Below are 111,964 nucleotides of genomic sequence, written 5' to 3' on the forward strand. Positions count from 1 at the left end.
GCCCACGACGCCGCTGCAAACAACAATAAAGCGGCGCCCATGGGGCTCGACTGCAACGTGCTGCCCATGTTGAGCATGGCGATGCCGATCATGCCCAGGATCACCCCGGCCCATTCCAGCCGGGTATTGCGCGCGCCCCAGAAATACCCACACAGCAAGGTGAACAACGGCACGGTCGCCACCGCCAGCGCCGCCACGCCGGACGACACCCCAGTGTGCTCGGCCACACTCACCGCGCCATTGCCGAAGGTCAGCAGCAAAATACCGATCTTGGCAGCGGCCTTCCACTGCTCCCAGGTCGGCGCCGGCGCCCCACGCCAACGCAAAAAGCCATACATCGCCGCACCCGCCAGCAAAAAGCGAATGCCGCCCAGCATCAGCGGTGGCCAGTATTCAACGCCGATGCGAATCACCAGGTAGGTGGAACCCCAAATCACATACAGTGCAAAAAAGGCGGCGATCAACGGTAAGGGAAAGCGACGTGTGCCAGGCATTGGGCGGCTCGAAGGCAGAGATAAGAGAGGCTTATTCTAAAAAGGCAGGTTGTTAAACATAAGTTACAAAACCTGTTTAAACCGCCCATACACTTTTCAAAACATGGTTATGATGGCTATAAACAATGCTTTCGAAAGCCACGCGCAACTGGAGCCTTCCGATGGACAAATACGACCGCATGCTCCTCAGCGCCCTGCTCGAAGACGGCCGCGCCTCCTACGCGCAACTGGCCCGCACGGTAAACCTCTCCGCCCCCGCCGTGGCCGAACGCGTGGCCAAGCTGGAAGCCAGCGGGGTGATCACCGGGTACCAGGCCAAGGTGGATTTTTCGAAAGTGGGCTTGCCGATTCAGTGCGTGATCGAACTTCGGCTGACCAACCACGGCAACCAGAAGGTCTATGACGCACTGGCCGAAATCCCGGAGTTGACCGAATGCCACCGGGTAACGGGCGATCCGTGCGTGATCATGCAAGCGGCGGTGGGCTCGATGCCGGAGTTGGAGAACTTGATCAATCGGCTGGCGAAATTCGGGTTCAGCAAGACCTCGATCATTTTGTCGAGCGCGATCGAGCGGCGGGTGCCGTTGGGGCAGTTGGAGGTCAATGGCAAAACGGTTGCCTGATCTACCGCCATCGGGGCATGGGTATCTACACAACCTTCCAGACCCTGACAAATCTCCCTGTGGCGAGCGGGCTTGTCCCGCGTTGGGCTGCGAAGCAGCCCCAAAACCAGCCTCTACAGAGTGTCTGATACACCGCGTTCTTCTCTACTGGGGCTGCTACGCAGCCCAACGCGGGACAAGCCCGCTCACCACAACAGCTCTATCTGCCGGGCGTTGAGCGTTGAGCCAAAGTTGTTTAGATACCTATGTCCATCGGGAGCAAGCCCCCTCCCACATTTTTTTGAACGGCGTTGTTCTATCAGAACCCGCGATGTTTCTTCAGATGCTCATTGATCTTCGCCGCCGGCACTTTCTGCAGGGTGCACAGCAGGTCGTGGGACAGTTCGCGCAAGCCATGGGTACGCCGCAGTTCCTGGGCCAGGTGCGCCGTGAGGTTGGCGGCCATTTCCGCATCCGCCAGCGCGCGGTGGGCCTGGCCGGTGTGGGGCAGTTTCGCGTAGGCGTTGAGGGTGCCGAGCTTGTGGTTGGGCGCAGCCGGCATCAGGCGGCGGGCCAGCAGCAGGGAGCAGGCGAATTTTTGCAGGCGGGTGCGGCGGATCAAGCCCAGTTCGAAATCCCAGAACTTCTGGTCGAACGCGGCGTTGTGCGCCATCAGCGGCGTGGTGCCGACGAATTCGTTGACTTCGTTCATCACCCGCTCGGCCGGCGGGGCGCTGCGCAGCATGGCGTTGCTGATGCCGGTGAGTTGCTCGATAAAACCGGGCACGCGCACACCGGCGTTCATCAGGCTCTGGTAGCGGTCCACGATCTGGCCGCGCTCGAGGATAACCACCGCGATTTCCGTGGCCCGGCAGTGGCTGCTCGGGGTGATGCCGGTGGTTTCAAAGTCGATGACCGCTATACGTTCCAAACCTGTTCCAACTCCGTCTAACCCTTTATTTATTAAGCCGCTGTGCTTATTTGAGCAGCAACGCGCCTTCGATCGGCACGTAGCGGCTGGCGGCACGTATCAATGAGTTGGCCGTCAGCCCCGGTACACCGTAGGCCACGGCTTCGACGCCGTGCTTGTGGATGATGCGGTCGAGCAGCATGTCGAAATCGCCGTCACCGGAGGCCAGCACAATTTCGTCGACGTGGTCGGCGGCGTCCATGATGTCGATGGTGATGCCCACGTCCCAGTCACCCTTGGCCGAACCGTCGCTGCGCTGGATATACGGCTTGAGCTTTACCGTGAACCCCAGGTTGCGCAGGATCTGCTGGAACTGCTGCTGCTTGCTGTCACCGCGGTCGATGGCATACGCATAGGCCTCGACGATTTGCCCACGCGAACTGATATCAGCCCACAGGGCGGCGTAGTTGAAATGGCAACCATAGGCCTGGCGGACGGTGTAGTAGAGGTTTTGTACATCGGCGAACACTGCAATTTTCTTCACCGCACTTCCCCATGACAGCCAGGCGCCAGGGCCCGGAAAGGGTGCCAGTATGCCAGCCGCGAGAAGGTTGCCGGGAAAAATCAGACCGGGGCGGCTCAGCGCCCCGGGCCGGAAGGGTCAGACAAAGGAATCGTCGTCGCCGAAGGAAGAGGAATCGTCGGAATAGTCGCTGTCGGCAAAGCTGTCCGAGGCATTGTCGCTGCCCCAGCTGTCATTGCCGGCGAACTTCTGGTCGTCGTTGCCCCAGTTGCCGTTGTCACTGGCGGGCGCCGGCTCTTCACGGATGATCTCTTCCACCACCTGCGGCTGTTGCGAGTTGTGGTTGAACAGGCTGCTGATGCCTTCGGCCAGCAACACACCACCGGCCACGCCCGCGGCGGTTTTCATCGCGCCACCGAGGAATCCGCTGCCAATGGGCGCGGCGGCAGGTTGCTGCGGCTGCTGATAGTTCTGTTGCGGCGCTGGCTGGCCAAAGGACGGCCGCGCCGGTTCACGCCAGCCGCCGCCGGAAGAGGCCGGAGCGGTCTGGGCCGGTTGCGGATCACGGGAACCGCCGCCAAAGATGCTCGACAGGAAACCACCGCCGCTCGCCGGGGCCGCTTGTGCGGACTTGGTCCGCTGCAACTCATCCTGCAATTGCTGGATCTGCTGCGCCTGTTGCTTGTTCTGCGCGTCGAGACTCTTGAGCGCGTGTTCCTGAACAAGGATCGACTGGGTCATGTAGTACCCGGCGGCCGGTTGGCGAGTCATATGCTCCTTGATCCGCGCTTCGGCCTGGGCGTCGCGGGGGGCTGAGTCCGTTTCGGCTTGCTGCAACCGTGAAAACAGTCCATCGATCAGGGTTTGCTCTTCGCTGTTCATGGCGACCTCGTTAGATTGCCGGTAGAAATCGTGGCCTTGCCTGTGATCAGGCCAGGTGCTTAACCGTTATGGGGGTGTTACGAGTTGTTTCAATGGTCTTTACTCAAGGTTTACATTTGCTTACCGCTGGCCATGATCGGTTAAAGTGTTGCCCTTGCTTTCAGGCCTGCGATGAACCCGATGAATCCGTTAGACGTATTGCGTGACTCCTTCCGTTTTACCCGAGGTAACCTGGGCGCAATCGTCCAACTGTGCCTGCCATTGGTGATCCTCGAAGCCCTGTTGCAACAGCTGCTCGACCACACGCTCGGCGCGGATGCGTTCCCCGGCTACAGCGTGGTGGTGGGTTTGCTGGTGTACCCGCTGTACACCGGTGCCTTGATCCTGTTTCTCGACGCGCGCACCCGTGGCGAGTCGCCGCGCACCAAGGACATCTGGGCCATGGCCCTGACCCTGTGGCCGCGCTTCGCCCTGCTGACCGCCATGAGTACCCTCCTGATTCTGCTAGGCCTGTCGCTGTATTTCCTGCCGGGCCTGTGGCTGATGGTGGTGTTGGCGTTCGCCGAGTACCTGCTGGTATTGCGCGGCATGCCGGCGCTGGAGGCGATGAAGGAAAGTTTGCGCCTGACCCGTGGGCATTTCTGGCGAATCCTGGTGTGCCTGCTGTGTGTCATGACGCCCCTGTGGCTGCTCAAGGGCGCCAGCGTCGCGGCCTATCCCAACCCCGCGCCGTTGCTGGGGCTGTTGATGGACAGCGCCCACAGCTTCCTGCAACTGTTCACCAGCGTGGTGCTGTTCCGTTTATTCATGCTGATCGGTGGCGATGCCGACGCGCGGTGATATGCTCCACGCCACTCCTGAAACGCCATAAGCCGAGCCGATGACCCGTTTATTGCGCATCACCCTGCTGGGCCTGCTGATCGTCGCAAGCCTGCTGACGGCCCTGATCTACAGCCTGACCTGGCGCCCCGCCGCCAAGGAGACCCTGCCCGTCAGCTGCGTCGCGCCCCGTGCGCCAACCCTGTTGCCCGGGCAGGCGCTCAAGGTCATGACCTGGAACGTGCAATACCTGGCCGGCAAGAACTACGTGTTCTGGTACGACACTGCCGACGGCAGCGGCCCGGACGACCGCCCCACCGTAGAGGACATGGCCGCCAGCCTCGACGAAGTGGCGCGGGTGGTTCGCGATGAACAACCCGACATCCTGCTGTTGCAGGAACTCGACGAAAACGCCAAGCCTTCCCACTATCAGGACCAACTGGCGCTTTTGCAGGAGCGCCTGGTCGACCTCTACCCGTGCAGTGCCCAGGCCTTCGACTGGAAAGCCGACTTCGTGCCCGACCGGCATATCTTCGGCAGCGTCGGCCGCAAGCTGGCCACCCTGAGCCGCTACCAGATCGAACACGCCGAACGCCTGCAATTGCCGGCGCCCGAGGCCAATATCATCAGCCGCCAGTTCCAACCCAAGCCGGCCTTGCTGCTGACCTACCTGCCGCTGAGCGATGGCGGCCAACTGGCGGTGCTCAACACCCGCCTGGATGGCGACGCGCCGGGGCGCAGTGCGGTGCAGGAACAGGTCATCAGCACGGTCAAGCTGTTGGATAAATTCGAAGGCCGTGGCACGCCCTGGCTGATCGGCGGCGATTTCAACCTGCTGCCCCTGGGGCAGTTCCTGCGTTTGGAGGCGGGTAAGCGCGGGCAGTATTCGCCGGACAGCGAGCTGCATTTACTGTGGGACAAGTACCCGATGATCCCGAGCAACAGCCAATCCAGTGGGATTGATCGTGAGAAATGGCTGACGTACTTTCCCAATGACCCGAGCATCGATGGCCCGGATCGCACCGTCGATTACCTGTTCTACAGCCCGCGGATCAAGCGGGTGGAGGCCAAGGTGCGGCAGGAGGATACGTTGCGTATTTCCAACCATCTGCCGGTGATTGCGCGGTTCCTGTTGCCCGCCGCGCAATAACCCACACAACAAGATTAATGTGGGAGGGCCGGTGCGACGATTCGACTTGCCCCCTCCCACATTTGAATCTCTGCCACGCTTACTTTCGGGGTTTGATCCGCGCGGTCGGCTCGGCTATCAGCGGATCATCCGGCCAGTAATGCTTGGGATACCTGCCCTTCAGATCCTTCTTCACTTCGGCGTAGGTACTGCGCCAGAAGTTCGCCAGATCCTGGGTCACCTGCACCGGCCGCCGCGCCGGGGACAGCAGGTGCAACTTCACCACTTGGCGCCCGCCGGCAATGCGCGGGGTGTCGGCCAGGCCGAACAGTTCCTGCAAGCGCACCGCCAGGATCGGCGGCTGTTCGCTGTAGTCCAACCGCACCGATGAACCCGATGGCACCTTCACATGCTGCGGTGCCAGTTCGTCCAGGCGCTGGGGCAGCGGCCAGGGCAGCAGGTTGTGCAGGTAGCTGGAGATATCCAGGTTGGCGAAGTGACTCAGGCGCGAGACTTTGCCCAGGTAGGGCATCAGCCAGTGCTCCAGGCCGGCGAGCAGGGCGCTGTCGCTGACGTCGGGCCATTCGCTGGTTTTGCCGGCGTCCAACTGGCGCAACAGCAGGACGCGGGATTGCCATTGGCGCAGTTCCGGGGTCCAGGGCAGCAGCTCCAGGCCTTTGCGCCGCACCAGGTTGACCAGCGCCTGGCTGCGCGCGGCTTCGTCGAGGCCGGTGAGCGGTTCGCGGCTGAGCACCAGTTCACCGACTTTGCGCTGGCGTTCGGCGCGCAGCACGCCTTCGCGCTCGTCCCAGTCCAGTTGATCGACGTTGCGCACTTGTTCCGCGAGCACCGTGTCGAACAGCGCCGGATCGAAGTCCGCCGCCAGATAAATACGCTCTTCACGCTGGCCCTGGCGGCTGCCGAGGTCGGCGATCACCAGCCAAGGTTGTTTCATCAGGCTGTCGGCCTCGGCGAATAATGCCGCGCGGCCATTGGCCAGGCGATATTCGGCACCGCCGGGGCGACGTTGCTGGGCGACACGGTCCGGGTAGGCCAGCGCCAGCAAGGCGCCGAGCCAGCGCGGGTGGTCGGGGTCGGCCACCGGCCGGGTCGCCTGGCCTCTCAAATGGCCACGGTATTGCCGCGCCAGTTGCTTGGCGCGTTGCACGCCGCCTTGAGTACCGCGCGCACGCTCTTCACCGGACATCAGCGCCAGGCGGCTGTGCAAATCCGCGCCGCCACCACGCAAAATATCGCGCTCGCCCAACAGTGCCGCGACATCACAGGCCGTGGCCGCCAGCCCCAGGTCCTGCCCGCGCAGCAACAAATGGGCGATGCGTGGATGGGCCGGCAGCTCGGCCATCTTCTGGCCATGTGCCGTGAGTTTTTCGTCATTCAAGGCCCCGAGGCGTACCAGCAAATCCTGGGCCTGGGCATAGGCGGCGGTGGGTGGCACATCGAGCCACACGAGCTGTGGGGGCGTGACGCCCCAGCGCGCCAGCTGCAAGGCCAGGCCAGCGAGGTCGGCGGCGAGGATTTCCGCACTGCCATACGCGGCCAGCCCTTCATGCTGGTCTTCGGACCACAACCGATAACACACCCCCGGCTCCAACCGCCCGGCCCGGCCCGCGCGCTGGGTGGCGCTGGCGCGGGAGATGCGCTGGGTGTCGAGGCGGGTCATGCCGCTGCCGGGGTCGAAACGCGGCACCCGCGTCAACCCGGCATCGATCACCACACGCACGCCGTTGATGGTCAGGCTGGTCTCGGCGATGTTGGTGGCGAGCACCACTTTGCGTTTACCGGCCGGTGCCGGATCGATGGCCGCGCGCTGGGCGTTGAGGTCCAGCTCGCCATGCAGCGGGCAAAGCAACACGTCAGGGCTATTCCCCAGGGCGTCGGCCAGTTGCTGGTTGACCCGGCGAATTTCCGCCTGACCCGGCAGGAACACCAGCACGCTGCCGGTTTCATCGTGCAGGGCTTCGAGGATGGTTTGCACCACGCGCGGCTCGATAAATTCACCGGCCTGGTACGGCCGCCCCCAACGCATCTGCACCGGGAACATGCGCCCCTCGCTGCGCAGGATCGGCGCATCGTCCAGCAGGCTGGCCAGGCGCTCGCCTTCAAGGGTGGCGGACATCAGCAGGATTTTCAGCGGTTGCTCGTCGCGAAACAGGTCGCGGCCGTTCAGGCTCAAGGCCAGTGCCAGGTCGGCGTCGAGGCTGCGCTCGTGGAATTCGTCGAAGATCAGCAGACCGACACCGTCCAGTGCCGGATCGTCCTGCAAACGACGGGTGAGGATGCCTTCGGTGACCACTTCGATGCGCGTGTTGGGCCCGACCTTGCTGTCGAGACGGATGCGATAGCCGACGGTTTCACCGACTTTCTCCCCCAGTTCGCTGGCCAGGCGTTCCGCGGCGGCACGGGCGGCCAGGCGTCGGGGTTCGAGCATCAGGATGGTCTGCCCCGCCAGCCAAGGCTCATTCAACAAGGCCAAGGGCACGCGGGTGGTTTTACCGGCGCCGGGCGGCGCTTCCAGCACGGCTTCATGGCGATTCGCCAAGGCGTCACGCAGGGCGGGTAAAACATCATCAATGGGCAACGAATTCATACTGGCTCCCGAATAGGTCGGGAATGATAACAATGCCCTTTCTAATGCACGACTCAAAACGGTCGCGCTTTCAGAACCTCCATTACACGCTGAGCCTGGAGCATCATGGATGCCGTATCAGAACAACGGAACTCGACCAGCTCACAAATTTTCTGTAAATCGCTGTGGAGATTGCGATTGAAAATAGGCTCGTGATGGGCAATTCGATTTCGCAGGTGGCGTATCGTCTCCAAGTCGCAAGCAATTCGCTGTCGATGGAGTTTCACTGATCCACTGGGATCAAGGTTGGGAAACAATTGGAAAAGATAGGGCTCCCATAGCCGCTGATCATTTCGCTTGGTGAATTGTTTTTCCCAAAATACATTTTTGAGCTCTGTAACAACGCCACCCGTTGTTCGGTGCTTTTCACGGGTTCGACCCAGGTCCATCTTCGCGTCGTATCTCGCCCCTGCGCCAGTAGGAAGGCTGCGCAACAGGCCAACACTCCACGGCCATTCAGACCCGTATCTAAGAATCAGCGCCTCGGAGACAGCATTTCGTACAACCACTTCGCAGATATGTAAGGGGATCAGAAAGACACCGGATACTTGCGCATTCCATGCATAAAGCTCTACTGCACGCTCTATTGGCAAACCCGCACCCACAGTGGCCGACTCATACGTCGCAATTCTTGCCTCTGAAAGAGACGCTCGCAAGGCTTGAAGGTGGCGCATCTCGGGTACAGCTCCCATAAAGAGAATAGGCTCCAAGCCCGCAATCTGCGCCGCCGCAGCCATCTCTGGCTGGACGGCGCACGTAGCTGTCGATGACAATGACATTGACGACATCCCAGTACTTCCCTATAGTCGACTCACTAGCCGAGGGACTTGTTGGCGAAAGCCTCCCCCCACGGACGTACGAAAGTGATTCAAAAAAAGGCCCACCCTTCGGTGGGCTTTTTTGTTTCTGATGATTTTCACCGATCCGTTAATGATCAGACATGACCGACCCACTCACGAAGCTGTGTCAACCTCGCCTCAAGTGTTTCAAGTTCTGTTTTGAGTTGAGCACGCTCCGCCCGCAAGATCGCTAAATCAATTTGCTCTTCATCCTCGGCTATCTCGACATAGCGGGCCACATTGAGGTTGTAATCATTCGCTTCAATTTCCGTGCGTGAAACCAGCGTTGCATAACGCTCTACACTTTGGCGGTTATCGTAAGTCTGCTCAATTCGATCCAGATCAGCATCGCGCAGCGAGTTCCAAATCTTTCCTGGCTGGAAATCACGACTGGCATCTATAAAGAGCACATCATCACCCGACTTGTTCTTACGCAGAATCAGAATTGCCAACGGGATTGATGTGTACGACAGCATTTTGGCCGGCAGACCAATCACTGCATCAACCAAATTCTCTTCGATAAATTGCTTTCTGATTTGCAGCTCTGCGGCGCCTCTGAAAAGCACCCCCAGAGGCACGAGCACAGCCATGCGCCCAACTTCAGATGCGAGCGTTTCAACCATGTGGCTTATGTACGCGTAGTCACCCGAAGTGCGCGGAGGAACACCTCGCCAAAAACGCCGATATCCATCTCTCTCAGCATCTTCATGGCCCCAGTCCCGAACGGAAAAGGGAGGATGAGAGACCACCACCTGAAACTTAATCAGATCGCCGTTCGCCTCCACCAACTTTGGATTGCGTAGCGTATCTCCCCACTCCAGCCGAAAATGGGTTTCACCGTGAAGGATCATACTCATCCGCGCCAACGATAAAGTACTGCCGTTAGCTTCTTGCCCATAGAGTGAACACCCCCACGTGCAAGGCGATTTCAGAGCATATTCGTTGCAGGCAATCAGTGTGGAAGCCACGCCACAAAACGGATCACTTATGCGTTCACCCCCTACGGGCCGCATCAAACGAGCCATCAACCTGGAAATCTGCGGCGTCGTGAAAAACTCACCACCTCGCTTACCACTGTTGCTTGAGGCATGCGTCAAAACCGCGTCACACGCCCAAGCTGCAGCCTCTTTCGCGCCATCTCGAACAGGGCGAAAATCCAGCGCGTCACAATTTAATGCGTGAAGCAGGCTACCCAGGGCACGGTCTTTTGGCGTCTCATTACCCAGTACGATGGAGTCGAAATCTATGCCCAGAAAGGCATCTTTCAATTCGTAATTAGCACTCTGCAATGCAGCAAGAGCCTGGTTCAGACGATTGCCATTTCCCGGCTCGCGAGCATTGCTCAGTAATCGATAGAAGTCCGCTTTCTCAGGCACAATAAAGCGCGCGTCCTCCATCGCTTTATGTTCTTTGCGAGGCTCGTCAAGAAGCACATCGGACAAGTACTTGAGCAAGAGCAGCGCCATGGTGAAGCTGACGCTTTCAATCGGATCACCGTACCCGCGAAAGACATCGGCACTTCGCAAAACAGCCTCGTCAATTTCACCTTTCCTGTCTTGATCAAGCATGGCGAACCCCCTCTCGCAAAATGAGGTTAGTGAGAAATGTCGTTTCCAATCGATCAAGCTCGCTCAAACGGTGCCTGATAGCGGCCATCTTTTCCGTGGTCTCGTCCATTTCAGCAATTTGCTTTTGCCTGTCCATCGCCGGAACTTCGATTTCCAAGGAAAGCAGGGCCGATTTGGTGAGTGCCTTAATGCCGGTACCCGTCAACATCACACTTATCTTTACCTGCGTTGCGGGCTGATTGAGATACCAGGCAAGGAAACGACCATTCAAGTTGGCTTCGGGGGTAATTACGTTCAACTGCCCCATTGGAAACACAGGCTCTTCAGCGCCCTCAAAAAACCAGGCTTTGTAATAGTCTCCGCGTGAGGGCAGGACAACGTCGCCTGGACGCAGGCAATGGGACAGATATTTTTCATCCAGCCACACGCGAGGGAGTTCATGCCAATGCAGTGGCTTGCTTGATACCAGGTCTCTGATCGCTACCGCACGCACATTGCCGTCTGGATTTTCCTGAGGTGGGTTGCTTCTAAAAACCACTGCCGTGCGAATTTTGGTAAGCTTCATAAGGTCAACGCTGTAGAGCTCTTCTGTAATGTTGCGGCAATATATGTCACGGCCTGCATAACAAGCAAGCAGTAGATTGCTACTGCATATAATTATTTGTGACGTTTCAGATTGTTTACGGCGTTCCAAGTATCAGATGTTGATGCCGACGGCATAAGTCCAAGAGCACCACGCACATTCAAGCCCAAGCGTTATTTTTAGCCTCTTTTGCGAGCAAGCTCGCTCTTACAGGAGATTTTCCATGCGTATCGCTTCCCGTGTCATCGGCGGTGTCCTCGCCGTCACCCTGCTGAGCCAACTCACCGCCTGCGGGTCGATTTTCTACCCCGACCGCCGTGGCCAGATCGATGGCAAGATCGACCCGACCATTGCCGTGCTCGATGCCGTGGGCCTGTTGTTCTACGTGATCCCTGGCCTGATCGCATTCGGCGTCGACTTCGCCACGGGCGCGATCTATTTCGAACCCGGCAAGACTGCCCAGGTTGACCCGGAAAAACTCCACGAAGCCATCGGCGCCGACGGCAAGGTCGACAACGCCAAGCTGCAAAGCATCATCCAGAAGGAAACCGGTCGCACCCTGCCGCTGGACGATCCACGCATGATCCAGTTCAAGGGCAGCGTGCAACAACTTGCGCTCCTGGGCCTGCAACCCGCCGCCTAAGGATCGTTTATGACCAGCAGTCCCGAACACGCCCGGCTATTACGCCTGGCCACCCGCGCCTCGGTGGGCGTGGCCTGTGCGTTGATCGTCACCAAGGCGATTGCCTGGTGGCTCAGCGGCTCGGTGAGCATGCTCGCCGGGTTGACCGACTCACTGCTCGATGGCGTGACCTCGCTGCTGAACCTGCTGGCCGTGCATTACGCCCTGCGCCCGGCCGATGACGATCACCGTTACGGCCATGGCAAGGCGGAGTCGCTGGCGGGCATGGCCCAGGCGTTGTTCATTGGTGGCAGTGCGGTGTTGATCGCCTTGCAGGCCTACGAGCGCCTGCAGCATCCGGAACCGGTTGGCGCGCCGTGGCTGAGCATTGGGGTGATCGTGTTTTCCCTGGTACTGACCGTGGCGCTGCTGATGCTGCAACACCGGGTTGTGCGCGAAACCGGCTCCAATGCCGTGCGAGCGGACTCGTTGCACTACCGCTCGGACCTGCTGCTCAACGGCAGCATCCTGGTGGCGCTGGTGCTGGCGGGCATAGGCTTTCATCAAGTCGACGCCTGGTTCGGCCTGGGCATCGCCGCCTACATTTTGTGGAGCGCAATCCAGATCGCCAGGGAAAGCTTTGCGGTGTTGATGGACGAGGAACTGCCGCCGGACGTCAGCCAGCACATGCTGGAACTGGCGCGAAGCGTACCGGGGGTGTTGGGTGCCCATGACCTGCGCACGCGCATCTCCGGCAACCACTGGTTCGTGCAGTTGCACCTGGAACTACCGGGGGAGCTGACGCTGTCAGTGGCCCACGGCATCAGCGACCAGGCCGCCGATGCCATTCACGCAGCCTACCCGCGCGCCGAAGTGCTGGTGCATGCGGATCCTGCGGATCAGGTACAAGCTGCAAGCTATAAGCCGCAAGCTTGAAGCTTGAAGCTTGCAGCTGTCCCTATTGCACCTGATACCCGCGACTGCTCAGGCAGTTGCCCTGGGCCTGGCGGTAGGTTTGCACCACCGCCGGGTCAGGCGCGTAGGTGACGGCCTGCGGGTCGAAGCCGCTTTGTTGCACTGCCCAGCGATAACAGTCGTAGCCGTCCTGCTGCACTTGCGCCGGTGACTGCCCGTTGGCGGGATAGGCCACCACATCATAACCATTGCCTTGGGGTGCTGGCTGCGGTGCCAGCACTTGCGTCGGCGGTTGTACCACTACGTATTGCTGGGTGCTTTGTTCGTAGGCGTAGTAGGCGCCGGCGGCCAGGAACAGCAGCGAACCACCCACCCACACTTCACGCGCGTAGTCGGGCAAGTAATGCACGCGGATGCCATACGGCGGCGCCACGACCACATAGCGCGGGCCTTGGGGGCGGTACCAGTAGCCGCCGGAGAAGAAGTAATCCTGGCCACGGTACGGCACGCGGTAATTGCGGTCGGGGAAGCGGTCGACGGTATAACCGGGACGATATTGCGGGCCAGGGCCCCAGCCGTTGCCATGGCCATCGGGGCGACCTGGCCAGCGGTTATCGTTGGGATGCCCGTTGTAGCCCGGCCGCGAACCTGGGCCGCCGGCCTCCCAATTGCGGTTGTCGTCGTTGCGTCGAGGAATGTCACGGTAGTAACCCTGACGCGGCTCCTGGGTCTGGCGCACGGTATCGGGGCGACTCTGGATCGGCAGGTTATTCGCAGGCTGCGGGGCTGGCCGAGGCTGTTCGGCACCTGGCGGGCGACCTTGCCACTGCCCGCCGTGGGGCGGTTGCTCGGCACGATCAAAATGCGGGTTCTGTGGACGGGGCTGATTGTTTTCCGGCCGGGGTTGATTGTTCTGTGGACGCGGCTGGTTATTCTGCGGGCGCGACTGTTCGTTACCCTCCGGCCCTCTTTCATGCTGGCCGCCCCCCTCAGGGCGCGGCTCGTCGGCCATCACTTGCGTGCCGACGGTGACTATCAGCAAACCTACACCTGCCATACGCCAGATGCGCTTCATGCTATTCCTCACTGCGGATAAGGGCCTGGAAGGTCCGGCCTCATAGATAAGACTGGAAAAGCCTCACCCGGTTCTGAGACAGGTTATCAGTCACAAGAACAATTTTCTTAAGGTAAAAGAAAAGGGGTGACCCGTCGGCCACCCCTTGAGAACTTCGTCCATGCTCAACGCTTTTGACGTTGGCTCACCTCACGCCGTCTTGTGGACAGTGTGCAGCCTGGAGGCCGGCTCGACCCTGCTGGGGTGGCGGCCGCAGCACGCCTGATTGGGCGAGCTGCTGTGGACTGTTGTCCAGGCGGTGATTCTGTTGATAAAGATACAGGCCAGCGCCGGACAGATGATTGCGAAGATTGCGTCAATAAACAGTGCTTGCGCAATTTTTAACCCTTCATGGATAATTCACCGCAATAGTTACGACAAAGGCCAACCCAATGAGCAAGCTTGACCGATACGACCTGAGTATTTTGGCGGAATTGCAGCGCGACGCGAGGATCTCCAACCAAGAGTTGGCCGAGCGTATCGGCCTGTCGCCTTCGCCCTGCTCGCGCCGGGTCAAGCAGTTGGAGGACGACGGCTACATCGCACGCCAGGTCGCCCTGCTCGACCGCAAGATGCTCGGCCTGAGCCTCACGGCCTATGTGCTGATCGGCATGGACCGCCACACCCCCGAGCGTTTCGAGAACTTCGAGGCGGCCATCCGCACCCTGCCCCAGGTGCTGGAATGCAGCCTGGTCACCGGGATGGATGCGGACTATCAGTTGAAAGTGGTGGTGCCGGACATGGACCATTATCAGAAACTGCTGCTGGGCCACCTCACCCGGATCGAAGGCGTGACCAGCGTGCGCTCGAGCTTTGTGCTGAACCAGGTGCTCAACAGCACCGAGCTGCCGCTGACCCACCTGCGCACCTGATCCCATGAACAATGAAGATCAAATGTGGGAGGGGGCTTGCCCCCGATGGAGTATCAGTCACCAGATACACAGCCTGACACACCGCTATCGGGGGCAAGCCCCCTCCCACATTTGGCCTGTGTTCCAACAGTGAAGTCTGCGTGCGACGCACCGACGCAGGTCAATGTTGCGCCTATGGCACTGCCGTATACTTGCCGCCTGCCCCGTTGGAAGAGCCCATGAACAACATCGACCCCGCCCTGTTCGAAGAATGGATGATGACCGGCCTGGTCACTATCCTGATCATTTTCATGGGCTTTATCGTCTGGGACCTGGCGAAGAAATCCAAGGCCGGGCGCTTTGGTTCGTTCATCCTGTTTTTCGTACTGGGCCTGGGCGTGGCCGCGTTCATCATCAAGAGCGTGGTGATCGGCCTGATCGAGTCCGGCGCTTTATAAACGCGCGGGTACTTCCTTCCATTGGCCTTGGTCCAGGCCGTCGATTGTCCAATCGCCGATACGCACCCGCACCAGGCGCAAGGTCGGCAGGCCCACGGCGGCGGTCATGCGCCGAACCTGGCGGTTACGCCCCTCTCGAATCACCAGTTCAAGCCAGTACGTCGGTAGGTTTTTGCGAAAGCGCACCGGCGGGTTGCGTGGCCATAACGCCGGCTCATCCAGACGCCGGGCCTCGGCGGGCAAGGTTTTGCCGTCGTTGAGTTCTACGCCGTCGCGCAGGCGTTGCAGCAATGCTTCGGTGGGTTCGCCCTCCACCTGCACCCAGTAGGTTTTCGCCAGCTTGTGCTTGGGGTCGGCAATACGCGCCTGCAACTGGCCGTCGTTGGTCAGCAACAACAGACCTTCGCTGTCACGGTCCAGGCGACCTGCCGGGTAGATGCCGGGGATGTCGATAAAGTCCTTGAGCGTCGCACGCCCGCCTTCGTCGCTGAACTGGGTCAGCACATCGAAGGGTTTATTGAACAGGATCAACTTCGGCTCGGCCGGCGGCGCCTTGGCAACACGGCGCGCGGCAGAATACGGAGGTTTCACGCCAGGGCGGCGCGAATCGGGACGGGGGGGACGGGACATGGCAAAGGAACATCTAACGGTCAGGACCGACAATGCTAGTGGCCTGACCGCTAAATGACCATCCCAACCGCTTAGCGGAACGGCGGCTCGTCGAAGCTGCGCAGTTTGCGCGAGTGCAACGAGTTGAGTTCGGTGCGCAACAGGTCCACCGCCTCGATGCCGATCTTCAAGTGCTGGCTGACCGCGCGTTCGTAGAACGCGTTGGCCGAGCCCGGCAGCTTGATCTCGCTGTGCAGCGGCTTGTCCGACACACACAACAACGTGCCGTACGGTACGCGCAAGCGGTAGCCCTGGGCAGCGATGGTGCCGCTTTCCATGTCCACCGCCACGGCGCGGGACAGGTTGATCAACGGCCGTTCCTGGGCCCAGCGCAGCTCCCAGTTGCGGTCGTCGTAGGTCAGCACGGTGCCGGTACGCAGGCGTTTTTTCAGCTCTTCGCCTTTCTCACCGGTGACATTCGCCGCCGCCTGCTGCAAGGCCATCTGCACTTCGGCCAGGGCCGGGATCGGGATGTTCGGCGGTACCACCCGGTCGAGAATCCCATCGCGGCGCATATAAGCGTGGGCCAGTACGTAGTCGCCGATGGTCTGGGATTGGCGCAGGCCGCCACAGTGGCCAATCATCAGCCAGCAATGCGGACGCAGCACCGCCAGGTGGTCGGTGATGTTCTTGGCGTTGGACGGGCCGACACCGATGTTCACCAGGGTCACGCCGTGGCCATCGCTGGCCTGCAGGTGATAGGCCGGCATCTGGTAGCGGTGCCACACTACGCCGGCGGCAATCGCCGAGGCTTCGCCGTGGTCCATGCTCTTGTCGATGATGACGTTGCCCGGCAGCACCATGCGGATAAAACGCGGGTCGCTGCGCAATTGTTCCAGGCCATGCAGGATGAACTGGTCGACATAGCGGTGGTAGTTGGTCAGCAGGATCCACGGCTGCACATGGCGCCAGTCGCTGCCGGTGTAATGCACCAGCCGACGCAGGGAAAAGTCCACGCGCGCCGCATCGAACAGCGCCAGGGGCAGCGGGTCGGTGTTTTCCCAGTCGTAGAGGCCATCGGCGATGCCATCGGTGGCGGCCGACAGGTCGGTGCTGGGGAACACGCGCGCCAAGGTCGCGGCGGTCACACCGGAGCCGGCCAGTTCGTCGCCCTGCTCCACCACGTACGGATAAGGAATGTTCTGCTGGCTGACGCCCACTTCCACGGTCACGGTGAAGTCGTGCATCAGCGGCACCAGTTGTTCCAGCAAATACTTACGGAACGCCGCCGGATGCGTGACGGTTACGCTGTAGGTCCCGGGTAACTGGACCTTGGCATACGCCCGGGTAGTCTGTGGGACTTCGCCGTGGCAGTGGTAAGTCAGGCGCAGTTCCGGGTAGCGAAACAGCGCGCGTTGTTCGGCGTCGGGTTCGACGCGGTCCTTGAGGTATTGCTTGAGGGCTTGATTGAGCGCGCCGGTAGCCCGCTCATGCAGGGCCGCCAGCCGATCCACGGCTTCTTCGGCGGTTTGAACGACAACAAAAGCTTCGGTCACGGTAAGCATCCTGTGTTCTGACTTGCAGGCCTTTATCTTGCCTGTATCCCTGTCAGACGCAAACCTTGAATTGGAGTGCCCTCTCAAGATGGCTGCAAGCCCCCTCCCACATGTGGACCGTGTTTATTCAGGTACATTGGGACTTGAGCGCGCGACGATGGCCCCGACATCGACGCCACGCGGCAAGGTGCCGTAGACGCGGCCAGACGACTGGCCCAAACGGCTGGCGATAAAACCATCGCTGACCGCCGCATGACCGGCCTCCAGCAGCAACTTGGCCTGTAGCGCCACGGCAATATCCTCGGTCAACTGCCGCGCGCGGTACTGGATGTCCTGGGTGTCCATGAACGCCGACTTCAGGTGTTCGATATGCCGTGCCAGCTGCTTATCTCCATGCCCGTCACCGAGTTCGACAAACAGCGCTTCCAGCACACCGGGCTCCTTGGAGAGTGCGCGCAGCACGTCCAGGCATTGCACATTGCCGGAACCTTCCCATGTCGAATTCACCGGTGCCTCACGGTACAAGCGCGGCAGGATGCTGTCCTCCACGTAGCCCGCGCCGCCCATGCATTCGGCGGCTTCGTTGATCATTGCCGGGGCGCGCTTGCAGATCCAATACTTGCCCACCGCCGTCACCAGCCGAGCGAACTTGGCTTCCCGCTCATCGCCCAGATTGTCCAGGGCGCAGCCCATGCGCATGCTCAAGGCGAGCGAGGCTTCGCTTTCCAGAGCGAGGTCGGCCAGCACGTTTTGCATCAGCGGTTGCTCGCTGAGCACACGGCCACCGACCCGGCGATGAGCACAGTGATGGCTGGCCTGGGTCAGCGCCTGGCGCATCAACGCACTGGAACCGACCATGCAATCGAAACGCGTCATGGCGACCATCTCGATGATGGTCGCCACGCCACGCCCCTCTTCACCGATCATCCAGGCCAGGGCCCCACGAAACTCCACTTCACTGGACGCATTGGAGCAGTTGCCCAATTTGTTTTTCAGGCGCTGGATATAGAACTCGTTGCGGGTGTCATCCGGGCGGTGCCGGGGCAGCAGGAAACAGGTCAGGCCTTTGTCGGTCTGGGCCAGGGTCAGGAAGGCATCGCACATCGGCGCGGAGCAGAACCACTTGTGACCGACCAGCTCATAGGCTTGCCCGGGCCCGCCGGCGCCCACCGGATAGGCGCGGGTGGTGTTGGCGCGCACGTCGGTGCCGCCCTGCTTCTCGGTCATCGCCATGCCGATGGTTGCACCGGCCTTGTGGGCAATGCCGACATTGCGCGGGTCATAGTGGGTGCTGAGGATTTTCGGCAGCCAGGTCTGCGCCAGGTCCGGTTGCAAGCGCAGGGCCGGGACGCAAGCGAAGGTCATGGTCTGCGGGCAGCCGGTGCCGGCCTCAGCCTGGCTGTGCAGGTAGGTCATGGCCGCACGCGCCACATGGGCACCGGACTGTGGATGGGCCCACGGCAACGACGGCAGGCCATGCTCGACCGCGGAGCGCATCAGCTCGTGGTAGGCCGGGTGAAACTCCACCAGGTCGATGCGATGCCCATACCGGTCATGGCTGCTGAACACCGGTTTGTTCTGGTTGGCCAGGAACCCGGCCGCCATCAGCGGCCCGCCGGCCAACGCCCCGTAGGCATCGATGCGCGCCTGCGCCCAGCCGGCGCCAAAGCGCCGCGACCAGTCTTGCAGGGGCACGTCGATGCGGTACAGGTTGGTGCCGTCCAGGGAGGGCGGCTGGTTGGTGACGTCGTGGGTTTCGGCGAACTGATGCAGGTTCATGACGGGCCTCCTGGAAAAAGGCCCTGTCGAATGCACACCTACCCAGAAAGAAAGGCGCAGATCGATTGAGGCCGGTTTTTTCAGTTAAGCACCGTCATCCGGGTTAAAAAAGTGGCATACCCGCCGAATGCCCGGCGCTTTCGCCCTCGAGCGCGCTCAACAAGTGGCGCTCCAGTACCGCCTGCAGCGCCTCGAAGCGCACCGGCTTGGCCAGGCGGTCGGTGATGCCGATGCCATGACCGCGCTCGCGCTCGGACGTATTCAGCGACGTACTCAAGGCGATCACGGGCAATTCACCGCAGCCCGGCAGTGCACGAATCTGACAACACAACGAGAAGCCGCCTTCGGGCACATCCAGCAAGACCGCGTCAAAGCTTTGCCCCTGCAAGGCCGCCAACGCCGCCGGGCCGCTGTCCACGGTTTTCACCCGGTAACCCAGCTTGAGCAACATGCCGCGCACCGCCAACTGGCCGACGCTGTTGTCATCCACCAGCAATACCGCGCAATCCTGGGGCGCGCGTTGCCGGCCGGGCACCGGTTTTGCCTCGATCGGCACCGGGCTGACGTTCACGTCCAGCTGGAAGCGGCTGCCCTTGTGCGGCTCGGAATGATGGGTAAGGCGCCCGCCCAACAGCTCGATCAATTGCCGGCAGATGGCCAGGCCGATGCCCAGGCCGCCGTATTCGCGGGTCATGGAGCCATCGAGTTGGAAAAAGCGCTGGTACAAGGTCGCCTCGTCAAGGAAGGCGAAGCCAATACCGGTGTCGGTCACAATGAAGCTCAGGCGCACATCGCCGTCACTGTGAGGCACACCCACCACCCGCAGGCGCACGGAACCTTCGCGGGTGAACTTGAACGCATTGTCCAACAGGCAATCCAGGCACTGGAGCAGTTTGTCGACGTCACCCACCACACGGTCCGGCAGCTCATCGGCCACATCGATGGAAAATGCCAGGCCTTTGCCTTGGGCGCTGGTGTTGAATTGCTGGCGCAAGGTGTCGAGCACGCCGCGCAGGCTGAACACCCGAGGCTGGGCACTCAGGCGCCCGGCCTGCAATTCGGTGAGGGTGAGGATGCCGTTCACCATGCGCATCATGTCCCGTGCCGAACCGGCGGCCGTTTGCTGGTACTGCGCCAGGTCGTCGTCCAGCGGCACCGTTTGCATCAGCTCAAGGGAGCCGATCACACCGTTCATGGGCGTGCGCAGTTCGTGGGTCAGCGTCGCGAGGAATTCATCCTTGAGACGGTTGCTGCGGGCCAGTTGCTGGTTGAGCACTTCGAGCTTCTGGCTGGCATCGAACAGGATCTGTGCCTGTTGTTCACGCATGGCATTGATGCGGTCGGCGAGGGCCAGGGATAGCAGCGCCACTTCAATCGCCGAGCCGATCTGGCTGGCGTACATGGTGAGGAACACATTGGGCAGGTAGCCCAGTACCATCAGCGTGTTCACCACCCCGCCCAGCAGGAACGCCGACCAGGCGATGATGAAATACCGCGCCACTCGCTGGCCGCAGTACCAGGCCTTGATGGCGGCGACGAAGATGGTCACGGTGAATACCAGCGCCAGGCCGGTCGCCAGGCGCAAGGCCAGGGCGTAGCTGGTCAGCAGCGCCAGCGCCATCACTGCGCCGCCGCACACCGCCAGTGCCAGCAAGAGCCGGTTGAGCCAGCGGCTGTGCTGCGCGGTATGCAGGAAGCTGCGGGCGAACAGGCTGCCGAACAGCGCCGCCGAACCGATCAGCAACGGCACCGCCGCATTCGCCCACCACGGGCTGTTCGGCCAGAAGTACTGCACCGCCACGCCATTGACCGACAGTTGGTACAGGCCAAACGAGGCGATATAGAGGATGTAATACAGGTAGCTGGTGTCGCGCACGCTGAGGTAGATGAACAGGTTGTAGACCAGCATCCCCAGCAGGACGCCATAAATCACCCCCAGCACAGACAGGCGCAGCGGTTGTTGCTCCAGGTAAGCGGTGCCGGCCCAGAGCGTCAACGGCGCCTGGATCGAGCCCTCGCTTTGCAGGCGCAGGTAGAGCGTTTGCTGCTGGTCGGGCACGAAATTGAGCTTGAACAGGTAGTTGCTCTGGCTGACTTCACGACTGGAAAAAGGCAGCGCACTGCCGGTACGGCTGGCCAGCCGATAGTTACCGGTGCCATCGTTCTGGTACAGGTCCAGATGATTCAGCGGCGGGTAAGCCAACTCCAGGAACCAGGTGCGGGGGGCACGGGGGTCCCTGGCCACGTAATGCAGGTCGACCTTGAGCCAGAACACCGAGCGCGAATAGCCGGCGTTGAGGGTGGCGTTGTCATGGTGCTTGAATTGAGCAGCGTAGGCGGGGGAGCTTACTTCGGCGATGGTGAGGGCATTGGTGGGGTCTTCGAGCACTTGCATGGCTCGGCCCAGCGGCAGGCTTCGGGTGTCCTGGTTGAACTCGATGGCGCTGGCGAGCATCGGCAGCCCGCACAACAATAAGATCAGCAAATAGCGCATAGAGCCCCAGCGTGGCCTGTCCGGTTATGTCAAAAGCCCCCATTCCTTTTGAGAAGACGTACACCGGCGGTACAGTTAAGTTGTTTGAATCCACTTTAGCATAGCCGCTAAAGGCCATTGGACACCATTGAAATAATTTTTTGAAAGGCTCTAGAACAAGGCTTTCAGCGCGTTTCATCGACGAGAAAACACCAAAAAAAGCGGCGTTTTCGCGACAACATTCAACCATCGCCCGAAGGCCCCGCCAAAAGCGTTTGGTGGTAAGCTCGCGCACCATGAATATCTACAGCTCTCGCCCCGTTGTCCTCTGTCTCTCCGGCCATGATCCCAGTGGTGGCGCCGGCTTGCAGGCAGATATCGAAGCCCTGCTCGCCCAAGGCTGCCATGCGGCCCCGGCCGTCACTGCCCTGACCGTGCAGAACACCGTCAATGTCAGCGATTTCCGCGTACTGGACCGTGAGTGGGTACTGGCCCAGGCCAATGCCGTACTCGGTGACTCCGACGTGGCGGCGGTCAAGCTGGGCATGCTCGGCTCCACCGCAATGGTCGACACCGTGGTCGAACTGCTGCAGGCGCACCCGCACCTGCCGGTCGTGTGCGACCCGGTGCTGCGCGCCGGCGGCGGCGGCAGCCTGGGCAAGGACGAAGTCGGCTATGCCATGCGCGAGCGGCTGCTGCCGCTGTCGCTGATCGCCACGCCGAACCTGCCTGAAGCCCGTATCCTCGCCGAACTGCCCGAGGGCACCGCCGACGAATGCGCCGAGAAGCTGTTGCCGTTCATCAAGCACCTGTTGATCACCGGCGGCCATGGCGATGAGCACGAAGTGCACAACCGCCTCTACAGCCGTGATGGCACGCGCCAGACCTTTACCTGCCAGCGCCTGCCCGGCAGCTATCACGGTTCGGGCTGCACCCTGGCCAGCGCCCTGGCCGGACGGATCGCCCAAGGCGAAGGGCTGGTGAGTGCGGTGCAGTCGGCACTTAACTACACTTGGCGCACCCTGCGTGACGCCGAACAACTCGGCCAGGGCCAGTTCGTACCGCGCCGGCTGCCGCTGGATTTCTGCTCGTAACTATCTGCTCTTAACAGCAAGAGGCCTGCCCGATGAAACTACGTGGCCTTTACGCCATTACCGACAGCCAACTGTTGGCCGGCAAGTTCCTCGCCTATGTCGAAGCGGCATTGGACGGTGGCGTGACCCTGCTGCAGTACCGCGACAAAAGCAGCGACGAAGCCCGGCGCCTGCGCGAAGCGGAAAAACTGCGGGAGCTGTGCTCGCGCTACAAGACCCAGCTTATTATCAATGATGACTTCGACCTGGCCGCGCGCCTGGGCGTCGGCGTGCACCTGGGCCAGACCGATGGCCCACTGACGCCGGCCCGTGCGTTGCTCGGTTCCAAGGCGATCATCGGCGCCACCTGCCACGGCCAGATCGAACTGGCCGAACAGGCGGCAAAAGAAGGCGCCAGCTATGTCGCCTTCGGCCGCTTCTTCAATTCCAACACCAAGCCGGGCGCTCCGGCCGCCACCGTTGAAATGCTCGCCGAGGCCCGCAAGCGCCTGCATGTGCCGATCTGCGTGATCGGCGGCATCACCCTGGAAAACGCCGGACCGCTGGTGGCCCATGGTGCCGACCTGCTGGCCGTGGTCCACGGCCTGTTCGGTGCCGACAGTACCCAGGAAGTCACGCGCCGCGCCCGCGCCTTCAACGACCTTCTTAAAATTTCAGTTTAGAGAGCCCGATCATGTCTCGTTCCGAAACCCTGTTTGCCGATGCCCAGAAACACATCCCCGGCGGTGTGAACTCCCCCGTGCGTGCGTTCAAAAGCGTGGGCGGCACGCCGTTGTTCTTCAAGCATGCCGAAGGCGCCTACGTCACCGACGAAGATGACAAGCGCTACGTGGATTACGTCGGCTCCTGGGGCCCGATGATCCTCGGCCACAGCCACCCCGACGTGCTGGACGCAGTGCGCAGGCAACTGGAACACGGCCTGTCCTACGGCGCACCGACCGCCATGGAAACCGAGATGGCCGATCTGGTCTGCAGCATCGTGCCGTCGATGGAGATGGTGCGCATGGTCAGCTCCGGCACCGAAGCCACCATGAGTGCGATTCGCCTGGCCCGTGGTTTCACCGGCCGCGACAGCATCATCAAGTTCGAAGGCTGCTACCACGGCCATTCCGATAGCCTGCTGGTCAAAGCCGGTTCCGGCGCGCTGACCCAAGGCGTACCCAGCTCGGCCGGCGTACCGGCAGCGTTCGCCAAACACACCCTGACCCTGCCGTTCAACGACATCGGCGCCGTCGAGCAGATGCTCAGCGAAGTCGGCCAGGACGTAGCGTGCATCATCGTCGAGCCAGTGGCCGGCAACATGAACTGCGTGCCGCCCGCCCCGGGCTTTCTGCAAGGCCTGCGCGAACAGTGCGACAAGCACGGCGTGGTGCTGATTTTCGACGAAGTGATGACCGGCTTCCGCGTTGCCCTCGGCGGTGCCCAGGCGCACTACGGCGTCACGCCGGACCTGAGCACGTTCGGCAAGATCATCGGTGGCGGCATGCCCGTGGGCTGCTTCGGCGGCAAGCGCGAGATCATGCAGCACATCGCGCCGCTGGGCCCCGTGTACCAGGCCGGCACACTCTCGGGTAACCCGCTGGCCATGGCGGCCGGCCTGACCACCCTGCGCCTGATCAGCCGCCCGGGCTTCCATGCCGAGCTGACCGACTACACCACCCGCCTGCTGGACGGCCTGCAACAGCACGCCGACGCCGCCGGTATCCCGTTCGTGACCACGCAAGCGGGCGGCATGTTTGGCCTGTACTTCAGTGGTGCCGATGACATCGTCACCTTTGATGATGTGATGGGCAGCGATGCCGACCTGTTCAAGCGCTTCTTCCACCTGATGCTGGAGGGCGGCGTGTACCTGGCACCGAGTGCCTTCGAAGCCGGCTTCACCTCGATCGCCCATGGCGATGCCGAGCTGAAACTGACACTGGATGCCGCCGAACGCGCCTTCGCCGCACTGAAATAAGCCGGAGCAAAAACCTGACGTCGCTGTGGGCGGCGTCAGATTTGCTACTTTGCCTACAGGGATTTCCTTATTTTTCCGAGAATTTACCTGCAATCCGGCAGATAACTTGCCCAAGCAGCAGAAAAACGAGTAAAGACTTTGTAAGCAGAGGCCTGCTTATTTCATAATGCGCGCTTATTGGATCCCGAGAGGGTCCGCGCGCCCCGTCAGAGGTAAGTCGATTCCCATGAAACGCACCGGCCGCACCCTGGTACTGGGCTGCCTGTTGCTCCTTCAGCCGCTGCTGGCACATGCCCAGGCAGGCGGCAACTCGTTGTTAATCCCAGCGATGGGTCGCTGCACCCTCAATACCCAGCCAGACAGCCAGGCCGAAGCCCTGAGCGCGTGTCAGAAACAGGCCGACGGTGGGGATGCGCAGGCGCAATACGAGTTGGGCGAGTACTACCACGACAGCAAAAACCCCGCCCGTGACCTCAACAAAGCCTTGAGCTACTTCGAGAAAGCCTCGCTGCAGGGCCACGCGCAGGCGCAGTTCCAGCTCGGCACCATGTTCTTCAAAGGCGAAGGCGTGCCGGCCAATAACGTCCAGGCCTATATCGTGCTGAAAATGGCCGCGGTCAACGGCGCCGAAGACGCGCTGGACACCGCCGACGAAGTCGCCGAGCACATGCAACGCGATGAATTGGAAGTGGCCACCCAAGTACTGGGGCAGATTTTCCGCAACTACCTGCTGGAACTGCAGAGTGCCGATGGGCGCTCGCCCTTCTCACCCCTGCCCTGACACCCAGCCTATTTCTCAGGCATCGGCATCGGAAACGGCATGACATTGCTCATGCCCCGGGCTTCGCTGATCTTCGGCGTGCCCAGGCGCTCGACTTCGTCGATGCGCACGATCGAATGCATCGGCACAAAACTGCGCACCACGCCTTCGAACTGGGCCTTGAGCTTTTCCTCGCCCGGGTCGACGACCAGCTGTGTGCGCTCGCCAAAGACGAACTCTTCCACTTCCAGGAAACCCCACAGATCACTTTGATAGATCTGCTTGGCGTACATTTCGAACACCTGGCCCTGGTTGAGGAAAATCACCTTATAGATTGGAGCTTCACGTTTGGTCATGGTGGGTGAGGAACACATGGGGGATATAAAAGAGGGCGCGAACTATAGCATGGCACCCGATGCACAGTGCTAGGAACCGATGGGCATGACCCCTATAATGCGCGGTTCTTTACCACCAGTTGACGATTCCCATGGCCAAGAAGCTTTATATCGAAACCCACGGTTGCCAGATGAACGAGTACGACAGCTCGCGCATGGTCGACCTGCTGGGTGAACACCAGGCCCTGGAAGTCACCGCCCGCGCCGAAGATGCCGACGTGATCCTGCTCAATACCTGCTCGATCCGCGAGCGGGCCCAGGACCGTGTGTACTCGCAGCTGGGCCGCTGGCGCGAATTGAAACTGGCCAACCCGGACATGGTGATCGCCGTCGGCGGTTGCGTGGCCAGCCAGGAAGGCGCCGCGATCCGCGACCGTGCGCCGTATGTCGACGTGGTCTTCGGCCCACAGACCCTGCACCGCCTGCCGGAAATGATCGACGCCGCACGCGTCACCAAGCTGCCCCAGGTCGACGTCTCGTTCCCGGAAATCGAAAAATTCGACCACTTGCCCGAGCCGCGTATCGACGGGCCGAGCGCCTACGTGTCGGTGATGGAAGGCTGCAGCAAGTACTGCACCTTCTGTGTGGTGCCCTACACCCGTGGTGAAGAGGTCAGCCGGCCGTTTGACGACGTGCTCGCAGAAATCATCCATCTGGCCGAAAACGGCGTGCGCGAAGTGACCCTGCTGGGCCAAAACGTCAACGGCTATCGCGGCCTGACCCACGACGGGCGCCTGGCTGACCTGGCGGAGTTGATCCGCGTGGTCGCTGCGGTGGATGGCATCGAACGCATTCGCTACACCACCTCGCACCCGCTGGAGTTCTCCGATAGCCTGATCCAGGCCCATGCCGACGTGCCGGAACTGGTCAAGCACCTGCATTTGCCGGTGCAATCGGGCTCGGACCGCATCCTCTCGGCGATGAAACGCAACCACACCGCCCTGGAATACAAATCCAAACTGCGTAAATTGCGCGCGGCGGTGCCAGGCATCTGCATCAGCTCGGACTTTATCGTCGGCTTCCCCGGCGAAACCGAGAAAGACTTCCAGCAGACCATGAAGCTGATCGAAGACGTCGGTTTCGACTTCTCCTACTCGTTCGTCTACAGCCAGCGCCCCGGCACCCCGGCGGCGGACCTGTTGGATGAAACGCCGGAAGCGCTGAAAAAAGAGCGCTTGAACGCGCTGCAACATCGCCTTAACCAGCAGGGTTTCGAGATCAGCCGACAAATGGTCGGCTCCATCCAGCGCATCCTGGTCACCGACTACTCGAAAAAAGACCCTGGCGAATTGCAGGGCCGCACCGAGAACAACCGGATCGTCAACTTCCGTTGCGATAATCCGACATTGATCGGTCAGTTTGCCGACGTGCACATCGATGCGGCGCAACCGCACTCGCTGCGCGGGTCGCTGGTGCAATAAACCAAGTTTCTGTAGGAGCGAGCTTGCTCGCGAAAAACCTGAGGGCACCGCGTATATTCAGGCTGCACGCGTTACCGTTGACGTTTTTCGCGAGCAAGCTCGCTCCTACAGAATCGCCGTCAGCCAATATGCTCCGTTTAAGTGCTTTCGCACCCGGCGTGCTGGCGTTATCCTCTCTTTCACTTAAACAGCCAAAGGGCGGCTAAAAGCAACCTTGAACGCACCCATAGCAGAACCCCATCGTTTTCTCCTCGAGCCCTTTGAGGCTCGCCGTTTCGCCAACCTGTGCGGACAGTTCGACGAGCACCTGCGCCTGATCGAACAACGCCTGAGCATCGAGATCCGCAATCGCGGCAATCAGTTCGAGCTCATTGGTGAACCCCAACACACCACGTCTGCAGAAAACCTGCTGCGCCGCCTCTACCGTGAAACCAAGGGTAGCGAGCTGTCGCCGGAAACGGTGCACCTGTACCTGCAGGAATCTGCCGTCGAAGACCTGGCCAACAACCCGGTGGCCGAAGCCAGCGTGGCCCTGCGCACCAAAAAAGGCATGATTCGCCCCCGCGGCTTGAATCAGCAGCGCTACGTCAAGGAAATCCTCGGCAACGACATCAACTTCGGCATCGGCCCGGCCGGTACCGGCAAGACCTACCTGGCCGTGGCCTGTGCGGTCGACGCCCTGGAGCGTGAGCAAGTACGCCGTATCCTGCTGGTGCGCCCAGCGGTCGAGGCCGGTGAAAAACTCGGCTTCCTGCCGGGCGACCTGGCCCAGAAGATCGACCCGTACCTGCGCCCGCTCTACGACGCACTGTACGAGATGCTCGGCTTTGAATACGTGGCCAAGCTGATCGAGCGCCAGGTGATCGAGATCGCCCCGCTGGCCTACATGCGCGGCCGCACCTTGAACAACAGCTTCATCATCCTCGACGAAAGCCAGAACACCACCGTCGAGCAGATGAAGATGTTCCTCACCCGGATCGGTTTCGGCTCCACCGCCGTGATCACCGGTGACGTCACCCAGGTCGACCTGCCCAAGGGCACCAAGTCCGGCCTGGCCCAGGTGATCGAGGTGCTCAAGGACGTGCCGGGTATCAGCTTCACGCACTTCATGCCCAAGGACGTGGTCCGCCACCCGCTGGTGCAGCGCATTGTCGAAGCCTACGAGCGCTTCGACCACCGCGATGACACACCGGCCAAGGACGTTCGCCGCGATGCTTGAGCTTGACCTGCAGCTGGCCACCGAAGCGCCCGCCCCCAGCGAAGAACAGTTCCGTCAATGGTGCGCCCTGGCCCTGCGCCAGCGCAGCGCCGACTCGGAACTGACCATCCGCCTGGTGGACGAGCCCGAGGGCCGCGAGCTGAACCACACCTGGCGCCAGAAGGACTACGCGACCAACGTGCTGTCGTTTCCCGCCGATGTACCCGATGAGTTGCTGGATATCCCCCTGCTGGGCGACCTGGTGATCTGCGTCGAGGTGGTCGAGCGTGAAGCGAAGGAACAAGGCAAGGAACTTGAGGCTCACTGGGCCCATCTAGTCATCCACGGCTGCTTGCATCTCTTGGGTTACGACCATATAGACGATGAAGAAGCCGAGGAAATGGAAGCACTGGAACGAACGTTGCTTGCAGAATTGGGTCACCCTGATCCATATGCAGACGACGAAAACTGATCAACACTCAACTGTCACATCAAAGGATTTAGAGTAATCGCTATGAGCGAAGACCGATCGAGCAACGGGCAAAAGTCATGGCTGGGTAAACTGACCCAGGCTTTTGCCCACGAGCCGAAAAACCGCCAGGAGCTGCTGGAGCTGCTGCGCGAGGCCCACCAGAATAAGTTGCTGGACAGCGAAGCGCTGGCCATCGTCGAAGGCGCCATCCAGGTGGCTGACCTGCAGGTTCGGGACATCATGGTCCCGCGCTCGCAGATGATCAGCATCAAGGCGACCCAGACCCCACGGGAATTCCTCCCGGCCGTGATCGACTCGGCGCACTCGCGCTACCCGGTGATCGGCGAAAGCCATGACGACGTCATGGGTGTCCTGCTGGCCAAGGACCTGCTGCCGCTGATCCTCAAGGAGAACGGTGACAGCTTCAACATCAAGGACCTGCTGCGCCCGGCCACCTTCGTGCCCGAATCCAAGCGCCTGAATGTGCTGCTGCGCGAATTTCGCGCCAACCACAATCACATGGCCATTGTGATCGACGAATACGGCGGCGTGGCGGGCCTGGTGACCATCGAAGACGTGCTGGAACAGATCGTCGGCGACATCGAGGATGAGCACGACGTCGAAGAAGACAGCTACATCAAGCCGCTGCCCAGCGGTGACTTCCTGGTCAAGGCGCTGACGCCGATCGAGAACTTCAACGAGTTCTTCGACAGCGAATTCTCCGACGACGAGTTCGACACCGTCGGTGGCCTGGTGATGAGTGCGTTCGGGCACCTGCCCAAGCGTAACGAAACCACCGAGATCGGCGCCTATCGCTTCCGCATCCTGAATGCCGACAGCCGCCGCATCCACTTGATTCGCCTGACACCTATTGCCCGCTAAGGATTGATATGCAGCGCCTAACCCGCCCCGGCTGGCCCGGTAATCTGCTGGCCGTGGTGGCCGGCGCCATCACCACCCTGGCGCTGGCGCCATTCGACCTGTGGCCGTTTGCATTGGTTGCGGTCGGATTGTTCTATGTCGGGCTGCGGGAGCTGACGCCGCGCCAGGCCCTGGGCCGTGGCTGGTGCTTCGGGTTCGGCCTGTTTGGCGCCGGCACCAGCTGGATCTACTACAGCATCCACCACTTCGGCGGCGCTTCGGTGCTGCTGGCGGGGTTTCTGATGCTGTTGTTTACCGCCGCCATTGCCTGGTTCTTCGCCCTGCCCGCGTGGTTATGGGCGCGCTGGCTGCGTCGCAATGAAGCGCCGTTGGCGGATGCGCTCACGTTTGCCGCGTTATGGGTCGGCCAGGAGGCCTTTCGCGGCTGGTTCCTCACCGGATTCCCGTGGTTGTACTCCGGTTACAGCCAGCTCGACGGCCCCCTCACCGGCCTGGCGCCAGTGGGCGGGATGTGGCTGATTTCCTTTGCCCTGGCGCTGACGGCGGCCCTGCTGTGCAACCTGCCACGCCTGCTGGCCGGCAAACGCAATGGGTTTATCGGCGCTGGCCTGGTGTTACTGGTAGCGCCCTGGGCCATCGGCCTGGCACTCAAGCATCATGCCTGGACCACGCCCTCGGGCGCGCCACTGACCGTCGCCGCGATCCAGGGCAACGTCGAACAAAGCATGAAGTGGGACCCCGAGCAGTTGAATGCGCAGCTCGCGCTGTACCGCGACATGAGCTTCAGCTCCAAGCCGGTCGACCTGCTGGTGTGGCCGGAAACGGCCGTGCCGGTGCTCAAGGAGTCCGTCGAGGGCTACCTGGGAATGATGGGTAAGTTTGCGGCTGACCGGCACACCGCGCTGATCACCGGCGTGCCGATTCGCCAGGAAGTGCATCACCAGAAGCGCTACTTCAACGGTATCACGGTGGTGGGTGAAGGTGACGGTACCTATCTCAAGCAGAAGCTGGTGCCGTTTGGCGAGTACGTGCCGTTGCAGGATATGCTGCGCGGCCTGATTGCCTTCTTTGACCTGCCCATGTCGGACTTCGCCCGTGGCCCTGCCGACCAGCCGATGCTGCAAGCCAAGGGCTATCAGATCGCGCCGTTCATTTGCTACGAAGTGGTGTACCCGGAGTTCGCAGCCGGCCTTTCCGCCCAGAGCGACCTGCTGCTGACCATCAGCAATGACACCTGGTTCGGCCGCTCCATCGGCCCGTTGCAGCACCTGCAAATGGCGCAGATGCGTGCGTTGGAGGCTGGCCGCTGGATGATCCGCGCCACCAATAATGGCGTGACCGGGTTGATCAACCCATTTGGGCAGATCACCGTGCAGATCCCGCAGTTCGAACGCGGTATCCTCTACGGCGAAGTGGTGCCGATGCACAACCTGACGCCGTACCTGCAATGGCGCTCGTGGCCGCTGATCATCGTGTGCCTGGTGCTGTTTGGTTGGGCGCTGCTGGCAGGCCGGATGGCCAAAACCGTTTAAGAGCCAACGCGAACAAAGTGTGGGACAAGCCCCCTCCCACACTTTGATCTGCATTTTAATCAGCAGGGTTATCGATAGAACAACCGGTAGCCTAGCTGCCCCACCGCTTCATTGATCAACTGCCCGCTCTGCCACACCGACTTGAACTCTGGCATCCAGCCGCCCAGCGGCCGGGCGTTGTCCACGCCGAGGAACCCCACCGGCGCCGGTACCACGGTGAAGCCGGCCTTTTCAAAACTCCACACCGAACGCGGCATGTGCCAGGCCTGGGTCACGACCACCACACGCTTGATGCCCTCGGGCAATAGAATCCCGGCACTCATCTGCGCGTTTTCCCAGGTGGTGCGGCTGCGTTCTTCCTTCCAGCGCACAGCAACGCCGAAGTCATCCTGCATCGATACCGCCATCAACTGCGCCTCGCTGGGCGGCGTGCCGTAATGCAGGCCACCGGTGGTCAGCACCGGCAGCCCTGAGGCCTTGGCCAGTCGCGCGGCATACCGCTGGCGCTCCAGGCCGATGCCGGTCGGCTGATCAGAACCCCAAGCCGGGTCGCCGCGCTCGCGTCCCGAGCCCAGCACCACAATGGCATCGGCGCGCTGGGCCAGGGTCGACCAGTCTTCACGGGCCAACGGTGGCTCGGTCTCCAGGGCACGTGCGCCCCACTCCACCGCCACCGGCAGGCTGATCAACCACATGCCGCCAAATCCGAGGGCAAAGCAGCAGCCGGCCAAACGGGGGCGGCTGCGACGAAACCACCAGGCAAGGGCCAGCAGCAGCAAGAGAATGCCGGGTGGCAGGAGCAGCTGTTTGATGAAATAACGAATAGGCATCGGGCATCTCCATAGATGCCCGAAGCCTAAGGTGTAACGGGGTTTAGCGACAATCTTTACAGTGACATGGCACGATGACGTGATTCAGGGGAGTGAACTACTTGAAGCGGGCGGACCGGAGCCTTTCCGGGCCACGACCGGCCGACAAGTCCTTGAGCCACACCACCTTGGCTGAGTGCGTAGGCTCTTTGGCTGGCGGGGTTGCCACCCAAGAAGGCGCACTGCGCTTATTACGTTCCAGGTAAGCTTTGATCAGTTCCAGCTCCGCACGGCTCAAACCGCGCAGTTCCAACTCTACGGGCCGTTCATCACGCAATCGGCCCGCGGTCCTCGCTGCATCCAATGCGCGACCCAATCGGTCGATCAGTCCTTCGTAGATTTCCGGTTTCGTTGCGATTCGCTGCGATTCGACCATCCCCTCACCTCATTGAAGAAAGACTTGCTCCCCAATAAACAGCGTAGTCCCCATGGCTGCGCCTGCCCGGCGCCGCGACAGACGGCCCTCGCCGCGCAATCAGGGTTTCCCTCGATAGAGTGGGGTCATGTATGCTACGGCGCTTCCTGTAACTCCACTTCCCGCAGGGTTTGGGCACGGACGCGCCGCTTTTTGGTGTCGAACAACCTGAACGTTGCACCGAAGAGGATTAGGCCACCCCTATTCAGTTCAAAAGTAGCCATGCACGAACAATATCAGCCCCGTGAAATAGAAAATGCCGCCCAAACCTTCTGGGACGAGCAAAAGTCCTTTGAAGTCAGTGAACAGCCAGGCAAGGAGACATTCTATTGCCTGTCGATGTTCCCTTACCCCAGCGGCAAGCTACACATGGGGCATGTGCGCAACTACACCATCGGCGACGTCATCTCCCGCTACCAGCGCATGCAAGGCAAGAACGTCCTGCAACCCATGGGTTGGGACGCCTTCGGCATGCCGGCGGAAAACGCCGCGATGAAAAACAACGTGGCCCCCGCCAAGTGGACCTACGAAAACATCGCCTACATGAAGACCCAGCTGCGCAGCCTGGGCCTGGCAGTGGACTGGTCCCGCGAAGTCACCACCTGCAAGCCGGATTACTACCGTTGGGAACAATGGCTGTTCACCCGCCTGTTCGAAAAAGGGGTGATCTACAAAAAAAGCGGCACCGTGAACTGGGACCCTGTCGACCAGACCGTCCTCGCCAACGAACAGGTGATCGACGGTCGCGGCTGGCGCTCCGGCGCGCTGATCGAAAAGCGCGAAATCCCGATGTACTACTTCAAGATCACCGCCTACGCGGATGAACTGTTGTCGAGCCTCGACGATTTGCCGGGCTGGCCTGAACAGGTCAAGACCATGCAGCGCAACTGGATCGGCAAGTCCAAGGGCATGGAAGTGCAGTTCCCCTACAACGTCGACTCCATCGGCGAAGCTGGCGCACTCAAAGTCTTCACCACCCGTCCGGACACCTTGATGGGCGCGACCTACGTCGCCGTGGCCGCCGAGCACCCGCTGGCCACCCAGGCCGCACAGAACAATCCTGAGCTGCAGGCATTCATCGCCGAATGCAAAGGCGGCAGCGTGGCCGAAGCCGACGTCGCCACCCAGGAGAAAAAAGGCCTGCCGACCGGCCTGTTCGTCGAGCACCCGCTGACCGGCGAGAAGTTGCCGGTATGGGTCGCCAACTACGTGCTGATGCACTACGGCGATGGCGCAGTAATGGCTGTGCCGGCCCACGACGAGCGCGATTTCGAATTCGCCACCCAATACAACCTGCCGATCAAGTCAGTGGTGCGCACCAGTTCCGGCGACACCAACCCGGCCCCGTGGCAAGACGCCTATGGCGAGCACGGTACGCTGATCAACTCCGGTGAGTTCGACGGCCTGGACTTCGCCGGCGCCTTCGACGCCATCGAAGTCGCACTGATCAAGAAGAACCTCGGCGCCTCGCGCACCCAGTTCCGCCTGCGCGACTGGGGCATCAGCCGCCAGCGCTACTGGGGCTGCCCGATCCCGATCATCCACTGCCAGACCTGCGGTGACGTACCGGTTCCGGAAGACCAGTTGCCGGTCGTCCTGCCGGAAGACGTGGTGCCGGACGGTGCCGGTTCGCCATTGGCGCGCATGCCCGAGTTCTACGAATGCAGCTGCCCGAAATGCGGCCAGCCGGCCAAGCGTGAAACCGACACCATGGACACCTTCGTCGAGTCCTCGTGGTACTACGCCCGCTACGCCTCGCCGCACTACGAGGGCGGCCTGGTGGAGAAATCCGCAGCCGACCACTGGTTGCCGGTGGATCAGTACATCGGCGGTATCGAACACGCCATCCTTCACCTGCTGTACGCGCGCTTCTTCCACAAGCTGATGCGCGACGAAGGCCTGGTGAGTTCCAACGAACCGTTCAAGAACCTGCTGACCCAGGGCATGGTGATCGCCGAGACCTACTATCGTCGCGAAGCCAATGGCGCCTACACCTGGTTCAACCCGGCGGACGTCGAGCTCGAGCGCGACAGCAAAGCCAAGGTCATCAGCGCCAGACTGATCGCCGACGGCCTGCCGGTGGAAATCGGCGGCACCGAGAAGATGGCCAAGTCGAAGAACAACGGCGTCGACCCTCAGTCGATGATCGACCAGTTCGGCGCCGACACCTGCCGCCTGTTCATGATGTTCGCCTCGCCGCCTGACATGAGCGCCGAATGGTCCGACTCCGGCGTCGAAGGGTCGCACCGTTTCCTCAAGCGCGTCTGGCGCCTGGCGCACGCCCATGTCAGCCAGGGCCTGCCGGCCAAGCTGGACGTGGCGTCGTTGAGCGACGAGCAGAAACTCATTCGTCGCAGCACCCACCTGGCCATCAAGCAGGCCAGCCAGGACGTGGGCCAGAACCACAAGTTCAACACCGCCATCGCCCAGGTGATGACGCTGATGAACGTGCTGGAAAAAGCCCCGCAAGCCACCGCACAGGATCGCGCACTGGTACAGGAAGGCCTGGAGACGGTCACCCTGCTGCTGGCGCCGATTACACCGCACATCAGCCACGAACTGTGGAGCCGCCTGGGCCATAGCGACGCGGTCATCGATGCGCGCTGGCCGGTACAGGATGACAGCGCCCTGGTACAGGACACGCTGCAACTGGTGATCCAGGTCAACGGTAAACTGCGCGGCCAGATCGACATGCCCGCCAGTGCCAGCCGTGAAGAAGTCGAAGCGGCCGCACGGGTCAACGAGAACGTGCTGCGCTTTACCGAAGGCCTGACGATCCGCAAAGTGATCGTGGTGCCTGGCAAACTGGTCAATATCGTCGCTAGCTAATCGGATCGGGCGTGGGGCTCGAGCCCTGCGCCGAACAAAGCCTTCAGGGCCTCGATAAGGCCCACATGGTTTCAAGGGGAGCAACAAAATGATCAAACGCAATCTGCTGGTTATGGGCCTTGCCGTACTGCTGAGCGCTTGCGGCTTCCAGCTGCGCGGCACCGGCACCAATGACCTGACGATCAAGGAACTGGACGTCAGCGCTCGCGACGCCTACAGCGAGACAGTGACCCAGCTGCGCCAGGTCCTGGAAAACAGCGGCGTGCACGTCTACACCGGCGCGACCTACAAACTGTTCCTGGCTAACGAGAAAGAAACCCAGCGCAACCTGAGCTACGCCAGCGCCGGACGTGCGTCCGATATCGAACTGAGCACCGTGCTCAGCTTTGAAATCCAGGGCCGCGATCACCTGCCGTTGATGAATGACAACATCCAGGTGCAGAAGATTGTCAGCCACGATGGTAACAACCTGGTGGGTTCGGACTCCGAAATCATCCAGGTGCGCAAGGAGATGCGTCGCGAGCTGGTGCAACGCATGGTCCTGCGCCTGTCGCTGCTCACCCCACAACAGCTCGAAACCTTGCAGCAACGTGCTGACGACAAGGCCAAGGCCGATGCCGACGCGCTGAAAGCCGCGAAAGAGTACGAAGACAACACGCCGAAACAATCGCCTGTTGAAGTCCCTGTCGAGTAAGCCAGACGGGGCGCCCCTGGCGCCCCGTTCGCCCTGCCTATGAAACTCGCACCCGCCCAACTCGCCAAACACCTGCAAGGTGGCCTCGCGCCTGTCTACATCGTCAGCGGTGATGACCCGCTGTTGTGCCAGGAAGCCGCCGACGCCATCCGCAGCGCCGCACGCCAGCAGGGCTTCGATGAACGCCAGGTATTCAGCGCCGACGCCAGTTTCGACTGGGGCACGCTGCTGCAAGCCGGTGCAAGCATGTCGCTGTTCGCCGAAAAACGCCTGCTGGAGCTGCGCCTGCCGTCGGGCAAGCCCGGTGATAAGGGCGCGGCTGCACTGATGGAATACTGCTCGCGGCCCGCCGAAGACACGGTGTTGCTGATCAGCTTGCCCAAGCTCGACGGCAGCGCGCAGAAGACCAAGTGGGGCAAGGCCCTGGTGGAAGGGGCGCAGACCCAGTTCATCCAGATCTGGCCAGTGGACAGCAATCAGTTGCCGCAATGGATTCGCCAGCGCCTGTCCCAGGCAGGGCTATCCGCGACACAGGATGCAGTGGAGCTGATCGCCGCGCGGGTCGAAGGCAACTTGCTTGCCGCCGCCCAGGAGATCGAAAAGCTCAAGCTGATGGCCGAAGACGGGCAGATTACCGTCGAGACCGTCCAGGGCGCAGTGGCAGACAGTGCACGTTTTGACGTGTTCGGGCTGGTGGATGCGATCCTCAATGGCGAGCCCGCCCATGCCCTGCGCATGCTCGAAGGCCTGCGTGGCGAAGGGGTGGAGCCGCCGGTGATTCTCTGGGCCCTGGCCCGGGAACTACGGGTATTGGCCAATATTGCCCTGCAATACAGCCAGGGCACGCCGCTGGACAAGTGCTTCAGCCAGGCGCGGCCACCGGTGTGGGACAAGCGCAAACCCCTGATGAGCAAAGCCCTGCAACGGCACTCGGCGCAACGCTGGGCGCAGCTGTTGCTGGAAGCGCAGCGCATTGATGCACAGATCAAGGGCCAGGCGGCGGGTTCGCCGTGGATGAGCCTGAGCCGTTTATCGCTGTTGATGGCCGGACAACGCCTGGCACTTCCCGCCGAATAACCCCTCTCTTAAAAACACTGCAAAACCAATGTGGGAGGGGGCTTGCCCCCGATAGCGGCGTGTCAGCCACTGCATTGTTGACTGAGCCACAGCTATCGGGAGCAAGCCCCCTCCCACATTTTTGACTGCGTTTACAATTCATGAGCTTTACAGCGGCCTGACTTCGGCAGATTATTTGCACCGCATCTCCCCCCATCAAGAGCATCGACCATGAGCAAAAAGCCATCCAAGCATGGCCCCAACAAGGCCAAATCCATCATCGCCCAGCCACTGTTCCGCAGCCGTCAGGAACGCGCCGGCAAGGGCAAAGGCAGCTACCGCCGCGAAGCCTTCCAGTCTAATAGCTGGGAGGCTTCTTACTTTCTGGCTGCCTGAAGGCAAGCGCCCCTCTGGCATGATAAGGTCTGTACCTGATTTGTAATTCCTGGACCTGTGCATGCCCTCTTGTCTTTCCCGTCGTTGGCACCTTCGCCAATTGATCGCTGCCTCCAGCCTCATTCTGCTTGTCGCCTGCGCGGAAAAACCCACCGCCGCCGATGCCCAACCCTTGCCGAAGCTCCAGACCGCACCCGTAGTGGCCCCTGCCGTCGTGGCCCCGCTGGCCGTGGACAATCTCGACATCCAACCAACCCAGACCTTTGCTGAATGGCAGGCCGGCTTTCGCGCGCAAGCCCTCCAAGCCGGCATCACGGCCGACGTTTTCGACACCGCATTCGCCAATGTCACCCCCGATATGGCGGTGATCCGCGCCGACCGCAGCCAGCCGGAGTTTTCCCGCCCTGTATGGGAATACCTCGACGGCGCCCTGTCACCCGTACGCGTACGCAATGGCCAGGCGTTGCTGATCAAGTACGCCGACATCCTGCAAAGCATCGAGCAGCGTTATGGCGTCGACCGTCAGGCACTGGTCTCGGTGTGGGGCATGGAGAGCAACTTCGGCCAGTTCCAAGGCAACAACTCGGTGATCCGCTCCCTGGCGACCCTGGCCTATGAAGGCCGTCGCCCGGCCTTTGCCCAGGCGCAATTGCTGGCGGCATTGCAGATCATCCAGCACGGCGACATCGCCGCCGACCAGATGAAGGGCTCCTGGGCCGGGGCCATGGGCCAGACCCAGTTCATTCCAACCACTTACAACACCCACGCGGTGGACTTCGATGGCGACGGTCGCCGCGACATCTGGAACAGCCCGGCCGACGCCCTCGCATCAACCGCGCACTACCTGCAAAGCTCCGGCTGGCAGAAAGGCCAGCCGTGGGGCTTTGAAGTCAAGCAATTGCCGGCGAACTTCGACTACGCCCTGGCTGACGGCGGCGTGCGCAAGAGCATTGCCGAGTGGATGAAACTGGGCATTCAACTGCCACCGGGCGCGAGCATGCCGCCGAATGTCGACCAACTGTCCGCCGCCCTGCTGCTGCCGGCAGGCTACCGTGGCCCGGCGTTCCTGGTGCTGGATAACTTCCGCGCGATCCTCAAGTACAACAACTCGTCGTCCTACGCACTGGCGGTGGGCCTGTTGTCGGAGCGCTTTGGCGGCGGCGGTGTGATCCGTGGTGACTGGCCCAAGGATGAGCTGCCGCTGAGTCGCTCCCAGCGCATTGATCTGCAGACGGCGTTGAGCGCCAACGGTTATGACGCGGGCAACCCGGATGGGATTATCGGCGCCAACACGCGCAAGGCGATTCGGGCGGCACAGCAGGCGCTGGGCTGGCCGGCGGACGGGTATCCGACGGTGAAGTTGCTGGAGTCGCTGCAAAACCGATAGATCCGCGTATGGCGACTACCGCAATCGGGGGCAAGCCCCCGATTGCGGTTTAGCAAACGCCAGCAGATTCAAGACCTGAAGACCACTTCCTGCTCCAACACCACCCGCTGCTCCCCCGCATCCAGCCGTACCAAGGCGCCCATGGGCAGCGTCAGGTTCGGATCGCAATGCCCGCTGCGCCAGCCGGCCAGCACCGGTATGCGCAATGGCTCGAACGTCTGCGTCAGCAAGCGCTCCAGCGCCACGTTATCCACACCCGCCACATCCCCGACCAGTACACCGGCGACCTGGGCCAACTTGCCCGCCAGACGCAGATGGGTCAACAGGCGGTCGATGCGGTAGATCGGTTCGTTGACGTCTTCGATAAACAGGATGATGCCTTCAGCGTCGATTTCGTAAGGCGTGCCCATGACCGCCGCAATCATCGACAGGTTACCCCCCAGCAAGCGCCCACAGGCAATGCCAGGCTCGATCGTGGTCAGCGGGTACGCTACCGGGTGCGCAAGCACACTGCCAGCGCCCAACTGGCCGCGCAGAAGGCTGAACAATGACGACTCGGTAGGTTGTTGCTTGTCGCCGAGCAGGTCGGCATTGAGCATCGGGCCGTGGAAGGTCACGAAACCGGCGTAACGGTTGATCGCCAGGTGCAGGGCGCTGATGTCGCTATAGCCGACGAACGGCTTGGGATTGGCACGCAGCAGGTCAAAGTCCAGCGCGTCGAGCAGCCGCGGTGTGCCGTAACCACCGCGCAGACAGAAGATAGCGTCGATGTGCGGATCGGCGAAGGCGGCATGCAGGTCACGCAGGCGCACGGCATCGCTGCCGGCGAGGTAGCCGTCGCGTTCATAGACACCGGGGGAAATCCGCAGATCGTAGCCGCGCGTACGCATCCATTGGCCAGCCTTTTCAACGTCCAGCACGGCGGGGCCGGCGGGGGCGATCAGGGCGATGGTGCCTTCAGAACGAAGGGCTGGAACGGCGGCGGTCATCTGAGAATCTCCCTATCTAACGCTGAAACCAATGTGGGAGGGGGCTTGCCCCCGATAGCGGTGGATCAGCCAGCACATGTAGCGACTGACATACCGCAATCGGGGGCAAGCCCCCTCCCACATAAGCCCACTCCCACACCGGGTCTGAACCCCGATCAGGAAACCAGGCTAGCCTTGACCAGCTTGGCCTGTTCGTCGGCGTGGTACGAAGAGCGTACCAGCGGGCCCGAGGCGACGTTCTTGAAGCCCATCTTGTAACCTTCCTCGGCGAACCAGGCGAAGGTGTCCGGGTGCACGAAACGCTGCACCGGCAAGTGGCTGCGCGACGGTTGCAGGTATTGGCCCAGGGTCAGCATGTCGATGTCGTGTTCGCGCATGCGCTTCATGACTTCGATGACTTCTTCATCGGTCTCGCCCAGGCCGAGCATCAAGCCGGATTTGGTCGGGATGTGCGGCATCATCTGCTTGAATTTCTGCAGCAGGGTCAGCGACCACTGGTAGTCCGAACCTGGACGCGCGGCCTTGTACAGGCGAGGCACGGTTTCCAGGTTGTGGTTGAACACATCCGGCGGCTCGGCAGCGGTGATTTCCAGCGCGACGTCCATGCGGCCACGGTAGTCCGGCACCAGGGTCTCGAGCATCACGTTCGGCGACAGTTTGCGGATTTCGCGGATGCAGTCGGCAAAGTGCTGGGCACCGCCGTCGCGCAGGTCGTCACGGTCAACCGAGGTGATGACCACGTATTTGAGTTTCAGGTCGGCGATGGCGATGGCCAGGCTTTCCGGTTCGTTGACGTCCAGTGGCTTCGGCCGGCCATGGCCGACGTCGCAGAACGGGCAACGACGGGTGCAGATGTCACCCATGATCATGAAGGTGGCGGTGCCGCCGGAGAAGCATTCGCCCAGGTTCGGGCAGGACGCTTCTTCGCACACGCTGTGCAGCTTGTGCTTGCGCAGCAGGGCCTTGATACGGTCGACTTCCGGCGAAACCGGGATGCGCACGCGGATCCAGTCAGGCTTTTTCGGCAACTCGGTGGTCGGGATGATCTTGACCGGGATGCGTGCAACCTTCTCGGCGCCGCGCAGCTTGACGCCGGCTTCCACCTTGGCACGCGGGGCCGGGGCCGGACGCTCGGTGATGTCCAGCGTCGGGATCATGGTTTGCACTGCATCAGTAGTCATAATCAGTCGATTCCGCCCGTGAGGGTCGTCTGCTCAGCATAGTCGAGGTGTTTGACGAGCTGCGCACGCAGCCGGGCACTTACCTCGGCAAATTTAATCGGTGTGGCGTGGTCGCTCAGTTGGGTCATCGCCAGCCCGGCATAACCACACGGGTTGATGCGCCGGAACGGTGCCAGGTCCATGTCCACGTTCAGGGCCAGGCCATGAAAGGAACAACCGTGGCGAATGCGCAAACCGAGGGAGGCGATTTTCGCGCCGTCCACATACACACCGGGTGCATCGGGCTTGGCCGCGGCGCTCACGCCATAACTGGCCAACAGCTCGATCAGGCAAGCCTCCATGCGGCTCACCAGGTCGCGCACGCCAAAACCCAGCTTGCGCACGTCCAGCAGCAGGTACGCCACCAGTTGACCGGGCCCATGGTAAGTCACTTGGCCACCTCGGTCGACCTGCACCACCGGAATATCCCCCGGCAGCAGCAGATGTTCGGCCTTGCCGGCCTGGCCCTGGGTGAACACCGGTGGATGTTCCACCAACCAGATTTCGTCGGGCGCCGAAGTGCCGCGTTCATTCGTGAACCGCTGCATGGCGTGCCAGACGGGCTCGTAGTCCATCCGGCCGAGCTCGCGAAAGCCCAGGACCTGTGACATCACAGCACCATGTGCACGAAGCCGGTGGCCCGCAGTTCGCTATTGATGTCGTAGAGCTGGTCTTGACCGGTCGCAACGATGTGCAACTGGATCGTGGTGTACTTACCGTTGGTGCTCGAACGCTCGTCCACCCGGTTGTCATTGATCGTCGCGTGTTTACGCACGATATCCAGGATTCTGTCTTTGTTGCCTACACCGGTATCGCTGATCACCTTGACGGGATAATCCGTCACCGGGAATTCGATCTTTGGCGCCTTTACTTCTTTATCGGTCATGGCAGAACGGCCTCGTAAGCGGTAAGCCGTGGCGACGGCAAAGCCCCGCGTCGGATCAACGCGGGGCTTTGCAGGTGCACACAATCAGTTGAACAAGCCGTAGAAGAATAGACGGATGCTATCCCACACGCGGCGGAAGATACCACCTTCGTCGACGGCGTCCAGCGCGATCAGGTCGGCGCTGTGCACCACCTTGTCGTCCAGCTTCACTTCGACTTTACCGATCACGTCGCCCTTGGCGATTGGCGCAACCAATTGCGGGTTCATGGTCATGCTGGCGGCGAGCTTTTTCAGCTGGCCTTTAGGCATGGTCAGGGTCAGGTCTTCAGCCAGGCCGGCCTTGACTTGCGAGGTCGCGCCTTTCCATACCGGCGCGGTCGCCAGTTCAGCACCCTTCTGGTAGAAGGTCTGGGTTTCGAAGAAGCGGAAACCGTAGGTCAGCAGTTTTTGCGTCTCGGCCGCACGGGCCTGCTCGCTGTTGGTGCCGAAGACCACCGCGATCAGGCGCTGGCCATCACGTACCGCGGACGACACCATGCAGTAGCCGGCTTCGTCGGTGTGGCCAGTCTTCAGGCCATCGACAGTCTTGTCGCGCCACAGCAGCAGGTTGCGGTTAGGCTGCTTGATGTTGTTCCAGAAGAATTCCTTCTGGGAGTAGATCGCGTAGTGCACCGGGTCGACACGAATGATCGCGCGCGCCAGGATCGCCATGTCGTGAGCCGACGAGTAGTGCTCAGGGTTTGGCAGGCCGGTCGGGTTCATGAAGTGGCTGTTGGTCATGCCCAGGTCGGCCACGGTTTTGTTCATCATGTCGGCGAATGCGTCTTCGCTGCCGGCGATGTGCTCGGCCAGGGCGACGCTGGCGTCGTTACCGGACTGGATGATGATGCCATGCAGCAGGTCGCTCACAGTGACTTGCGAGCCCACCTTGATGAACATCCGCGAACCGCCGGTACGCCAGGCGTTTTCGCTGACGGTCACCGGGTCGTTTTCGCCGATCTGGCCGCGACGGATTTCCAGGGTCGCGATGTAGGCGGTCATCAGCTTGGTCAGGCTGGCCGGTGGCAGGCGCTGGTCACCGTTGCTCTCGACCAGCACGTTGCCACTGGCGGCATCCATGAGGACCCAGGACTTGGCGGCCAGTTGCGGTGAAGCCGGTACCATTTCAACCGCCCAGGCGGCCGGGGTGATGATCAGCGAAAGAAGCAGGCACGTGCGTTTGGCTAAGGTGGTGATGTTCATCCGTCTCTCGAAATTGCTTATGGAAACTTGCCCTCGCGGGCAAAACTTATTCAGACAGCCCGCTACCAGACTGTCACGTGTTCGGTTGCCCGCTCACCCCTTGCCCCTGGGTTTTATTGTTCAACGAGCCAACAACCAGGGTCCAGGCCCGCATGCGAGCCTCAACCATCAATTTATTATTCGGCAGTGACCACGCTGGGTTGCCCCAGGTTGGCCAGGCGCACGCTGTTCTGCACTTGCGCAACCTCGCTCGGCGAACCGATCGGGCCCATGCGCACACGGTGCAACGTTTGCTGGTTACGCACGATGGAGCTGATGAATACCGGCGCGCTGACCATGCTGCTGAGCTTGGACCTTAACAGTTCTGCCGCATCCGGGTTGGCGAAAGCGCCCACTTGCAGGTATTGCCCGCCCGCGACCGCGGCGCCCGGTGCCGCATGGGGCACGACCACCGTATCCGGTGCGTGCTGCTGCGGTGGCGGTGTCCATTGTTCGATCTTGCCGGTGGATGCCGTCACTTGCGGCTGCGCACTCTGCGGCTCGTTGAGCATCAACGGCGCGGGCTTGCCACGCTGGGCCCAGTACTGCGCGGGATCGATGCCTTCGACCTTGACCCGCGCGGTACCGGTTTCGGCATAGCCGAGTTTTTTCGCGGCGGCGTAGGACAAGTCGATGATGCGATCCGAATAGAACGGCCCACGGTCGTTGACCCGCAGGATCACCGTGCGGTTGTTGTCCAGGTTGGTCACGCGGACATAGCTGGGCAGCGGCAGGGTCTTGTGGGCCGCGCTCATGCCGTACAGGTCATAGACTTCGCCGTTGGCGGTGTTCTGGCCGTGGAACTTGGTGCCATACCAGGACGCCGTGCCCGATTGCACGTAGGTCTTGGAGTCCTGCAACGGGAAGTAGGACTTGCCCAGCACGGTATAGGGGTTGGCCTTGTACGGGCCGGTGTGCAGGGTCGGCGTGGCATCCGGGATCTTCGACACGTCGACATCCCACCACGGGGCGCCATCTTTGTGTGCGCGGTTGATGTCCAGGCCTGGCTGTGAACGCACCGCGGTGCCGCCGGACTTCGGTACCGGGCCACGGCTGGTGGAACAACTGACGACGAGCAGGGACAACGCGGCGAACGCCACCAGCTTGAGCGGTTGATTGAACGGCGATGCCCGCATTACTTGTTGCCCCGTGCTTGGACCAGCATGTCTGACAGCTGATGCACGGCCATGGCGTACATCACACTGCGGTTATAACGCGTGATTGCGTAGAAATTCTTCAGGCCCATCCAGTATTCAGGGCCGTTTTCACCTTCGAGGCGGAATGCCGTCACCGGCATATCGTCGCGTGGCGCATTCTGACTCGACCAGCCCAGCGCCCGCAACTCCCCGACGGTCTTGGCCGGCTCGATGCCCTGGGTCAGGCCTTCATCGGCACGCTCCCCGCTGACATCGGCACGGATCACCACCGGCTCGCCACCGACCCAGCCATGGCGCTTGAAGTAACTGGCCACACTGCCGATGGCATCGTCCGGGTTGCTCCAGATATTGATATGACCGTCGCCGTCAAAATCCACCGCGTAGGCGCGAAAGCTGCTCGGCATGAACTGCGGCAAGCCCATCGCCCCGGCGTAGGAGCCCTTGAGGGTCAGCGGGTCGACCTGCTCTTCGCGGGCCAGCAGCAGGAACTCACGCAGTTCCTTGCGGAAGAAGTCGGCGCGCGGCGGGTAATCGAAGCCCAGGGTCGACAAGGCGTCGATCACCCGGTAACTGCCGGTATTGCGCCCGTAGAAGGTTTCAATGCCAATGATCGCAACGATGACCTGGGCCGGCACGCCGTATTCCTGCTCGGCGCGGGCCAACACGGCCTCGTGCTGGCGCCAGAAGTCCACCCCCCGGGCCACCCGGGCGTCGGTGAGGAACATCGGACGGTATTCCTTCCACTGTTTCACGCGCTCGGCGGGGCGAGAGATAGCGTCGAGGATCGCCTGCTTGCGCTGGGCTTCGCGGAACACGCCCATCAGCTGTTCACCGGCGAAGCCGTAGTCGCGGGTCATTTCACCGACGAATTCGGCGACCTGGGGTGAGCCATCGTAGTCACCGGCCTGCGCCTCGTGCGTTGCCCCCAGCAGCCCGATCAGGCCCATCCAGGACGCATGCCGAGTCGCCCAGCCGCGCATTACTTGCATTGACATCTTCACCTTATTCAAACCTGTGCGATCCACTTGCGATGCGTATGAATCGACATCAAAACCCCAAACGCTGACAGCAATGTCACCAGCGAAGTTCCGCCGTAGCTAATGAACGGCAAAGGCACCCCAACCACCGGCAGCAGGCCACTGACCATACCGATGTTGACGAAAACGTAAACAAAAAAAGTCATGGTCAGGCTGCCGGCGAGCAATTTGCCGAACAGCGTCTGCGCCTGTGCGGTAATCACCAGGCCACGACCAATCAATAGCAAATAGATCAGCAACAGCGCGCAAATGCCCACCAGGCCGAACTCTTCGCCCATCACCGCAATAATGAAGTCGGTGTGGCTCTCGGGCAGAAAGTCCAAATGCGACTGGGTGCCGAGCAGCCAGCCCTTGCCAAATACACCGCCGGAACCGATGGCCGCCTTCGACTGGATAATGTTCCAGCCGGTGCCGAGCGGGTCGCTTTCGGGATCGAGGAACGTCAGGATCCGCTGCTTCTGGTAGTCGTGCATAAAGAAGAACCACATGGCCACGGCCACCGGCACTGCCGCCGCCAGCACGCTAAGGATCCAGCGCCAGCGCAACCCGCCCATGAACAGCACGAACGCACCGCCGGCCAGGATCAGCAGCGAGGTGCCGAGGTCCGGCTGGCGTACGATCAGCACAAAGGGGATGCCGATCAGGATCAGGCTGATGCCCACATGCTTGAGCTGCGGCGGCAAGGTGCGCTTGGACAGGTACCAGGCGATCGTCGCCGGCATCAGGATCTTCATGAACTCCGACGGCTGGAAGCGAATCACCCCCGGAATATTGATCCAGCGGGTCGCGCCCATGGCGTTGTGGCCCATGACGTCCACCACCACCAGCAGCAACACGCCGGCCACATAGCCAAGCGGCACCCAGCGCGCCATGAAACGCGGCTCCAGCTGGGCGATCACCACCATGGACAGCAGGCCCAGGCCAAACGACGAAGCCTGCTTGATCAGCAAGTCCCAGTTCTTGCCGCTGGCCGAATACAGCACGAACAGGCTGCCGGCCGCCAGGGTCAGCAGCAGGATCAGCAACGGGCCATCAATGTGCATGCGCTGCAACAAAGTCGCGCGGCGACGCATCACATCCTCGCTGGAGAGGATGCGGTCAAAATTACTCTTCACTGGCCGTAACCTCGGGGGTTGAAGGGGGGGCCGCCATATTCGGGCTTGAGCCTGCCGTCGTCGGCCAGCAACCAGGCGTCCATCACCTGGCGCACCACAGGCGCCGCCACACCGGAGCCGGACTCGCCGTTCTCGACCATCACCGCCACCACGATTTTCGGGTCGTCGGCCGGGGCAAAACCCACAAACAAGGCGTGGTCGCGGTGGCGTTCCTGGACCTTGGAACGGTCGTATTTCTCGCCCTGCTTGATCGCCACCACCTGGGCGGTACCACTCTTGCCGGCGATACGGTATTGCGCACCGATCGCCGCCTTGCGCGCGGTCCCGCGTGCACCGTGCATCACCTGCTGCATGCCGTGGTTGACCTTGGTCCAGTCGGACGGGTCGCGCAGTACGATGTCGGGGATCGGGTTTTCATCCACAGGCTTTTCGCCTTCGATGGTCCGGGCCAGGTGCGGGCGGTTCCAGATGCCTTTGTTGGCCACCAGCGCCGTGGCCTGGGCCAGTTGCAAAGGCGTGGCCTGCATATAGCCCTGGCCGATGCCGAGGATCAGGGTTTCGCCCGGGAACCATGCCTGGCGGCGGGTCGCACGCTTCCACTCCCGCGATGGCATCAGGCCAGGGGATTCTTCGAACATATCCAGGGAGACTTTCTGACCGAGGCCGAACTTGCCCATGTAGGCGGACAAGCGGTCGATACCCAGCTTGTGGGCCAGGTCGTAAAAATAGGTGTCGTTGGAACGCATGATCGCGGTATCCAGGTCGACATAGCCGTCACCGGTACGGTTCCAGTTGCGGTATTTGTGGTCGTAGTTGGGCAGCATGTAGTAGCCCGGGTCGAATACCCGGCTGGAAGCCGTGACCACACCCGCATCCAGGCCGGCAATCGCCACCGCCGGCTTGATGGTCGAACCCGGCGGGTACAGGCCGCGCAACACACGGTTGAACAGCGGCCGGTCGATGGAGTCGCGCAACTCGGCGTAGGCCTTGAAGCTGATCCCGGTCACGAACAGGTTGGGGTCGAAGCTCGGCTGGCTGACCATGGCCAGCACTTCGCCGGTCTTCGGGTCCAGCGCCACCACCGCGCCACGCCGGCCACCGAGGGCCATCTCGGCCGCTTCCTGCAGCTTGATGTCCAGGCTCAGCACAATGTCCTTGCCCGGTACCGGGTCGGTACGCTTGAGCACCCGCAGCACGCGGCCGCGAGCGTTGGTCTCGACTTCTTCGTAACCCACCTGGCCGTGCAGCTCGGGCTCGTAGAAACGCTCGATGCCGGTCTTGCCGATATGGTGGGTGCCGCTGTAATTGACGGGATCGAGGCTTTTCAGCTCTTTCTCGTTGATCCGCCCCATATAGCCGACGGAGTGAGCAAAGTGTGGCCCTTGGGGATAGTGGCGCACCAACTGCGCCACCACTTCCACACCCGGCAGGCGGAACTGGTTCACCGCAATCCGCGCAATCTGCTCTTCGGTCAGCTCGAACAGGATCGGCACCGGTTCGAACGGCCGGCGCCCCTGTTTCATGCGTTTCTCGAAGATCACCCGGTCTTCCGGGGTCAACTGCAGCACCTCGACGATGACATCGAGGACCTGTTGCCAGTCGCCGGAACGCTCGCGGGTCATGCTCAGGCTGAAACTGGGCCGGTTATCCGCCACCACCACGCCATTGCGGTCGAAGATCAGCCCACGGGTCGGCGGAATCGGTTGCACATGCACGCGGTTGTTTTCCGACAACGTGGAGTGGTAGTCGTACTGGATCACCTGCAGGAAATACAGGCGCGCAATCAGCACCCCGATCAGCGCCACCACCATGATCGCGCCAAACACCACCCGCGCGCGTACCAGACGTGCGTCTTTCTCGTGGTCCTTGATGCGGATCGGCTGGGTCATCGGGAGGGGCGCAGATTATTTGTGATAAGGGTGCCCGGACAGAACTGTCCAGGCGCGATACAGCTGTTCACCGATCAGGATCCTTACCAACGGGTGCGGCAGCGTCAGCGCCGACAGCGACCAGCGCTGGTCCGCCCGCGCGCAGACTTCCGGCGCCAGCCCTTCGGGGCCGCCGACCATGAAGTTGACGGTGCGCGAGTCCAGGCGCCAGCGATCCAGTTCCACCGCCAATTGCTCGGTGCTCCAGGGTTTGCCGTGCACTTCGAGGGTGACGATGCGCTCGTTGGGGCCGACCTTGGCCAGCATCGCTTCGCCTTCCTGACGGATAAAGCGCGCCACGTCGGCATTCTTGCCCCGGGTGTTGAGCGGTATCTCCACCAGTTCCAGCGACAGCTCGGCGGGCAGACGCTTGGCATACTCGTGCCAGCCTTCTTCCACCCACTTGGGCATGCGTGAACCGACAGCAATCAGACGCAGGCGCACAGCCGTTCCTTATTCCTGGTCTTTGTTGAGCTTGTCGAAGTGCGCGTGGCCCACTTCCGGGCTGTGGTGCTTGCCATCGGCGGCACGGCTCTGCTCGGCGCCTTTCCACAGACGCTCCAGGTCGTAGAACTGACGGGCATTGCTGGTCATCATGTGAACGATCACGTCGTCCATATCCAGCAGCACCCAGTCGCTGTCGCCCTTGCCTTCTTCACCCAGCGGCTTCACGCCCTGGGCTTTGACGGCTTCGCGAACCTTGTCCAGCATCGCGCCGATCTGGCGGTTGGAGGTACCGGTGGCGATGATCATGAAGTCGGTGATGCTCTGCTTGTCGCGTACGTCCAGGACCTGGATGTCCTGGGCCTTCACGTCTTCCAGGGCGGCAACGGCGACTTTCACCAGCGCTTCGCCAGCCAGTTCCGGGCCAACGTGGGCTTCAACCGGGAGCGGGGCGCTTTTGAACGTGCCTTTGCGTTTTACTTTGCTTACGTCTTTGTTCGTCATAAAAAACTCGTTTTGCTCGTATGTTCGGGCGCTCGCTGCACGAGTGTTCGTGCGTTCAAGCGCGCCTTTTCAGTTCGACGCACGGTAAAGCCCGTGCGCATCGATGTAGGCCAGGACCGCGTCAGGCACCAGGAAACGTACCGACTTCCCGCTGGCCAGCAGTTGACGGATCTGGGTGGCAGACACCGCGAGCGGGGTCTGCCAGACGAATGCAATATTCCCGTTCGGCCCGGTCAGGGCCAAGGGGTCACTTACCGACCGCGCGGCCAGCAGGTTGCGCAAGGCATCCGGCGGTTCGCTGTCGGCATCCGGGCGTTGCAAAACCAGGATGTGGCAGTGCTGGAGGAGTTCCTCCCAGCGATGCCAAGAGGGCAGGCCGCAAAATGCGTCCCAGCCCAAAAGCAGAAACAACTGGTCATCCGCGGCCAACTCGGCGCGCATCAGCTCCAGGGTGTCGACAGTGTAGGACGGTTTATCGCGCTTGAGCTCACGATCGTCCACCACCAGCGGCGGTATGCCTTCTACGGCCAGGCGCACCATTTCCAGGCGCTGCTGCGGCGACACCTGCGGGGTATCGCGATGGGGCGGCCGGAAATTAGGGATCAGGCGCAGCTCATCCAGCGCCAAGGCATCCGCGACTTCCAGGGCACTGCGCAAATGGCCGATGTGCACGGGGTCGAAGGTACCGCCGAGCAGCCCGATGCGTTTAGCCATCAAGTGCGCACGTGACCGTCGCCGAACACCACGTACTTCTCGCTGGTCAGGCCTTCCAGGCCAACCGGGCCGCGTGCGTGGAGCTTGTCGGTGGAGATGCCGATCTCCGCCCCCAGGCCGTACTCGAAGCCGTCGGCAAAGCGCGTCGAGGCGTTGATCATCACCGAAGCGGAGTCCACTTCTGTGAGGAAACGCCGGGCATCGCTGAAATGCTCGGAGACAATGGCGTCGGTGTGCTTGGAGCCGTACGTGTTGATGTGTTCGATGGCCTGGTCCAGGTCGTCGACGATGCGGATCGACAGGATCGGCGCCGTGTACTCGGTGTACCAGTCCTGCTCGGTGGCTTCGATCACGTCCGCGCCCAACAGCGCACGGGTGCGTTCGCAACCGCGCAGCTCCACGCCCTTGTCACGGTAGATGGCAGCCAGCGGCGGCAGCACGCGCTCGGCAATGCCGACGTGCACCAGCAGGGTTTCCATGGTGTTGCACGGCGCGTAGCGGTGGGTCTTGGCGTTGTCGGCGATGCGGATCGCCTTGTCGATGTCGGCGGCGATGTCGATATACACGTGGCACACGCCGTCCAGGTGCTTGATCACTGGCACCTTGGCATCGCGGCTGACACGCTCGATCAGGCTCTTGCCACCGCGCGGCACGATCACGTCGATGAATTCCGGCATGGTGATCAGCGCGCCGACAGCGGCGCGGTCGGTGGTTTCCACCACTTGCACCACTTCGGCCGGCAACTCGGCCACGGCCAGGCCCTGCTGGATGCAGGCGGCGATGGCGCGGTTGGAATTGATCGCCTCGGAACCGCCACGCAGGATGGTGGCGTTGCCCGACTTGAGGCACAGGCTCGCGGCGTCGATGGTCACGTTCGGGCGCGACTCATAGATGATGCCGATCACGCCCAGGGGCACGCGCATCTTGCCGACCTGGATGCCGGACGGCAGGTAACGCATATCGCGAATTTCACCGATGGGGTCAGGCAGCTTGGCCACCTGACGCAACCCTTCGATCATGTCGTCGATACGTGTCGGCGTCAGCGCCAGGCGGTCCAGCAAGGCGGGCTCAAGGCCATTGGCGCGGCCGTTGGCCAGGTCCAGTTCGTTGGCGGCAGTCAGCTCGGAGCGCGAAGCGTCCAGAGCATCGGCGGCGGCCAGCAGGGCACGGTTCTTCTGCGCAGTGCTCGCACGGGCGATCAACCGCGAGGCCTGACGGGCAGCGCGACCCAGGCGGGTCATGTAGTCAAGAACGGACTCAGTCATGGTCAGGGAGTCTTGGCAAAGAGGAAAGCGGCAGATTATAGCTGTGACGCCGCCCGACTGACAGCGGTGAGGGGCGGATGGTCGAAATGAACTGTAAAAACCTGGGGTTCAGCCGTAATTAAGGTGGGAGTTGTTATTATTCCGTCACATTTAGCCGTATTAACCCCAGACCACCATGCCCAGTTCTTCACCCCAACTCCCCGCCAGCGCGCTGCCCGACAGCTTCTTCGACCGTGACGCGCAAATACTTGCGCGGGATTTGCTTGGAAAAGTCATCCGCCATCGCGTCGGCGATAGCTGGCTTTCGGCGCGAATTATTGAAACCGAAGCCTATTACGTGGCCGAAAAAGGCAGCCACGCCTCACTCGGGTACACAGAAAAGCGTAAGGCTTTGTTTCTGGATGGCGGACATATCTATATGTACTACGCCCGTGGCGGCGATTCGCTGAACTTCAGCGCGCAGGGGCCGGGCAATGCCGTGCTGATCAAATCAGCCTATCCCTGGGTCGATGAAACCTCCGGGCCCGCCAGCCTGGCGCAGATGCTGCTGAACAACCCGAATGCCGACGGCAGCCCGCGCGCGTCGCAAAAGCTGTGTGCCGGCCAGACGTTGCTGTGCAAGGCGCTGGGCCTGAAGGTGCCGATGTGGGATGCCAAGCGCTTTGATCAAGAATTGCTCTTTGTCGAAGACGTCGGCCAGACACCGATACAGATCATCCAGACCACCCGCCTGGGCATCCCCAGCGGCCGTGACGAGCACTTGATGTACCGCTTCGTCGATGCCGGCTATGCGCCCTACTGCACGCGGAACCCGCTGCGCCGGGGCCAGGTCGAAGGCCGCGACTATTTCCTGATTTGAATCTGTGGCGATGGAGTAACGATTTATGGGCCAATGGCTCGATGGCATTACCGGCTGGCTGACCCTCAACCCGCAATGGCTGGCGGCGGCGGTGTTTATCGTCGCGTGCGTGGAATGCCTGGCCATTGCCGGGCTGATCGTGCCAGGCACGGTGCTGCTGTTTGCCATTGCGGCACTGGCTGGCAGCGGCGCCTTGTCCCTGAGTGAGACCCTGCTGATGGGGTTCCTGGGAGGCTTGCTGGGCGACGGGATTTCCTACTTCCTCGGCCGACACTTCCATCAGAATATCCGCCGCCTGCCCGGCCTGCGCCACCATCCGGAATGGATGAATGGCGCGGAAACCTACTTCCACAAATACGGCATCGCCAGTCTGCTGGTGGGACGTTTCATCGGGCCATTGCGGCCGATGCTGCCGATGGTGGCCGGAATGTGCGACATGCCGTTCCCGCGTTTCGCCCTGGTCAGCCTTCTGGCGGCAGCCGGTTGGTCGTTGGCCTACCTGCTGCCGGGCTGGGCCACCGGCGCCGCGTTCCGCCTGCCATTGCCGGAGGGGTTCTGGCCTGAGGCGGGGGTAGTCACAGCGTGCCTGGCGGTCGTGCTGGGACTGAGCCTGAACACCAGCCTGCGTGGCCATCGTCGCGCGACCTTGTGGATAGGGTGCGCCAGCCTGACATTATTGATCGCTCTGTTTATCGGCTATCCGCACCTGGATGACTTTGACCAGGGCCTGAGCGCGCTGGTACAGGAACATCGCAGCCCCTGGCTGGACCACACCATGGTGATGGTGACCCAACTGGGTGAGTTCAAGAAGATGTTCTTCGCCAGCGCCGTATTCACCGCGCTGCTGCTACTGGCGCGGCAATGGCGTCATGCCGTGTTTGTCGGTGCAACACTGGCCGGGGCGGCGGTGATCAATACCGGGACCAAACTGTTTTTCGCCCGTGGCCGCCCGGAAATCCTCACCGACCCATTGACCAGCTTCAGCATGCCCAGCGGCCACGCCTCCGGTGCGTTTGCGTTTTTCCTGGCGTTGTCGGTGCTGGCCGGTCGCGGACAACCCACGCGCCTGCGCCTGACCTGGATGTTGCTGGGCTGTATTCCTGCGGCCTTCATCGCGCTGTCACGGGTCTACCTTGGCGCCCATTGGCCCACCGACATCCTGGCTGGCACGCTGCTGGCAATGACCGTGTGTGCATTCAGCCTCACCGTCTGCCAGTACCGCAGCCCTTTGCCGCCGATGCCGCAGAAGGCCTGGTGGCTGGTATTACCCGCTGTGGTGGCGGTGCTCGGCTTCATTGCCTTTACCGGCACCCCACACGCGCTGCTCAGGTATGCCTACTGACCCTGGGTCGGGCCGAGCCAATGGATTGGCGCGGCGCGGCGTTCAACACAACGCTCACGTCGCTCCAGCATCATCTCATCGGCGATTTCCGCGGCGCGTTCAGCGATGTATTCCGGGCCCCGCTTGGCATCCAGCGGCAGCAGCTGCACGGCAATACTGACAAAAAAAACGTCCCAGGCAGCCTGTTCCGATGGCGCTAGCCGAATCATGTTCACCCCCAATCATTGTTGTGTGATCGGTGACTATTTCAGGCGACGCGCAGGGAACAACGAGGAAACCTCTGAAAACCGCGCAGGACAGATCCGAGGCTCAGGCAAACAACTCACCCTGAAGCTCATCGAGCAGCATCTGGATCGCATCCAGCCGCTGCTGCGGGTCGTCGAGTTGCAGCAGGTCGATCTTGTCGGCCTCAGTGAACGGCAAGAGATAAGCCAGTTGATTGCCCAAGGCTCGCTGGCCATCGGCGTGAGTGTCCATGTCCAGCGACGCGACCATCGGGTGTTCGGCCAGGGCCTGGAGCAAGGCCAGCAGGTCGGCATCCTCTTCTTCCAGCGCCTGGTCCGGCAGTTCTTCCAGCCATTGCACCTCGGCCACCAGCAACTGGTCCTTCTGCACACCGGCGTCTCGCACGCGGAAGCGCCGCCCGCCTTCGACGCGAATCCCCAGCAGGCCGTTGTCCTGCTGCTTGAAGTCGCGAATCAACGCTTCACAGCCGATCAAGGCATAGCCATCCGGAGCCATGCCCACCTCCTTGCCATCGAGGATGCACACCACGCCGAAGCTTTCGCCCTTTTTCATGCAGCGGCTGATCATGTCCAGGTAGCGCGCCTCGAACAGTTGCAGGTCGAGGATGCAGCCAGGGAACAGCACGGTATTGAGGGGGAACAGCGCCAGACTCATAAAGGCTTCCTTAAACCCGGTTTAAACAATCACTGACACGGCCAGCGGCAGGAATACCGCTGTGGCTACGCCCATCAGACTCATGGCCAGCGCCGCAAAGGCGCCACACTCTTCGCTTTCCTGCAGGGCCACCGAGGTGCCGACGGCGTGGGCGGTCATGCCCAGCGCCATGCCGCGCGCCTCGGGGCTGTGCACCCCAAGACGCGAGAGTAACGCCGGGCCAACCATCGCGCCCACCACCCCGGTAATCAGCACAAACACCGCCGCCAACGCCGCCACGCCGCCGATCTGCTCGGCCACCAGCATGGCAATCGGCGATGTCACCGACTTCGGCGCCATGGTCATCAACATCCTGTGTTCAGCGCCGAACCACCAGCCCAGCAGCACGCACAGGCCGGTGGCCAACACGCCGCCTATCACCAGCGTAGTAAAAATCGGCCAGAACAATTGCCGAATCCGCCGCAGGTTCAGATAGAGCGGCACCGCCAGGGCCACCGTCGCCGGGCCCAGCAGGATCCCCATGATCTCCGTGCTCTTGCGGTACTCGGCATAGCTCAGGCCGCACGTGAGCAACACGCCGATCACCAGCAGCATGGAGACCAGCACCGGCTGCAGGAAAATCCAGCGGGTTTTCTCGAAACCCGCCAGCACCAGCTGATAGGCGCCCAGGGTGATCCCGATACCGAACAGCGGGTGATGAATCACCGCCGTCCATGCGCCGTGCCAGTCGAAGATCATTGATCCTGCTCCTTGCGCTTGACCATGCGTTCCATCAACAGCCCGACAAAGCCCATGGCGATCACCAGCGACAACACCAGTGCACCGACGATAGCCCAGAAATCGGCGGCAATATCCCTGGCATACACCATCACCCCCACCGCCGGCGGCACCAGCAGCAACGGCAAGTAGCGCAGCAGGCTGCTGGCCGCCAGGCTCAGGGGCTCGCCGACTTCGCCACGCCAGATCAGGAACCCGAGCATCAACAGCAGGCCGATGATCGGCCCCGGCAGTACCGGCACCAGCAAATGATTGATCGCCGTGCCGATCAATTGAAACAGCACCAGCCATGTCAGACCGCGTAACAGCATCCGTTTTTTCCCCCTCAAGACCCGCCCGCATTATAAGCATGCCCGCCCTATGCTCCGGCATTCGCCAAAAGCATGGTGGGTTGACCGGGCTGGTTGGCCATGATGATCTACATTGGTTCTCTGTAACCCATAACAACAGCACCGATGAACCAAGGAGAGACGCAATGCCCTATGTACCCGTAGCGCAGCTCAAAGATTATGTCGGCAAGGAACTGGGACGTTCCGAATGGCTCACCATCGACCAGGCACGTATCAACCTGTTCGCCGAGGCCACTGGCGATCATCAGTTCATCCACGTCGATCCGGTCAAGGCCGCACAAACCCCGTTCGGCAGCACCATCGCCCACGGCTTCCTGTCGCTGTCGCTGATGCCCAAGCTGATGGAAGACATCCTGATCGTGCCCGAAGGCCTGAAGATGGCCGTCAACTATGGCCTGGACAGCGTGCGCTTTATCCAGCCGGTGAAAGTCAATTCCAAGGTGCGCCTGAACGTGACCCTCACCGACGTCACCGAGAAAAAGCCCGGCCAATGGCTGCTCAAGGCCACCGCCACCCTGGAAATCGATGGCCAGGAAAAACCCGCTTACGTCGCCGAGTCGTTGTCGCTGTACTTCGTGTAAGCCCATTCCTGTGGCGAGCCACTGAAACTCGCCACAGGGTATGTAAATTTATGTATGAAACTCGCAGCTGCGGCATACTCGGCGCTCAATTATCCGGATCCCGCTATGCGCCCACTCGCTCCCCTTGCCCTTGCCCTGTTGCTCACCGCTTGCGGAGACGGCGAATCGCTGTTGCCGCCCGATGCGCGCCTGCCCGATGGCGGCCGTTACCGGGGCGATGTGGTCAATGGTCTGCTGCAAGGCCAGGGCCGCGTGGATTATCCCAACGGCAGCTGGTACGCCGGGCAGTTCGACAAAGGCCAGTGGCACGGCCAGGGCGAATGGCATGGCAGCAACGGCGAAGTCTATAAAGGCCAGTTCCAGCAAGGCCTGTTCGATGGCCAGGGCAGCCTGACCACAGCCGGCAGCCACTATGTGGGCGGGTTCAAGAACGGTCGGCGCAACGGCGAAGGCACCCTCAAAGAAGGGCAGATGACCTATCGCGGCGAATTCAAGGACGACCAGTATTCCGGCCTTGGCCGCCTGGAACTGGCCGACGGCAGCCAGTATCAGGGCCAGTTCGCCCACGGCAAGCCGAACGGCGAAGGCCAGCGCAATGACGACAGCGGCAACCAGTTCAGCGGCCACTTCGTCGACGGCCAGCTGGAGGGCAACGGCACGTTCAACAGCGCCGACGGCGACATCTATGTCGGCCAGTTCAAGCAGAACCAGCTCAACGGCAAGGGCCGCTATGAAAACGCCGATGGCGACGTGTGGATCGGCCAGTTCAAGGAAGGCGCACTCAGCGGCAAGGGCGAACTGATCGGCGTGGATGGCAGCCACTACGTCGGCCAGTTCAGCGACTGGCGCTTTACCGGCGAAGGCCGCCTGAACCTGACCGACGGCAGCTTCTATATCGGCGGCTTTGACAGCGACAACTATCAAGGCCGCGGCACCCTGGTACTCACCGACGGCACCGTGCAGGCCGGTACCTGGGTCAACGGCATGCGCGTACGTGATGCTGACGGCGCATTGTTGCCCGACCCACTGGAGATCGGCGTACTGGCCCAGGGCCGTTTGCTCGATGCCGCCCTCGCTGCCGTGCCTGCGTCCACCCCCGCAGTGGAGCTGTACACCCTGGCCGTGGCCGGCGACGGCAAACAAAGCGTGTTCCTGCGCGAAGCCGATTACGTCAGCAATATGCTCACCACTCGCTTCGGCGCACGGGGGCAGATCCGCCTGGTCAACCACCGCGACCATATCGCTGACCGACCACTGGCCACCCGCGAAAGCCTGCGCCGGGCCGTGCAAACCCTGGCCGAGCGCACCGGACCGGAAGACCTGGTGTTTATCTACATGACCAGCCACGGCACCCACGAACACGAACTGGTGCTGGACCAACCGCGCATGGAACTGGCCGACCTGCCCGCCGATGAACTGGCCGCCGTGCTCGCGCCGCTGAAAAACCGCGACAAGATCGTGGTGATTTCAGCCTGCTACTCCGGTGGATTCATCCCGGCGCTCAAAGACGAACGCACCCTGATCATGACCGCCTCACGCGCCGACCGCGTGTCCTTCGGCTGTTCCGAAGAGGCCGACTTCACCTACTTCGGCGATGCCCTCTTCGCCCAAGCCTTCAACCAGACCGACGATCTGCAGCAAGCCTTCAAGCTGGCGCAGCTGCATGTGAGCGAACGCGAACAGGCAGACAACTTCGAAGCGTCCGAACCGCAGATCTGGGCCCCCAAAGGCGTGATCGCCCACTGGCAATTATTACGCAAGCAGCAGGCACGAAAGGCGCTGGAAAGCGTCTCAATGAATAGCAAGGAAGCCAAAGGCAACTAAGCTGTAACGTGTAACAAGGGGGAAACACCATGTACCTGACACCTCAGCATATCCTGCTCGCTGGCGCCTCTGGCCTGACCGGCGAACACCTGCTCGACCGCCTGCTCAACGAACCTACCGTGACCCGTGTGCTGGCACCCAGCCGCAAGCCGCTGGCCGAGCATCCGCACCTGGAAAACCCGGTGGGCGACCCGGCGGTGTTCCTGCCGCAACTGAGCGGCCAGGTAGATATTGCCTTCTGCTGCCTGGGTACCACCATCAAGAAAGCCGGTTCGGAAGAAGCTTTTCGTGCCGTCGACCTGGATATGGTCGTAGCCTTTGCCAAGCGCGCGCGGGAGATGGGCGCGCGGCACCTGATCGTGATCAGCGCGATTGGCGCCGACCCGAAATCCTCGGTGTTCTACAACCGGGTCAAAGGGGAAATGGAACAGGCACTCAAGGCCCAGGACTGGCCGCAACTGACCATCGTGCGGCCTTCGTTGCTGCTGGGGGAACGGCTGGAGCCCCGTTTGGCCGAGCAACTGGCCGGGCCGCTGTCACGGTTGATTCCGGGGAAATACCACGGCATTGAAGTCTGCGAACTGGCCCGGGCCATGTGGCGCCTGGCGCTGGAAGAGCAGGACGGGGTGCGGGTGGTGGAGTCGGATGAACTGCGCAAGCTCGGTAAATAAAGCCGAACACAAAGCAGAATGTGGGAGGGGCTTGCCCACCCACATTGGTTTTGTGGTGCCTTTAAAATCCAGGCTAGAGCCCGCCCGTGGCGTTAAATCCCACACCGAGCACCGTCAACACTGACAGCGGCAATAAAAGCGTGTCGAGCAACGCGCTGGCCGGCAGGTCGACACCGGGGTAGCTGGGCGCCTCGGCACCGAACCGGTCCTTGGCGCAGCAACCTCCGTTCATTGCATACAAATCCAATCGCGTGCCGGCATACACCACCGGCGCGCCGGGCTGCGCGGCGTCCAGGGTACGCGCGGTGGCGCAGCCGGCCAATTGCAGCGCCAGTATCACCAACAGCGCCTTATTCATCGCTGCTCAAATGGTGTTCGCCCCAACGCGGCAGCATGTCCTGGGGGATATTCAACAGGTTGAGAATGCGCGCCACCACGAAATCCACCAGGTCATCGATGGTCTGCGGCTGGTGATAGAAGCCGGGCGACGCCGGCAGGATGGTCACCCCCAGGTTCGACAGCTTGAGCATGTGCTCCAGATGAATGCTCGAGTACGGCGCCTCACGCGGCACCAGGATCAACTGGCGGCGCTCCTTCAACGTCACGTCGGCGGCGCGCTCGATCAGGTTATTGCAAGCGCCGGTGGCAATCGCCGACAACGTTCCCGTGGAGCACGGCACCACGACCATTGCCGCCGGCGCACCGGAGCCCGAAGCCACCGGCGACATCCAGTCTTCCTTGCCGTAGACCTTGATCTGCCCCGCCGCCGCACCGGTGTACTCGGTGAGGAAGGCTTGCATCATCTGCACCTTGGCTGGCAGAGCGACATCAGTCTCGGTGGCCATCACCAACTGCGCGGCCTTGGAGATCAGGAAGTGCACCTCACGGTCTTCGCGCACCAGGCAATCGAGCAGGCGCAAGCCATAGGGTGCGCCGGATGCGCCGGTCATCGCCAGGGTGACGCGCTCCGGGCCACTCATTTCAGGGCCTCGGCCAGTTTGCCGTGCAAGCCGCCGAAGCCGCCGTTGCTCATCACCACCACATGGGTGCCAGGCTTGGCCTGGTGCTTGACGAACTCAATGATGCCCTCGATGGAATCACAGACTTTCGACGGCACCGTGCATTGCGCCGCAATCGCCGGCAGGTCCCAGCCGAGATTGGCCGGGGCATACCACACCACCTGGTCGGCATCGTTAACGCTTTCCGGCAGGCCGTCGCGGTGTGCGCCGAGCTTCATGGAGTTTGAGCGCGGCTCGACAATCGCAATGATCGGGGCATCGCCAACACGTTTGCGCAGGCCGTCGAGGGTGGTGGCAATGGCCGTTGGGTGGTGGGCAAAGTCGTCGTAGATGGTAATCCCATTCACGTCGGCGACCTTTTCCATACGGCGCTTCACGCTCTTGAATGCGCTCAACGCAGCAATGCCCATGGACGGCACCACGCCCACATGCCGCGCGGCCGCCAAGGTGACCAAGGCATTGGCGACGTTGTGCTGGCCAGTCATGTCCCACTCGACGATGCCTTGGGCCTCGCCTTCAAACAGCACTTCAAACCGGGAACCGTCTTCACTGAGCAACTTGACCTGCCATTGCCCACCCGCACCGGTGGTTTGCACCGGGGTCCAGCAGCCCATCTGGATCACGCGCTGCAAGGCCGGCTCGGTGGTCGGGTGGATGACCAGGCCTTCGCTCGCAATAGTGCGCACCAAATGGTGGAACTGCCGCTCGATCGCCGCCAGGTCGGGGAAGATGTCGGCGTGATCGAACTCAAGGTTGTTGAGGATCGCGGTGCGTGGACGGTAGTGGACGAACTTGGAGCGCTTGTCGAAGAACGCACTGTCGTACTCGTCGGCTTCGATCACAAAGAACGGCGTATCGCCCAGGCGCGCCGACACCGAGAAGTTCTGCGGCACGCCGCCGATCAGGAAGCCCGGGCTCATGCCCGCGTGTTCCAGCACCCAGGCGAGCATGCTGCTGGTGGTGGTCTTGCCGTGGGTGCCGGCAACGGCCAATACCCAGCGACCTTGCAGCACATGGTCGGCCAGCCATTGCGGGCCGGACACGTAAGGCAAGCCTTTGTTGAGGACGTATTCGACTGCCGGATTGCCCCGGGACATGGCATTGCCGATCACCACCAGGTCCGGTACCGGGTCGAATTGCGCCGGATCGTAACCCTGGGTCAGTTCAATGCCCTGGGCCTCGAGTTGCGTGCTCATGGGTGGGTAAACATTGGCATCGGAGCCCGTTACGTGATGGCCCAGTTCTTTGGCCAGAACCGCCATCGAACCCATGAAGGTGCCGCAGATACCAAGAATATGAATGTGCATAGTCGACCTCGTAAACATCGAGGCAGGTTAGCGCAGGGGGGCGAAAATCGCACTCTTTAGCTGTAGGACCGATCTATGGCGCAGCCCGTGCAATACCGTGCCGGCGCAGCTTTCTATACAGCGTGTTACGGCTGACACCCAGCTGCTCCGCCGTATGGGTCATGTGCCAGCGTTGTTGCTCCAGGGCCGTGAGCAGGGCGAGTCGCTCGGCGTCGCCCAGGGGCGACTCTGCAAGCCTGGCCTCGGCCACTGCTTGCGGCCGTGCCTGGCGAATCAACGCTGGCAAATCCTCAAGGCCGACCCGCCCGTCGTCACACAGCGCCGCCAGCGTTCGCAACACCGTGCGCAGTTGCCGAACGTTGCCCGGCCAGGGGTAGGACAGCAGCGCCGAACGCGCCGCCGGGTCGAGCCTTATGCTCTGGCCGCCCGCCTCCTGCGCCAGCAGGAAATCCAGCAACTGAGGCTTATCGCTGCGTTCACGCAACGCTGGCAAAACGACTTCCAGGCCGTTGAGGCGGTAATACAGGTCTTCCCGAAAACTTCCGTCCTGCACGCGCTCCAGCAAATTCCGGTGAGTCGCGCTGATAATTCTGACATCAACCGCCTGGGGCTCACCGCCGATGGGCACCACCATGCGGTCCTCCAGCACCCTTAACAGGCGCGTCTGCAGCGCCAACGGCATATCGCCGATTTCATCGAGGAACAGCGTACCGCCGTCGGCCTGTTGCAACTTACCCTGCATGCCGTCCTTGCGCGCGCCGGTAAAGCTGCCGCCGCGATAGCCGAACAGTTCGCTTTCGATCAGGCTTTCCGGGATGGCGGCGCAGTTGAGGGCAACGAACGCCTTGTCGGCACGCTGGCTGGCGTGATGCACCGCCTTGGCGAAAGCCTCTTTGCCGGAGCCGGTTTCGCCGTTGATCAGCAAGGGCACATCGCGCTCGAATACCCGCAGCGCTTTACGGAAGTCAATCTGCAGCGCCGGGTCGCCCAGGCAGATACCGGCCAGGCGCACGGGTTCAGGCTTGGCGATGGGCGCAGGTACACTGCGCGATTGACCACGCAAGGCCGCGAACAAGTGCCGACCATCCCGCGTGCGCAATGGCCAACTGGCGGTGGCATTGGCACTGGCGCGACCGAGCAGTTGGTCCAGGGAACACTCGAACAACGCCTCCACCGGTTGCCCCAGCAACCCACCACGCACCTGCCCCAGCAGGTTGAGTGCGCTCTGGTTGACGGCACATATCCGCCCTTCGCCGTCAAACGCCAACAACCCTTCGCTGAACAGGCCCACCGACTCGGCCTGCAGGTGAAAGCGCAGCAGCCAATGGTTTTCGAAGTGACGCAGGAAGTAGCAACTCTCGATCATCTTCGCCGACAGGTTAACCAGCGCCATGGTGTGGAACTGGCTCTGCCGCGACACCTCCTCCCGGGCCGACGACACGTCCAGCACCGCCAACAGGTCGCCGTGGGGGTCGAACACCGGGCTCGCCGAACAGGTCAGCCCGGTGTGGCGCCCACGAAAATGTTCATCGCGATGAATGGTCAACGACTGGCGCTCCACCAGGCAGGTGCCGATGCCATTGGTGCCCTCGCACGCTTCGCTCCAATCGGCACCGAGCCACAGCCCGGCGCGTTCGAAAATCTTGCGCTCGGACGGTGCTGTGACACAGTTGAGGATCACCCCACGGGCATCGGTCAGCAGCACCGCGTGGCCAGCGCCCGACAGCTGCTGGTGCAGGCTGTTCATCTCGCTGCCGGCGATATGCAGCACCTGTTGCAGGCGCTCGCGGCTTTCCAGCAGGCGGCCGTGCTCAAGCACCGTAGGGGCGATGGTCTGGGCAGGATCGAGGTGGTAGTCCTCCAGGCAGCGCAGCCAGGAGCGGGCGATGGACGGGTCGCTCGACGGGTCGCGCCCACGCGCCACAGTAAGGACTTGCTGGGCATGGCGACTGAAATGATCGTTGTGCATGTTCTTATTATTCTCCCTGCGTGAGAGCCACCAGCATCCCCCAGGCACCCAGCCAATGCAATCCCGGACCGACTCGCCGGTCACGGCCTGTACCGTTTATGGCACAAACTGTCACAGCGCCTGTATCACCCGTGTCACAGCAACGCCTTGCAACAAACCCCAAGCTCTTGATTTTCCTGGTCTGCAAAGCAGTGGCCCAACCTTTGCTCTACGCTTTATCAAGCGCTTGCGCGCTGCACTCCAATAAACATAAAAGCCAGGAGATACCCACCATGCGTTACGCACACCCCGGTACTGAAGGCGCGATCGTTTCGTTCAAGGCCAAGTACGGCAACTACATTGGTGGCGAATTCGTTGCCCCGGTCGATGGCAACTATTTCACCAACACCTCGCCGGTCAACGGCAAGCCTATCGCCGAATTCCCGCGCTCCACTGCCAAAGACATCGACAAGGCGCTGGACGCCGCCCACGCTGCCGCTGACGCCTGGGGCAAGACCTCGGCCCAGGACCGCTCGCTGGTGCTGCTGAAAATCGCCGACCGCATCGAACAGAACCTCGAACTGCTGGCCATCACCGAAACCTGGGACAACGGCAAGGCCGTGCGTGAAACCCTCAACGCCGACATCCCGCTGGCCGCCGACCACTTCCGCTACTTCGCCGGTTGCATCCGCGCCCAGGAAGGCACCAGCGCCGAGATCAACGAACACACCGCGTCCTATCACTTCCACGAGCCGCTGGGCGTGGTCGGCCAGATCATCCCGTGGAACTTCCCGCTGCTGATGGCCGCGTGGAAACTCGCCCCGGCCCTGGCCGCCGGCAACTGCGTGGTGCTCAAGCCTGCCGAGCAAACACCGCTGGGCATCAACGTGCTGCTGGAAGTCATCGGCGACCTGCTGCCACCGGGCGTGCTGAACGTGGTGCACGGCTTCGGCAAGGAGGCCGGCGAAGCCCTGGCCACCAGCAAGCGCATCGCCAAGATCGCCTTCACCGGCTCCACCCCGGTGGGCTCGCACATCATGCATGCGGCGGCCGAGAACATCATTCCGTCCACCGTCGAGCTGGGCGGCAAGTCGCCGAACATCTTCTTCGCCGACATCATGAAAGCCGAACCGTCGTTCATCGAGAAAGCCGCCGAAGGCCTGGTGCTGGCGTTCTTCAACCAGGGCGAAGTGTGCACCTGCCCATCCCGCGCGCTGGTGGAAGAGTCGATCTACGACGACTTCATGAAAGTGGTGATGAAGAAGGTCGAGCAGATCAAGCGCGGCGACCCGCTGGACACCGACACCATGGTCGGCGCCCAGGCGTCCGAGCAGCAGTTCGACAAGATCCTGTCCTACCTGGAAATTGCCAAGGGCGAAGGCGCGCAATTGCTCACCGGCGGCAAGGTCGAGCAGCTCACCGGCGATATGGCCGGCGGCTATTACATCCAGCCGACCCTGCTCAAGGGCACCAATGAAATGCGCGTGTTCCAGGAAGAAATCTTCGGCCCGGTAGTGAGCATCACCACCTTCAAGGACGAAGCCGAAGCCCTGGCGATTGCCAACGACACCGAGTTCGGCCTGGGCGCCGGTGTGTGGACCCGCGACATCAACCGCGCCTACCGCATGGGCCGCGCGATCAAGGCGGGCCGCGTGTGGACCAACTGCTACCACCTGTACCCGGCGCATGCCGCGTTTGGCGGTTACAAGAAGTCCGGCGTGGGCCGTGAGACCCACAAGATGATGTTGGATCACTACCAGCAGACCAAGAACCTGCTGGTGAGCTACGACATTAATCCGTTGGGCTTCTTCTAACTAACCCCTCCCACAGTTGAAATGCACTCAAATGTGGGAGGGGCTTGCCCTCTCCCACACTTAGCTCTCCACAAGTACTTGCCAATTGCATTCGGCACACAGAGGCCGAGTTAAAAAACAATAACAATGAAAGGTACTTTCCCATGCCTAGCGAACCGACTGGATCTTCTGTCGACTTCGAAAAAGTCGACTCCCAATACTTCCAACAACGCGAACTGAAAAAAGGCGCCGCCGGCTGGGTCCTGCTGGTTGGTCTTGGCGTTGCCTACGTCATCTCCGGCGACTACGCCGGCTGGAACTTCGGCCTGGCCCAGGGTGGCTGGGGCGGGATGTTCCTCGCCACATTGCTGATGGCCACCATGTACCTGTGCATGTGCTTTTCCCTGGCCGAACTGTCTTCCATGATCCCCACCGCCGGCGGTGGCTACGGTTTTGCCCGCAGTGCCTTCGGGCCCTGGGGCGGGTTCCTGACGGGCACCGCCATCCTGATCGAATACGCCATCGCCCCCGCCGCCATCGCGGTGTTTATCGGCGCCTATTGCGAGTCGCTGTTCGGCATCGGCGGCTGGATGATTTACCTGGCGTTCTACATCATCTTTATCGGCATCCATATCTTTGGCGTCGGCGAAGCCTTGAAGCTGATGTTCGTGATCACCGCCATCGCCGCGATTGCGCTGGGCGTGTTCCTGGTGTCGATGGTGCCGCACTTCAATGTCGCCAACCTGCTGGATATTCCGGTGACCGAGGCCAAGGGCGCCAGCACCTTCCTGCCATTCGGCTATGTCGGCGTGTGGGCGGCGATCCCCTATGCGATCTGGTTTTTCCTCGCCGTAGAGGGCGTGCCCCTGGCCGCCGAAGAAACCAAGAACCCCAAGCGCGACCTGCCCCGGGGCCTGATCGGCGCCATTGTGGTGCTGACCAGCTTTGCCCTGTTGATCCTGGTGATCGCACCGGGCGGCGCGGGCACCTACGCACTGGTCAAATCCGGTAACCCGCTGGTGGAAGCGCTGGCGCTGTCCTATGGCGGTTCGACCTGGATGGGCAGCTTCGTCAACCTGGTCGGTCTGGCAGGCTTGATCGCGAGCTTTTTCTCGATTATCTACGCCTATTCGCGGCAGATCTTTGCCTTGTCCCGTGCCGGCTACCTGCCGCGCAAACTGTCCCAGACCAACAAGAGCAAGGCCCCGGTACTGGCCCTGGTGATCCCCGGGATTATCGGCTTCGGCCTGTCGCTGACCGGCCAGGGGGATCTGTTGATTCTGGTGGCGGTGTTTGGCGCGACCATTTCCTACGTGCTGATGATGGCCGCGCACATCACCCTGCGTATCCGTCGCCCCAAAATGGACCGTCCTTATCGCACGCCGGGCGGCATCTTCACGTCCGGCGTCGCCTTGGTACTGGCCTGCGTGGCCGTCGTTGCGGGCTTTCTGGTGGATCCACGGGTGGTGATTGGCGCCGCGATCATCTATGGAGTATTAATTGCTTACTTTGCTTTCTACAGCCGGCATCACTTGGTAGCAGGCACGCCCGAAGAAGAATTCGCCGCGATCCAGGCCGCAGAGGCCGCCTTGCACTAACTGCCGTAAACCTCGACGCGGGTTCCTCTCCTGCCCGCGTCGTCAAGGAGACACTGTATGGCAAGCTTTTCCCACGCGGTCGGTGCACAGACCTACCGCTTCGACAGCCTCAAGGACGTGATGGCCAAGGCCAGTCCCGCGCGTTCCGGGGACTTTCTGGCCGGCGTCGCCGCGCAGAACGACGGTGAGCGGGTGGCGGCGCAAATGGCGCTGGCAAATATCCCGCTGAAACACTTCCTCGAAGAAGCGCTGATCCCCTATGAAAGCGATGAAGTCACGCGGCTGATCATCGACACCCACGACAAGCAGGCTTTCGCCGTGGTCAGCCACCTGACCGTCGGCGGCCTGCGCGACTGGCTGCTCAGCGACGCCGCCGATGAACAATCCCTACGCGCATTGGCGCCGGGGCTGACACCGGAAATGGCAGCGGCGGTGTCGAAGATCATGCGCGTGCAGGACCTGGTACTGGTGGCGCAGAAGATCCGTGTGGTCACCCGGTTTCGCGGCACCATGGGCCTGCGCGGACGCCTGTCGACCCGCCTGCAACCCAACCACCCGACCGACGAGCCGGCGGGTATCGCCGCGAGCATTCTCGACGGCCTGCTCTACGGCAACGGCGACGCCATGATCGGCATCAACCCGGCCACCGACAGCATCGCCTCGATCTGCGCCATGCTGGAGATGCTCGACGCAATCATCCAGCGCTACGAAATCCCCACCCAGGCCTGTGTGCTGACCCACGTCACCACTTCCATCGAAGCCATCAACCGCGGCGTGCCGCTGGACCTGGTGTTCCAGTCGATTGCCGGCACCGAGGCGGCCAATGCCAGTTTCGGCATCAGCCTGAGCGTGCTGCAGGAAGGTTACGAGGCGGGCTTGAGCCTGAACCGGGGCACCTTGGGCCAGAACCTGATGTATTTCGAAACCGGCCAGGGCAGTGCCTTGTCGGCCAACGCGCATTTTGGCGTCGACCAGCAAACCTGCGAAACCCGCGCCTATGCGGTGGCCCGGCATTTCAAGCCGTTTCTGGTCAACACCGTGGTCGGTTTTATCGGCCCCGAGTACCTGTACAACGGCAAGCAGATCATCCGCGCCGGCCTTGAAGACCACTTCTGCGGCAAGCTGCTGGGCGTGCCCATGGGCTGCGACATCTGCTACACCAACCACGCCGAAGCCGACCAGGACGACATGGACACCCTGCTGACCCTGCTGGGCGTCGCCGGGATCAACTTCATCATGGGGATCCCCGGCTCCGACGACATCATGCTCAACTACCAGACCACCTCGTTCCACGACGCCTTGTACGCTCGCCAGACATTGGGTTTAAAACCGGCGCCGGAGTTTGAACAGTGGCTGGCCAAAATGGGCATCTTTACGCAAGCCGACGGCAAGGTGCGCTTCGGCAACAGCCTGCCACCGGCGTTTCGCCACGCCCTGGCGCAATTGGGATGAAGGAGCCGCCCGTGCAACTCGACCTGCCTGAAAACCCGTGGCTGGAACTGCGCCGCCTGACCCCGGCGCGAATTGCCCTGGGCCGCACCGGCACCAGCATTCCCACCAACGCCCAACTTGATTTCCAATTTGCCCACGCCCAGGCACGGGACGCGGTGCACCTGCCCTTCGACCATGCAGGCCTGAGCAGTCAGTTGGCCGAGCGTGGGCGCGATAGCCTGTTGCTGCACAGCGCGGCAACCGACCGGCACAGCTACCTGCAACGCCCGGATTTGGGGCGGCGCTTGAGTGACGAATCGGCCCAAAGCCTGCGGGATTACGCGGCTGAGCATCCGGGCGGCATGGACCTGGCGGTCGTGGTGGCGGACGGTCTGTCGGCGCTGGCAGTACATAAACATACGTTGCCGTTTCTGACGCGCATGGAAGAGCAGACCCACGCTGAAGGGTGGTCCTTGTCGCCGGTGATCCTGGTGGAACAGGGCCGCGTGGCGGTCGCGGATGAAATCGGGCAACTGCTCGGCGCCAAGATGGTGGTGATCCTCATCGGCGAACGGCCGGGGCTCAGTTCGCCGGACAGTTTGGGGCTGTACTTCACCTACAACCCCAAGGTCGGCCTCACCGATGCCTATCGCAACTGCATCTCCAATGTGCGCTTGGAAGGCCTGAGCTATGGCATGGCGGCCCATCGCCTGCTGTACTTGATGCGAGAGGCGTGTCGCCGGCAGCTGTCGGGGGTCAACCTGAAGGACGAGGCGCAGGTTCAGACCCTTGAATCCGACGACCCGGACCTGATGAAGGGCAATTTCCTGCTCAGCCCACCCACCGACTGATCCCGGCACGATTGCGCTTTTTCGCGCCTTTAGGCAGCATCAAGTCACGGCCGCTCGTGTGGTCATACCCCATTTGGAAGTTGAGGCCTGGCATGCGGATTACTCAAGCGACCCTGGAACACCTGGACCTGTTGACCCCGTTGTTCGTCAAGTACCGCGAGTTCTACGGGGCCCTGCCCTTTCCGGATTCGTCACGGGCCTTCCTGGAAAAGCGCCTGCGCCGCAAGGAGTCGGTGATCTACCTGGCCCTAGCCGATGACGACGACAAACGCGTGCTCGGGTTTTGCCAGCTTTACCCGAGCTTTTCCTCGCTGTCGCTTAAACGCGTGTGGATCCTCAACGACATCTATGTGGCCGAAGACGCGCGCCGGCAACTGGTGGCGGATAACCTGATGCGCACGGCGAAGAAAATGGCCAAGGAAACCCACGCAGTGCGGCTGCGGGTATCGACCAGCAGTGATAACCAGGTGGCGCAGAAGACGTACGAGTCCATCGGGTTTCGTGAAGACACCGAGTTCAAGAACTACACCTTGCCGATCAGCGAAGACTGACGCCCTGACACCATGGACACCTTGTGGGAGGGGGCTACCCCGATGGCGGCTGTTCAGTCAGACTATTTATAACTGACCGAATGCTTTCGCGAGCAAACTCGCTCCCACAGTGCCTTTCTGGCGATCTGTGGACCGTCCCCCGCGACATCCCCCGCTACAAAACCAACACGCTTTTCACCTCTCAATCCGTATAATGCGGACCTTTCAGGGTTGTAAGAAACACTACATACACGTGTAGCCTTATTACCCGAGCTTCCGCACAGGCCTGCCGAGTCGGGCCGTTCACACAGGTGCCATCCATGGATTTCAACCCGCTCGACCTTATCCTGCATCTCGACGTGTACCTCGACATGCTGGTAACCAATTATGGTCCGTGGATATACGCCATTCTGTTCCTGGTCATCTTTTGCGAAACCGGCCTGGTGGTCATGCCGTTCCTACCAGGTGATTCGTTGCTGTTTATCGCCGGCGCCGTGGCAGCAGGCGGTGGCATGGACCCGGTATTGCTGGGCGGGCTGCTGATGCTGGCGGCAATCCTCGGCGACAGTACCAATTATGTGATCGGGCGAACGGCGGGAGAACGCCTGTTCAGCAACCCGAACTCGAAAATCTTCCGCCGCGACTACCTGCAAAAGACCCACGATTTCTACGACAGGCACGGCGGCAAAACCGTGACCCTCGCGCGTTTCCTGCCGATCCTGCGCACCTTTGCGCCGTTCGTTGCCGGCATCGCGAAAATGCCCTATGCACGCTTCTTCGGTTTCAGCGTGCTGGGCACCATTCTCTGGGTCGGCGGCCTGGTGACCCTGGGCTACTTCTTCGGCAACGTGCCATTTATCAAGAAAAACCTTTCGCTGCTGGTGGTGTTCATCATCCTGCTGTCGCTGGTGCCGATGATCATTGGCGTGTTCCGCAGCCGCTTTGGTCGCACGTCTTCAGAAGCCAAATCGCAGTAACCCGGCATGTGGTCCCTCAGCGCCTGGCGGCGCCGACGCCTGCTGGCCAAGCACCCGATTGCCGATGACACCTGGCAGCGGGTGCGCCATCACCTGACCTTCCTCGACGGCATCAGTGCCGAGCAGGACCAGTGGCTGCGCGAAGCCTGCGTGGTGTTCCTCGCCGAAAAACACCTCACCGCCCTGCCCGGCGTCGAGCTGCACCAGGAACAACGCCTGCTGCTCGCCGCCCAGGCGCAACTGCCGCTGATGAACCTGGGCGACCTCGACTGGTACCAGGGTTTCCATGAAATCGTGCTGTACCCCGACGACTTCCTCAGCCCCCAGCGCCATCGCGACAGCAGCGGCATCGAACACGAGTGGGACGGCGAACACAGCGGCGAAGCCTGGCAGCAAGGCCCGGTGATTCTTGCCTGGCCCGGCGTACTGGCCAGCGGTCAGTGGGAAGGCTACAATCTGGTGATCCACGAACTGGCCCACAAACTCGACATGCTCAACGGCGACGCCAATGGCCTGCCGCCACTGCACCACGACATGCGCGTGCAGGAGTGGGCCAGCGTGATGCAGGGTGCTTATGACGACCTCAATCGCCAGCTGGACGCCAACCCCGACGCCGAGACGGAGATAGACCCGTACGCGGCGGAAAACCCGGCGGAGTTCTTTGCGGTCACCAGCGAATATTTTTTCAGCGCCCCGGATTTACTCGTCAATAGTTATCCACAGGTGTACGCCCAACTCAGCCGCTTTTACCGCCAGGATCCCTTGGCCCGCCTGACCCAACTGCAAGCGCACGACCCGCGTTATCAGCCACAAGGCGAATGACCGTACGACGTCTGGCGCATGGCATCGCCGTCAGAATATGCCTATAATCGCCGCCACTTTTAGGCCAATCCGGCCATGTCATATGGCCAACTACGGGGGCAACGCCCAATGAGCTACAGCAAGATTCCGGCTGGCAAAGACCTGCCGAACGACATCTACGTCGCCATCGAGATTCCGGCCAACCACGCGCCGATCAAATACGAAATCGACAAAGACAGCGACTGCCTGTTCGTTGACCGTTTCATGGCCACCCCGATGTTCTACCCGGCCAACTACGGTTTTATCCCGAACACCCTGGCCGACGACGGTGACCCCCTCGACGTGCTGGTCGTAACCCCTTACCCGGTTACCCCAGGCTCTGTCATCCGCGCTCGCCCGGTCGGCATCCTGCACATGACCGACGACGGCGGTGGCGATGCCAAAGTGATCGCCGTGCCACACGACAAGCTGTCCCAGCTGTACGTGGACGTGAAGGAATACACCGACCTGCCGCCACTGCTGCTGGAACAGATCAAGCACTTCTTCGAGAACTACAAAGACCTCGAAAAAGGCAAATGGGTGAAGATCGACGGTTGGGGCAACGCAGACGCCGCCCGCGCCGAAATCATGAAGTCGGTCGCTGCCTACAAAGGCTGATACTGGCTACTCATTGCCTCGGCAATTGAAAAAGCCCCGATTACTTGGGGCTTTTTTTGTGGGAAAAATTAAACGACAAGTTCAACATCTTATAAACTTAGTTTAATCATCTGTGAATTCCGAAGTAATAAGCCACAACTAAGCAAAAACCTACAGGCCTAACTCAACGCATGGTTTATTTGATGTGTTTTCTCGGCCAGTAAACTCTGCGTTTATGAATACATCAGGTGATCGCTTAAAAGCGCTATTACGGGAAGTTCATCTTTCCGCCTCCGACTTCGCCAAGAACCGTGGTGTCACGCCTCAACACGTGAACAACTGGTTCAAACGCGGTGTACCCATGGGCCGACTCAACGAGATCGCAGAACTGCTGTGCATCTCCAGCCGTTGGCTACGCACCGGCGAAGGCCCCAAACACCCACCGGCCAACTTCCTGCTGGAAGGCCCCGGCACCAGGAAAGGACTCCCCGCCCGCGAAGAAACTGGCAAATACCTCACAGGCCCCGCCTGCCGCCCGGAAAAAATCGACGTGGAAATCCCCCTCCACCCCACCTTCACCTCAACCGAACGCATCCGCGTCTCCCTGCACACCCTCGAAACCCTCAACGTCAACCCCGACCGCGCGCTGGGCGCCTACATGGTCGACAACAGCATGATCGACATCATCCAACAAGGCGCCACCCTCGCCATCGACAAAGGCCGCACCCAAATCATCGACGGCGAAATCTACGCGGTCGAACACGACGGAATGCTCCGCATCAAATACCTCTACAACCGCCCTGGAGGTGGCTTGCGCATGCGCAGCCACAATGCCGGTGAACATCCGGACGAATACCTGACCCACGAGCAACGGTTTGAGCAGAACTTCCAGATTGTGGGGTGGGTGTTCTGGTGGTCCACGTTGAATAACCGTAGGCCGCCGGTGCCGCTGGATGAGCATTTATTGGGCTGGGAAGGCTCTAAATCGGATCCGGAGGTGGGCAACTGAAGTGAATGTGGGTATCATGCGCCGCACATTTGGCAGGGGGTTGCGTTGCGCTATCCACCCTGTTCGGCGATGCGGAGGATTTCCCGCAGATGCCCCTACTATTCAGCCCGACGCAATGTGGGCTGAGCGATTTGAAGACTGCTGAGGTTTGTCAAAAACAAGCTGAGGCAGTCAGCGAGAAGCCGGCCACAAGCCGGCTTTTTAATGCCTGATAAGTATCGCGACTCAATTGTCCAAAAGCTGTTGGACAATTGAGTAATCAAAAGCGGGCTGTCATATCCTGCCCTTCTCTCAGTCGCCTTATGCGGGCCGCATGCACTCCACAGCCCGATCCGCCACCATCTTCGCCATCTCCACCAGATGCATCACCGCCCTCTGCGGTGCAGCCACCGGCTCCCCAAGAACTTGCGAAGTCGCCACCGCACACTGCAGCAACTCAGCCACACGCACCCAGGCATCCTCAAAGCTCAACTCTTCATTTACGACAAATGGATTGGTTGCACGCGAAGACTGTGAATCCGAAATAACGTTATCCATAGCAAAAACCTCTAGCAGTAAGTGATTACCACCGTCCTTTCGCGACTAAACAATCAGAGGTGGCGGCTGTACGCAGGTTAGTCGACCGGCCGCTAGGCACCGGCGCACCCGAGGGTGCCCTGCGCACAGCCACCATAAAGTGCAGATGAGAAGACACCTGTCTTTGAGATGGCGCGTGCGCCTAGCGAGGTAAGGGCGACTAAACCCGATCACTGAATAGGCAGTGACGATCCGCAGCCTAGTCATCCATTCCCGCTGGCGCAATGCAGTTGGAATTCTCTCGGAAACGTCCTGCAAATGAAAGGGACCAGCCCTGCTGGCCCTTTAAGCTCCCGCCTCAATCCAATATCAAATGCGGCAAAAACCGGCTCGAATCCTTGGTAATCAAACTATTATCCTCCCGCACCCCAATCCCCGCCGCCTGGTCCCCAATCACCCAAGACCCAATCAACGTGTAGCTGTCCCCAAACCGCGGCAACGGCGCAAACTCCTGGAGAATAAACGGCGCATCCGTATAGGGCCCGTCCTCCTTAACAATCAGCCCATCGGCCGTTTGCAGCTCGATATTCGCCCCTTCCCGCGAGAAGAATGGCTTGCGCACCCAGCCCTTCGGCACAGCTTTACCCGATTCGGTATCCAGGTGGGCCGCGAGCAGATTCGGGTGGCCTTTGTTGAATTCCCACAGCAGCGGCAGGATGCCTTTGTTGGAAATGATGGATTTCCACGCAGGCTCGAAAAACTGGGTGTCGCTCTCGGCAATCGCGGCGCCGAAGGGTTCGTGGAAGATGAATTCCCAGGCGTGCAGTTTGAACAGGTGGGGAATCCAGCGGTCCTGGAGGTCGACGAAGCGGCCTTCGCTGGTCAGGCCGATGTCTTCGATGTCGATGTGGCGTGATTCGATGCCGACTTTTTCCGCGACGAGGCGCAGGTAGTCGGTGGTGCCTTTGTCTTCGACCGAGTCTTTCATCGAGGCGAAGTAGAACGGCTGGTTGATCTGCAGTTGGGCGAAGGCCTGGTGCAGTTTGGTGTCGATGCTGTTGAACTGGTCGGCATGCTTGGGCAGCAGGCCGCGTTCGATGCATTGCTCGAGCCAGCCCCATTGGAACGCCGCGGCCTCGTAGAGGCTGGTCGGTGTGTCGTAGTTGAGTTCCAGCAGCTTGGCGGGGCCGGTGCCGTTGTAGGAGAAGTCCATGCGCCCGTACAGGTGCGGGTGGCCTTCGAGCCATGAGGTTTTGATCATGTCGAAGAAGGGCGCGGGGATGCTCAGGCGTTCGAGCAGTTCTTCGCTCTGGACCACGCGGGCGACGAGGTCCATGCACATGTCATGGATCTCGGTGGTCGGGTCTTCGAGGTCGTGCTCGATTTGCTTGAGCGTGAACTGGTAATACGCGCGCTCGTCCCAGTAGGGTTCGTTGTCGATGGTATGGAACAGAAAGCCGAGGTTTTCAGCCGTCTGTTTCCAGTCATGACGCTCTGCGCAATGGATTTTCTTCATGGCCCGGTTCCTTAACTGCTCGACCCGCCACCGCCCCAGCCGCTGCGTGCGCTGGCCTTGCTGCCGAAGCCGCCACGGGAGGTGGCCGACGCCACGGAGCTCGACTGGCTGGAGGTGCGCAGCGTGTTGGTGTAATTGCTGCTGCCGTACCGGGCTTGATTCGAGCGGCCAAACGTCGCGCCATTGGAGACGCGCTGGTTGAGCGTCGAGTTGCCGTACTCACCGCGATCATCGCGATAGCGGTACACCGGCTCAGAGCGGTAGCTGTTGCGATTGCTGCTCAGCATGTTGCCGATCAGCAGACCGGTCAGCAGGCTGCTAGTGGAGAAGCCGGAGCCGCCGCTTGCCTGAGCGTTGCCCGCCTGGGCGTTGGCCGCGTCTACCTGGGATTGTGTCACCTGGCCTTCGGCGGTCAGTTCGAAACCGCCCAGCTTGGGAATGAACTGGCCATTGGAGTCCAGCTGGCACCAGCCGGCGACAAAGTCGGCATCGCAATCGGCCTGGCTGGCGTATACCGGGGCGATGCGGCGATGCTCGGCCAGGGCCGTCATGTAGGCGTCCGAACAGACGTCCACCGGCAGTTTTTCATCGGCGCATTGCTGCACCGACTGGAAGTTGTACTTCTTCTGCAAATCGTAGGTTTTTTCCGTCGGCCCACAACCGGATATCGCCATGGCGACCGACGCTGCCAGCGAAAGCTGGACGTACTTGCTTCGTTTCATCGGGAGCTCCGTGCGCAATCAGTTCTGGGTAGGTGTCATGCAGGCGGCATTCAACATGCCGACGCTGATGGCCACCGCCGCCACATAGATGCCCGCTGCGAGCTCGCCTCTCTTGATGCGCTCGGAAGTGCCCTTGAGCACGAGACTGGTGAGCAGAAACGCCAACAGTTGGACGACGGCTGCGATCACCGCCCAGACGACGAAGTCGAGGATGCTGATCGAATAGGCAATCACGTTGCTGGCCGGAATGGCGAAACCGACGATGGCACCGCCCAGGGCGACCGCTGCGGAAACGTTGCCCGCCCGGATCAGCTCGAATTCCTTGTGCGGGGTGACGCGGGTGTAGATGAACTGGAACAGCGCAAACAGCACGGCAGCCCCCAGGATGTAGGTGACAAACCCGAGCACGGCGGCTTTGTTCAGGGAGATGGAGAGAGCTTCTAGCATGGATTTCTTCCTTTTTTAGAGCGCATTCAGGTCGGTTGTGTACAGTGAAATGCCCAGGGAGGTGCTCAGGCTGACAGTGCCTTCAGCGTCTTCTTCGACAGAGAACAACAGAAACTCCCGTCGATCGGTCAGGCCGGTGTCACGGGCATATAGCATCGAGCGGTGTTCGACGCTGTAGGAGTCCTCGGGGTTTATCACCTGCTCGCTCATGGCCACCAATTCTGTCTGGCCAGCCTCGCTGCCCCACACGCGCGCGTATTCGACGCCATTATGGGTGTAGGTCGGCAACCCGATCGGACTCTGCGGCCCCGCCAGCCGGCGCAATTCAGCTTCGCTGCTGATAGTGACGTAGCTCAGGTAGTTGAACAGGATCACAGACTCGACCTGCCCGGCGATGTCGCCCGTGGTGTGCACCTGCAGCCAGTAATCTTCGTCGTTCATGTAGTAGCGCGACAGCCAGGTCGACTGCCCGAGGTCAACGGTGCCGTTACTCCAGATTTCCTGGGAGCCGGGGATAACCACCGTGGTCTTCCCTTCGAGCAACAACTTCAGGGTCGTGTCGAATATCACGCCTTTGCCCGGCGCCAGGCCAAGCGGCCCGGTGGTCGGCAGCGGTTCGGCGGCGCCTTTCGAGTGTGTATTCGCTTGCGGGGCCTCAAGCCCCATCAACTGTTTAAACCATCCCATTGGAGATTTCCTTGAGGCGGGTGGAGGCAATGTAGAAGAGCTCGCCGCCTTCAACGCGCGTGGCACTGGGCGGGTTGATCGACGGTTGCGGGGCACCTTTGGCGCGATAGCCGATGAGGGTGGCGTTGTGGCGTTCTTTCATCTGGGTGTACAGATCGCCGAACGTGGCTTCAAACGCCTCGGGCAATCTCATCAAGTATTGGGTGGCCCCCTGCCCCACGCACAGTAGCTCATTAATGACCACCGACGAGCCCGGGTCCTGAGAGGCGCGCACCAGCATTTCGATAGCCATGCTTGAGGTGCATTCCAGGCTGGGGGCGTAGGAACTGGCCAGTGCGGCGATCTCACTTGCATTGAAGTGGGCGACCACATGCCCGACCGGATTCAATTGATTCACCGCCAGCACGGTGGCCAGCGTCAGATCGTCAGACGGGGTTCGCACCAGCACACGCTCGGCACCGGGCACACCGGCACGCAGCAACAGCGCTGTGGAGGACAAGCTCTCCCCCCGGATAAAGGCCGCCTTGCCCGGCATCGGGTTTTCTTCGAGGGTGCAATCGCAGATGACGATCAGGTTGTCGTTCGAGGTTTCGTCTTGCAGCAACAACTCGATGACCCGTTCACTGGACGCGCCCTCCCAGCCAATGAGCACGGTATGGCCGATTTTGCCGGTGAAATCGCCTTTGCCCTTCATGCCTTTTCTCCATGCATCGATGACAGTGCTGGTGGTTTTGCCGATGGCTGCCGTCAGCAGCGCAATGCCTCCGAGCATGACCCAGGTCGCCACGAACAAGCGTCCCAAAGAGGTCTGCGGCGATAGATCGCCATAGCCGACGGTCAGCGTGGTGGTGAGATAGAAGTAAACGAACGTGGCGGGCGCGGTGAGGTGTTGTTCGCCCAGAACCACCAGGCCCAGATAAGCCGTGCTCAGGTGTACCCCCAAGGCGATGACCAGGCCTGCCCAGCCGAAGCGGTGAAAGAGGGAAGCGGCGTACCTGCGCAACAAAAGAAAAATCGGCATTGCGTCCCTGACTCCCTGGGTGCTCAAGTGCGTTCAGCCGGCATTAAACCTGCTGCGTGGTTGAGAGAGAAGTACCTTGGCGGCAATAAATCCGGCGAAGGCACCAAACAGATGCCCTTCGAAGGAAACGCCTTGGCGAGGCAGGAAGCCAAGGACCAGTCCGCCATACAGTACCGCCACCACACCGGCAGTGATCAGGTTGCTCCAGCTCCTGCGGAACCAGGCGCGAGACAACAGGTAGGCCCACAACCCGAACACCCAGCCGCTGGCCCCCACGTGCACACCCGCAAAACCGAACAGCCAGACCAGCGAACCGCCCAGCAGGATGATGATCGCGCTGACGGTCACAAACCGATTGAGCCCTTCGATAATCACCAGGGTGCCCAGGATCAAAAAGGCAACCAGGTTCGCGCTCAGGTGGGCGAACGAGCCGTGCAAAAACGGTGAGGTGAGGATGCCCGGCAGCCCCTGCAGCGTTCTCGGGATCAGGCCGAACGTCATCAGGCTGTAACCGGTCGCTACATTGAGCAGTTGCAGCGCGACCATGAACAGCGCCAGGCCTGCGATTGTCTTGAAACCCTTCAGGGCGCCCATCCTGACCTCGACGTAAAAAAAGAAGGGCAGACACTGCCCTTCCTGCGGCGACGTTGCTTACTCGGCCGATTTTTGCTTCAAACGCTCCAGAATCGCATTGGCGCTGCCTTCGTTCGGCGTGATGCCGGCGTCGCGCAGCTTGCGCTCCAGGTCGGTCCCGGTCGATGCATCTGCCAGTTCATCCTGGGCTTGCAGTTCAGCGGCGCGTTGCTGCTGCTTGGCCTGCAAGCGATTCAGCGTACCGACGGCGGTTTCCAGCTTGCCGTTGGCACCGCCGCTGGCGATGGAGGCGCTGACCTGGGCCTTCTGTACGCTGTCGCGCGCCTTGGCCATGTCCACTTGCTGGCGCAGGCTTTTGATCCGGCTTTCGGCCTTGGTGATGTCCTTGCGCATGCCTTCCGCATAGCCACCGAACTCGGTGGCTTGCTTATGCTCGACATCCCGCTCGTTGGTCAGGCTCGAAATGGCTTCGGCCACTTCCAGGGCGAGGTCTTCACGATTGGCCTGCAGGGCAGCCACCGCCTTGGACTCCAGGTCCTTGATCTTGGCGTCGTACTCATTGACGCGATCAGTCGCCAATTTGTGCTTGGCCATGATGCTCACCAGCTCACGCTTGGCGTTGGCCAGCGCGGTGTCGGCATCGCGGATTTCCTGATCGAGGATGCGCAGGGCCTGTTGATCGACGATCGATTCGCCGACTTCGTTGGCACCGCCACGCAGCGCGGTGAACAATTTGCTCCAGATGGACTGAGTCATTGGATACTCCCGAATACTTAATTGAAGAAACGTTCGAAGGCTTCGCTGGCGCGCTGCACGTTGTCGACCAGGGTTTTCACCTCGGTGACGATATTGGTCAGGCTGGAGTCGGAGCTCAATGCACCGAACATGTTGTAGACCACTTGCCCGTTAGGCATGGACTCGATGCCGATGGAGGACAGCGGGAACATTTCCCGGCTGCGCAACACCGCGTCATTGAATTTAGCGACATCGTTGATGGACTCGACATCGACCAGCACGGTGTCAACGATGATCTGCTCGCCCACCACCGCGATGTAAATCGGCAGGCCACCGAAGTCGTTCATTTCCAGCTTGATGCTGGACTCGGAGCCTTGAACCAGAGAAAGCGTAATGTCCTTGGACACCACGTCGTCCAGGGCCTGAAGAGCGGTGAAGAGGCGATCGATATTCCAGTTGGTACCTGCGCTCATGAAATTCTCCGACATGAATGAGCCAGCCAGAATCGGCTGGCGAAGCTGTTTCTCCATCTGCTTGAGCAGGCTTCGGTTTTCGGGAAGCACCCAAGTCTCGTGTTTCACGTAGCCGGCGGCCGCCAGGCCTGCACGCATCTGCTTCATGTAAAAGCTCGATGGCTTTTTGGCGGACGGCTTCAAGCGCTCTCCCTTGAGGCTTGCTGAATCGGTATCGGGCCCTTTAGGCGGACTCGATGGAGAGCTGCTTTCCATGGTACTGACCTCGCTGTGAAAAACTCACGCGTGAGAAAATCTACAGGCATTTTTTGCCACACTCAATAGCTCACGCGTGAGATTTTTTGACTTACTTTCCCGACCGCTAAAAGGATCAGTCCTACTGACAATCCATGAATTGTCGCCTTTGAGTTGACGGTATTACCCATTCCAGCCGATTTATCCCCCAGCATCCACCCATTAATCTGTGCCCATGTTGAACGCAACGCCCAACCAACCTGAACAAAAAAGGATTCAACCATGAGCACTCCAACCTACAACCGCTTGAACAAAGACGACGCCGTAGTCCTGCTGGTCGACCACCAGACCGGCCTGATTTCCCTGGTGCAGGACTTCTCGCCCAACGAGTTCAAGAACAACGTGCTGGCCCTGGCCGACCTGGCCAAGTTCTTCAACCTGCCGACCATCCTCACCACCAGCTTCGAACAAGGCCCCAACGGCCCGCTGGTACCGGAGTTGAAAGAGATGTTCCCGGACGCGCCGTACATCGCCCGCCCCGGCCAGATCAATGCCTGGGACAACGAAGACTTCGTCAAGGCAATCAAAGCCACCGGCCGCAAGCAGATCATCATCGCCGGCGTGGTCACGGATGTATGCGTAGCGTTCCCGACCTTGTCGGCACTGGCGGAAGGGTTCGAGGTGTTTGTGGTGACCGATGCCTCCGGCACGTTCAACACCACGGTGCAGCAGGCGGCGTGGAGCCGGATGACCCAGGCCGGTGCACAGTTGATGAATTGGTTCTCGGTAGCCTGTGAGCTGCACCGCGACTGGCGCAACGATATCGAAGGCCTGGGCAATCTGTTGTCCCAGCGCATTCCCAACTATCGCAACTTGATGAATGGATATGCGGCGCTGACGGCTCACCAGAAGTAAGCCAGCCGAGATTCGCGATAAGCCTGCCCTGAAAAGCAGGCTTTCGTTATTCAACCGAGCGTCCAACTCGAGTGGTTCCTTAAAACCCTGTTACGCAGCGTGGAGCAGGTATCCAAGGCGACAGCGACGCGACACCTGGCGGACGTGCTGGAAAAAAACTGCCTGGTCCGTCTCCTCGGAGGCGGCCGCAGCACGCGTTATCAGGTCAATACAGGGGGCGAGTGACGCCCCACTCATTTGCCCAGAATCCCCATGTCTGCTAGTGTCGCGCCGGTTTACCGTCTACCGGAATAGCCGCCATGGCCCGCAAAAAAGTTGCACTCGATTTCGAACAATCCCTCGCCGACCTGCAAACATTGGTCGAGCGTCTGGAGAACGGCGAGTTGTCGCTGGAGGACTCGCTGACGGCGTTTGAGCAAGGCATCGGCCTGACCCGTGACTGCCAGAGCGCGTTGGCGCAGGCGGAGCAGAAGGTCCAGGTATTGCTGGAGCGTGACGGAGAGTTGGCCGAAGAACCTTTCGACGCGGAACAGCCGGAATGATCGACGCGTATCAGGCCAGTAGCCAAGCCCGGGTGAATGCGGCGCTGGAGCCCTTGTTTGTTGCGCCAAGCCCGGAAATGAAGCGTCTGTATGAAGCCATGCGCTACAGCGTGATGAATGGCGGCAAGCGCGTGCGCCCGTTGCTGGCGTATGCGGCCTGTGAAGCGCTGGGCGCGCCGGCCGAACAGGCCAACGGTGCCGCCTGTGCGGTCGAGCTGATTCACGCCTATTCCCTGGTACACGACGATTTGCCGGCGATGGACGATGACGATCTGCGTCGCGGCCAGCCCACCACCCATAAAGCCTTTGATGAAGCCTATGCGATCCTCGCCGGTGATGGCTTGCAGAGCCTGGCGTTCAGCGCGTTGCTGGACCCACGCCTGAGCAGCGTCAACGCCGAGATCCGCCTGCGCATGGTCACCGCACTGGCCCTGGCTGCCGGCCCTGCGGGCATGGTGGGCGGGCAGGCGATCGACATGGGTTCAGTCAGCGTCAAGCTGGATCAAAAAGCCCTTGAGCACATGCACCGCCACAAGACCGGCGCACTGATCGAAGCCGCCGTGCACTTGGGCGCCCTGGCCAGCGGACATGCCGAAGCCACGCAATTGGCGGCGCTGCAGACCTATTCCCGGGCCATTGGCCTGGCGTTTCAGGTGCAGGACGACATTCTCGACGTGGAAAGCGATACCGCCACCCTGGGCAAACGCCAGGGCGCCGATATCGCACGGGACAAACCGACTTATCCTGCGCTGCTCGGGCTGCAAGCCGCCAAGGCCTACGCCGTGGAACTACGCGACCAGGCGCTGGACGCCCTGCGACCTTTCGACGCGGCGGCCGAGCCACTGCGTGACCTGGCGCGGTATATCGTCGAACGCCGCCACTGATTACGGCGGCCATTGCAACCGCATATCGGCCAAGTTCGGCGCTCTGCGTGGGCAGTTTGCGATGCTTGAGGTAAACTGCCGCCTCTTCTATACCTATAACGATTCGCCTGATGCCCACGACGTTTCAAGAGATTCCCCGCAAGCGCCCGTCCACGCCCCTGCTCGACCGTGCTGCCACGCCGGACGGCCTGCGTCGTCTGGGTGAAGCCGAGCTGGAAACCCTGGCCGATGAGTTGCGCCTGGAATTGCTCTACACGGTCGGCCAGACCGGTGGGCATTTCGGTGCCGGCCTGGGCGTCATCGAGCTGACCATCGCGTTGCACTACGTGTTCGACACCCCGGATGACCGGCTGGTGTGGGACGTGGGCCATCAGGCGTATCCGCACAAGATCCTCACGGGCCGCCGCGAGCGCATGGGCACGCTGCGCCAGAAGGACGGCGTTGCCGCCTTCCCGCGCCGCGCCGAAAGCGAGTACGACACCTTTGGCGTTGGCCACTCCAGCACCTCGATCAGCGCAGCGCTGGGCATGGCGATTGCCGCCCGGCTGCAAGGCAGCGACCGCAAGGCAATCGCCGTGATCGGTGATGGCGCGCTGACTGCCGGCATGGCCTTCGAAGCGCTGAACCATGCGCCGGAAGTGAACGCCAACATGCTGGTGATCCTCAACGACAACGACATGTCGATCTCGCGCAATGTCGGCGGCCTGTCCAATTACCTGGCCAAGATTCTCTCCAGCCGCACCTATGCCAGCATGCGCGAAGGCAGCAAGAAGGTGCTCTCGCGTCTGCCCGGCGCCTGGGAAATTGCCCGGCGTACCGAAGAATATGCCAAGGGCATGCTGGTCCCCGGCACGCTGTTCGAAGAGCTGGGCTGGAACTACATCGGCCCCATCGACGGCCATGACCTGCCGACCCTGATTGCAACGCTGCGCAACATGCGCGACCTCAAGGGCCCGCAGTTCCTGCACATCGTCACCAAGAAAGGCAAAGGCTTCGCCCCGGCGGAAGTCGACCCGATCGGCTACCACGCGATCACCAAGCTGGAACCCCTGGACGCCCCCGCCGCTGCGCCGAAAAAAGCCAGCGGGCCGAAGTACTCCGGTGTGTTCGGCGAATGGCTGTGTGACATGGCCGCCGTCGACCCACGCCTGGTGGGCATTACCCCGGCGATGAAGGAAGGCTCCGACCTGGTGGCGTTCAGCGAGCGTTTCCCGCTGCGCTATTTCGACGTGGCCATTGCCGAGCAGCACGCTGTCACGTTCGCGGCCGGTATGGCCTGCGAAGGCGCCAAGCCGGTGGTGGCAATCTACTCAACGTTCCTGCAGCGCGGTTATGACCAGTTGGTGCATGACGTCGCCGTGCAGAACCTCGACGTGCTGTTTGCCATCGACCGCGCCGGTCTAGTCGGCGAAGACGGCCCGACTCACGCGGGCAGCTTCGACCTGTCCTACTTGCGCTGCATCCCCGGCATGCTGGTGATGACGCCGAGCGACGAAAACGAACTGCGCAAGATGCTCAGCACCGGCCACCTGTATAACGGCCCGGCCGCCGTGCGTTACCCACGGGGCAACGGCCCCAACGCGCTGATCGAGAAGGACCTGGAGCCGATCGAAATCGGCAAGGGCATTGTGCGTCGCCAGGGCAGCAGGACCGCGTTCCTGGTGTTTGGCGTGCAATTGGCCGAAGCGCTCAAGGTGGCCGAGAAGATCGACGCCACCGTGGTCGACATGCGCTTCGTCAAGCCGCTGGATGAAGCCCTGGTGCGCGACATCGCCGGCAGTCATGAGCTGCTGGTGACCGTCGAGGAGAACGCCATCATGGGCGGTGCCGGTGCGGCGGTCAGTGAGTTCCTGGCGCGGGAAAACATCCTCAGGTCGGTGCTGCACCTGGGCTTGCCGGATACCTACGTCGAACATGCCAAGCCGGCGCAGATGCTGGCTGAGTGCGGGCTGGATGAAGCAGGGATCGAGGCTTCGGTGCGCGAGCGCCTGGCGCTGCTGGCCCTGTAGAAACCGGAACCAAAATGTGGGAGGGGGCTTGCCCCCGATAGCGGTGGATCAGTTACAGCTACTGAGACTGACACACTGCAATCGGGGGCAAGCCCCCTCCCACATTTGATTGTGCCATCTTCAAACGCTATGGACAGCCCATGAAACACCTGTACCTTGCCTTGCCGCTTCTTTTGCCCTCCCCTGAATTGCTCGCCGACACCCGCGACAACGCCCTGAAACTCCCCGACGTCGTCATCAGCGCCAACCGTCAGGTCCAGGCACGCAACGACAGCAGCGCCGCCAACACCGTGTTCACCCGCGACGACATCGACCGCCTGCAACCCACCAGCCTCACCGACCTGCTCAGCCGTGTGCCTGGCGTACAAGTCGCACCCTCCGGTGGCCGTGGCAGTTTGCCGGGCATCTACCTGCGGGGCACCAAGTCCGCCCAAAGCCTGGTGCTGGTAGACGGCCAGCGCATCGCCAACACCACCTCCGGCGACAGCGGCCTGCAATACCTCAACGTCGACCAGATTGAGCGGGTGGAAGTGCTGCGCGGCTCGCGCTCGGTGATCTACGGCAGCGACGCGATTGGCGGCGTGATCCAGGTATTCACCCGGCGCAATGCCGAGCAAGGCGTGCAACCGCGCGTGAAACTCGGGTTCGGCAGCCACAACACCTGGGAGCGCAGCCTTGGCCTTTCGGGCGGTGACAAACAGACGCGCTTCAACCTGAGCGCGAGCCTGGATGACACTGCCGGCATCAACTCAACCCGCCAGTCGTTCCCCAGCGACGGTGACCATGATGCTTATCGCAACCAGTCCGTGAGCCTGAACCTCAGCCACTCCTTCAGCGATGAACTGGAGGTGGGCTTCAATCTGTTGGATAACCGCGGCAAATCGGAGTACGACAACAGCTTCGGCCGCTACGACGCCGCCACCGGGCAAACCGTTAGCCAGAAACCCTACACCGACTACGCCGTGAGCAGCGCCAGCGGCTATGTCGACGCCACGCTCAATGAGCACTGGCAATCGCGCCTGGAGCTGGGCCACAGCGAGAACCGCGACACCAAGCGCGACACCCTCAGCGAGGATTTCAGCGTATTCAACACCTACCGTGATTCGGTCAACTGGCAGAACGACCTGAGGCTGGATGAGCAGAACAGCCTGATCCTCGGCGGCGACTGGTACGAAGACCGCTTCCACGGCTCCACCACCTTTACCGAAAACAGCCGCTGGAACCGCGCCGCCTTTATGCAGCATCGCTTTCACAGCGCGTGGTTTTCCACCGAACTGGGCCTGCGTCACGACCAGAACCAGCAGTTCGGCGGGCAGAACAGCTGGAGCGGCACCCTGACCTTGCCGGTCAACCCCGACAATGACGTGCTGCTGAGCTACAGCGAAGGCTTCCGCGCGCCGACCTTCAACGACCTCTATTATCCGGACACGAAGTACAGCAACCCCCACCTGCAGCCCGAAACATCAAAGAGCTACGAACTGCAGTGGCGCAGCCAGTTGAGTGACAGCACGCGCCTGGAAGCGTCCCTGTACCGCACCGATTTGAGCGATGCGATCATTCTCGACCAAACCGGCAAGCCGCAGAATGTGGCGTCGGCACGCCTCAACGGTGTTGAGGCGGCGCTCAAGCAGGACCTGTTCGGCTGGCAAGGCAACCTCGGACTGTCGATCATCGACCCGCGCGACCGCGACAGTGGCCACACCCTGGCCCGCCGGGCGCGGCGTACGTTGAGCCTGGACCTGGACCGGCAATTCGACCAGGTGGGCGTGGGCGCCAGTTGGCAGGCGATCAGCCACAGCTATGACGATGAAGCCAACACCCAGCGCCTGGGCGGCTATGGGTTGCTCGGGCTGCGCGGCAGTTGGGCGGTGACGCGGGAAGTGGGGCTGTCGCTGAAGGTCGACAACCTGCTGGACAAGTCTTATGCGCGGGCGCGCTACAGCTACAACGATCCGGCATTCGTCAACAATCACGATTACCGTGAAGAAGGCCGGACGTGGATGTTTGGCGTGACCTGGACACCTGAAATCTGATTGTCGCCTGGACTGGTCTCAACGGCTCGGAGCGATCACCTGACACAGCCGCGCCAGCGCTTCCAGCATCTGCCCGCTGGGCCGTTCCAGGCCTTTATCCGGAACCAGCCGCACCCGCGCCGCCATCGCTGGCCAGATCTTCCAGGCTTCCCTCTGAGCCTGATCGCCCACCAGGATCATCTCAGGATTGCGCTGCAATACCGACTCGATGCTGACCTGCGGCGCGGGCAGCTTCAGGTCGTCAAACACATTGCGCGCACCGCACACGCTCAGCGCGTCGCTGATGATCTGGCCGCCGCCCACGGTGTACAGCGGCTGGTTCCACACCTGGTAGAACACCCGCAACGGTTCGGCCCGCTGATAACGCTGACGCAACTGCGCCAGGCGCTGGCGCAGGTGCGCGGCCAATTGCCGGCCGGCGTCGGCACGGCCCAATTGCTCGGCGATGGCCTGGACCTGGGTGGTCATTTGTTCAAGGCTATGGGGTTCGGCGACATACACCGGGATATTCAGGCGCTGCAGTTGCTCGCGCTGGGCGGGGCCGACGCTGCCGGGCCAGAGCAGGATCAGGTCGGGCTTGAGGCTCAGCAGGCGCTCCATGTCCAACTGCCCATAACGCCCAACCGACGGCACGTTCGCCAGCGCCGCTGGCCGCTCACCGCCATCGAGCACGCCCACCAGCAGGTCGGTAGCACCCAGCTCAACCACGATTTCAGACAGGGAGGGCGCCAGGCTCACGACCCGTTCGACCGCCAGGCCCTGGGCACTGAATGCCAGCAGCAGAATCGCCAGCCAGCGGCGCATCATCCCAACTGACGCGGGATGCGGTAGAGGTAAAACAGCACCGTCGTCGACAGCGCCAACAGGAAAAGCGGCACCGCCTCCAGGCCGACGAACACCGCCAGTGCGCCCACCCACGCCGGCACAGCCGCCACCATCAAGGCCGTGCGCCGACGGGCCGCCAGGGTGATCCAGGCAGCCGGTTCTTCAGCGGTATCGAGGGCTTTGGAGGTGGCGATCAGGGCGTGTTTATAGCCGTTGAAGTAGCGCAGGCTGAGAAACATCGACGCCACGCCGGCGATGAAGAACGGCATGGCCAGCACCGGCAACAAGGGCTCGGCCTGGCCAAACACCAGGTTGATCACGAACAGCGGGAGCAGCGCCAGGGCCAGGTACTGCCACCAGTTGAAGGACAGTCGCCGTTTCACCTGGCCACGGGTCACGCGCGGTCGACCTCGCCTTGATGCTCGTTGCCCATCATGTGGTCGAGCTTGCTGGCCTTGGTCGCCAGGTAGAGCTTGTTGTGCGGGTTGTGCCCGGTGTGCAGCGGTACGCGCTCGGCCACTGTGATGCCCATCTCGGTCAAGGCTTTGACCTTGCGCGGGTTGTTGGTCATCAGGCGCAGGGACTTCACGCCCAGGTGCTCCAGCATCGGCAGGCAGATCGCGTAGTCACGCTGGTCGGCGGCGAAGCCCAGGCGCTCGTTGGCCTCGACGGTATCGGCGCCGCCGTCTTGCAGCTCGTAGGCGCGAATCTTGTTCAGCAGGCCAATGCCACGGCCTTCCTGACGCAAGTACAACAGCACCCCACGGCCTTCACGGGCGATGGCGCGCATCGCCGCTTCAAGTTGCGAGCCGCAGTCACAGCGCTGGCTGAACAGCGCATCGCCGGTCAGGCACTCGGAGTGCACGCGACCGAGAACCGGTGCGCCATCGGCGATATCGCCGAGGCTGAGCAAAACGTGCTCGCGCCCGGTGGCTTCTTCGAGAAAGCCGCTCATGGTGAACGTGGCAAAAGGGGTAGGCAGCTTGGAAGCAGCGACGAAAACGACGGGCACCGTGTGCTCCTGATTTCAGATTTCACAGAGGCGGGCATTGTAACAGCAGGTTCCTACAGACGCTTAAGCTGAATTATCGCTGATAAAGATCAATCGGTTTGATTGGCCTTCGTCCCGGTTCTATGCAGGTCAGAACGGATAAGGCAGTTTCCAGCGCAGGAAAATCGGCTTCAGCTCGCCGCTTTTCACCAGGACCGCCATGCGCTGGTCAAACACGGTGCGTAATGCCCGCCCACGCTCGGTATCGGCAAAACCAACGTAGAGCGGCAGGTCAATGATGTGGGTAAGTCGGAACTGGGACGGGACATCCGCCTGACTGAGGATGTATCGGGCTTCGGTGAGCGCATCAATGTAGAAGTCGACACGACCGTGCTGCAGCATCGGCAAGATACCATCGCGCCGCTGGATCTGATTGAAACGGCGCACATGGGGCAAATACGCCTCGTACTTGTAGCCCCGCACCCAGGCCAGGCGATAATCCCCCAGCGTCGCGGCGCTCGGTATCGGCGAGGTCGCCAGCCCAAGGGCGTAGATGGGGTCGGAATCGAAGTTCCAGTGCGGGTAGAGCACACCCTTGACTTCATCGCGGTAGGAACCGACCCAGCCATCCACTTCACCGCGCTGGGCCAGGCCGACCGAGCGGGTATAGGGCTCAATGCGGGTTTGCAGGGTGATCCCGACCGGTTCGAAGACGTGCCGCAACACATCCCAGGCCAGGCCGCTGCCGTCGGCATTGGTGTAGTCGTCCCAGGCCTCGCTGGCCAGCATGACCTTGCCGGGCACCACCGGCACCTCCTGCGCCTGGGACCATGCCGGAAGGGCACACAGCAGCATCAGCAGCCAGCGGCGTACATCCATGGCGATGATCTCCTGCAAATCCAGCATCCAGAACGACGTAATAGAGCGTAGCGCAGCACGCGATTCAAGGTGCCGGGCAAAAATGTTGATAGCCCCGGATGGCCGGGGTGATGTCTTGCCCGAGAGCGTCAAGCAGCGTTACGCCCTGCCCCGCCTGGACCTGGCCGATAACATGCACCGGCCAACCGTCAGCCAGCAACGGCGCCAACTCGACGGGCGGCAGGGTGAACACCAGCACGTAGTCATCGCCGCCGCTCAATGCGGCGACCCGCGCCTCGTCATCACCGACAAACGCCAGCAACGCGTGGGACAGCGGCAGCTTCTGGCGCTCGATCAACAGGCTGACAGCCGAGGCCTTGGCGATATGCCCGCAATCGGCCAGAAGACCGTCAGAAATATCCATCGCCGATGTGGCCTTGCCCCGTAGAGCCAGGCCCAAGGCCAACTGCGGTTGTGGCGACCAGTAATGGGCCAGCAGCGGGTCGGCAATCGCGGCATCGGCGCTGCGCTGCCCCAATACCAGCGGCAAGGCACCGGCGGCATTACCCAACTCGCCGCCGACACACAAGAGGTCGCCCGGCTGTGCGCCGCTGCGGGTCAACGCTTGACCGGCCGGGACACGACCAAACACGGTCAGGGTCAGGCTCAGCGGACCGCGCGTGGTGTCGCCGCCCACCAGGCCCACACCGCAGTTTTGCGCCATGGCGTTCAACCCCTGGGCATAGCGTTGCAGCCAATCGGCATCGACGGTCGGCGTAGTGAGTGCGAGGGTAAACGCGAGGGGGTGGGCGCCCATGGCGGCCAGGTCGCTGACCGCCACGGCCAGCGAGCGCTGGCCGAGCAGGAACGGGTCGCAGGGGTCGGCAAAGTGCACGCCGGCCACTAAGGTATCGGTGGAAATTGCCAGTTGCTCCCCGGCGGGGAGCGCCAGCAGGGCACAGTCGTCGCCGATCCCCAGGGCAATGCTCTCGCCGCCCTGTGCGCACGGCGCGGCGGCGAAGTACTGGTGGATCAGCTCGAACTCGCCCATTCAGGACTCAAGCGCAGGTTAGCGCTTGTACGCCTTCACTTCGGCTTCACGCAGGCGCGGGGCCAGCTTGTCGAGCACGCCGTTGACGAACTTGTGACCGTCGGTCGAACCGTAGACTTTCGCCAGTTCGATGCCTTCGTTGATCACCACGCGGTACGGCACGTCGACGCGCTTGAGCAGCTCCCAGGTGGACAGGCGCAGTACAGCCAGTTCAACCGGGTCCAGTTCTTCGAGGGTCAGGTCCAGGCACGGCGTCAATGCCGCATCGATCTCGGCCAGGTTGGCCGGAACGCCGTGCAGGATGTCGTGGAAGTAGCTCTGGTCGGCAAACGTGAAGTCGTTATCGACGCGAAACTGCGCTTCGATCTCGTTCAGCGAGGTACCAGCCATGTGACGCTGGTACAGCGCCTGGGTGGCGAGCTGGCGGGCAGCGCGGCGCTTTTCGCTTTTCGACGGCTTGCCGGCGTCCGCTGGGCGCTCGTCGCGTGGGTTGAAGCAATCGCTCTCGTCGGAAATCACTTGGCCTCCAACTGCGACAGCAGGCTGACCATTTCCAGGGCGGACAGGGCAGCTTCAGCGCCTTTGTTGCCGGCCTTGGTGCCGGAACGCTCGATGGCTTGCTCGATGGAATCCACGGTCAGTACGCCGAAAGCGACTGGCACGCCGAACTCCATGGACACCTGGGCCAGGCCTTTGGTGCATTCGCCGGCCACGTATTCGAAGTGCGGAGTACCGCCACGAATGACCGCGCCCAGGGCGATGATCGCCGCGTATTCACCCTGCTGAGCAACTTTTTGCGCAACCAGTGGAATTTCGAAGGCGCCAGGGGCGCGGATGATAGTGATGTCGCTCTCGCTCACACCGTGGCGAACCAGGGCATCCACGGCACCGCTTACCAGGCTTTCAACCACGAAGCTGTTGAAGCGGCCAACCACCAGGGCATAGCGGCCTTTGGGGGCGATGAAGGTACCTTCGATGGTCTTCAGGGTCATTCGACAAATCTCTTAAAGAGCCGGGACGCGAAAAGTGCGTCCCTCAGTGATGATTTAACCGCGAACAAGGGGCAAAAAGCGCCGGCCTTTATTCGGAGGGCACGTATTCTACAACTTCCAGATCGAATCCGGATATCGCATTAAATTTCATCGGTGCGCTCATCAGGCGCATTTTGCGCACACCGAGGTCACGCAGGATCTGCGAACCGGCGCCGACGATGCTGTAGGTGGTCGGCGTTTTCACCTGGGTCTGCTCGGCGGTTTCGCGAATATGTGCGAGCAACACGTCGCCATCCACCGGGTTACCCAGCAGCAGCACCACACCGCTGCCGGCCTCGGACACCGCAGCCATGGCGGCGCGCAGGCTCCAGCGGCCCGGTTGCTTGACCATCAGCAGGTCGCGCAACGGGTCCATGTTGTGCACGCGCACGAGGGTCGGCTCGTCGGCGCAGATGCTGCCCAGGGTCAGGGCCATGTGCACGTCGCCTTCCACCGAATCACGGTAGGTCACCAAATTGAATTGGCCCAGTTCGCTGTCCAGTGGCTGCTCGGCAATCCGCTGAACGGTACGTTCGTGGATCATCCGGTAGTGAATCAGGTCGGCAATGGTGCCGACCTTGATGTTGTGTTCGGCAGCAAAGGCTTCGAGTTCGGCGCGGCGGGCCATGGTGCCGTCGTCGTTCATCACTTCGCAGATCACGCCGCAGGGCTCGAAACCGGCCATGCGCGCCAGGTCGCAGGCGGCTTCGGTGTGGCCGGCGCGAGCGAGGGTGCCGCCCGGTTGAGCCATCAACGGGAAGATGTGGCCGGGGCTGACGATGTCTTCGGCCTTGGCGTCCTTGGCGGCAGCGGCTTGCACGGTACGGGCACGGTCGGCGGCGGAAATGCCGGTGGTGACGCCGGTGGTCGCTTCAATCGATACGGTGAACTTGGTACCAAACCCTGAACCATTGCGCGGCGCCATCAACGGCAGCTTGAGCAGCTCGCAGCGCTCGCGGCTCATGGGCATGCAGATCAACCCACGGGCATGCTTGGCCATGAAGTTGATGTGCTCAGGCTTGCAGGCCTCGGCGGCCATGATGATATCGCCTTCGTTTTCGCGGTCTTCGTCATCCATCAGGATGACCATCTTGCCTTGGCGGATGTCTTCAACCAGTTCTTCGATGCTATTGAGCGCCACAGGGCACCCCCTTGGTCAGGATTTCAGGTAGCCGTTAGCGGCCAGAAAACTTTCAGTGATGTTACCGGCGGCAGGCTCTGCGGCCTTATCGCCCATAAGCAGGCGCTCCAGGTAACGGGCAAGCAAGTCGACTTCCAGGTTCACCCGGCGACCAGGCTGGTACGACGCCATGATGGTCTCGCTCAGGGTGTGGGGAATGATGGTCAGTTCGAATTCGGCGCCATTCACGGCGTTCACGGTCAGGCTGGTGCCGTCGACGGTGATCGAACCTTTGTGGGCAATGTACTTGGCCAGCTCTTTGGGCGCGCGGATGCGGAATTCCACGGCACGCGCATTTTCGCTGCGGGCCACCACTTCGCCGACGCCGTCGACGTGGCCACTGACCAGGTGGCCGCCCAGGCGGGTGGTCGGGGTCAGGGCTTTTTCCAGGTTGACCGGGCTGCCGGCCTTGAGGTCGTTCATCGCGGTGCAGTCCAGGGTTTCCCGGCTGACGTCGGCGGCAAAGCCGTTGCCCGGCAGTTCGACGACGGTCAGGCACACGCCGCTGACGGCGATGCTGTCGCCCAGCTTGACGTCGCCGAGGTCGAGCTTGCCGGTTTCAACCAGCAGGCGCACGTCGCCGCCCTTGGGGGTCATGGCGCGGATGCTGCCGATGGATTCGATAATGCCGGTGAACATGGCCTTCTCCTGGAAAACGGTGCGGGCACTTGAGCGCCCGGTCAGAATTATACGCTCGCTGCTGGCACAGGGATGGCAGTGACTCGCCAGTCGTCGCCTACAGCGCGCATTTCAGTGATCTTGAGTTGGGGAGCGTCGGCCAGCTTCTCAAGTGGCCAGTCCAGCAAAGGCCGGGCAGCGGAGCCGAGGAACTTGCCGGCGACGAAAATCACGTATTCGTCCACCAGGCCCTGCTGGGCAAACGCGCCCGCCAGGCTTGGGCCGGCTTCCACCAGTACGTCGTTGACGCCACGGGCGGCCAGCGCCACCAGCGCCGAGCGCAGGTCGACCTGGCCGTCCACGCCCGGCACCACCAGGCACTCGGGGCCACGGGGGAACTGGTTTTCCGCAGTGACACAGGTGATGACCAGCGCCGGGCCGGCTTTAAAGAACGGTGCGTTGAGCGGCACGCGCAAACGGCCGTCGATCAGCACACGCAGCGGCGGGCGCGACATGGCCAGGGCCGTGGTGGCGTCGTCCAGGCCGAGTTCGGCGGCGCGTACGGTCAGGCGTGCGCCGTCGGCCAATACGGTGTCGGCACCGGTCAGCACCACGCTGGCCTCGGCACGCAGGCGCTGCACGGCGGCGCGGGCGGCGGGGCCGGTGATCCATTGGCTTTCGCCGCTGGCCATGGCAGTGCGGCCGTCCAAACTCATCGCCAGCTTGACCCGCACAAACGGCAGGCCATGCTCCATACGCTTGAGGAAGCCCTTATTCAGGGCCCTGGCTTCACCTTCCAGCACGCCGCTGCGCACCACGATCCCGGCCTGGGCCAGGCGCTGCATGCCGCGCCCGGCGACTTCCGGGTTGGGGTCCTGCATCGCTGCGACCACCCGCGCCAGCCCGGCACTCACCAGCGCATCGGCGCACGGCGGGGTGTGGCCGTAGTGGCTGCAGGGCTCGAGGGTTACGTACGCCGTGGCGCCGCGCGCCTTGTCACCGGCAGCCCGCAAGGCATGCACTTCCGCATGGGGCTCGCCGGTGCGCACATGCCAGCCTTCGCCGACAATCTGCCCAGCGCGGACAATCACGCAGCCCACACGCGGGTTGGGGTGGGTGGTGTACAGGCCGTTGCGCGCCAGTTCGAGGGCGCGGGCCATGTAATGGGCGTCCAGCACAGCCTGTTCAGCAGAAAGTGGGTTCATTCTTTGACCGGCTCACGGGCCAGGCGGTCGATCTCTTCGCGGAACTCGTTGAGGTCCTGGAAGCGTCGATACACCGAGGCGAAACGGATATAGGCGACTTCGTCGAGCTTTTGCAGCTCGCCCATCACCAGCTCTCCCACCACCAGGCTCTTGACCTCGCGTTCGCCGGTGGCGCGCAGCTTGTGCTTGATATGCGCCAGCGCCGCCTCCAGCCGCTCGACACTCACCGGGCGTTTTTCCAGGGCGCGCTGCATACCGGCGCGCAGTTTTTCTTCGTCGAAAGGCTGGCGGCTGCCGTCGGACTTGATCAGGCGCGGCAATACCAGTTCGGCGGTTTCGAAGGTGGTGAAACGTTCACCGCAGCCAGAGGCCAGGCATTCGCGCCGGCGACGCACTTGATCGCCCTCGGCGACCAGACGCGAGTCAATGACCTTGGTGTCGTTGGCACCGCAGAAGGGACAGTGCATGGTGGCAGGCAACAAAAAAAGGGAGGGCCATGGTAGCGCATCCCTGTGGCAAGACAAGCCATAGCCTTTACGGTATATAGGCAGGCCTATATGTTTCTTATATTTCAAGCCACGGATTTTGTCCTTTTCTGGAGCCGTACATGCAGTTACGACCACTTGTTTTGCTCACCGTGTTCAGTGTCCTGGTCGCCTGCAGCAGCGAAGCCCCCAAGCCGGCCGCCCCTCAACCGACGCCCGCACAAGAGAAAAAAGTCCCCGGCATTGAAGACCTCGGTCCCCTGCCCGCCTATCAACGCGAAATCAGCGGCAGCCTCACCAACGTGCCGGCCGGCGCCGAAGTCGAGATGGCGCTGCTGGTGATCGATGACCGTTCGCGCCCGCAACAACTGTTGGCGAGCAGCGTCTTGACCGGCAATGGCAAGCCCCTGGCCTTCCGCCTGCGCTACAACCCCGAGGCGTTCCCAGCCGGTGCGCGGGTTGAATTGCGTGGCCGTGCCAGCCAATCCGGCCAGTTGATCCTGCACCTGCCTGCCGTACGCATCACCCAGGCGATCACCCAGACCACCGGCCCCCTGGAACTCGTCAAGGCACCATGACGCCGCCGCTGGACTTGCAGCGCGCCCTGAGCGCGCTGATCGGCGACGCCCAACTGCTGCCCTGCCCGCTGCCGGATACCACGCTTTCATTGTGGCTGCTGGATGCGGACAACATGGACCGCGCCTTCAGCCCCGAGGAAACCCGGCGCATCCTGCATGAACCGCCCTACTGGAGTTTTTGCTGGGCCAGCGGCTTGGCGCTGGCGCGGTATCTGGCGGCGAACCCGCAATGGGTGAAAGGTAAGCGCGTGCTGGATTTCGGCGCGGGCTCCGGTGTGGCCGGGATTGCGGCGGTTAAAGCCGGCGCGCTGGAAGTGGTGGCCTGCGACCTGGATCCGCTGGCGTTAGCGTCCTGCCGGGCGAATGCCGAACTCAACGGTGTGGAACTGAGTTACTCGCCGGACTTTTTCGCCGAAGCCGACCGCTTCGACCTGATCCTGGTCGCCGACGTGCTCTACGACCGCGCCAACCTGCCGTTGCTCGACCACTTCCTCAGCCGAGGCCGCGAAGCGCTGGTGGCGGACTCGCGCGTGCGGGACTTCCAGCACCCGGCTTATCGGCGGCTGGAGATACTCGATGCACTGACGTTGCCGGACCTGGCCGAGCCTTGGGAGTTTCGCAAGGTGAGCCTGTACCATTCGCGGCGCCAGCCCTTATAGTTGCCCCATTCCCGCTTTATTCGAGACGCCCCATGAGTGAACCCACGCCGTACATCTTCGACGTCACCAGCGCCAATTTCGACCAGGCCGTGATCCAGAACTCCTTCGAAAAACCCGTGCTCGTGGATTTCTGGGCCGAGTGGTGCGCGCCGTGCAAGGCGTTGATGCCCATGCTGGCGCAGATCGCCGAGAGCTATCAGGGTGAGCTGCTGCTGGCCAAGGTCGATTGCGAGGCCGAGCAGGACATCGTCGCGCGCTTTGGCATTCAAAGCCTGCCGACGGTGGTGCTGTTCAAGGATGGCCAGCCGGTGGATGGGTTTGCCGGGGCGCAGCCGGAGTCGGCGGTGCGGGCGCTGCTGGAGCCTCACGTGAAGATGCCACCACCGGCGGCGGCTGACCCACTGGAGCAGGCCCAGGCGCTGTTTACCGATGGCCGCATCAGCGACGCCGAGGCCGTGCTGGTGGCGCTGCTGGGTGAAGACAACACCAACGCTGCCGCGTTGATTCTGTACGCGCGCTGCCTGGCCGAACGCGGTGAGTTGGGTGAAGCCCAAACCGTGCTCGATGCAGTGAAGAGCGATGACCACAAAGCCGCCCTCGCCGGCGCCAAGGCGCAAATCACCTTCCTGCGCCAGGCCGCCGACCTGCCGGACACCGCCGAGCTGAAAAGCCGCCTGGCGCAAAACCCGCAGGACGACGAAGCCGCCTATCAACTGGCCATCCAGCAGCTGGCGCGCCAGCAGTACGACGCGGCGCTGGAAGGCTTGCTCAAGCTGTTTATCCGCAACCGCAGCTACAGCGAAGGCCTGCCGCACAAGACCTTGCTGCAGGTGTTCGAGCTGTTGGGCAATGATCACCCGCTGGTGACCGTGTACCGCCGCAAGTTGTTCGCCGCGCTGTACTAATCGCCGATCCAACTGTACAGCGGCGTATCCCCGCCGCTGGCCACCTTGACCTTGGCGCTATGGCGCAGGCGCACCAACAGGCGCTTGCCCGCCGCGGCATCCCCCGCCAAACCTTCCAGTCGATCAAGCAGTTCCAGGCCGCTGAGTTGCCCGGCGTTGCGCAACAGGTCCTGGGCGTTCTGCCACAGATCATCGTTCGGCTTGACCGGCGCTGCCGGCGCGGCGGTCGCGCTTGCCACTGGCCTCGCCTGCAGCTGCGCGCCGAGTCGTGCCCAATCGCCGTCGTCCAGCTCCAGGGTCAAGTCCACCGGCAGGTCGCCGATGGTTCCACGAATTCGCAACATCGTCCTTACTCCTGCATTTTTTCTGACGAGCATGCTCCCATGCGGCTTGCGCAACGCCAAGCGGGCGGGCAAACTCTCGGCACTATTGTTATAAGATCACATAACAAAACTTTCATCTCCTGGAGCTTTCCCATGCGCCGTCTGTTGCTTGCATTGCCGTTTGCCCTGTTGCCACTCGCCATCGCTCATGCCGCCGACGAGCATGACCACGATCACGAACACGGCAGCCTCGGCGCCCACGAGCATGGCGTAGGCCGCCTTAACGCGGTACTCGACGGCCAGGCCCTGGAGCTTGAACTGGACAGCCCGGCGATGAACCTGGTGGGCTTCGAACACCTCGCCACCAGCGCAGCCGACAAAGCCAAGGTCGCCGCCGCCCGCAAACAGCTGGAGAACCCACTGGCCCTGTTCAACCTGCCCAAGGCCGCGGGTTGCGTGATCAGCTCCCAGGAACTCAACAGCCCGCTGTTCGGCGACAAACCGGAAGCCGACCACGACGACGATGATGATGATGACCACGACGCCAAAGACGGCGCCCACGAGCATCATCACGATCACAGTGAAATCCACGCCCACTACCAATTCACCTGCGCCACGCCGACCGCCCTGGGCAACCTGGACCTGACCCAGGTGTTCAAGACCTTCCCCGCCACCCAGAAAATTCAGGTACAACTGATCGGCCCGAGCGGCCAGCAAGGTGTTGAAGCGACGGCCACAGCAGCCACCCTGAAGTTCTGAGTGCCCATGACCCACCCATTGATCGAACTGTCTGACCTGGGCTTTAACTGGCCCGGTCACCCACAGTTGCTGGACATCCCCGCGTTCCGCCTGGAAGCGGGGGAAACCCTGTTTCTCAAGGGGCCGAGCGGCAGTGGCAAAACCACCTTGCTCGGCCTGCTCGGCGGTGTGCAGAAGCCCAGCCTGGGCAGTATCCGCCTGCTCGGCCAGGAGCTGACCGAACTTTCGGCCGGCGCCCGGGACCGCTTTCGCGTTGACCACACCGGCTATATCTTCCAGCAGTTCAACCTGCTGCCGTTCCTGTCGGTGCGCGAGAACGTCGAGCTGCCCTGTCACTTTTCCAAGCTGCGCGCGCAACGGGCAAAGCTGCGCCACGGCAGTGTCGACACAGCCGCCGCCACATTGCTGGCGCACCTGGGCCTGAAGGATAAGGACTTGCTGGAGCGCCGCGCCGACTCGCTGTCCATCGGCCAACAGCAACGGGTGGCCGCCGCCCGTGCGCTGATCGGCCAACCGGAGTTGGTGATCGCCGACGAGCCCACCTCGGCCCTGGACTACGACGCCCGCGAAGCCTTCATTCGACTGCTGTTCGCCGAATGCCGCGAAGCCGGCGCCAGCCTGTTGTTTGTCAGCCATGACCAGAGCCTGGCGCCGCTGTTCGACCGTAACCTGTCGCTGGCCGAACTCAATCGCGCCGCCACGCCCGCAGAGGTTTGAGATGTATCTGTTTCGTCTAGCCATGGCCAGCCTGGCTAACCGCCGCTTTACCGCGATCCTCACCGCCTTCGCCATCGCCTTGTCGGTGTGCCTGCTGCTGGCGGTGGAACGCGTGCGCGTTGAGGCGCGCAACAGTTTCGCCAGCACCATCAGCGGCACCGACCTGATCGTCGGCGCCCGCTCCGGTTCGGTCAACCTGCTGCTGTACTCGGTGTTCCGCATCGGCAACGCCACCAACAACATTCGGTGGGACAGCTACGAGCACTTCGCCGCCAGCCCCCAGGTGAAATGGGCGATCCCGATTTCCCTCGGCGACTCCCATCGTGGCTACCGCGTCATGGGCACCAACGAATCCTACTTCGAGCACTACCAGTACGGGCGCAAGCAAAACCTGGAACTGGCCAGCGGCCGCGCCTTCGCCACCGACCCGTTCGAAGTAGTACTCGGCGCCGAAGTCGCCGATGCCCTGCACTACAAGCTCGGCGACAAGCTGGTGCTGGCCCACGGCGTGGCGGTGGTCAGCCTGGTAAAACACGATGACAAACCGTTCACCGTGGTCGGTATTCTCAAGCGCACCGGCACGCCGGTGGACCGCACGCTGCATATCAGCCTCGGCGGTATGGAGGCGATCCATATCGATTGGCACAACGGCGTACCGGCCCAGGGCAAAGGCCGCATCAGCGCCGACCAGGCGCGCAACATGGACCTCACCCCGCAAGCCATCACGGCCTTTATGCTCGGCCTGAACAACAAGATTTCCACCTTCGCCCTGCAGCGGGAGATCAACGAATTCCGTGGCGAACCGATGCTGGCGATCCTGCCCGGCGTGGCGCTGCAAGAGCTGTGGAGCATGATGGGCACCGCCGAAAAAGCCTTGTTCGTGATCTCGCTGTTCGTGGTGCTGACCGGTTTGATCGGCATGCTCACGGCGATCCTCACCAGCCTCAACGAACGCCGCCGCGAAATGGCGATCCTGCGCTCGGTGGGCGCGCGGCCGTGGCATATCGCAACCTTGCTGATTTTCGAAGCCTTCGCCCTGGCCCTGTCCGGCGTGATCGCAGGCGTGGGCTTGCTGTATGTGTGCATCGCCGCATCGCGCGGGTATTTGCAGGCCAATTACGGCCTCGACCTGCCGATGTCGTGGCCCAGCGAATATGAATGGACCTTGCTCGCCGGTATCCTGGCGGCAGCGCTATTGATGGGCAGCGTGCCCGCCTGGCGCGCCTACCGACAATCCCTGGCCGATGGCCTGTCCATAAGGCTGTGAACAGCAGCTGTACGTTTCAAGCTACAAGCCTCAAGCGAATCGGCTTTTACTTGAAGCTTGCAACTTGCAGCTACCCACTGAGGAGTCTTCATGCGTCGCGCTCTGTTTGCGTTATTGCTGCTGGTGGCCGTGCCGGCCTGGGCGGAGGACCAGCCCAGGGATTTGTCCTGGCAGGAGATGATCCCGCCGGACGCGCCACCGGAAATCCCCAATATGAAACCGCTGCACAACCTGTCGAACATGGCCGATGCCTTGTCCGTCGAAGCGGCACCAGCGGCCAAGCAGGATCTGCCCAATGCGCCGGTGGTGCAGAGCCTCGATGGCCAGCACATCCGCCTGCCCGGGTATATCGTGCCGCTGGAAGTCAGCGAAGAAGGCCGCACCACCGAGTTCCTGCTGGTGCCGTATTTCGGCGCGTGCATCCATGTGCCGCCACCGCCATCGAACCAGATCGTGCACGTGAAAAGCGAACTCGGCGTGAAACTCGATGAGCTCTACCAGCCGTACTGGATCGAGGGTGCGATGCAGGTCAAACCGTCCACCAGTGAACTGGCCGACGCCGGCTACCAGATGGATGCCGAGAAAATTTATATCTACGAACTGCCGGAATAACGCTGATCGCCCTTTCATTGAGCTGAGTCAACAGACCGGACGGAACGATCTTTACCATTGGACGTACAACTTCTAAACGTCCTCTGGAGCTCCCATGAACAAGTCTCTGCTCGGCGCGTCCCTCTTCGCCCTCGCACTCGCCGCCCCTGCCGTCCACGCTCACGAAGCGGGCGACATTCTGATTCGTGCCGGTGCAATCACCGTGAACCCGAAGGCAGACAGCGGCACCGTCAAAGTTGACCAGGGTCCACTGGCCGGCGCCAACCTGGGCGGCAAGGCGACCATGAGCAGCGACACCCAGCTGGGTTTGAACTTCGCCTACATGCTCACCAGCCATGTCGGTATCGAACTGCTGGCGGCCACGCCGTTCGAGCATGACGTGAAGCTTAAGAACACCGCCCTCGGCGCCGCCAACGGCAAGCTCGGTACGCTGAAACACCTGCCGCCGACCCTGAGCGTCGTGTACTACCCACTGGACAATAAATCCCCGTTCCAGCCGTACGTAGGCGCCGGTATCAACTACACCTGGATCTACGACGAACACGTCGGCAGCCGCGCCTCCGAAGCCGGTTTCAGCAACTTCAAGGCCGAGAACTCCTGGGGCTGGGCTGCGCAGATCGGCGCGGACTACATGATCAACGACAAGTGGATGATCAACGCCCAGGCGCGTTACATCGACATCAGCACCAAGGCCACCGTGGAAAACAACGCCGTGGCGCCTGGCACCCGGGCCAAGGTCAATGTGGACGTGGACCCGATGGTTTACATGGTGGGTATCGGCTACAAGTTCTAAGCAACACTGCATAACCAATGTGGGAGGGGGGTTGCTGTAGTGAGGGGGCTTGTCCCGCGCTGGGTGCACCGCGGTCCAATGGGACTGCTGCGCAGTCCGGCGCGGGGCAAGCCCGCTCACTACAGCAATCCCCCTCCCACATTTGGTTTTGTATTGAGTCAGCTGTGGCGGTAGAACCGGTCCAGCAATGCCGGTAGCCCCGCCCGCCACGCCCGCGGCTTGATGCCGAAGGTGTGGAGGATTTTCTTGCAGGCCAGCACCGCATGCTGCGGTTCGTCTGCTGCATCCGGCCGTGCCGCGTGGGCCTGGGCGGTGGGCGCTTCGATGGCCAGCGCATGGTAGCTGCGCGCTTCGGTGAGGATCGCCTGGCCCAGCGCCAGCGGCGTGGTCGCCTCATGCCCGGCGTAGTGGTAAGTGCCCCACAGCGGCGCCGCGCAATCGAGTTGCTTGAGCACCGAGATGATCACCCGTGCGGCATCGTCCACCGGCGTCGGGTTACCGCGTCGGTCGTCCGCCATCAACAACTCATCCGGTTTCTCGGCCCGCGCCAGGAAGCGCCCGAGGGTGCCGTCGACACTGTCATCCAGCAGCCAGCCAAAACGCAACAGCACATGCTGCGGGCACGTCGCGCGCACGCTCTGCTCGATCCGCCACAACGCCTGGCCACGCAGGCCCAGGGGCACCGGCTCGTCCTTTTCGCTGTAGGCGGTGGCGCGGGAGCCATCGAACACGCGGTAGCTGGACGGTTGCAGCAGGGTAATGTTGTGGTGCTGGCACAGTTCAGCCAGGCGCTCGATGGCGAACTCCTGGGCGGCCAGGCGGGTTTCGCTGACGGCTTCGGCCTGGAACCAGTCGAAATAGTAGGCGAGGTTGATCAACGCATCGGGACGGGTGTCGTCGAGCAATTGGGTGAGGCTTGCGGCATCCCAGCCGTCTTGGGGCGGTTTGGGTGCGAGGAAACCAATGTCTTCCTCTGCACCGAGGCGAATCAGCGCCTGCCCGAGGGCATTCCCGCCGCCCAGTAACATAAGGCGCATTCGCATAGATTGAGCAGGCCCGGTCTGTTTGGAACGATGGTTATGGTCGGCAAGCCCGTGAGGCGTGCCGTAGGTTTATTCCAGAATCGTTGCATTTTGCGGGTTTGTAGCGCAACCGTCACGGATAAAGTGCGGGGTTGCAACTTGTTGGAGTGGGCTGCATAACTTAGGCATGAACCTTCCTGAATCAACCGACACGGTCTTGAACGGCTTCCACCCCGCCGTCAGCACCTGGTTCCGCCACACCTTCCCTTCGGTGACCAGCGCCCAGGCCCAGGCGTGGCCGCTGATCCGCCAGCGCCGCTCGACGCTGATCGCAGCGCCCACCGGCTCCGGCAAGACGCTGACGGCGTTCCTCGCGGTGCTCGATGACCTGGTTCACCAGGGCCTGGCCAACGGCGGGCAACTGCCGGACGAGACGCTGGTGGTGTATGTGTCGCCGCTCAAGGCGCTGTCCAATGACATCCAGATCAACCTGCAAACCCCGCTGGCCGGGATCACCGAGCATTTGCAGCGCCTGGGCCTGCCGCCACTGGTGATCCGCACCGCCGTGCGCACCGGCGATACCCCGCAGAAAGACCGCGCACAGATGCGCAAGCGCCCGCCGCATATCCTGGTGACCACGCCGGAATCGCTCTACGTGCTGCTGGGCTCGGACTCCGGCCGGCAGACGCTGGCCAGCACGCGCACGGTGATCGTCGATGAAATCCACGCCATCGCCGCCAGCAAACGCGGCAGCCACCTGGCCTTGAGCCTGGAGCGCCTGCAAGGCTTGTGCGCCGAGCCGCTGACCCGCATCGGTCTGTCGGCCACGCAAAAACCCATCGAAGCGGTGTCGCGCTTTCTGGTGGGCACTGAGCGAACGTGCGACATCGTCGACATCGGCCATGCCCGCCCCCGTGACCTGGATATCGAAGTGCCCCCGGTGCCGCTGTCGGCGGTGATGGCCAACGATGTCTGGGAGCTGGTCTACGACCGCCTCTCCGCCCTTGCCCGTGAGCACCGCACCACGCTGATCTTCGTCAACACCCGGCGCCTGGCCGAACGCCTGGCCCGGCACTTGAGCGAGCGCCTGGGCAAGAGCGCCGTCGCCGCCCACCACGGCAGCCTGGCCAAGGAGATGCGCCTGGACGCCGAGCAACGGCTCAAGGCCGGCGAGCTGCAAGTGCTGATCGCCACAGCGTCCCTGGAACTGGGGATTGATATCGGCGATGTCGATTTGGTGTGCCAGATCGGTTCGCCGGGCTCCATCAACGGCTTTCTGCAACGGGTGGGCCGCTCCGGGCATCAGGTCGGCGGCACGCCCAAGGGGCGCCTGTTCGCCACCACCCGCGACGATCTGATCGAATGCGCCGCCCTGCTCGATTGTGTGCGGCGGGGAGAACTGGACACCTTGCAGATCCCGGTGGCGCCCCTGGACGTGCTGGCCCAGCAGATCATCGCCGAGGTCAGTGCCCAGGAGTGGCCGGAGCAGGCCCTGCTTGACCTGATCCACCGCGCCGCGCCCTACGCCACCCTGGATGAACGCCACTATCAGGCGCTGCTGCAGATGCTCGCCGAGGGCTACAACGGGCGCCAGGGTATCCGCAGCGCGTACCTGCACCGCGATGCCCTGACCCGCACCCTGCGCGGTCGCCGTGGCGCCAAGCTGACCGCCGTGACCAGCGGCGGCACCATCCCCGACAACGCCGACTACAGCGTGTTGCTCGAACCCCAAAGCCTGAACATCGGCAGCGTCAACGAAGACTTCGCGGTGGAAAGCATCGCCGGGGATATCTTCCAGCTCGGCAATACCTCCTACCGCATCCTGCGGGTCGAGGCCGGCAAAGTGCGGGTCGAAGACGCCCACGGCCAGCCGCCGACCATTCCGTTCTGGCTCGGCGAAGCGCCGGGGCGCAGCAATGAGTTATCCGCCGCTGTCGCGCGTTTGCAGGGGCAACTCGACACCCTGCTCAGCGCCAGCCCCGGCGACCTGCAACCGGCGCAAGAGTGGCTCACCGGCACCCTTGGCCTGAACCGCGCCAGCGCCGAACAGATCCTCGACTACCTGGCCCGCGCGCGCCTGGCCCTCGGCGCGTTGCCGTCCCAGGACACGTTGATCATGGAGCGGTTTTTCGACGAATCCGGCGGCACCCAGTTGATCATCCACACGCCGTTCGGCAGCCGCATCAACCGGGCCTGGGGCCTGGCCTTGCGCAAGCGTTTTTGCCGCACCTTCAATTTCGAATTGCAGGCGGCAGCCAGCGAAAATGCGATCGTGCTGTCGCTGTCCACCAGCCACAGTTTCGAGCTGGATGAGGTGTGGCGTTACCTCAACAGCAACAGTGCCGAACACCTGCTGATCCAGGCGGTGCTGGATGCGCCGCTGTTCGGCGTGCGCTGGCGCTGGAACGCCGGCGTGGCCCTGGCGCTGCCGCGCTTTACCGGTGGGCGCAAGGTGGCGCCGCAGATCCAGCGCATGAAGAGCGAAGACCTGATCGCCAGTGTGTTCCCCGACCAGATCGCCTGCCTGGAAAACCTCGCCGGTGAACGCGAAGTACCCGAGCACCCGCTGGTGGAACAAACCCTCGATGACTGCCTGCACGAAGCCATGGACAGCGACGCCTGGCTTGCCTTGCTGCGGCGCATGGAGCGCGGCGAAGTGCGCTTGATCAGCCGCGACCTGCCGGCGCCCTCGCCCATGGCCGCCGAAATCCTCAGCGCGCGCCCCTACACCTTTCTCGACGATGCACCGCTGGAAGAACGCCGCACCCAGGCCGTGCTCAACCGTCGTTGGAGCGACCCACAGAGCACCGACGACCTGGGCGCACTGGATGCGGACGCCATCGCCGGCGTGCGCGAAGAGGCCTGGCCGGCGCCCCATGGCGTGGATGAAATGCATGAGGCACTGATGAGCCTGGCGTGCATCGCCAGCCACGAAGTCACGGCGCAATGGGCCGAGTGGCTGAACGCCTTGGCCAAGGCTGGCCGCGCCTTTCAGTTGTCCAATGGCCTGTGGGTCGCGGTGGAGCGCCTGGGGTGTTTGCAGGCGATCTACCCCAACAGCTTGCCGTTGCTCCCCGGCTTCGATGAGCCCTGGACCTTTGACGACGCGCTGGTGGAACTGCTGCGTGCGCGCCTGGGTGGCTTCGGCCCGCAGAGCATTATCGAGATCGCCGCGCCACTGGCCTTGCCGCTGGCCGACATCACCCAGGCACTGGCCCGCCTGGAGCAGGAAGGCTACGTGCTGCGCGGTCGCTTCAGCCCCGGCGCACTCGAGGAACAATGGTGCGAACGGCATCTGCTCGCACGCATTCATCGCTACACGGTCAAGCGCCTGCGCCGGGAAATCGAGCCGGTGGCGCTGCAGGATTTCATGCGCTTCCTGTTCGATTGGCAGCATCTGTCCGATAGCACACGTGGCCAGGGCAGCGCGATGCTGCCGCAGATTGTCGGCCAGTTCGAAGGCTACGCCGCCGCCACGTCGGCCTGGGACAGTGACCTGCTCAGTGCGCGGCTCAAGGATTACTCATCGACCTGGCTCGACGAGCTGTGCCGCAGCGGCAAGCTGGTGTGGACGCGCTTGAGCAACAAGTCCGGCGCCATCGCCCTGCGCAGCACGCCGGTGGTGCTGTTGCCGCGCAGCCAGGTGGCATTGTGGAGCGGGCTCACCGAACCCACCGATAGCACGACGCTGTCGCCCAAGGCGCAGAAAGTCCACCTGGCCTTGCGCGAACACGGCGCGCTGTTTTTCGATGAGCTGGTGCACGAAGCCCATCTGTTGCGCAGCGAACTGGAAACCGCCTTGCAGGAACTGGTCGGCGCCGGCCTGGTGAATGCCGACAGTTTTGCCGGGTTGCGCGCACTGACCACCCCGGCCAGCAAGCGCCAGGCGCGCAGCAGTCGGCGCGGGCGTGGGGCGTTTATCGGCGGCATGGACGATGCCGGACGCTGGGCGCTGATTCGCCGCCCATCGACCGCCGCCGGCCCGCACTCGGCCGAAACCCTGGAACATGTGGCGATGACCTTGCTGCGCCGTTATGGCGTGGTGTTCTGGCGTTTGCTGGAGCGCGAGGCGGATTGGTTGCCGAGTTGGCGCGAACTGCTACGCACATTCCATCGGCTGGAAGCCCGGGGTGAGATTCGCGGCGGGCGGTTTGTCAGCGGGCTGGCGGGTGAGCAGTTTGCGCTGCCGGAGGCGATCCCATTGCTGCGCGAGGTGCGGCGCCGCCCCCATGACGGGAGTTTGATCGCCGTGTGCGGGGCTGACCCGCTGAACCTGGTGGGCACACTGTTGCCGGGCAGCAAGGTGCCGGCGGCGAGTGGGAATCGTGTTGTGTATCGGGATGGGTTGCCGGCGGCGGTGATGGTGGGGGGCAAGCAACAGATATTGCTGGATGTGGATCAGCAGTCAATACGGGACAAGCTGATCCAGCACCGCGCAAATCCGTAGCAGCTGTCGGGCCCCGGCGAGGCTGCGTCGGCCGCGACTCGATTCTGAATCGGCAGCGCGCCTGACGCAGCCTCGCTGGCGCTCGGCAGCTGCTACGGGGTGGAGGATTATTGAGTACGCGGCTGCTCCGTCAACACCACCGACGCCGGCACCTCTTCATCCGGCTCATCCACCTGGGGTGTACGCTTGGGCAACAAAACCTGCTGTGGATAAGTCTGCGCGAAGTGCACCTCATCACAGTTATCCACAAGCTTTTTCAAACGCTGGTTGAACGCACGGCTCACCGCATATTGCCCACCCGACACGGTACGGAACTGCGCCGTGAGCACCACGCCATTAAGGTCCATCTTGTCGACGCCAAACACCTCCAGCGGCCCTTGCAGGTTGTACTTGAGGAACACATCGTCGCGGATCGACTGCCCGGCCTCGCGGATCAGTTCCACGGCCTTGTCCACATCGGTGTCGTAGGTGAACTGCACCGAGAAGAACGCATAGGCAAATTGCCGCGACTGGTTGGTGACCGCCTTGATCTGCCCGAACGGCACCGAATGCACAAAGCCCTTGCCGTCGCGCAGGCGCAGGGTACGGATGGTCAGGCCTTCGACGGTGCCGGCGTGGCCGGAATCAAGCACCACCCAGTCGCCGATGGACAAGGTGTCTTCGATGATGATGAACAGGCCGGTAATCACGTCCTGCACCAATTGCTGGGAGCCGAAACCAATCGCCAGGCCGACCACACCGGCCCCCGCCAGCAACGGCGCGACGTTGATGCCCAGGTTGGCCATGGTGGTGATTGCGCAGATCACCACCAGGATGATTTTCACCGCATTGCGCAGCAGCGGCAGGATGGTCTTCACCCTTGTGCTGGGCTGGCGATTGGAGCGTTTGTTCACCGGCGGTTTCAGCGCTTCCTGGATCGCCGTGTCGAGCACCACCCAGAACAACCAGGTCATCAGCAGGATCAGGCCGATGCTGCTGAGGGAATCGCTGATCGCGCGTCCCACCGAGTTGCGCTGGGCGAATTCGAACAGCGACACGCCCCAGATCCGCCCGAGTATTTCGATAAAGGCGATGGCCATGACAATGCGCAGGATCGCGTGCAACAGGCTGAGAAAACGCTCCTTGTAGGCACTGCTGCGCTGGATAGCCACCTGGCTGCGGGACTTGAACAGGTGTTGCAGCACCGTGCTCAGGAATACCGTGCCGATCAACAGAATCGTGGTGAACAGCGCGCAGCGCAGGGCTTTCTGGTTGTCGTCGCCGGCGCCGATCAGGTTGATCGCCGAGACCAGCACCATCAACAGGATCGGCCAGTACCAAAGGCCGGAAAATATCCGCAGTGACTGCTGCAACGCCGGGTGTTTCAGGCGCTGGGCCAGCGGTCGATTACGGATCAGGTGGGCCACCGGGCGGCGCAGGCGCACCACCAGCACGCCAAAGATCACCGCCGCGAACAGGCCGGTAAACACCGCGATACTGCTGGTGATATTGCCCCCGAGCTGGCGGGCGATCTGCGGACTGGTCAGGGCGTCGCTGAGGGCGGCGAGGAAGCCGATCAGGAACAGCGGCTTGGGGCAGTAGTCGCGAATGATCTGCACCGCCGGCCGCTTATGGCCGACGTTGAACATCACAATCACGCACAGCAGCATCGACGTGGAGAAGATGCCGCTGCTGGTCGCATAGGCAAAGCACAGCGCCAGTGCGCGACCTATGGACGTGGGCAGGAAGTGACTGACGTAGAGCGTCAGCGGCAGGCAGATCAGCGCCGGGATCGTGTAGGGCACCACATAACCCAGCACGCCTTGCAGGCGCCCCCGCCGTTCGATGAAAGGACGACGACTCAGGCGCAGCACGATAAACCGCCCCAGCAGCGTCAACCCAACGAAGGCACCGACCCACACCCCGGACAGCAGCAGGAAGTCGCCGGCCACGCTCCACGGCGAACGCTCCGACGTCTGGTCAACCAACCGGCCGACCTCATCTGCCGCGCGGTCCGCGCGCAAGCGCCAGGCATCAACAAGGTTCTGATTGAGGTCGAGCTTGTTCTGCACATCATCGATGCTGGAACTGATGGCACCGAGCAATCCGCCCTCTACCAGCAACTCCGGTTTGGCCGGTGCTTCGGCTTCCGGCGCGGTGGCAGCGGCGTACAGTGCGCCGCTGCCGCAGAACAGCAGCGCGCCGAGCAGTAATGCAGTCTTTAGATTCAGCAAAACACCGGGCTCCTTCAGAAGGGTCTGTAAGGAACTGACGAATTTGAGCACTGATCGTTCCCCTGTTTCAGCATCTTTGCCGCTTGGGCAACTATCAAATGCGGCCTGAATGCCGGGGTGAGGCGTGGTGGCCTTCGGCACAGTTTTGAACCTGCACCGTCTGTAGGACGGTGGAAACTTTCGCGCAAATTGCACGGTCATCCCAAAACGGAGGTCAATCGACCCACATCGACGGGAGTAACCATGGCGGCGATTCATATCGGCATTTCCGGCTGGCGCTACACGCCTTGGCGGGGGGATTTCTACCCCGAGGGGCTGACCCAGAAACGCGAGCTGCAGTTTGCGTCACGGGCCGTCAACAGCATCGAGATCAACGGTTCGTTCTACGCGCTGCAAACTCCCAAGCGTTACGCCGAGTGGTATGCCCAGACGCCTGAAGACTTCATGTTCAGTGTCAAGGCACCGCGCTACATCACGCATATCCTGCGCCTGCAGGATGTGCACAAGCCGATGGCGAACTTCTTCGCCTCCGGAGTGCTGGAGCTGAAAGACAAACTCGGCCCGATCCTGTGGCAGTTTCCGCCCAGCTTTAAATTCGATCCGCTGCTGTTCGAAGCCTTCCTCGCCGAATTGCCCACCGACACCCGGCAGGCCGCCACCCTCGCCCACCAGCATGAGCCGCGCCTGAACGGCAAGGCCAGCCTGCAGGCCCACGGCAAGCGCGCCCTGCGCCACGCGGTGGAGATTCGTCATAACAGTTTTGCGGTGCCGGAGTTTGTGCAGATGCTGGATAAGCACGGCGTGGCGTTGGTGGTGGCAGACACCGCCGGCAAGTGGCCGTATCTCGAAGATGTTACCGCCAACTTCATGTACTTGCGTTTGCACGGCGACAAGCAGCTGTACGCCAGCGGTTATACCGATGAAGCCCTCAAGCGCTGGGGCGATCGCATCGAACGTTGGGCCCACGGCAAGCAACCGGCCGATGCGCACCTGGCCGCCCCGCAGCACAAACCGCGCGCCCGCAAACAGCGGGATGTGTTTTGCTTTTTCGACAATGACATCAAAGTGCGTGCGCCCTTCGATGCACGCCACTTGCTGCAGCGTTTCGGGCTGGACAGGCAGCTTTCCACCGAGCCCGGCAAGTTGCCTGAACCGGGGGTGTTGCCATGACGCATCCGGAATGGGTCCCCATTACGCCCACCGTCGCCATCACTCGCTTCACGGTGCTGACGGTCAATATCCACAAGGGCTTCACCGCCTTGAACCGACGCTTCATCCTGCCCGAGCTGCGTGAAGCGGTACGCAGTGTGGGCGCTGATATGGTGTTCCTGCAGGAAATCCACGGCACCCACGAGCGCCATCCCCAGCGCTACAGCGACTGGCCGAACATGCCGCAGTACGAGTTCCTCGCCGACAGCATCTGGCCGCAGTTCGCCTACGGGCGCAACGCGGTCTACCCCCATGGCGACCACGGCAATGCGTTGCTGTCGAAATTCCAGATCGTGAGTTACGACAACCTCGACATCTCCCAAAGCGGCCATGAAAACCGTGGCCTGTTGCATTGCGTGCTGCGCTTGCCTGGCACCGGACAGGAAGTGCATGCGATCTGCATCCACCTGGGCTTGCGCGAGGTGCATCGCCAGCAGCAATTGCGCTTGCTGGAGCAGCGTATCAGCGAGATCCCGGCGGATGCGCCGTTGGTGGTTGCCGGCGATTTCAATGACTGGCGCCAACGCGCCGACCTCAGCCAAAGCGGCCTGCAGGAAGTCTTCATGCAGGCCCACGGTAAACCCGCACGCACCTTTCCGGCACGCCTGCCGCTGCTGGCACTGGACCGCATCTATGTGCGCAATCTAAAGATTCATCACCCCAAGGTGCTGACCACCCGCCCCTGGTCCCATCTGTCAGACCACGTGCCCCTGTCGGTGGAGATTGAACTATGAACATTGCCGTTGAGCACATTTCTACCGACCAGCCGCCGGATGAAGCCAAGGCTCGCGACCTCGATTACGGCTGGCAGCCTGACAACCGGCTCGAGTTGCTGGAGAACGGCGAGGCGTACTTTCCCAAAGTATTCGACGCCTTGCGCGGGGCGCAGCGGGAGATCCTGCTGGAGACCTTTATCCTCTTCGAAGACAAGGTCGGCCATGAGCTGCAACGCATCTTGATCGACGCAGCGCAGCGTGGAGTCAAGGTGGTGGTCAGCCTGGATGGCTTTGGCTGCGGCGAACTGAGCCGCGCTTTTCTCGGCGAATTGGCCCAGGCCGGGGTGGCCGTGCAGATGTTTGACCCGGCGTCCAAGACCCTGGGTATTCGCACCAACTGGTTTCGCCGCCTGCACCGCAAGATCGTGGTGGTGGATGCCACCGTGGCGTTTATCGGCGGGATCAATTTTTCTGCCGATCACCTGGGGGATTTCGGCCCCGAGGCCAAGCAGGATTACGCGGTGCAGGTGATAGGCCCGGCGGTGGCCGACCTGCATCATTTCGCCCTCGCCCAAAGCGGCCGCCAGGTGCGTACGCGGCGCGGTTGGCGACGGCGCCAGCAACGGCCATCGCCTTGGCCGACCGATACAGGCAAGGGCCTGGTGCGCTTGATTTACCGCGACAACCTGCAGCACCGCGACGACATTGAAGAGGCCTACATCCATGCCTTGAGCAAAGCCCGGGAACGCGCGGTGATTGCCAATGCCTATTTCTTCCCCGGTTACCGCCTGCTGCGTGAGATCCGCAATGCGGCGCGCCGTGGCGTGAAGGTGCAATTGATCATGCAGGGCCAGCCCGATGTGCTGCTGGCCAAGCTGGCCGCGCGCATGCTCTACGACTACCTGCTCAAGGATGGCGTGGTGATTCATGAATATTGCCAGCGCCCGCTGCACGGCAAAGTCGCGCTGGTGGATGACGAGTGGAGCACCGTGGGTTCGAGCAACCTCGACCCGTTAAGCCTGTCGCTGAACCTGGAGGCCAACGTGCTGATTCGTGACCGGGCGTTCAATCAGCAACTGTACAAACGCCTGGACGTACTCGCCAAGGAGCATTGCCAGACCATGCCGGAAAACCGCAAGCCGCGCCTGTGGCTATGGCGACTGACCGTCGGTTTCCTGGTGTTCCATGTGATGCGCCACTTCCCCGCGCTGACCGGCTGGTTCCCGGCGCACAAGCCACGGTTGAAACCCTTCGAGGCTCGAACCCATGACATCTGAAGCCAACGGTTCACGCTTAAAGCGCTGGAAGAAACCGCTGACCGTGGCGTTCTTCCTGTTGCTGATCGTGCTGTTCACTCTGCTCGCAAGGCGTATCGACTGGAGCGAAGTGTTCCACACCCTGGGCGATTTCAAGCTGCGCACCCTGCTGATCGCGGGCACGCTGACGTTATGCAGCTTTATCGTCTACGCCTGCTTCGACTTGATCGGCCGCACCTACATTCGCCAACCGCTGCGCTGGAAGCAAATCCTGCCGGTCGGAATCATCAGCTATGCGTTCAATCTGAACCTGAGTGCCTGGGTCGGCGGAATCGCCATGCGCTATCGGCTGTATTCGCGGCTGGGGGTGAGCACTGGCAATATCGCCAAGATTCTCGGGCTGAGCCTGGCCACCAATTGGTTCGGTTATATGGCATTGGCC

General features: G+C 62.0%; 114 protein-coding genes and 1 pseudogene (2 of these 115 cut by a window edge). 54 read left to right on the top strand and 61 right to left on the bottom strand.

Translation table 11 applies throughout. The annotated features are described in order from the left end of the window. On the bottom strand, positions 1-494 hold the 5' portion of the coding sequence (yedA, locus tag V3W40_RS21500) for a drug/metabolite exporter YedA (protein ID WP_330215628.1). It extends 403 nt beyond the left edge of the window; only the first 494 of its 897 coding nucleotides appear in the window; its start codon is at positions 492-494; its stop codon lies off the left edge, out of view. Between the two features lie 161 nt (positions 495-655). On the opposite strand from yedA, the gene V3W40_RS21505 reads away from it, so the two are divergent. Further along, positions 656-1,117, top strand: a complete 462-nt coding sequence (locus tag V3W40_RS21505; protein ID WP_065924993.1) for an Lrp/AsnC family transcriptional regulator — start codon at positions 656-658, stop codon at positions 1,115-1,117. A gap of 298 nt (positions 1,118-1,415) precedes the next feature. On the opposite strand, the gene V3W40_RS21510 is transcribed toward V3W40_RS21505, so the two are convergent. The 3 genes from V3W40_RS21510 to V3W40_RS21520 all read right to left on the bottom strand — a co-directional run bounded on the left by V3W40_RS21510 (position 1,416) and on the right by V3W40_RS21520 (position 3,411). Beyond that, positions 1,416-2,027 (bottom strand): 3'-5' exonuclease, encoded by a 612-nt coding sequence (locus tag V3W40_RS21510; protein ID WP_065924992.1) that lies wholly within the window; start codon positions 2,025-2,027, stop codon positions 1,416-1,418. 46 nt (positions 2,028-2,073) lie between these two features. Beyond that, on the bottom strand, positions 2,074-2,550 hold the full coding sequence (locus V3W40_RS21515; protein WP_024077544.1) for an NYN domain-containing protein: 477 nt from the start codon (positions 2,548-2,550) through the stop codon (positions 2,074-2,076). A 117-nt stretch (positions 2,551-2,667) separates the two neighbouring features. Then, positions 2,668-3,411 (bottom strand): DUF2076 domain-containing protein, encoded by a 744-nt coding sequence (locus tag V3W40_RS21520; RefSeq protein ID WP_330215629.1) that lies wholly within the window; start codon positions 3,409-3,411, stop codon positions 2,668-2,670. A 180-nt stretch (positions 3,412-3,591) separates the two neighbouring features. Between V3W40_RS21520 and V3W40_RS21525 the strand changes: the two genes are divergently transcribed. Further along, positions 3,592-4,251, top strand: coding sequence for a YciC family protein (locus V3W40_RS21525; RefSeq protein ID WP_065925008.1), 660 nt, complete (start codon positions 3,592-3,594; stop codon positions 4,249-4,251). Positions 4,252-4,291: 40 nt separating this feature from the next. Next, on the top strand, positions 4,292-5,380 hold the full coding sequence (locus V3W40_RS21530) for an endonuclease/exonuclease/phosphatase family protein (protein WP_330215630.1): 1,089 nt from the start codon (positions 4,292-4,294) through the stop codon (positions 5,378-5,380). A 79-nt stretch (positions 5,381-5,459) separates the two neighbouring features. On the opposite strand, the gene hrpB is transcribed toward V3W40_RS21530, so the two are convergent. From hrpB to V3W40_RS21550, 4 genes are all read right to left on the bottom strand, one after another. Continuing rightward, the gene (gene hrpB / locus V3W40_RS21535) at positions 5,460-7,967 is read right to left on the bottom strand and encodes an ATP-dependent helicase HrpB (protein ID WP_330215631.1); all 2,508 of its coding nucleotides are present in this window, start codon (positions 7,965-7,967) and stop codon (positions 5,460-5,462) included. A gap of 53 nt (positions 7,968-8,020) precedes the next feature. Beyond that, positions 8,021-8,785 carry a hypothetical protein gene (locus V3W40_RS21540; RefSeq protein ID WP_235865611.1) on the bottom strand — a complete coding sequence of 255 codons (765 nt, stop codon included), beginning with the start codon at positions 8,783-8,785 and terminating at the stop codon, positions 8,021-8,023. Positions 8,786-8,940: 155 nt separating this feature from the next. Then, positions 8,941-10,413 (bottom strand): HsdM family class I SAM-dependent methyltransferase, encoded by a 1,473-nt coding sequence (locus V3W40_RS21545; RefSeq protein WP_065924988.1) that lies wholly within the window; start codon positions 10,411-10,413, stop codon positions 8,941-8,943. Continuing rightward, on the bottom strand, positions 10,406-10,978 hold the full coding sequence (locus V3W40_RS21550; protein ID WP_065946567.1) for a restriction endonuclease subunit S: 573 nt from the start codon (positions 10,976-10,978) through the stop codon (positions 10,406-10,408). Before V3W40_RS21550 ends, V3W40_RS21545 begins: the two co-directional genes overlap by 8 nt. A gap of 241 nt (positions 10,979-11,219) precedes the next feature. On the opposite strand from V3W40_RS21550, the gene V3W40_RS21555 reads away from it, so the two are divergent. Together V3W40_RS21555 and V3W40_RS21560 are read left to right on the top strand one after the other, a co-directional pair. Continuing rightward, complete coding sequence (locus V3W40_RS21555) at positions 11,220-11,639, top strand: hypothetical protein (protein ID WP_027605268.1); 420 nt, start codon at positions 11,220-11,222, stop codon at positions 11,637-11,639. A gap of 9 nt (positions 11,640-11,648) precedes the next feature. Continuing rightward, entirely contained in the window at positions 11,649-12,554 is a 906-nt protein-coding gene (locus V3W40_RS21560; RefSeq protein ID WP_065924986.1) for a cation diffusion facilitator family transporter, read from the top strand. A 22-nt stretch (positions 12,555-12,576) separates the two neighbouring features. Here the strand turns inward: V3W40_RS21560 and V3W40_RS21565 are convergent, their stop codons facing one another. Further along, positions 12,577-13,608, bottom strand: coding sequence for a DUF6515 family protein (locus tag V3W40_RS21565; protein WP_330215632.1), 1,032 nt, complete (start codon positions 13,606-13,608; stop codon positions 12,577-12,579). Between the two features lie 431 nt (positions 13,609-14,039). On the opposite strand from V3W40_RS21565, the gene V3W40_RS21570 reads away from it, so the two are divergent. Next, the gene (locus tag V3W40_RS21570; RefSeq protein WP_003194418.1) at positions 14,040-14,519 is read left to right on the top strand and encodes an Lrp/AsnC family transcriptional regulator; all 480 of its coding nucleotides are present in this window, start codon (positions 14,040-14,042) and stop codon (positions 14,517-14,519) included. A gap of 227 nt (positions 14,520-14,746) precedes the next feature. After that, complete coding sequence (locus V3W40_RS21575; protein ID WP_025999909.1) at positions 14,747-14,956, top strand: DUF2788 domain-containing protein; 210 nt, start codon at positions 14,747-14,749, stop codon at positions 14,954-14,956. Here V3W40_RS21575 and V3W40_RS21580 read toward each other — a convergent pair. From V3W40_RS21580 to V3W40_RS21595, 4 genes are all read right to left on the bottom strand, one after another. Next, entirely contained in the window at positions 14,951-15,586 is a 636-nt protein-coding gene (locus V3W40_RS21580; RefSeq protein WP_092488475.1) for a pseudouridine synthase, read from the bottom strand. The genes V3W40_RS21575 and V3W40_RS21580 overlap by 6 nt on opposite strands. Positions 15,587-15,657: 71 nt before the next feature. Beyond that, a complete protein-coding gene (gene amn, locus V3W40_RS21585; RefSeq protein ID WP_024077553.1) occupies positions 15,658-17,130 on the bottom strand; it encodes an AMP nucleosidase in 1,473 nt (490 codons plus the stop codon). 114 nt (positions 17,131-17,244) lie between these two features. Continuing rightward, positions 17,245-18,900 (bottom strand): acyl-CoA dehydrogenase family protein, encoded by a 1,656-nt coding sequence (locus V3W40_RS21590; protein WP_330215633.1) that lies wholly within the window; start codon positions 18,898-18,900, stop codon positions 17,245-17,247. A gap of 103 nt (positions 18,901-19,003) precedes the next feature. After that, positions 19,004-21,394, bottom strand: coding sequence for a hybrid sensor histidine kinase/response regulator (locus V3W40_RS21595; protein ID WP_330215634.1), 2,391 nt, complete (start codon positions 21,392-21,394; stop codon positions 19,004-19,006). A gap of 275 nt (positions 21,395-21,669) precedes the next feature. Between V3W40_RS21595 and V3W40_RS21600 the strand changes: the two genes are divergently transcribed. The 4 genes from V3W40_RS21600 (at position 21,670) to V3W40_RS21615 (ending at position 25,205) form a co-directional block, all read left to right on the top strand. Beyond that, the gene (locus V3W40_RS21600; protein ID WP_065924982.1) at positions 21,670-22,467 is read left to right on the top strand and encodes a hydroxymethylpyrimidine/phosphomethylpyrimidine kinase; all 798 of its coding nucleotides are present in this window, start codon (positions 21,670-21,672) and stop codon (positions 22,465-22,467) included. Between the two features lie 32 nt (positions 22,468-22,499). Next, the gene (gene thiE, locus V3W40_RS21605; RefSeq protein ID WP_065924981.1) at positions 22,500-23,129 is read left to right on the top strand and encodes a thiamine phosphate synthase; all 630 of its coding nucleotides are present in this window, start codon (positions 22,500-22,502) and stop codon (positions 23,127-23,129) included. Between the two features lie 11 nt (positions 23,130-23,140). Beyond that, a complete protein-coding gene (hemL, locus tag V3W40_RS21610) occupies positions 23,141-24,424 on the top strand; it encodes a glutamate-1-semialdehyde 2,1-aminomutase (protein WP_330215635.1) in 1,284 nt (427 codons plus the stop codon). A 226-nt stretch (positions 24,425-24,650) separates the two neighbouring features. Beyond that, positions 24,651-25,205 (top strand): tetratricopeptide repeat protein, encoded by a 555-nt coding sequence (locus V3W40_RS21615; protein WP_065924979.1) that lies wholly within the window; start codon positions 24,651-24,653, stop codon positions 25,203-25,205. Positions 25,206-25,213: 8 nt separating this feature from the next. On the opposite strand, the gene V3W40_RS21620 is transcribed toward V3W40_RS21615, so the two are convergent. Next, on the bottom strand, positions 25,214-25,540 hold the full coding sequence (locus V3W40_RS21620; protein ID WP_003215457.1) for a DUF1820 family protein: 327 nt from the start codon (positions 25,538-25,540) through the stop codon (positions 25,214-25,216). Between the two features lie 131 nt (positions 25,541-25,671). On the opposite strand from V3W40_RS21620, the gene miaB reads away from it, so the two are divergent. The 5 genes from miaB to lnt all read left to right on the top strand — a co-directional run bounded on the left by miaB (position 25,672) and on the right by lnt (position 31,084). After that, positions 25,672-27,000, top strand: a complete 1,329-nt coding sequence (gene miaB / locus V3W40_RS21625) for a tRNA (N6-isopentenyl adenosine(37)-C2)-methylthiotransferase MiaB (RefSeq protein ID WP_065924978.1) — start codon at positions 25,672-25,674, stop codon at positions 26,998-27,000. A gap of 214 nt (positions 27,001-27,214) precedes the next feature. Then, the gene (locus V3W40_RS21630) at positions 27,215-28,219 is read left to right on the top strand and encodes a PhoH family protein (protein ID WP_065924977.1); all 1,005 of its coding nucleotides are present in this window, start codon (positions 27,215-27,217) and stop codon (positions 28,217-28,219) included. Beyond that, positions 28,212-28,670: an rRNA maturation RNase YbeY gene (gene ybeY, locus V3W40_RS21635; protein WP_027605250.1), complete on the top strand. Its 459-nt coding sequence runs from the start codon at positions 28,212-28,214 to the stop codon at positions 28,668-28,670. Before V3W40_RS21630 ends, ybeY begins: the two co-directional genes overlap by 8 nt. Before the next feature lie 42 nt (positions 28,671-28,712). Continuing rightward, a complete protein-coding gene (locus tag V3W40_RS21640) occupies positions 28,713-29,552 on the top strand; it encodes an HlyC/CorC family transporter (protein ID WP_005791724.1) in 840 nt (279 codons plus the stop codon). An 8-nt stretch (positions 29,553-29,560) separates the two neighbouring features. Next, entirely contained in the window at positions 29,561-31,084 is a 1,524-nt protein-coding gene (lnt, locus tag V3W40_RS21645; protein ID WP_065924976.1) for an apolipoprotein N-acyltransferase, read from the top strand. 68 nt (positions 31,085-31,152) lie between these two features. On the opposite strand, the gene V3W40_RS21650 is transcribed toward lnt, so the two are convergent. Beyond that, positions 31,153-31,914 carry a YdcF family protein gene (locus tag V3W40_RS21650; RefSeq protein ID WP_027605248.1) on the bottom strand — a complete coding sequence of 254 codons (762 nt, stop codon included), beginning with the start codon at positions 31,912-31,914 and terminating at the stop codon, positions 31,153-31,155. A 97-nt stretch (positions 31,915-32,011) separates the two neighbouring features. After that, positions 32,012-32,329 (bottom strand): hypothetical protein, encoded by a 318-nt coding sequence (locus V3W40_RS21655; protein ID WP_065924874.1) that lies wholly within the window; start codon positions 32,327-32,329, stop codon positions 32,012-32,014. 261 nt (positions 32,330-32,590) lie between these two features. Here V3W40_RS21655 and leuS point away from each other — a divergent pair, with 261 nt between their 5' ends. From leuS to V3W40_RS21680, 5 genes are all read left to right on the top strand, one after another. After that, positions 32,591-35,197, top strand: a complete 2,607-nt coding sequence (leuS, locus tag V3W40_RS21660) for a leucine--tRNA ligase (protein ID WP_065946570.1) — start codon at positions 32,591-32,593, stop codon at positions 35,195-35,197. A gap of 88 nt (positions 35,198-35,285) precedes the next feature. Further along, positions 35,286-35,891, top strand: coding sequence for an LPS-assembly lipoprotein LptE (locus V3W40_RS21665; protein ID WP_027605245.1), 606 nt, complete (start codon positions 35,286-35,288; stop codon positions 35,889-35,891). Positions 35,892-35,930: 39 nt separating this feature from the next. Then, positions 35,931-36,968 carry a DNA polymerase III subunit delta gene (gene holA, locus V3W40_RS21670; protein ID WP_027605244.1) on the top strand — a complete coding sequence of 346 codons (1,038 nt, stop codon included), beginning with the start codon at positions 35,931-35,933 and terminating at the stop codon, positions 36,966-36,968. A 210-nt stretch (positions 36,969-37,178) separates the two neighbouring features. Further along, positions 37,179-37,343, top strand: a complete 165-nt coding sequence (gene arfA, locus V3W40_RS21675) for an alternative ribosome rescue factor ArfA (RefSeq protein ID WP_003176285.1) — start codon at positions 37,179-37,181, stop codon at positions 37,341-37,343. Positions 37,344-37,404: 61 nt separating this feature from the next. Beyond that, the gene (locus tag V3W40_RS21680) at positions 37,405-38,730 is read left to right on the top strand and encodes a lytic murein transglycosylase (protein WP_027605243.1); all 1,326 of its coding nucleotides are present in this window, start codon (positions 37,405-37,407) and stop codon (positions 38,728-38,730) included. 68 nt (positions 38,731-38,798) lie between these two features. On the opposite strand, the gene V3W40_RS21685 is transcribed toward V3W40_RS21680, so the two are convergent. From V3W40_RS21685 to V3W40_RS21745, 13 genes are all read right to left on the bottom strand, one after another. Next, positions 38,799-39,719 (bottom strand): S66 peptidase family protein, encoded by a 921-nt coding sequence (locus V3W40_RS21685; RefSeq protein ID WP_065924877.1) that lies wholly within the window; start codon positions 39,717-39,719, stop codon positions 38,799-38,801. 155 nt (positions 39,720-39,874) lie between these two features. Further along, complete coding sequence (gene lipA, locus V3W40_RS21690) at positions 39,875-40,876, bottom strand: lipoyl synthase (protein ID WP_057444888.1); 1,002 nt, start codon at positions 40,874-40,876, stop codon at positions 39,875-39,877. Between the two features lie 26 nt (positions 40,877-40,902). Then, entirely contained in the window at positions 40,903-41,550 is a 648-nt protein-coding gene (gene lipB, locus V3W40_RS21695) for a lipoyl(octanoyl) transferase LipB (protein WP_027605241.1), read from the bottom strand. After that, entirely contained in the window at positions 41,550-41,825 is a 276-nt protein-coding gene (locus tag V3W40_RS21700; protein ID WP_027605240.1) for a DUF493 domain-containing protein, read from the bottom strand. The genes lipB and V3W40_RS21700 overlap by 1 nt, the downstream gene beginning before the upstream one ends. Positions 41,826-41,909: 84 nt before the next feature. Beyond that, entirely contained in the window at positions 41,910-43,067 is a 1,158-nt protein-coding gene (locus V3W40_RS21705) for a D-alanyl-D-alanine carboxypeptidase family protein (protein WP_027605239.1), read from the bottom strand. Between the two features lie 176 nt (positions 43,068-43,243). Then, positions 43,244-44,242 carry a septal ring lytic transglycosylase RlpA family protein gene (locus V3W40_RS21710; RefSeq protein ID WP_027605238.1) on the bottom strand — a complete coding sequence of 333 codons (999 nt, stop codon included), beginning with the start codon at positions 44,240-44,242 and terminating at the stop codon, positions 43,244-43,246. Next, positions 44,242-45,252, bottom strand: coding sequence for a lytic murein transglycosylase B (gene mltB, locus V3W40_RS21715; RefSeq protein ID WP_027605237.1), 1,011 nt, complete (start codon positions 45,250-45,252; stop codon positions 44,242-44,244). Before mltB ends, V3W40_RS21710 begins: the two co-directional genes overlap by 1 nt. A gap of 17 nt (positions 45,253-45,269) precedes the next feature. Further along, a complete protein-coding gene (gene rodA, locus V3W40_RS21720) occupies positions 45,270-46,373 on the bottom strand; it encodes a rod shape-determining protein RodA (RefSeq protein ID WP_051429342.1) in 1,104 nt (367 codons plus the stop codon). 38 nt (positions 46,374-46,411) lie between these two features. Next, positions 46,412-48,304, bottom strand: a complete 1,893-nt coding sequence (gene mrdA / locus V3W40_RS21725) for a penicillin-binding protein 2 (protein WP_330215636.1) — start codon at positions 48,302-48,304, stop codon at positions 46,412-46,414. A gap of 15 nt (positions 48,305-48,319) precedes the next feature. Next, entirely contained in the window at positions 48,320-48,787 is a 468-nt protein-coding gene (rlmH, locus tag V3W40_RS21730) for a 23S rRNA (pseudouridine(1915)-N(3))-methyltransferase RlmH (protein WP_003176297.1), read from the bottom strand. 9 nt (positions 48,788-48,796) lie between these two features. After that, entirely contained in the window at positions 48,797-49,291 is a 495-nt protein-coding gene (gene rsfS / locus V3W40_RS21735; protein ID WP_065924878.1) for a ribosome silencing factor, read from the bottom strand. A gap of 69 nt (positions 49,292-49,360) precedes the next feature. Next, a complete protein-coding gene (nadD, locus tag V3W40_RS21740; RefSeq protein WP_065910068.1) occupies positions 49,361-50,005 on the bottom strand; it encodes a nicotinate-nucleotide adenylyltransferase in 645 nt (214 codons plus the stop codon). Beyond that, positions 50,005-51,270: a glutamate-5-semialdehyde dehydrogenase gene (locus V3W40_RS21745; protein ID WP_065924879.1), complete on the bottom strand. Its 1,266-nt coding sequence runs from the start codon at positions 51,268-51,270 to the stop codon at positions 50,005-50,007. Before V3W40_RS21745 ends, nadD begins: the two co-directional genes overlap by 1 nt. 175 nt (positions 51,271-51,445) lie before the next feature. Between V3W40_RS21745 and V3W40_RS21750 the strand changes: the two genes are divergently transcribed. Further along, positions 51,446-52,129 carry a DNA-3-methyladenine glycosylase gene (locus V3W40_RS21750; RefSeq protein ID WP_065946574.1) on the top strand — a complete coding sequence of 228 codons (684 nt, stop codon included), beginning with the start codon at positions 51,446-51,448 and terminating at the stop codon, positions 52,127-52,129. A 25-nt stretch (positions 52,130-52,154) separates the two neighbouring features. Continuing rightward, positions 52,155-53,471: a bifunctional DedA family/phosphatase PAP2 family protein gene (locus V3W40_RS21755; protein ID WP_330215637.1), complete on the top strand. Its 1,317-nt coding sequence runs from the start codon at positions 52,155-52,157 to the stop codon at positions 53,469-53,471. On the opposite strand, the gene V3W40_RS21760 is transcribed toward V3W40_RS21755, so the two are convergent. From V3W40_RS21760 to V3W40_RS21775, 4 genes are all read right to left on the bottom strand, one after another. Then, entirely contained in the window at positions 53,465-53,680 is a 216-nt protein-coding gene (locus V3W40_RS21760; protein ID WP_074847728.1) for a hypothetical protein, read from the bottom strand. The genes V3W40_RS21755 and V3W40_RS21760 overlap by 7 nt on opposite strands. 100 nt (positions 53,681-53,780) lie before the next feature. Beyond that, positions 53,781-54,371 (bottom strand): LON peptidase substrate-binding domain-containing protein, encoded by a 591-nt coding sequence (locus tag V3W40_RS21765; RefSeq protein ID WP_065924883.1) that lies wholly within the window; start codon positions 54,369-54,371, stop codon positions 53,781-53,783. A 21-nt stretch (positions 54,372-54,392) separates the two neighbouring features. Continuing rightward, on the bottom strand, positions 54,393-55,109 hold the full coding sequence (locus V3W40_RS21770) for an LrgB family protein (RefSeq protein ID WP_027605228.1): 717 nt from the start codon (positions 55,107-55,109) through the stop codon (positions 54,393-54,395). Beyond that, positions 55,106-55,459, bottom strand: coding sequence for a CidA/LrgA family protein (locus V3W40_RS21775; RefSeq protein ID WP_065924885.1), 354 nt, complete (start codon positions 55,457-55,459; stop codon positions 55,106-55,108). The genes V3W40_RS21770 and V3W40_RS21775 overlap by 4 nt, the downstream gene beginning before the upstream one ends. A 164-nt stretch (positions 55,460-55,623) precedes the next feature. Here V3W40_RS21775 and V3W40_RS21780 point away from each other — a divergent pair, with 164 nt between their 5' ends. The 3 genes from V3W40_RS21780 (at position 55,624) to V3W40_RS21790 (ending at position 58,574) form a co-directional block, all read left to right on the top strand. After that, a complete protein-coding gene (locus tag V3W40_RS21780; RefSeq protein ID WP_027605226.1) occupies positions 55,624-56,079 on the top strand; it encodes a MaoC family dehydratase in 456 nt (151 codons plus the stop codon). Positions 56,080-56,184: 105 nt separating this feature from the next. Further along, a complete protein-coding gene (locus V3W40_RS21785) occupies positions 56,185-57,903 on the top strand; it encodes a C13 family peptidase (protein ID WP_330215638.1) in 1,719 nt (572 codons plus the stop codon). Between the two features lie 29 nt (positions 57,904-57,932). Then, positions 57,933-58,574: an oxidoreductase gene (locus tag V3W40_RS21790; RefSeq protein ID WP_027605224.1), complete on the top strand. Its 642-nt coding sequence runs from the start codon at positions 57,933-57,935 to the stop codon at positions 58,572-58,574. Between the two features lie 73 nt (positions 58,575-58,647). On the opposite strand, the gene V3W40_RS21795 is transcribed toward V3W40_RS21790, so the two are convergent. The 4 genes from V3W40_RS21795 to V3W40_RS21810 all read right to left on the bottom strand — a co-directional run bounded on the left by V3W40_RS21795 (position 58,648) and on the right by V3W40_RS21810 (position 62,869). After that, positions 58,648-58,932 carry a YceK/YidQ family lipoprotein gene (locus V3W40_RS21795; RefSeq protein WP_027605223.1) on the bottom strand — a complete coding sequence of 95 codons (285 nt, stop codon included), beginning with the start codon at positions 58,930-58,932 and terminating at the stop codon, positions 58,648-58,650. Then, positions 58,925-59,554, bottom strand: coding sequence for a flavin prenyltransferase UbiX (ubiX, locus tag V3W40_RS21800; RefSeq protein WP_027605222.1), 630 nt, complete (start codon positions 59,552-59,554; stop codon positions 58,925-58,927). Before ubiX ends, V3W40_RS21795 begins: the two co-directional genes overlap by 8 nt. Beyond that, positions 59,551-60,900 carry a UDP-N-acetylmuramate:L-alanyl-gamma-D-glutamyl-meso-diaminopimelate ligase gene (mpl, locus tag V3W40_RS21805; RefSeq protein ID WP_323145653.1) on the bottom strand — a complete coding sequence of 450 codons (1,350 nt, stop codon included), beginning with the start codon at positions 60,898-60,900 and terminating at the stop codon, positions 59,551-59,553. The genes ubiX and mpl overlap by 4 nt, the downstream gene beginning before the upstream one ends. A 73-nt stretch (positions 60,901-60,973) precedes the next feature. Beyond that, positions 60,974-62,869: a sigma-54-dependent Fis family transcriptional regulator gene (locus V3W40_RS21810; protein WP_065946576.1), complete on the bottom strand. Its 1,896-nt coding sequence runs from the start codon at positions 62,867-62,869 to the stop codon at positions 60,974-60,976. A 272-nt stretch (positions 62,870-63,141) separates the two neighbouring features. On the opposite strand from V3W40_RS21810, the gene exaC reads away from it, so the two are divergent. The 9 genes from exaC to V3W40_RS21855 all read left to right on the top strand — a co-directional run bounded on the left by exaC (position 63,142) and on the right by V3W40_RS21855 (position 72,474). Further along, on the top strand, positions 63,142-64,662 hold the full coding sequence (gene exaC / locus V3W40_RS21815) for an acetaldehyde dehydrogenase ExaC (RefSeq protein ID WP_027605219.1): 1,521 nt from the start codon (positions 63,142-63,144) through the stop codon (positions 64,660-64,662). A 143-nt stretch (positions 64,663-64,805) separates the two neighbouring features. After that, positions 64,806-66,239: an ethanolamine permease gene (gene eat / locus V3W40_RS21820; protein WP_024077594.1), complete on the top strand. Its 1,434-nt coding sequence runs from the start codon at positions 64,806-64,808 to the stop codon at positions 66,237-66,239. Positions 66,240-66,296: 57 nt separating this feature from the next. Then, positions 66,297-67,691: an ethanolamine ammonia-lyase subunit EutB gene (locus tag V3W40_RS21825; RefSeq protein WP_065924889.1), complete on the top strand. Its 1,395-nt coding sequence runs from the start codon at positions 66,297-66,299 to the stop codon at positions 67,689-67,691. After that, positions 67,688-68,521 carry an ethanolamine ammonia-lyase subunit EutC gene (gene eutC, locus V3W40_RS21830; protein WP_074847733.1) on the top strand — a complete coding sequence of 278 codons (834 nt, stop codon included), beginning with the start codon at positions 67,688-67,690 and terminating at the stop codon, positions 68,519-68,521. Before V3W40_RS21825 ends, eutC begins: the two co-directional genes overlap by 4 nt. A 92-nt stretch (positions 68,522-68,613) precedes the next feature. After that, positions 68,614-69,072 (top strand): GNAT family N-acetyltransferase, encoded by a 459-nt coding sequence (locus V3W40_RS21835; RefSeq protein WP_027605216.1) that lies wholly within the window; start codon positions 68,614-68,616, stop codon positions 69,070-69,072. A gap of 299 nt (positions 69,073-69,371) precedes the next feature. Next, positions 69,372-70,028, top strand: a complete 657-nt coding sequence (locus V3W40_RS21840; protein WP_027605215.1) for a DedA family protein — start codon at positions 69,372-69,374, stop codon at positions 70,026-70,028. Between the two features lie 6 nt (positions 70,029-70,034). After that, a complete protein-coding gene (locus V3W40_RS21845) occupies positions 70,035-70,850 on the top strand; it encodes a zinc-dependent peptidase (RefSeq protein ID WP_065924891.1) in 816 nt (271 codons plus the stop codon). A 108-nt stretch (positions 70,851-70,958) separates the two neighbouring features. Beyond that, positions 70,959-71,486, top strand: coding sequence for an inorganic diphosphatase (ppa, locus tag V3W40_RS21850; protein WP_065924892.1), 528 nt, complete (start codon positions 70,959-70,961; stop codon positions 71,484-71,486). A 214-nt stretch (positions 71,487-71,700) separates the two neighbouring features. Then, positions 71,701-72,474 carry a LexA family transcriptional regulator gene (locus V3W40_RS21855; protein WP_027605213.1) on the top strand — a complete coding sequence of 258 codons (774 nt, stop codon included), beginning with the start codon at positions 71,701-71,703 and terminating at the stop codon, positions 72,472-72,474. A 300-nt stretch (positions 72,475-72,774) separates the two neighbouring features. Here the strand turns inward: V3W40_RS21855 and V3W40_RS21860 are convergent, their stop codons facing one another. The 10 genes from V3W40_RS21860 to V3W40_RS21905 all read right to left on the bottom strand — a co-directional run bounded on the left by V3W40_RS21860 (position 72,775) and on the right by V3W40_RS21905 (position 79,703). Then, positions 72,775-73,011 carry a hypothetical protein gene (locus V3W40_RS21860; RefSeq protein WP_065924893.1) on the bottom strand — a complete coding sequence of 79 codons (237 nt, stop codon included), beginning with the start codon at positions 73,009-73,011 and terminating at the stop codon, positions 72,775-72,777. A 337-nt stretch (positions 73,012-73,348) separates the two neighbouring features. Further along, the gene (locus tag V3W40_RS21865) at positions 73,349-74,506 is read right to left on the bottom strand and encodes a glutathionylspermidine synthase family protein (protein WP_137211986.1); all 1,158 of its coding nucleotides are present in this window, start codon (positions 74,504-74,506) and stop codon (positions 73,349-73,351) included. An 11-nt stretch (positions 74,507-74,517) separates the two neighbouring features. Then, positions 74,518-75,228: a DUF1190 domain-containing protein gene (locus V3W40_RS21870; protein ID WP_065924895.1), complete on the bottom strand. Its 711-nt coding sequence runs from the start codon at positions 75,226-75,228 to the stop codon at positions 74,518-74,520. An 18-nt stretch (positions 75,229-75,246) separates the two neighbouring features. Further along, positions 75,247-75,675 (bottom strand): DUF350 domain-containing protein, encoded by a 429-nt coding sequence (locus tag V3W40_RS21875; RefSeq protein WP_027605210.1) that lies wholly within the window; start codon positions 75,673-75,675, stop codon positions 75,247-75,249. 15 nt (positions 75,676-75,690) lie between these two features. Further along, positions 75,691-76,362: a DUF2491 family protein gene (locus V3W40_RS21880; RefSeq protein ID WP_065924896.1), complete on the bottom strand. Its 672-nt coding sequence runs from the start codon at positions 76,360-76,362 to the stop codon at positions 75,691-75,693. Beyond that, positions 76,349-77,383 (bottom strand): ion channel, encoded by a 1,035-nt coding sequence (locus V3W40_RS21885; RefSeq protein WP_065924897.1) that lies wholly within the window; start codon positions 77,381-77,383, stop codon positions 76,349-76,351. Before V3W40_RS21885 ends, V3W40_RS21880 begins: the two co-directional genes overlap by 14 nt. 33 nt (positions 77,384-77,416) lie before the next feature. Further along, the gene (locus tag V3W40_RS21890; RefSeq protein ID WP_330215639.1) at positions 77,417-77,977 is read right to left on the bottom strand and encodes a rhomboid family intramembrane serine protease; all 561 of its coding nucleotides are present in this window, start codon (positions 77,975-77,977) and stop codon (positions 77,417-77,419) included. A 57-nt stretch (positions 77,978-78,034) separates the two neighbouring features. Then, a complete protein-coding gene (locus tag V3W40_RS21895; protein WP_053138203.1) occupies positions 78,035-78,733 on the bottom strand; it encodes a PspA/IM30 family protein in 699 nt (232 codons plus the stop codon). Between the two features lie 17 nt (positions 78,734-78,750). Beyond that, positions 78,751-79,332 carry a YjfI family protein gene (locus V3W40_RS21900; protein ID WP_027605205.1) on the bottom strand — a complete coding sequence of 194 codons (582 nt, stop codon included), beginning with the start codon at positions 79,330-79,332 and terminating at the stop codon, positions 78,751-78,753. Positions 79,333-79,502: 170 nt separating this feature from the next. Next, positions 79,503-79,703: a hypothetical protein gene (locus V3W40_RS21905; protein WP_137211982.1), complete on the bottom strand. Its 201-nt coding sequence runs from the start codon at positions 79,701-79,703 to the stop codon at positions 79,503-79,505. Here V3W40_RS21905 and ycaC point away from each other — a divergent pair. From ycaC to V3W40_RS21935, 6 genes and pseudogenes are all read left to right on the top strand, one after another. Further along, positions 79,702-80,334: an isochorismate family cysteine hydrolase YcaC gene (ycaC, locus tag V3W40_RS21910; RefSeq protein WP_027605204.1), complete on the top strand. Its 633-nt coding sequence runs from the start codon at positions 79,702-79,704 to the stop codon at positions 80,332-80,334. The two genes, V3W40_RS21905 and ycaC, sit on opposite strands and share 2 nt — an antisense overlap. A gap of 93 nt (positions 80,335-80,427) precedes the next feature. Continuing rightward, a pseudogene (locus tag V3W40_RS21915) lies at positions 80,428-80,559 on the top strand (DUF4172 domain-containing protein); the annotation flags it as partial. A 74-nt stretch (positions 80,560-80,633) separates the two neighbouring features. Then, positions 80,634-80,876 (top strand): exodeoxyribonuclease VII small subunit, encoded by a 243-nt coding sequence (locus V3W40_RS21920; protein WP_003176346.1) that lies wholly within the window; start codon positions 80,634-80,636, stop codon positions 80,874-80,876. Beyond that, positions 80,873-81,760 (top strand): (2E,6E)-farnesyl diphosphate synthase, encoded by an 888-nt coding sequence (gene ispA, locus V3W40_RS21925; RefSeq protein WP_065924900.1) that lies wholly within the window; start codon positions 80,873-80,875, stop codon positions 81,758-81,760. Before V3W40_RS21920 ends, ispA begins: the two co-directional genes overlap by 4 nt. A gap of 110 nt (positions 81,761-81,870) precedes the next feature. Continuing rightward, positions 81,871-83,769 carry a 1-deoxy-D-xylulose-5-phosphate synthase gene (gene dxs, locus V3W40_RS21930; protein WP_027605201.1) on the top strand — a complete coding sequence of 633 codons (1,899 nt, stop codon included), beginning with the start codon at positions 81,871-81,873 and terminating at the stop codon, positions 83,767-83,769. A gap of 140 nt (positions 83,770-83,909) precedes the next feature. Continuing rightward, the gene (locus tag V3W40_RS21935; protein ID WP_330215640.1) at positions 83,910-85,802 is read left to right on the top strand and encodes a TonB-dependent receptor domain-containing protein; all 1,893 of its coding nucleotides are present in this window, start codon (positions 83,910-83,912) and stop codon (positions 85,800-85,802) included. An 18-nt stretch (positions 85,803-85,820) separates the two neighbouring features. Here the strand turns inward: V3W40_RS21935 and V3W40_RS21940 are convergent, their stop codons facing one another. The 11 genes from V3W40_RS21940 to nrdR form a co-directional block, all read right to left on the bottom strand. Continuing rightward, the gene (locus V3W40_RS21940; RefSeq protein ID WP_065924903.1) at positions 85,821-86,609 is read right to left on the bottom strand and encodes a cobalamin-binding protein; all 789 of its coding nucleotides are present in this window, start codon (positions 86,607-86,609) and stop codon (positions 85,821-85,823) included. Next, positions 86,606-87,025, bottom strand: coding sequence for an MFS transporter (locus tag V3W40_RS21945; RefSeq protein WP_074847745.1), 420 nt, complete (start codon positions 87,023-87,025; stop codon positions 86,606-86,608). The genes V3W40_RS21940 and V3W40_RS21945 overlap by 4 nt, the downstream gene beginning before the upstream one ends. Beyond that, the gene (gene ribA / locus V3W40_RS21950) at positions 87,022-87,639 is read right to left on the bottom strand and encodes a GTP cyclohydrolase II (protein WP_330215641.1); all 618 of its coding nucleotides are present in this window, start codon (positions 87,637-87,639) and stop codon (positions 87,022-87,024) included. The genes V3W40_RS21945 and ribA overlap by 4 nt, the downstream gene beginning before the upstream one ends. Before the next feature lie 129 nt (positions 87,640-87,768). Continuing rightward, a complete protein-coding gene (locus V3W40_RS21955; RefSeq protein WP_330215642.1) occupies positions 87,769-88,497 on the bottom strand; it encodes a substrate-binding periplasmic protein in 729 nt (242 codons plus the stop codon). 64 nt (positions 88,498-88,561) lie between these two features. Further along, positions 88,562-89,527 (bottom strand): thiamine-phosphate kinase, encoded by a 966-nt coding sequence (gene thiL / locus V3W40_RS21960; protein ID WP_330215643.1) that lies wholly within the window; start codon positions 89,525-89,527, stop codon positions 88,562-88,564. Positions 89,528-89,545: 18 nt separating this feature from the next. Then, positions 89,546-90,046, bottom strand: coding sequence for a transcription antitermination factor NusB (gene nusB, locus V3W40_RS21965; RefSeq protein ID WP_027605194.1), 501 nt, complete (start codon positions 90,044-90,046; stop codon positions 89,546-89,548). Then, positions 90,043-90,519 carry a 6,7-dimethyl-8-ribityllumazine synthase gene (gene ribH / locus V3W40_RS21970; RefSeq protein ID WP_003176356.1) on the bottom strand — a complete coding sequence of 159 codons (477 nt, stop codon included), beginning with the start codon at positions 90,517-90,519 and terminating at the stop codon, positions 90,043-90,045. Before ribH ends, nusB begins: the two co-directional genes overlap by 4 nt. Positions 90,520-90,607: 88 nt before the next feature. Next, entirely contained in the window at positions 90,608-91,699 is a 1,092-nt protein-coding gene (ribBA, locus tag V3W40_RS21975; RefSeq protein WP_065924907.1) for a bifunctional 3,4-dihydroxy-2-butanone-4-phosphate synthase/GTP cyclohydrolase II, read from the bottom strand. A 15-nt stretch (positions 91,700-91,714) separates the two neighbouring features. Continuing rightward, positions 91,715-92,377, bottom strand: a complete 663-nt coding sequence (locus V3W40_RS21980) for a riboflavin synthase (protein ID WP_065946586.1) — start codon at positions 92,375-92,377, stop codon at positions 91,715-91,717. 47 nt (positions 92,378-92,424) lie between these two features. Beyond that, positions 92,425-93,561 carry a bifunctional diaminohydroxyphosphoribosylaminopyrimidine deaminase/5-amino-6-(5-phosphoribosylamino)uracil reductase RibD gene (gene ribD / locus V3W40_RS21985; RefSeq protein WP_065924909.1) on the bottom strand — a complete coding sequence of 379 codons (1,137 nt, stop codon included), beginning with the start codon at positions 93,559-93,561 and terminating at the stop codon, positions 92,425-92,427. Beyond that, on the bottom strand, positions 93,558-94,028 hold the full coding sequence (gene nrdR / locus V3W40_RS21990) for a transcriptional regulator NrdR (protein WP_027605190.1): 471 nt from the start codon (positions 94,026-94,028) through the stop codon (positions 93,558-93,560). Before nrdR ends, ribD begins: the two co-directional genes overlap by 4 nt. A 140-nt stretch (positions 94,029-94,168) precedes the next feature. Here nrdR and V3W40_RS21995 point away from each other — a divergent pair, with 140 nt between their 5' ends. The 3 genes from V3W40_RS21995 to trxA are packed head-to-tail and all read left to right on the top strand — an operon-like array spanning position 94,169 to position 96,188. Beyond that, positions 94,169-94,624, top strand: a complete 456-nt coding sequence (locus V3W40_RS21995; RefSeq protein ID WP_027605189.1) for a YbaY family lipoprotein — start codon at positions 94,169-94,171, stop codon at positions 94,622-94,624. Beyond that, positions 94,621-95,283 carry a class I SAM-dependent methyltransferase gene (locus tag V3W40_RS22000; RefSeq protein ID WP_330215644.1) on the top strand — a complete coding sequence of 221 codons (663 nt, stop codon included), beginning with the start codon at positions 94,621-94,623 and terminating at the stop codon, positions 95,281-95,283. The genes V3W40_RS21995 and V3W40_RS22000 overlap by 4 nt, the downstream gene beginning before the upstream one ends. 32 nt (positions 95,284-95,315) lie before the next feature. After that, positions 95,316-96,188: a thioredoxin gene (gene trxA / locus V3W40_RS22005; RefSeq protein WP_330215645.1), complete on the top strand. Its 873-nt coding sequence runs from the start codon at positions 95,316-95,318 to the stop codon at positions 96,186-96,188. On the opposite strand, the gene V3W40_RS22010 is transcribed toward trxA, so the two are convergent. Further along, positions 96,185-96,532 (bottom strand): hypothetical protein, encoded by a 348-nt coding sequence (locus V3W40_RS22010; protein WP_074847749.1) that lies wholly within the window; start codon positions 96,530-96,532, stop codon positions 96,185-96,187. The two genes, trxA and V3W40_RS22010, sit on opposite strands and share 4 nt — an antisense overlap. Before the next feature lie 132 nt (positions 96,533-96,664). Here V3W40_RS22010 and V3W40_RS22015 point away from each other — a divergent pair, with 132 nt between their 5' ends. From V3W40_RS22015 to V3W40_RS22035, 5 genes are all read left to right on the top strand, one after another. Next, positions 96,665-97,270 carry a DUF2796 domain-containing protein gene (locus tag V3W40_RS22015; protein WP_330215646.1) on the top strand — a complete coding sequence of 202 codons (606 nt, stop codon included), beginning with the start codon at positions 96,665-96,667 and terminating at the stop codon, positions 97,268-97,270. Positions 97,271-97,276: 6 nt separating this feature from the next. Beyond that, positions 97,277-97,987, top strand: coding sequence for an ABC transporter ATP-binding protein (locus V3W40_RS22020; RefSeq protein WP_065925133.1), 711 nt, complete (start codon positions 97,277-97,279; stop codon positions 97,985-97,987). Position 97,988: 1 nt separating this feature from the next. After that, positions 97,989-99,254: an ABC transporter permease gene (locus V3W40_RS22025; RefSeq protein ID WP_027605183.1), complete on the top strand. Its 1,266-nt coding sequence runs from the start codon at positions 97,989-97,991 to the stop codon at positions 99,252-99,254. A gap of 90 nt (positions 99,255-99,344) precedes the next feature. After that, the gene (locus V3W40_RS22030) at positions 99,345-99,866 is read left to right on the top strand and encodes a DUF3299 domain-containing protein (protein WP_065925132.1); all 522 of its coding nucleotides are present in this window, start codon (positions 99,345-99,347) and stop codon (positions 99,864-99,866) included. 94 nt (positions 99,867-99,960) lie between these two features. Then, a complete protein-coding gene (locus V3W40_RS22035) occupies positions 99,961-100,659 on the top strand; it encodes an OmpW/AlkL family protein (RefSeq protein WP_065925131.1) in 699 nt (232 codons plus the stop codon). Positions 100,660-100,817: 158 nt separating this feature from the next. On the opposite strand, the gene V3W40_RS22040 is transcribed toward V3W40_RS22035, so the two are convergent. Continuing rightward, positions 100,818-101,702 (bottom strand): sugar nucleotide-binding protein, encoded by an 885-nt coding sequence (locus tag V3W40_RS22040; protein ID WP_027605180.1) that lies wholly within the window; start codon positions 101,700-101,702, stop codon positions 100,818-100,820. Between the two features lie 166 nt (positions 101,703-101,868). Between V3W40_RS22040 and V3W40_RS22045 the strand changes: the two genes are divergently transcribed. After that, a complete protein-coding gene (locus V3W40_RS22045; protein WP_330215647.1) occupies positions 101,869-106,128 on the top strand; it encodes a DEAD/DEAH box helicase in 4,260 nt (1,419 codons plus the stop codon). A gap of 107 nt (positions 106,129-106,235) precedes the next feature. Here the strand turns inward: V3W40_RS22045 and V3W40_RS22050 are convergent, their stop codons facing one another. Continuing rightward, on the bottom strand, positions 106,236-108,341 hold the full coding sequence (locus V3W40_RS22050) for a mechanosensitive ion channel family protein (protein ID WP_065925129.1): 2,106 nt from the start codon (positions 108,339-108,341) through the stop codon (positions 106,236-106,238). A gap of 243 nt (positions 108,342-108,584) precedes the next feature. On the opposite strand from V3W40_RS22050, the gene V3W40_RS22055 reads away from it, so the two are divergent. The 4 genes in view from V3W40_RS22055 to V3W40_RS22070 are tightly spaced (each overlapping or abutting the next) and all read left to right on the top strand, a layout consistent with a single transcriptional unit that may run on beyond the window. Beyond that, on the top strand, positions 108,585-109,511 hold the full coding sequence (locus tag V3W40_RS22055) for a DUF72 domain-containing protein (protein WP_065925128.1): 927 nt from the start codon (positions 108,585-108,587) through the stop codon (positions 109,509-109,511). Next, the gene (locus tag V3W40_RS22060) at positions 109,508-110,284 is read left to right on the top strand and encodes an endonuclease/exonuclease/phosphatase family protein (protein WP_065925127.1); all 777 of its coding nucleotides are present in this window, start codon (positions 109,508-109,510) and stop codon (positions 110,282-110,284) included. Before V3W40_RS22055 ends, V3W40_RS22060 begins: the two co-directional genes overlap by 4 nt. Continuing rightward, on the top strand, positions 110,281-111,543 hold the full coding sequence (gene clsB / locus V3W40_RS22065) for a cardiolipin synthase ClsB (protein WP_330215648.1): 1,263 nt from the start codon (positions 110,281-110,283) through the stop codon (positions 111,541-111,543). The genes V3W40_RS22060 and clsB overlap by 4 nt, the downstream gene beginning before the upstream one ends. Next, a protein-coding gene (locus V3W40_RS22070; protein ID WP_065925125.1) for a lysylphosphatidylglycerol synthase domain-containing protein crosses the window boundary here: on the top strand, positions 111,533-111,964 show its start. Its footprint extends 525 nt past the window's final position; only the first 432 of its 957 coding nucleotides appear in the window; it begins with the start codon at positions 111,533-111,535; its stop codon lies off the right edge, out of view. Before clsB ends, V3W40_RS22070 begins: the two co-directional genes overlap by 11 nt.

Origin of the sequence: Pseudomonas sp. AM8 (assembly GCF_036346475.1) — a bacterium.
Classification (GTDB): Bacteria; Pseudomonadota; Gammaproteobacteria; order Pseudomonadales; family Pseudomonadaceae; genus Aquipseudomonas; species Aquipseudomonas marginalis.

Excerpts from the sequence above, each read along its gene's own strand:
- V3W40_RS21505 (WP_065924993.1), top strand. The coding sequence starts at position 656 with ATGGACAAATACGACCGCATGCTCCTCAGCGCCCTGCTCGAAGACGGC.
- V3W40_RS21520 (WP_330215629.1), bottom strand. The coding sequence starts at position 3,411 with ATGAACAGCGAAGAGCAAACCCTGATCGATGGACTGTTTTCACGGTTG.
- V3W40_RS21525 (WP_065925008.1), top strand. The coding sequence starts at position 3,592 with ATGAATCCGTTAGACGTATTGCGTGACTCCTTCCGTTTTACCCGAGGT.
- V3W40_RS21530 (WP_330215630.1), top strand. The coding sequence starts at position 4,292 with ATGACCCGTTTATTGCGCATCACCCTGCTGGGCCTGCTGATCGTCGCA.
- hrpB (WP_330215631.1), bottom strand. The coding sequence starts at position 7,967 with ATGAATTCGTTGCCCATTGATGATGTTTTACCCGCCCTGCGTGACGCC.
- V3W40_RS21540 (WP_235865611.1), bottom strand. The coding sequence starts at position 8,785 with ATGTCATTGTCATCGACAGCTACGTGCGCCGTCCAGCCAGAGATGGCT.
- V3W40_RS21545 (WP_065924988.1), bottom strand. The coding sequence starts at position 10,413 with ATGCTTGATCAAGACAGGAAAGGTGAAATTGACGAGGCTGTTTTGCGA.
- V3W40_RS21550 (WP_065946567.1), bottom strand. The coding sequence starts at position 10,978 with ATGAAGCTTACCAAAATTCGCACGGCAGTGGTTTTTAGAAGCAACCCA.
- V3W40_RS21555 (WP_027605268.1), top strand. The coding sequence starts at position 11,220 with ATGCGTATCGCTTCCCGTGTCATCGGCGGTGTCCTCGCCGTCACCCTG.
- V3W40_RS21560 (WP_065924986.1), top strand. The coding sequence starts at position 11,649 with ATGACCAGCAGTCCCGAACACGCCCGGCTATTACGCCTGGCCACCCGC.
- V3W40_RS21565 (WP_330215632.1), bottom strand. The coding sequence starts at position 13,608 with ATGAAGCGCATCTGGCGTATGGCAGGTGTAGGTTTGCTGATAGTCACC.
- V3W40_RS21570 (WP_003194418.1), top strand. The coding sequence starts at position 14,040 with ATGAGCAAGCTTGACCGATACGACCTGAGTATTTTGGCGGAATTGCAG.
- V3W40_RS21580 (WP_092488475.1), bottom strand. The coding sequence starts at position 15,586 with ATGTCCCGTCCCCCCCGTCCCGATTCGCGCCGCCCTGGCGTGAAACCT.
- amn (WP_024077553.1), bottom strand. The coding sequence starts at position 17,130 with ATGCTTACCGTGACCGAAGCTTTTGTTGTCGTTCAAACCGCCGAAGAA.
- V3W40_RS21590 (WP_330215633.1), bottom strand. The coding sequence starts at position 18,900 with ATGAACCTGCATCAGTTCGCCGAAACCCACGACGTCACCAACCAGCCG.
- V3W40_RS21595 (WP_330215634.1), bottom strand. The coding sequence starts at position 21,394 with ATGCGCTATTTGCTGATCTTATTGTTGTGCGGGCTGCCGATGCTCGCC.
- V3W40_RS21600 (WP_065924982.1), top strand. The coding sequence starts at position 21,670 with ATGAATATCTACAGCTCTCGCCCCGTTGTCCTCTGTCTCTCCGGCCAT.
- thiE (WP_065924981.1), top strand. The coding sequence starts at position 22,500 with ATGAAACTACGTGGCCTTTACGCCATTACCGACAGCCAACTGTTGGCC.
- hemL (WP_330215635.1), top strand. The coding sequence starts at position 23,141 with ATGTCTCGTTCCGAAACCCTGTTTGCCGATGCCCAGAAACACATCCCC.
- V3W40_RS21615 (WP_065924979.1), top strand. The coding sequence starts at position 24,651 with ATGAAACGCACCGGCCGCACCCTGGTACTGGGCTGCCTGTTGCTCCTT.
- V3W40_RS21620 (WP_003215457.1), bottom strand. The coding sequence starts at position 25,540 with ATGACCAAACGTGAAGCTCCAATCTATAAGGTGATTTTCCTCAACCAG.
- miaB (WP_065924978.1), top strand. The coding sequence starts at position 25,672 with ATGGCCAAGAAGCTTTATATCGAAACCCACGGTTGCCAGATGAACGAG.
- ybeY (WP_027605250.1), top strand. The coding sequence starts at position 28,212 with ATGCTTGAGCTTGACCTGCAGCTGGCCACCGAAGCGCCCGCCCCCAGC.
- V3W40_RS21640 (WP_005791724.1), top strand. The coding sequence starts at position 28,713 with ATGAGCGAAGACCGATCGAGCAACGGGCAAAAGTCATGGCTGGGTAAA.
- lnt (WP_065924976.1), top strand. The coding sequence starts at position 29,561 with ATGCAGCGCCTAACCCGCCCCGGCTGGCCCGGTAATCTGCTGGCCGTG.
- V3W40_RS21650 (WP_027605248.1), bottom strand. The coding sequence starts at position 31,914 with ATGCCTATTCGTTATTTCATCAAACAGCTGCTCCTGCCACCCGGCATT.
- V3W40_RS21655 (WP_065924874.1), bottom strand. The coding sequence starts at position 32,329 with ATGGTCGAATCGCAGCGAATCGCAACGAAACCGGAAATCTACGAAGGA.
- leuS (WP_065946570.1), top strand. The coding sequence starts at position 32,591 with ATGCACGAACAATATCAGCCCCGTGAAATAGAAAATGCCGCCCAAACC.
- V3W40_RS21665 (WP_027605245.1), top strand. The coding sequence starts at position 35,286 with ATGATCAAACGCAATCTGCTGGTTATGGGCCTTGCCGTACTGCTGAGC.
- holA (WP_027605244.1), top strand. The coding sequence starts at position 35,931 with ATGAAACTCGCACCCGCCCAACTCGCCAAACACCTGCAAGGTGGCCTC.
- arfA (WP_003176285.1), top strand. The coding sequence starts at position 37,179 with ATGAGCAAAAAGCCATCCAAGCATGGCCCCAACAAGGCCAAATCCATC.
- V3W40_RS21680 (WP_027605243.1), top strand. The coding sequence starts at position 37,405 with ATGCCCTCTTGTCTTTCCCGTCGTTGGCACCTTCGCCAATTGATCGCT.
- V3W40_RS21685 (WP_065924877.1), bottom strand. The coding sequence starts at position 39,719 with ATGACCGCCGCCGTTCCAGCCCTTCGTTCTGAAGGCACCATCGCCCTG.
- lipA (WP_057444888.1), bottom strand. The coding sequence starts at position 40,876 with ATGATCCCGACGCTGGACATCACCGAGCGTCCGGCCCCGGCCCCGCGT.
- lipB (WP_027605241.1), bottom strand. The coding sequence starts at position 41,550 with ATGTCACAGGTCCTGGGCTTTCGCGAGCTCGGCCGGATGGACTACGAG.
- V3W40_RS21700 (WP_027605240.1), bottom strand. The coding sequence starts at position 41,825 with ATGACCGATAAAGAAGTAAAGGCGCCAAAGATCGAATTCCCGGTGACG.
- V3W40_RS21705 (WP_027605239.1), bottom strand. The coding sequence starts at position 43,067 with ATGAACATCACCACCTTAGCCAAACGCACGTGCCTGCTTCTTTCGCTG.
- V3W40_RS21710 (WP_027605238.1), bottom strand. The coding sequence starts at position 44,242 with ATGCGGGCATCGCCGTTCAATCAACCGCTCAAGCTGGTGGCGTTCGCC.
- mltB (WP_027605237.1), bottom strand. The coding sequence starts at position 45,252 with ATGCAAGTAATGCGCGGCTGGGCGACTCGGCATGCGTCCTGGATGGGC.
- rodA (WP_051429342.1), bottom strand. The coding sequence starts at position 46,373 with ATGCGTCGCCGCGCGACTTTGTTGCAGCGCATGCACATTGATGGCCCG.
- mrdA (WP_330215636.1), bottom strand. The coding sequence starts at position 48,304 with ATGACCCAGCCGATCCGCATCAAGGACCACGAGAAAGACGCACGTCTG.
- rsfS (WP_065924878.1), bottom strand. The coding sequence starts at position 49,291 with ATGACGAACAAAGACGTAAGCAAAGTAAAACGCAAAGGCACGTTCAAA.
- nadD (WP_065910068.1), bottom strand. The coding sequence starts at position 50,005 with ATGGCTAAACGCATCGGGCTGCTCGGCGGTACCTTCGACCCCGTGCAC.
- V3W40_RS21745 (WP_065924879.1), bottom strand. The coding sequence starts at position 51,270 with ATGACTGAGTCCGTTCTTGACTACATGACCCGCCTGGGTCGCGCTGCC.
- V3W40_RS21750 (WP_065946574.1), top strand. The coding sequence starts at position 51,446 with ATGCCCAGTTCTTCACCCCAACTCCCCGCCAGCGCGCTGCCCGACAGC.
- V3W40_RS21755 (WP_330215637.1), top strand. The coding sequence starts at position 52,155 with ATGGGCCAATGGCTCGATGGCATTACCGGCTGGCTGACCCTCAACCCG.
- V3W40_RS21760 (WP_074847728.1), bottom strand. The coding sequence starts at position 53,680 with ATGATTCGGCTAGCGCCATCGGAACAGGCTGCCTGGGACGTTTTTTTT.
- V3W40_RS21765 (WP_065924883.1), bottom strand. The coding sequence starts at position 54,371 with ATGAGTCTGGCGCTGTTCCCCCTCAATACCGTGCTGTTCCCTGGCTGC.
- V3W40_RS21770 (WP_027605228.1), bottom strand. The coding sequence starts at position 55,109 with ATGATCTTCGACTGGCACGGCGCATGGACGGCGGTGATTCATCACCCG.
- V3W40_RS21775 (WP_065924885.1), bottom strand. The coding sequence starts at position 55,459 with ATGCTGTTACGCGGTCTGACATGGCTGGTGCTGTTTCAATTGATCGGC.
- V3W40_RS21780 (WP_027605226.1), top strand. The coding sequence starts at position 55,624 with ATGCCCTATGTACCCGTAGCGCAGCTCAAAGATTATGTCGGCAAGGAA.
- V3W40_RS21785 (WP_330215638.1), top strand. The coding sequence starts at position 56,185 with ATGCGCCCACTCGCTCCCCTTGCCCTTGCCCTGTTGCTCACCGCTTGC.
- V3W40_RS21790 (WP_027605224.1), top strand. The coding sequence starts at position 57,933 with ATGTACCTGACACCTCAGCATATCCTGCTCGCTGGCGCCTCTGGCCTG.
- V3W40_RS21795 (WP_027605223.1), bottom strand. The coding sequence starts at position 58,932 with ATGAATAAGGCGCTGTTGGTGATACTGGCGCTGCAATTGGCCGGCTGC.
- ubiX (WP_027605222.1), bottom strand. The coding sequence starts at position 59,554 with ATGAGTGGCCCGGAGCGCGTCACCCTGGCGATGACCGGCGCATCCGGC.
- mpl (WP_323145653.1), bottom strand. The coding sequence starts at position 60,900 with ATGCACATTCATATTCTTGGTATCTGCGGCACCTTCATGGGTTCGATG.
- V3W40_RS21810 (WP_065946576.1), bottom strand. The coding sequence starts at position 62,869 with ATGCACAACGATCATTTCAGTCGCCATGCCCAGCAAGTCCTTACTGTG.
- exaC (WP_027605219.1), top strand. The coding sequence starts at position 63,142 with ATGCGTTACGCACACCCCGGTACTGAAGGCGCGATCGTTTCGTTCAAG.
- eat (WP_024077594.1), top strand. The coding sequence starts at position 64,806 with ATGCCTAGCGAACCGACTGGATCTTCTGTCGACTTCGAAAAAGTCGAC.
- V3W40_RS21825 (WP_065924889.1), top strand. The coding sequence starts at position 66,297 with ATGGCAAGCTTTTCCCACGCGGTCGGTGCACAGACCTACCGCTTCGAC.
- eutC (WP_074847733.1), top strand. The coding sequence starts at position 67,688 with ATGAAGGAGCCGCCCGTGCAACTCGACCTGCCTGAAAACCCGTGGCTG.
- V3W40_RS21835 (WP_027605216.1), top strand. The coding sequence starts at position 68,614 with ATGCGGATTACTCAAGCGACCCTGGAACACCTGGACCTGTTGACCCCG.
- V3W40_RS21840 (WP_027605215.1), top strand. The coding sequence starts at position 69,372 with ATGGATTTCAACCCGCTCGACCTTATCCTGCATCTCGACGTGTACCTC.
- V3W40_RS21845 (WP_065924891.1), top strand. The coding sequence starts at position 70,035 with ATGTGGTCCCTCAGCGCCTGGCGGCGCCGACGCCTGCTGGCCAAGCAC.
- ppa (WP_065924892.1), top strand. The coding sequence starts at position 70,959 with ATGAGCTACAGCAAGATTCCGGCTGGCAAAGACCTGCCGAACGACATC.
- V3W40_RS21855 (WP_027605213.1), top strand. The coding sequence starts at position 71,701 with ATGAATACATCAGGTGATCGCTTAAAAGCGCTATTACGGGAAGTTCAT.
- V3W40_RS21860 (WP_065924893.1), bottom strand. The coding sequence starts at position 73,011 with ATGGATAACGTTATTTCGGATTCACAGTCTTCGCGTGCAACCAATCCA.
- V3W40_RS21865 (WP_137211986.1), bottom strand. The coding sequence starts at position 74,506 with ATGAAGAAAATCCATTGCGCAGAGCGTCATGACTGGAAACAGACGGCT.
- V3W40_RS21870 (WP_065924895.1), bottom strand. The coding sequence starts at position 75,228 with ATGAAACGAAGCAAGTACGTCCAGCTTTCGCTGGCAGCGTCGGTCGCC.
- V3W40_RS21875 (WP_027605210.1), bottom strand. The coding sequence starts at position 75,675 with ATGCTAGAAGCTCTCTCCATCTCCCTGAACAAAGCCGCCGTGCTCGGG.
- V3W40_RS21880 (WP_065924896.1), bottom strand. The coding sequence starts at position 76,362 with ATGGGATGGTTTAAACAGTTGATGGGGCTTGAGGCCCCGCAAGCGAAT.
- V3W40_RS21885 (WP_065924897.1), bottom strand. The coding sequence starts at position 77,383 with ATGCCGATTTTTCTTTTGTTGCGCAGGTACGCCGCTTCCCTCTTTCAC.
- V3W40_RS21890 (WP_330215639.1), bottom strand. The coding sequence starts at position 77,977 with ATGGGCGCCCTGAAGGGTTTCAAGACAATCGCAGGCCTGGCGCTGTTC.
- V3W40_RS21895 (WP_053138203.1), bottom strand. The coding sequence starts at position 78,733 with ATGACTCAGTCCATCTGGAGCAAATTGTTCACCGCGCTGCGTGGCGGT.
- V3W40_RS21900 (WP_027605205.1), bottom strand. The coding sequence starts at position 79,332 with ATGAAGCAGATGCGTGCAGGCCTGGCGGCCGCCGGCTACGTGAAACAC.
- ycaC (WP_027605204.1), top strand. The coding sequence starts at position 79,702 with ATGAGCACTCCAACCTACAACCGCTTGAACAAAGACGACGCCGTAGTC.
- V3W40_RS21905 (WP_137211982.1), bottom strand. The coding sequence starts at position 79,703 with ATGGTTGAATCCTTTTTTGTTCAGGTTGGTTGGGCGTTGCGTTCAACA.
- V3W40_RS21920 (WP_003176346.1), top strand. The coding sequence starts at position 80,634 with ATGGCCCGCAAAAAAGTTGCACTCGATTTCGAACAATCCCTCGCCGAC.
- ispA (WP_065924900.1), top strand. The coding sequence starts at position 80,873 with ATGATCGACGCGTATCAGGCCAGTAGCCAAGCCCGGGTGAATGCGGCG.
- dxs (WP_027605201.1), top strand. The coding sequence starts at position 81,871 with ATGCCCACGACGTTTCAAGAGATTCCCCGCAAGCGCCCGTCCACGCCC.
- V3W40_RS21935 (WP_330215640.1), top strand. The coding sequence starts at position 83,910 with ATGAAACACCTGTACCTTGCCTTGCCGCTTCTTTTGCCCTCCCCTGAA.
- V3W40_RS21940 (WP_065924903.1), bottom strand. The coding sequence starts at position 86,609 with ATGATGCGCCGCTGGCTGGCGATTCTGCTGCTGGCATTCAGTGCCCAG.
- V3W40_RS21955 (WP_330215642.1), bottom strand. The coding sequence starts at position 88,497 with ATGGATGTACGCCGCTGGCTGCTGATGCTGCTGTGTGCCCTTCCGGCA.
- thiL (WP_330215643.1), bottom strand. The coding sequence starts at position 89,527 with ATGGGCGAGTTCGAGCTGATCCACCAGTACTTCGCCGCCGCGCCGTGC.
- ribH (WP_003176356.1), bottom strand. The coding sequence starts at position 90,519 with ATGACCCTGAAGACCATCGAAGGTACCTTCATCGCCCCCAAAGGCCGC.
- V3W40_RS21980 (WP_065946586.1), bottom strand. The coding sequence starts at position 92,377 with ATGTTCACCGGCATTATCGAATCCATCGGCAGCATCCGCGCCATGACC.
- ribD (WP_065924909.1), bottom strand. The coding sequence starts at position 93,561 with ATGAACCCACTTTCTGCTGAACAGGCTGTGCTGGACGCCCATTACATG.
- nrdR (WP_027605190.1), bottom strand. The coding sequence starts at position 94,028 with ATGCACTGTCCCTTCTGCGGTGCCAACGACACCAAGGTCATTGACTCG.
- V3W40_RS21995 (WP_027605189.1), top strand. The coding sequence starts at position 94,169 with ATGCAGTTACGACCACTTGTTTTGCTCACCGTGTTCAGTGTCCTGGTC.
- V3W40_RS22000 (WP_330215644.1), top strand. The coding sequence starts at position 94,621 with ATGACGCCGCCGCTGGACTTGCAGCGCGCCCTGAGCGCGCTGATCGGC.
- trxA (WP_330215645.1), top strand. The coding sequence starts at position 95,316 with ATGAGTGAACCCACGCCGTACATCTTCGACGTCACCAGCGCCAATTTC.
- V3W40_RS22010 (WP_074847749.1), bottom strand. The coding sequence starts at position 96,532 with ATGTTGCGAATTCGTGGAACCATCGGCGACCTGCCGGTGGACTTGACC.
- V3W40_RS22015 (WP_330215646.1), top strand. The coding sequence starts at position 96,665 with ATGCGCCGTCTGTTGCTTGCATTGCCGTTTGCCCTGTTGCCACTCGCC.
- V3W40_RS22020 (WP_065925133.1), top strand. The coding sequence starts at position 97,277 with ATGACCCACCCATTGATCGAACTGTCTGACCTGGGCTTTAACTGGCCC.
- V3W40_RS22025 (WP_027605183.1), top strand. The coding sequence starts at position 97,989 with ATGTATCTGTTTCGTCTAGCCATGGCCAGCCTGGCTAACCGCCGCTTT.
- V3W40_RS22030 (WP_065925132.1), top strand. The coding sequence starts at position 99,345 with ATGCGTCGCGCTCTGTTTGCGTTATTGCTGCTGGTGGCCGTGCCGGCC.
- V3W40_RS22035 (WP_065925131.1), top strand. The coding sequence starts at position 99,961 with ATGAACAAGTCTCTGCTCGGCGCGTCCCTCTTCGCCCTCGCACTCGCC.
- V3W40_RS22040 (WP_027605180.1), bottom strand. The coding sequence starts at position 101,702 with ATGCGAATGCGCCTTATGTTACTGGGCGGCGGGAATGCCCTCGGGCAG.
- V3W40_RS22045 (WP_330215647.1), top strand. The coding sequence starts at position 101,869 with ATGAACCTTCCTGAATCAACCGACACGGTCTTGAACGGCTTCCACCCC.
- V3W40_RS22055 (WP_065925128.1), top strand. The coding sequence starts at position 108,585 with ATGGCGGCGATTCATATCGGCATTTCCGGCTGGCGCTACACGCCTTGG.
- V3W40_RS22060 (WP_065925127.1), top strand. The coding sequence starts at position 109,508 with ATGACGCATCCGGAATGGGTCCCCATTACGCCCACCGTCGCCATCACT.
- clsB (WP_330215648.1), top strand. The coding sequence starts at position 110,281 with ATGAACATTGCCGTTGAGCACATTTCTACCGACCAGCCGCCGGATGAA.